This window comes from Thermomonas sp. S9 (assembly GCF_024704365.1).
Lineage (GTDB): Bacteria > Pseudomonadota > Gammaproteobacteria > Xanthomonadales > Xanthomonadaceae > Thermomonas.
Genome location: NZ_JAJDFY010000001.1, coordinates 948,376 through 1,061,721 on the forward strand (window position 1 = coordinate 948,376; position 113,346 = coordinate 1,061,721).

A 113,346-nucleotide genomic window follows, 5' to 3' on the forward strand; every position below is an offset into this window, starting at 1 on the left:
CCGGCAGCGGGCGCGGTGGCGTGGTGCCGCCTTCGCTCAGGCTGACCACCCGCAGCACCCGCATCCCGAGCGCATCGGCATAGGTGCGCGCCATCGCCTGCGCCTTGCGCACCGCGGCGATGCGCGCCTCCTGCAATGCCTCTTCCGGCCTGTCGATCCCGAAGCTGGGGCCGTTGATCTGGTTGGCACCCTGCGCCACCAGCGTGTCCAGCACCTTGCCCAGCCGGGCCAGGTCGCGCACCTTCACATTGACGGTGTTGCTGGCCTGGTAGCCGGTGATCGCCGGCGGCGCGCCGTCCACGTACTTGTACTGCGGGTTGAGGTTGATGCCGCTGGTCTGGATGTCGCGTTCGGCGATCCCGGCCGCGCGCAGCGCCGCCAGCACCCGGTCCATGCGCTGGGCGTTCTCGCGCATCGCGGCGTTGGCGTCGCTGGCCTGGGTCACCACCCCGGTGGAGAGGGTGGCGATATCCGGCTTGCGGCTGGCCTCGGCGCTGGCGGAGACCGACAGCAGGGTGGGCTGCGCGGCAGGCGCAGGCGCGGACGGGGCGGTGGCGGGCGACTGGGCGTGGCTGGTCATGGGCAGGGTGGCGGCAAGGGCAAGGGCGAGCAGCAGCGGACGCAGGGTCATGGAGGGCTCCCGGGATGGTTGATGCAAAGCTTTCGCATGCCGGGGGTGAACGGGCGGTGAGCCGCCGCCCGGCCGGCGGCCTGCGGATGCGGCCGGCCGGCGGGCGCGGGTTAGACTTCGACCATGCTGCATCTTGCCTCGCGTTCACCCCGCCGCGCCGAACTGCTGTCCCGCCTCGGGCTGGACTTCGGCCTCCTCGATCTCGACGTGCCCGAGCACCAGGCGCCGGGGGAGCCTGCGTTCGACTATGTGCGCCGGGTGGCGCGCGAGAAGGCCGGGGCCGGCCTGCTGAAGGTGCTGGGTGCGCCCGGCGCGGTGGTGCTGGGCGCGGATACCGAGGTCATCCTGGAAGATCGCGTGTTCGGCAAGCCGGCCGATGCCGGCGAGGCGGCGGCGATGCTGCGCGCGCTGTCCGGCCGCACCCACGAGGTGCTGACCGCGGTGGCGCTGGTCGGCGCCGGGCGCGAGGCGCAGGCGGCATCGCTGACCCGGGTCACGCTGGATGCGCTGTCCGAGGCCGACGTCGCCCGCTACCTCGCCAGCGGCGAATGGCAGGGCAAGGCCGGCGCGTATGCCATCCAGGGCCGCTTCGAGATGCACGTGGCGCGGCTGGACGGCAGCTATTCCGGGGTCATGGGCCTGCCGCTGCGGAAACGGCCGGACTGCTGCGCCAGTTCGGGCTGCTGGCGTCATGAGCGAGGAACTGCTGGTCAACGTCACCCCGCGCGAGACCCGCGTCGCGGTGGTCGAGAACGGCATGCTGCAGGAGCTGCACATCGAGCGCGGCAGCCAGCGTGGCGTGGTCGGCAACATCTACAAGGGCAAGGTGCAGCGGGTGATGCCCGGGATGCAGGCCGCGTTCGTGGACATCGGCCTGGATCGCGGCGCCTTCCTGCATGCCAACGACATCTTCCGCAGCGCGCCGCTGGGTGCCGGCGACGGCGACGAACCTCCACTGGCCTCGCCGCAGGTGCAGGTGCCGGTGACCGAACTGCTGCGCGATGGTGCCGAAATCGTGGTGCAGGTAGTGAAGGACCCGATCGGCAGCAAGGGCGCGCGGCTGACCACCCAGATCAGCATCCCCTCGCGCTACCTGGTGCTGCTGCCGCGCTCGAAGGTGGTGGGCATTTCCGCGCGGATCGAGGACGAGGCCGAGGCGCGCGCCTGAAGGGACTGATGCAGACGCTCACCGCGGGCGGCCCCGGCTACGGCTACATCGTGCGCACCAATGCCGAAGGACAGCCGGCGGAAGCGCTGGCCGAAGACATCGCCTATCTCAGGCGGGTATGGGAGCAGGTGGAGAGCAAGGCCGCCACCGCCGGCGTGGGGGCATGCCTGTATGAGGACCTGAGCCTGCCGCTGCGGGCGGTGCGCGACCTGATCCGGCGCGACGTGGAGCGGGTGCGGGTGGATTCGCGCGAGACCTGCGAGCGCCTGCGTGAGTTCGCCGCACGCTACATGCCCGCGCTGGCAGACAAGATCGAACATTACGCCGGCGTGCGGCCCATCTTCGACATGTACGGCGTCGAGGACGAGATCCAGCGCGCGCTGGAAAAGGAGGTGCCGCTGAAATCCGGCGGCTACCTGGTGATCGACCAGACCGAGGCGATGACCACGGTGGACGTGAATACCGGCAGCTTCCTCGGCCAGCGCAACCTCGAGGAGACCGTGTTCCGCACCAACCTGGAGGCGGCGCAGGCGGTGGCGCGCCAGCTGCGCCTGCGCAACCTGGGCGGGATCATCATCATCGACTTCATCGACATGCAGGATGCCGAGCATCGCCGGCAGGTGCTGCGCACGCTGGAGAAGTCGCTGGCCAAGGACCACGCCAAGACCACGGTGTACGACTTCTCGCCGCTGGGGCTGGTGGAGATGACCCGCAAGCGCACGGTGGATTCGCTGGAGCGCCAGCTGTGCGAGCCCTGCCACGAATGCGGCGGGCGCGGCATGGTCAAGACCGCCGAGACCGTCACCTACGAGATCTTCCGCGAGATCGTGCGCGCGGTGCGCCAGTTCGAGGCGGCGCGGCTGCTGGTGATCGCCCCGCCCAAGGTGGTGGCGCGGATCACCGACGAGGAATCCAACGCGGTGGCCGAGCTGGAAGAGTTCATCGGCAAGTCGATCCGGTTCCAGGCCGATGCCCAGTACCTGCAGGAGCAGTTCGATGTGGTGCTGCTCTGACGCCATGACGGGGTTGGCCTGGCATGCGCATGCGGGGAGCCCGCCGGCATGACCATGCCCTGGCGCCACCGCCTGCGCCTGCTGCGGCGTGGTCTCTGGTACACGCTTGCATCGCTGCTGCTGGCGGTGGCGCTGCTGGTGACCGTGGCCAGCCAGCTGCTGCCGCTGCTGCAGCAGCATCCACAGCAGATCGCGGCCTGGCTGAGCGCGCGCGCGCACCATCCGGTGGCGTTCGACCGCGTGCGCACCGAATGGACCCGGCGTGGCCCGCTGCTGCGGCTGGACAACCTGCGGGTGGGCGGGGGCGCGCACCCGCTGGTGATCGGCGATGCCGAACTGCTGGTCGCGCCCTACACCGGCTGGCTGCCGGGGCGCTCGCTGACCGAGCTGCGCCTGCGCGGTCTGGACCTGACCCTGCAGCGCGATGCGAACGGCCAGTGGCAGGTGCGCGGTCTGCCTGGCCAACAGACCGATGCCAATCCGCTGGATACCCTGTCGCAGCTGGGCGAGTTGCAGCTGGCGCAGGCGCGGCTGCGGGTGCTGGCGCCGGAGCTGGGGCTGGACGTGAACGTGCCGCGGATCGACCTGCGCCTGCGCGTCAGCAATGCGCGGGTGGACGCCGGCGCGCGCGCCTGGCTGCGCAGCGCCGGCCAGCCGCTGGACGTGGCCGGCACGCTGGACCGCGCCAGCGGCGATGGCCGCGTGTATGCCGGCAGTCGCCAGACCGACCTGGCCGACCTCGCCGGGGTGCTGGCCTGGGCCGGGGTCGCGCCGCAGGCCGGCCGCGGCCGCGCTCAGGCCTGGGCCACGCTGAAGGGCCTGCGGGTGGTGGCGATGCGCGCGGTGGCCGACCTCGACGGCGTGGTCCTGCGCGGCCGCGCGCCGGGGCCGGGCCAGCCGGCGCCGGTGCAGGCGCTGGGACCGGTGGCGCTGGATGCGGCCTGGGCCGGCACCATCGGTGCCTGGCGGGCGCGTGCGCCGCGCCTGCGCATCGGCCAGCAGCAGCTGGACGGGTTGGCGCTGGCCGGCGGGGGGCATGGCCTGGCGCTGCGCGCTACGAGGCTGGAGTTGCAACCGCTGCTGGAGTTGGCGGCGCTGTCCGATGCGCTGCCGCCAGCGCTGCGTCACTGGCTGCGTGCGGCGCGCCCGGCCGGTGCGCTGGACGGCGTGGAGTTCGCCGCCGACGGCCAGGGCCGCCTGCACGCCCGCCTGCGCGCCAGCGGCCTGCGCTTCGGGCCGGTCGGGCATGCGCCGGGCCTGCGCGGGGTCGGCGGCTGGCTGCAGGCCGACCAGGACGGGCTGCGCCTGCGCTTCGATCCCGGCGCGCAGGTGGTGTTCGACTGGCCGGCCGGCTTCGGCGTGCCGCATGCCTTCACCCTCGACGGCGAGGCGGTGGCCTGGCGCAACGGCGCTGGCTGGGACGTGCAGACCCCGGGGCTGGGCATCAGCGGCGGCCCGCTGCAGGTGCATGCGCGCGGCGGGATCGGCTTCCAGGGCGACGGCAGCCGCCCGCACCTGGACATCGCCGCCGATATCGGCCAGGTGCCGGTGACCTACGCGCGCGGCTTCTGGATCCACTACCTGATGCCGAAGGCGACGGTGGACTGGCTGAATACGGCGCTGCGCGGCGGCATGCTGCGCGAGGCGCATGCGGTGGTGGCCGGCGACCTCGACGACTGGCCGTTCCGCGACGCGCCCGGGCTGGCCGGCGCCGGGGTATTCCGGGTGCAGGCCAAGGTGCAGGACGCCACCGTCAAGTTCCACCCGGACTGGCCGGCGGCCGAGCACCTCGATGCCGATCTTGCGTTCGTGGCCGACGGCTTCCGTCTTGCCGGGCGTGCCCGCCTGGGCGGGGTGTCGGTGACCGCGCTGCGCGTCGGCATCGCCAGCTTCCACCAGCCGGAGCTGACGGTGGATGCCGAGGCCGCCGGCGATGCCGGGCAGTTCCTCGCGCTGCTGCGCGCCAGCCCGCTGCGTAAGGACAACGCCTCCACCCTGGATGCACTGGCCGCGTCCGGCCCGGCGCAGGCCAGCCTGCAGATGCGGCTGCCGCTGCACCACGATGCCCCGGCGCCGCAGCTCGACGGGCGCGTGGCGCTGGCCGGCGTGCGCCTGCTGGAGCGCCGGTACAAGCTGGCGTTCGAACAGGTGCGCGGCAGCCTGCGCTTCGACCACGACGGCTTCCAGGCGGAGGGCCTGCAGGTGCGCAGCGATGGTGTGCCGGGGCTGCTGTCGCTGCGCTCGGGCCCGCACGTGCGCGATCCGGCGCAGGCGTTCGAGGCGCAGTTGCAGGCAAGCATCGACATCGACGCCCTGCTGGACAGGGCCGGCACCCTGGACTGGCTCAAGCCCTACGTGCGCGGCAGTTCAGCGTGGAGTACCGAGCTGGACGTGCCGCGCGCCGCGCCGGGCACGGCGCGGTTGCGCCTGCAATCCTCGCTGGCCGGCACCCGCCTCGACCTGCCTGCGCCGCTGGACAAGCCGGCCGGGCAGGCCCTTGCGGCCAATATCCAGCTGCAGCTGCCGCTGGAGAACGGCGAGGTGTCTGCCCGCCTGGGCGAGGTGCTGGCCCTGCGCAGCCGCAGCGCGGGCGGGCAAACCGGGCTGCGGATCCTGCTGGGTGGCGGCGCGGTGGGCGCGCCGCCGGCCAATGGCCTGCTGGTCGAGGGGCCGCACCGCGCGGCTGGATGCGCTGGGCTGAGCTGGGACTGCTCGGCAGCGGCCAGGGCGAAGGCCCCCGCTGCGGCGGGTGGACGTGCAGGCCGTACAGCTGCGCCTGCTGGGCGCGGACTTCAGTGATGCCCGTCTGCAGGTGACAGCATCGGCGGCTGCGCTGGCGGTGCAGGTGCAGGCGCCCGGTCTGGCCGGCAGCCTGCAGGTGCCGCAGGCGCACGGCGCCGCCGTCAGCGGGCGTTTCGACCGCCTGTACTGGGCGGCGCTGCCGGCCATGCAAACCGAGGCTGCACCCGCTGCCGACGGGGTCGATCCGGCCAGGATTCCGCCGCTGCAGATCGAGGTGGCCGACCTGCGCCTGGGCGGGGTGCCGATGGGGCGCGCGCGCTTCCGCAGCACGCCGGTGACGGGCGGGATGCGGATGGACGAGTTCAGCACCAGCGGCGGCAAGCAGCGCCTGCGCGGCAGCGGCAGCTGGCTGGGCCAGGGCGCGGCCCAGCGCAGCCAGTTCCGGCTGGACGTGGACAGCGACGATGCCGGCGCCCTGCTGGGCGCGCTCGGCTTTGGCGGCCAGATCGGCGGCGGGCACGGCAAGCTCGGCATGGAGGCCGGCTGGCGCGGCGGTCCGCAGGACTTCGCCCCGCCCAATCTCGATGCAACATTGGCGCTGGATCTGAAGGATGGCCGCCTGCTGGAACTGGAGCCGGGGGCCGGGCGCGTGCTCGGCCTGCTCGGCGTGGCCCAGCTGCGGCGGCGGCTGATGCTGGATTTCAGCGACTTCTTCAGCAAGGGCTTCACGTTCGACCGTATCCAGGGCAACGCCCGCATCGCCGACGGCATCCTGCATACCGACAATCTGACGATTCGCGGCCCGGCCGCGGATATCCTGGTGCGCGGCGATACCGACCTGCGCAACCAGCGCTTCGACCAGTGGGTGGACGTGCAGCCGAAATCCGCCGGGTTGCTGACCGCGGTCGGCGCGCTGGCCGCCGGCCCGGTCGGCGCGGCGGTGGGCGCGGTCGCCAACGCCGTGCTGGACAGGCCGATGCGCGATATCGGCGCCAGGCATTACCGGGTCACCGGGCCATGGAGCGCGCCCAAGGTCGAGCTGGTGGCGCGCGGCGAAGGCAACGTCCCTGCGGCCACGGCCAACGCGGGCGATTGATCCGCGCGCGCGTCGCCATATCTCTAAGACAGACTTTCGAAGGTTTCCCGCATGAACGCACTGGCCATCGCCGAATCCCGACTGCTCGCACCCACCGGGCTCGACCACGCCGCGCTGGAGCGCGCCTTCGCCAGCCTGCTGGGGCCGGGTATCGACTTCGGCGACCTCTACTTCCAGCACAGCCGGCGCGAGGCCTTGAGCATGGAGGACGGCATCGTCAAGCACGGCAGCCACGGCATCGAGCAGGGCGTCGGCGTGCGCGCGATCAGCGGCGAGAAGACCGGCTTCGCCTATTCCGACGAACTGGACGCGCCGGCGCTGCTGGCCGCCGCGCAGTCGGCGCGCGCGATCGCCCGCGACGGTCGCGCGCATGGCGCGCACGCGCTGCAATCCAGCGCCGGGCGCACGCTGTATCCGGCGCTCGATCCGGTGGATGCGCTGGAGGCCGCCGCCAAGGTCGAGGCGCTGCGCCGGGTGGACGCGCTGCTGCGCGCGCTGGACCCGCGCGTCAAGCAGGTGATGGTGAGCCTGACCGGCGGCGTGGACACCGTGCTGGTGGCGCGCAGCGACGGCGTACTGGCCGGCGACGTGCGCCCGCTGGTGCGGATGAACGTGCAGGTGATCGTGGAGCAGCACGGCCGCCGCGAGTCGGGCTTCGCCGGCTTCGGCGGGCGCTATTCCTACGCGGAGCTGCTCTCCGACGGCAAACCGGAGACATTCGCGCGCGAGGCGCTGCGCCAGGCGCTGGTGAACCTCGAGGCCATCGCCGCGCCGGCCGGCACGATGCCGGTGGTGCTCGGCCACGGCTGGCCGGGCGTGCTGCTGCACGAGGCGGTGGGCCACGGGCTGGAGGGCGATTTCAACCGCAAGGGCACCAGCACCTATGCCGGCCGCCTCGGCCAACAGGTGGCGGCCAAAGGCGTGACCATCGTCGATGACGGCACCCTGGACGGCCGCCGCGGCTCGCTCAACATCGACGACGAAGGCCAGCCCACCCAGTGCACCCCCTGATCGAGGATGGCGTGCTGGTCGGCTACATGCAGGACAGCCTGAACGCGCGCCTGATGGGCATGGCGCCGACCGGCAATGGCCGCCGCGAATCGTTCGCGCACCTGGTGATGCCGCGCATGACCAATACCTACATGCGCGCCGGCACCCACGACCCGCAGGAGATGATCCGTTCGGTGAAGAAAGGCCTGTACGCGGTCAATTTCGGCGGCGGCCAGGTGGACATCACCAGCGGCAAGTATGTGTTCTCCGCGACCGAGGCCTATCTGATCGAGGACGGGAAGATCACCGCGCCGGTGAAGGGCGCCACCCTGATCGGCAACGGTCCGGAGACCATGCGCAAGGTGGCGATGATCGGCCACGACCTCGCCCTGGACGATGGCGTGGGCATCTGCGGCAAGGACGGCCAGAGCGTGCCGGTGGGCGTGGGCCAGCCGTCCCTGCTGATTTCGGAATTGACCGTGGGGGGGGACCCAGGCGGGTTGATCAGCCGTGGTCGTCTGCCTCGCCTTCCACCGCATCGCCTGGAGCGTCGTCGCCTGGAGCAACGGCGTCCTGCGTCAGCACATCGCGCAGTTCCCGGAACAGCTCGCGAAACGCGCGCGGCGGCTTGTTCTTCGCGCGCTCCTCGCGCGCGTTGCGCACCAGCTGGCGCAGCTTCTGGCGGTCGGCCTGCGGGTACGTGGCCAGCAGGTCGGTCAGGGCGGCATCGCCAGTCTCGCCCAGCAGCGCCTCGCGCAGGGCTTCGGCGCGGTGCAGCAGCGCGGTCTCGCGGCGCGCGGCCTCGCCGTCCTTGCGCATGGCGTCGCGGATCGCGTCCAGCACCGCGTCGTCCAGCTTGCGCATCTGCTTGGCCAGGAACGCCAGCTGGCGCTTGTGGGCGATGTGCGCGGTGATGCGCTGCGCCTCGCGGATGTGCGGCAGCAGGTCCTCCGGCAGTGGCAGCCGTGCCAGCTGGGCCGCGCTCAGCGCCACCAGCTGCTCTCCCAGTTCCAGCACGTCCAGCGCCGCGCGCCGCTGCGCGCTGCGGCTGGGGCTGAAGTATTCGCCGGTTTCCTCGTCACGTCCTCGCATCGCTACAGGATAAGCCATTGAACATGCCCACCACCGACCTGCCTTCCATCACCGACGACAGCCAGCCGCGCCTGCAACAGTTATCCGCACTCGCCCAGCAGCTGCTGGAGCGCGCCCGCGCCGCCGGCGCGGACCAGTGTGAAGTCACCTGCAATGAAGATACGGGCCTTGCGGTCAATGTGCGCATGGGCGAGGTGGAAACGGTGGAGTCCACCCGCGACCGCCGCCTCGGCGTCACCGTGTATTTCGGCAGGCGCAAGGGCAGCGCCAGCACCGCCGACCTGCGCGAGGACAGCCTGGCCGCCACCGTCGCGCAGGCCTGCGCGATCGCCCGTCACACCGAGGAAGACCCGCACGCCGGGCTGGCCGATGCGGCGCTGATGGCGACCGCGCTGCGCGAGTTCGATACCTGGCATCCGGCCGTGTTCGACGCTGACCGCGCGATCGCGCTGGCGCTGGAATGCGAGGCCGCCGGCCGCGCCGTGGATGCGCGCATCGGCAATTCCGACGGCGCCTCGGTGAACATGAACGCCTCGCTCGGCGTGTACGCCAATTCGCACGGGTTCCTCGGGAGCGAGCGCCGCACCTCCTACAGCGCCGGCTGCGCGCTGATCGCCGGTGAAGGCGAGCGCATGCAGCGCGACGGCTGGTACAGCGTGGCGCTGGCGCAGGGCGATCTGGAGACGCCAGATGCGATCGGCCGCAAGGCCGCGCAGCGCGCGCTGGCCAGGCTGGATCCGCGCCCGCTGGCCACCGGCCAGGTGCCGGTGCTGTTCAGCGCGGAGATGGCGCGCTCGCTGATCGCAAGCTTCGTCAACGCGATCTCCGGCAGCGCGCTGTACCGCCGCGCCAGCTTCCTGCCCGACAGCGCCGGCACGCGCGTCTTCCCCGACTGGTTCGCGATCGAGGAAAACCCGTTCCTGCCGCGCGGCTTCCGTTCCGCCGCGTTCGATGCCGAAGGCGTGGCCACCTGCCGCTCGCTGCTGGTCGAGCGCGGCATCGTCCAGCGCTACGTGCTGGGCAGCTACGCGGCGCGCAAGCTGGGGCTGCAGACCACCGCCAACGCCGGCGGCGTCCACAACCTCGACGTGCGCGCGAATGCCGGTGACCTCGATGCGATGCTGCGCGGCATGGGCCGCGGCCTGCTGGTGACCGGGCTCATGGGGCAGGGCGTGAACGCCGTCACCGGCGACTATTCGCGCGGTGCGGCTGGCTTCTGGGTGGAGAACGGCGAGATTGCCCATCCGGTCGATGGCATCACCATCGCCGGCAACCTGAAGGACATGTTCGCCGCGATCGAGGCCGTGGGCAGCGACGTGGACACGCGCTCGCACATTCGTACCGGCGCGATCCTGATCGGGCGGATGACGGTGGCGGGGCGCTGACCGCCTGAATGCGGGCCGCGGGCTGTCAACCGGCGCGGGGCTGGTGCGTTGCCGGTGGAGCCTGTCTCTGGAGCACGCGCCCATGACGCATCTGTCCGCGACCAGCGCCGCCAACCGCTTCGGCCTCGGTGCCCGCCCCGGCGAGTTGCAGCGGATCGACCCCGATCCGCACGGCTGGCTGCTGGCGCAGCTGGGCCCTGCGCCCGCGCCGGCGGCATTCGCCGGCCTGCCGTCCAGCGCCGACTGCCTGGGCCAGTACCGCCGCCTGCAGCAGATGCGCCGGCAGGCGCGCCAGGGCGGTGGCGGCGATGCCAAAGCCGCGCAGATGCAGGCCGGGCGGCTGCTGCGGCAGGGCCTGCAGCGCGAGCTGCTGCTGCGCCAGCAGGTCGCCGCCGGTGCCGACGGCGGTTTCCGCGAGCGGCTGGTGCGGTTCTGGTCGAACCATTTCGCGATCTCGGTGGACAAGCGGGTGGCGGCGCTGTTCGCTGCGCCGATGGAGCGCGAGGCGATCCGCCCGCACGTGAACGGGCGCTTCGCCGACCTGCTGCTGGCGGTGGAGCGCCACCCCGGCATGCTGCTGTATCTGGACAACGCGCAGTCGATCGGTGACGACTCGCGCGCGGCGCAGCAGGCCGAGCGCCGCCGCCAGCGCACCGGCCAGGGCGCGCGCCGCGGCCTGAACGAAAACCTCGCGCGCGAGATCCTGGAACTGCACACGCTGGGGGGTGGATGCCGGCTACACCCAGCAGGACGTCACCGAATTCGCGCGCGCGATCACCGGCTGGAGCGTGGACCCGAATGCCGGCGGCACGGATGCCTTCCTGTTCCGCCCGGCCGCGCACGAGCCGGGCGCGCGGCGGGTGTTCGGCAAGACCTACCGCCAGGACGGCGAGCGCCAGGGCATCGCCATCCTGCATGACCTGGCCGTGCATCCGGCCACCGCGCGCCATGTGTCCACCAAGCTGGTGCGCCATTTCGTGGTCGACGATCCGCCGCCGGCGCTGGTGCAGCGCATGGCGCGGGTCTGGATGGACAGCGCGGGCGACCTGCCCAGCGTGTACCGCGTGCTGCTGGATGATCCCGTCGCCTGGCAGCCGGGGGTACGCAAGTTCAAGACCCCGGACGACTTCTGCCTGTCGGCACTGCGCGCCTGTGGGCTGGGCGCGGAGTCCGACCTCGCGCTGGGGCTGCGGCTGCAGGCGCAGCTGGGGCAGCCCGTGTTCCAGCCGCGCTCGCCGGCAGGCTTCGGCGACGTGGCCGCCGACTGGGGCGGGCCGGACGCCCTGTTCAAGCGGGTACAGGCGGCACAGGCGCTGGCCGACCGCCTGCCGGACACCGGCGTGACCCCGCTGGCGCTCGGCCAGGCCGCGCTAGGCGAGGCGCTGGACGCGCAGACCGCCACCGCGCTGCGGCGCGCCGAATCCATCCAGCAGGGCGTGGCGCTGCTGCTGGCCAGCCCCGCCTTCCAGTGGAGAGCATGAACATGGCGATGCGCATCGATCGACGTGGATTCCTCGGCCTCGGCGCCTCCGCGCTGGCGCTGGCGGCGCTGCCGAAGTTCGCGCTGGCCGCAACCGGCGCGCACGACACCCGCTTCCTGCTGGTGCTGCTGCGCGGCGGCATGGACGGCCTGCACGCGCTGCAGCCGCTGGGCGACCCGGCGTTCGCGGCCCTGCGCGGGGAGTTCGCCGCCAGTGCCGGCCAGCCCGCGCCGCTGCGGCTGGATGCCGATTTCGCCCTGCACGGCAAGCTGTCCGGCATGGCCGCGCTGCATGCGCGCGGCGAACTGCTGCCGGTCGCGGCGGTGGCGCCGCCGTACCGCCAGCGCTCGCATTTCGAGGCGCAGGACTGCGTGGAGAACGGCACCACCGGCGCCGGCGGCAGCACCGGCTGGCTGAACCGCTGCGTGGCGGCGATGCCGGGTGGAGCGGGGCTGGCGATCTCGGCGGTGATGCCGTTGGCGATGCGCGGCGGCGGCAACGTCAGCACCTGGTCGCCGCCGCTGGGCAACCGCATCGACCCGATCCTGTGGCAGCAGCTGCAGCTGCTGTATGCGGCCGATCCGGCGCTGGCGCCGACGTTCGCCGGGATCGACGCCGGCCAGGCCGCGATGCAGGCCAGCGGTGGCTTGCGCCTGCCGCAGGCGATGGCGGCGGCGGCGCGCTTCATGGCCGCGCCGGACGGGCCGCGGATCGGCTTCGTGGAGGACACCGGCTGGGACACCCACGGCGGCGAGCTGGCCGTGCTCGACCGCAAGCTGGCGGAGCTGGATACGGCGCTGAAAGCGTTCCACGACGGCGCGCAGCCGGTGTGGAAGCAAACCGTGGTGGCGGTGGTCACCGAGTTCGGGCGCACCGCCGCCATCAATGGCACCGGCGGCACCGACCACGGCACTGGCGGGGTGGCCTTCCTCGCCGGCGGCGCGGTGGCCGGTGGGCGGGTGGCCGGCGACTGGCCGGGGCTGGCGCGCAGCCAGCTCAACGAGGGCCGCGACCTGCGCGCCACCACCGATCTGCGCGCGCTGTTCAAGGGCGTGCTGCGCGACCACCTCGGGCTGGGCGCGGAGGTGCTGGCGCGCCAGGTGTTCCCGGACAGCGCCGCGCTGGCCCCGATGTCCGGGCTGGTGCGCCCGGCGTGACCGCCCGCGGGCGCGCTTCGCGTTAACCCGGGCGACAGGCGTCTTCCGCGCCGCTACCCGGGGAATCCACCACCATGAACGACGTCGCCGTCTCCCAGGACGACCGCAACCTGGCCATGCTCACCCATCTGTCCGGCATCCTGCTGGGCTTCATCGTCCCCTTGATCATCTGGCTGACCCACAAGGACCGGCCCGAGAAGGGCTGGCTCAACGCGCAGGCGGTGGAGGCGCTGAACTTCCAGATCACCATCGCGATCGCCTACGTGGGGTGCATGGTGCTGTCGGTGATCCTGATCGGCGCCCTGCTGATGCCGCTGGTGTGGCTGTTCAGCCTGGTGTTCTGCATCATCGCGGGCATCGCGGCGAGCAAGGGCGAAAATTACCGCTATCCGGTCGCGCTGCGGCTGGTGAAGTAAACCGCCTGCTCCCGTCGCACCGGCACCCCGCGCTCGTGCCCGCGCCGGCGCGGTTCGTCGCCGCCGGCGGGCGTCGGTCGCTGGCCGGCTTGCATCGTCCGCGGCGACCGCCATCATGGAGCCATGCCGGCGCGGTGCCGGTGGAGGAGACCCTGATGGACAGCATTCACGAGACCGCGCAGGACCCGCTGGCGCCGGCCAGTGCAAACGCAGGTGTGCGCCAGGACGAGCGGCTGTGGGCCGCCAGCGCCCATGCCGGCGCGCTGCTGCTGGCCTTCCTCACCAGCTGGACCGCCGGGGTCGCCGGCATGCTCGCCGGACTCATCGTGTATGCCCTGAAGAAGGGCGATTCCGGCTTCATCGCGGCGCATGCGCGCGAGGCCTTCAACTTCAACCTCAGCCTGTTCCTCGCGATGTGCGCGCTGGCGCTGGCGGGGCTGCTGCTGGTCGGTGCCACCGTGCTCACCCTCGGGCTGGGCGCGGTGCTCACCCTGCCGGCCGGGATCGTGCTGGCGGTGCTGGCGGCAGTGGTGGCCGTGGGCTGGCTGGTGTGCGGGGTGGTCGCGACGGTGAAGGCGCTGAACGGCGAGCCGTGGCGCTACCCGTTCACCCTGCGCGTGCTGCGCTGATTGCGGCAACCGCCTGCGGCGTTCACGCCAGCAGGCGGACCACCCTGCGCAGCGCGGCGATGAAGGCCTCGACCTCGGCGTGGGTGTTGTAGAACGCCAGCGAGGCGCGGCAGGTGGTGCCCACGCCCAGCCACTGCAGCAGTGGATGCGCGCAGTGCTGCCCGGAGCGCACCGCCACGCCTTCCAGATCGAGCAGGGTGGCGAGGTCGTGCGAATGCACGCCGTCGATCGCAAAGCTGATGACGGCGGCCTTGTCCGGCGCGCTGCCGAAGATGCGCAGGCCGTCGATCTTCCGCAGCTCCTCGCTGGCGTGCGCCAGCAGGTCCGCCTCGCGCGCGCGGATGGCGGCCATGCCGATGGCGGACAGGTAGTCCACCGCCGCGCCCAACCCCACGAACCCGGCGATATTGGGCGTGCCGGCCTCGAATTTGTGCGGTGGGTCGTTGAACACGGTGCCGTCGAAGCGCACTTCCTTGATCATCTCGCCGCCGCCGAGGAAGGGCGGCATCGCCTGCAGGTGTTCGCGCCTCGCCCACAGGCCGCCGGTGCCGGTCGGCCCGCACAGCTTGTGCCCGGTGAAGGCGTAGAAATCACAGCCGATCGCGGCGATGTCCACCGGCATGTGCGGCACCGCCTGCGAGCCATCGACGACGCTGACGATGCCCCGCCGTGTCGCCTCGCGGCAGATCTCCGCCACCGGGTTCAGCGTGCCCAGCACATTGCTGACGTGGGCGACGGCCAGCAGCTTCACGTCCGGCGTCATCGCCGCCCATAGCGCCGGCAGGTCCAGGCGGCCGTCCGGCAGCAGTTCGGCCACTTTGATGGTCGCGCCGGTGCGCTGGGCGATGAGCTGCCAGGGCACGATATTGGCGTGGTGCTCCATGCGTGTGACGAGGATGGCGTCACCCGCTTGCAGCCGCGGCAGCGCCCACGAATAGGCGACCAGGTTGAGCGCGAAGGTAGTGCCGCTGCACAGCACCAGCTCGTCGGCGCGCACGTTGAGAAAAGCGGCCAGTTTGCGGCGCGTGCTCTCGAAGGCCTCGGTGGCCTCGCTGCCCAGCTGGTGCACCGCGCGGCTGACGTTGGCGTTGTGGCGGCGGTAGAAATCGTCGGTGGCGGCGATCACGCACTCCGGCTTCTGCCCGGTGTTGGCGGAATCCAGGTAAATGAGCGGCTTGCCGTGCACCTTGCGCCGCAGCAGCGGGAAATCCGCGCGGAGGCGGTCCCAGTCGATGGCGTCGTGGGCGGGTGTCGCGCTCATGCGCCGAGCCTCGCCAGCGCGCGCTCCAGTGCGGCCTCGCACAGCGCGCGGGTGGCGGCGTGTCCGATCCCGCCGACCACCTCGCGGCAGAACGCGCCGGTCAGCAGCGCCTGCGCCTGCGGTTCCGGCAGGCCGCGCGAACGCAGGTAGAACAGCGCAGTGGGGTCGGGCTGGCCGACGGTGGCGCCGTGCGCGGCCTTCACCTCGTCGGCGTGGATCACCAGCACCGGCTGGGTGTCGATCTCGGCGTCGGCGGACAGCAGCAGGTTCTTGCTGGACAGGTCGGCTTCGGTGCCGTCCGCGCCCGCGTGGATGGTGATGCCGCCGTGGAACACCGCGCGCGCGCGCTGGCCGGCGAGGCCGCGCCAGGTCAGGCTGCAGCGGGTATCGCGCGCGATATGGTCGATGCCCAGCCGGGTGTCCACGTGGCGGCGCCCGTCGGCCAGCAGCACGCCGTCGGCCCGCAGCGCCGCGCCGTCGCCTTCCAGGCGCACGTTCAGTTCGTTGCGTGCCAGGGCGGCGCCCAGCTCCAGGTCGGTGCGCAGGTACTCGGCAGAGCGCGCCAGCACCGCGTCGGTGCGCGCGAACAGGCTGGCGCGCGGCGCGGCGTCCTGCAGGCGCACATGCGTCAGGTGCGCCGTCTTCGCCAGATGCGCATGCAGCAGCACGTTGCCCAGGTGCGCGTGGTCGCCGGCTGCCAGTTCATGCTCGACCAGCTGCAGCCTCGCGCCGGCGCGCAGCTCCACGAAATGGCGCAGGTGCCAGGCGGCATCGCCGCCGTCCTGCGGCGCGCCTACGCAGACCAGGTGCAGCGGGGACGACACCGTGATGCCGGCGTCCACGCGCACCACCGCGCCTTCGCGCGCCAGCACGGCATTGAGGCGGGCGAACGGTTCGTCACTGCGGGTGTAGCGGCGGGCGAGGAAGTTCACCGCGCGCGCGTCGTCGCCCTGCAGCCGCTGCGACAGCGGCTGCACGTCCACCCCGGCCGGCAGCCCGGACAGATCGCTGAGCGCGGCGTCGAAGCGGCCGTTGACGAACACCAGGCGCGGCGCAGGAATGTCCGCCAGCAACGCAGGAGCGACCGCCACCGCCTGTGCCTGGCCGAAGCGGCGGCGCTCCAGTGCACGCAGCGAGGTGTACTTCCACGCTTCCGCACGCGCCGGCAGGCCGTCGCGCAGCAGCGCATCGAGCTGGGCGTGACGGTCGGCATCGCCGTCGAAACCGGCGGCCAGCGAGTCGAGCAGGGCGCTCATCACGCCGCCTCCGGCCCGGTGCGCTGGCGGATCCAGTCGTAGCCGTGGGCTTCCAGTTCCAGCGCCAGTTCGGGGCCGCCGGTCTGCACGATGCGGCCGTCGGCCAGCACGTGCACCACGTCCGGCCTGATGTAGTCGAGCAGGCGCTGGTAGTGGGTGATGACGATGAACGCACGCTCGGGCGCGCGCAGCGCGTTGACGCCGTCGGCCACCGACTTCAGGGCGTCGATGTCGAGCCCGGAATCGGTTTCATCGAGGATCGCCAGCTTCGGCTCCAGCAGCGCCAGCTGGAAGATCTCGTTGCGCTTCTTTTCGCCGCCGGAGAAGCCTTCGTTCACGCCGCGATGCAGCAGCTCGTCCTTCAGGTGCAGCACCGCGAGCTTCGCGCACGCGCTTGAGGAACTGCATCGAGTCGAGCTCGGGCTCGCCGCGCGCCTTGCGCTGCGCATTGAGCGCGGCGCGCAGGAAGTAGGTGTTGTTCACGCCCGGGATTTCCACCGGGTACTGGAAGGCCAGGAACACGCCGGCGGCGGCGCGCTCTTCCGGCGCCAGCGTCAGCAGGTCACGGCCGTCGAATGCAACGCTGCCGGCGGTGACCTCATAGCCCTCGCGTCCGGCCAGGATATTGCCCAGGGTGGACTTGCCGGCGCCGTTCGGGCCCATGACGGCGTGCACCTCGCCCGCCTTCACTTCGAGCGAGAGGCCCTTGAGGATGTCCTTGCCGGCGATGCGGGCGTGGAGGTTGTCGATCTTAAGCATGGAGTTCTCCGGAGCCGGTCGTGTCGGCTCCTTGCAGATGTTCGAGGTCGGCCAGATCCTGCAGGCGGCCCACCGCCTGTTTGTTCTTGCGCAGGTCGTCCAGCCCGATCACGGCGACCTGCAGGCCATCCAGCGGAACGACGATCCGACGCGGGTAGCAGGCGTCGAAGTCGATGCCATCGGCGAAGTTGAGCAGTTCGATGGCATTCGGCTCCTTGCCCAGCACCAGCATTGAGCGTGGCTTGCAGAAGGCCGCGGGTGGAGTCTGGATGTCGGTGAATCCAAACGTGCGCAGGGCCGCGAGCAGGCGTTTGGCGTTCGCCTCGGTGGCGCGGAACCAGACGTCCAGATCCTTGGTGTAGCGGACGTGCCCGTGGACGCCCAGCGCGATTCCGCCCACCAGCATGTATTCCACGCCATGCGCCTGCAGCGCGGCCAGGAAGTCTTTCCAGTCGCGGTCCAGCACGCCGTCATCCCGCGAGGCCATGGCGCAGCCTCCATTCGTAAGCGATCGGCGGATTGCCGCCCTTGAACAGGGCATTGCCCTCTCGGTGCAGCGCCAGCACGGCCTGCAGACGCTCGGAGGCGCTGCGCGTGCGCCAGTAGTCGGCCGTGCGTGCGCGCGGCTCGCCGGGTTCCACGAAGCGCAGGCTGCGTCCGGGCGCCATGCTCATCCCACCGCTCCTTCCAGCGACACGTCCAGCAGCTTCTTGGCTTCCACCGCGAATTCCATCGGCAGTTCGCGGAATACCGATTTGCAGAAGCCGTCCACGATCATCGACACCGCATCCTCCTCGCCGATGCCGCGGCTGCGGCAGTAGAACAGCTGGTCGTCGCTGATCTTGGAGGTGGTGGCCTCGTGCTCGACGGTGGCGGTGGGGTTCTTTACCTCGATGTAGGGGAAGGTGTGCGCGCCGCAGTGCTTGCCGATCAGCAGGCTGTCGCACTGGGTGTGGTTGCGCGCGCCCTCGGCAGAGGCGGCCACCTTCACCAGCCCGCGGTAGCTGTTCTGGCCATGGCCGGCGCTGATGCCCTTGCTCACGATCTTGCTCTTGGTGCGCCTGCCGAGGTGGACCATCTTGGTGCCGGTGTCGGCCTGCTGGCGGTGGTGGGTGAGCGCCACGGAATGGAATTCGCCCACGCTGTCGTCGCCCAGCAGCACGCAGGACGGGTACTTCCAGGTGATCGCGCTGCCGGTCTCGACCTGGGTCCAGGTGACCTTGCTGCGCGCGCCGCGGCACTCCGCGCGCTTGGTGACGAAGTTGTAGATGCCGCCGACCCCGTTCTCGTCGCCCGGATACCAGTTCTGCACCGTGCTGTACTTGATCTCGGCATCCTCCAGCGCCACCAGCTCCACCACCGCCGCGTGCAGCTGGTTCTCGTCGCGCATCGGCGCGGTGCAGCCCTCGAGGTAGGAGACGTGGCTGCCGGCCTCGGCGATGATCAGGGTGCGTTCGAACTGGCCGGTATGGCCGGCGTTGATGCGGAAGTAGGTGGACAGCTCCATCGGGCAGCGCACGCCCTTCGGGATGAACACGAAGCTGCCGTCGGAGAACACCGCCGAGTTGAGCGCGGCGAAGTAGTTGTCACCCACCGGCACCACCGTGCCCAGGTACTGGCGCACCAGTTCGGGATGCTCGCGGATGGCCTCGCTCATCGAGCAGAAGATGATCCCGCGCTCGGCCAGCTCCTTGCGGAAGGTGGTACCCACGCTGACCGAGTCGAACACCGCGTCCACCGCCACGCCGGCCAGCTTCGCCCGCTCGTGCAGCGGCACGCCCAGCTTGTCGTAGGTGTCCAGCAGCTCCTGCGGCACCTCGTCCAGCGACTTGTATTTCGGCCCCTTGGGCGCGCTGTAGTAGCTCAGCGCCTGCAGGTCGATCGGGCCGATCTGCAGCTGGGCCCAGTCCGGCTGGCGCATGGTCAGGAAATGGCGGTAGGCCGCGAGCCGCCACTGCGTCATCCACTCCGGCTCGTCCTTTTTCGCGGACAGGGCGCGGATGATGTCTTCGTTCAGGCCCGGCGGCAGCGAATCGGATTCGATCTCGGTGACGAAGCCGGCCTCGTACTTGCGGGCCAGCTGGCTGTGGATCTGCGTGTTCTGCATATCGTTCATGGCCATCCTTCAGGCCTGCGCCAGCTGCGCAGGGATGCGCCCGCGCGGCAGACGCGCGGGCGGTTGCAGCATCTGCGCCAGGGTGATGCCGGCCAGCGCTTCGGCCACCACGTCGTTGATCCGCCGCCAGTTGGCGCGCACGCCGCAGCTGTGCTCGATGCCGCACTGGCCTTCATGGATGCTGCACTCGGTCATCGCCAGCGGGCCTTCCATTGCCTCGACGATCTCGACCAGGGTGATCTCCGCGGCCGGACGCGCCAGCCGGTAGCCGCCGTTGGCGCCGCGGAAGCCTTCCACCAGCCTGGCCGCGGCCAGCGGCTTGAGTACCTTGGCCACCGTGGGCACCTCCAGCCCGGCCTGCTCGGCCAGTTCGGGCGCGCTCAGCACGGTGTCCGGCCGCGCGGCGAGCGCGGTCAGGACGACGGTGGCGTAGTCGGTGAGCTTGGTGACGCGGAGCATGGCGCGGGCCGGCTTGAATGCGTACCGGAATTGTACGATTTTGGGCTGCGCCGGCCAGAGTGCGCCATGCAGGCCATGTCGCCGTGCCAGACCGGCACGGATCAGCGCAGGCGCGCGTCGATCCAGCGCGTCACCGCCTCGGTATAGGCCGAGGGCAGGCCCAGCCGGTCGTTGATCTCGGCGTGCGAAAGCGCTTCCGGCTGCACCTGGATGGCGACCCCGAGCGCGCGAGCGCGCGCGGCGAGTTTGCGTGCTTCCTCGCAGGGCGAGGTCGGGAAGCGGCGCGTGCTGGAGCACACCAGCAGCATCGGCAGGGCGTCGCGCTGGAGCTGCTGCTGCGGTGAAACCGAGGCCCAGTAGGCCGCGTCCTCGCCGAAGGCATCGTGATACAGCGGCGGCACGCGCGTTTGCTGCATCAGCGCGGGCACGTCGAGCGCGCCGCTGTCCAGCGCCACCACGCCCAGCGGGCGCTGCGCCCCGGCCCGTCGCAGCAGCGCCGGCTCGCTGCCGAGCAGCGCCACCAGATGGGCGCCGGCGGAGTGGCCCATCAGCACCGTCTTGCCCGGATCGGCCTGCCACTGGTGCGCGCGCTGCTGCACCGAAGCCACCGCCGCGGCCACGTCGCGTGCTTGCACCTGCGGGTCGGCGTCCGGCACCAGCCGGTTGTTGACCGAGACGAACACGCCGCCGCGCGCGCTTCACCACGCCGCCTTGTTGTTGACCACGCGCGCCAGGGCCTTGTCGCCGGTGCGCCAGCCGCCGCCGTGCACCATCACCAGGATCGGCGCGCCGGGCGCCACCTGCGCCGGCAGGTACACGTCGTAGCGCTGCCTGGGATCGGGGCCGTAGGCGATATCGCGCTCGACCCGGGATCCGGGCGGCGGCGTGGCCGGAGTGGCGCGGCCTTCGCCCTCGCTGCCGGCGCGTTGTTCCATGCGTTGCAGCAGGCGTTCGCGCAGGCGCTGTTGGGCGGGGGCGGGATGGCTGGCGATCGCCAGCACCAGGCCGGCGATCAGCGCGGCAAGGGCGACGCGGGGAATGCGCATGGCGGCAAGGCTCCGGAGAGGGGGCACGCTTGCCAACGCACGGCCGGTCTTCGCGGTTGACGCGCGGCGGTCATCCGCTGGACAAGCCGCCGGCCTGCGCGACAATGCGGCCCCCTCCCGTCCATGCCTGTGCCCACGCCCACCCATGCCGAGCAAGATCCGCACCCGCAAGTCCGCCATCCACGGCAACGGCGTGTTCGCCGCGTGCCCGATCGCCAAGGGCGAGCGGGTGATCGAGTACAAAGGGCGCCGCCGCACGCATGCGGAGGTGGATGCCGGCGACAGCGGGGATATCGAAAGCGGGCACACCTTCCTGTTCACGCTGAACGAGGACTGGGTGATCGACGCCAACTTCGAAGGCAACGCCGCGCGCTGGATCAACCACAGCTGCGATCCGAACTGCGAGGCGGTGCTGGTCGAGCATGCGCACGACTCGAAGCGATCGAAGGTGTTCATCGAAGCGCTGCGCGACATCGCGGCGGGCGAGGAGCTGACCTACGACTACGGCATCACCCTGGCCGAGCGCCATACCCCGCGCCTGAAGAAAATCTGGGCCTGCCGCTGCGGCGCTCCGACCTGCACCGGGACGATGCTCAAGCCGAAGCGCTGTTGATCGCCCGCGTGGCCACGCTGACCGCAGGGCGGTTTCTCAGTCCTCCTCGATGCGCGGCTTCCACGCCTCGGCCAGGCGGCGCTGGATCGGCGCCGGGGCCGGTTCGTAGTGGCTGAAATCCAGCGCATAGCGGCCGCGCCCGCCGGTCGCGGATTTCAGCTCGGCCGCGTAGCCCTCCAGTTCCGACAGCGGCACCTGCGCGCGCACCACGATCTCGCCGCCGGGCAGGGAATCGGTGCCGGTGATGCGCGCGCGCTTGGCAGCCAGGCCACCGCTGATGTCGCCCATATGCGCCTCGGGTGCGCTCACCTCCAGGTCCACGATCGGCTCCAGCACCTGCGGCTGGGCCTTGCCGATCGCATCCAGAAGGCACGCTTGCCGGCGGCGACGAACGCGACTTCCTTGCTGTCCACCGGGTGGTGCTTGCCGTCGTACACCACCACCCGCACGTCCTGGATCGGGTAGCCGGCGAGCGCGCCGCTGGCCAGCACCTGGCGCACGCCTTTCTCTACCGCGGGAATGAACTGCCCGGGGATGGTGCCGCCCTTGACCTCGTCCACGAACTCGAACCCGGCGCCGCGCGGCGGCGGCGCGATGCGCAGGAACACTTCCCCGAACTGGCCGGCGCCGCCGGTCTGCTTCTTGTGTCGGTGGTGGCCCTCGGCCGGCTGGGCGATGGTCTCGCGGTAGGCGATCCGCGGCGGATGGGTGGCGACCTCGACGCCATAGCGATCGTGCAGGCGCTGCAGCATCACCCGCAGGTGCAGGTCGGACAGGCCGCGGATCACGGTTTCGTTGGTCTCGGCGTTGTGCTCGACCACGAACGCCGGATCCTCCTCGGCCAGCCGGTGCAGTGCCTGCGCCAGCTTCTGTTCCTGGCCCTTGCTGGCCGGCGCCACCGCCAGCCCGAACATCGGACGCGGCAGCGCCGGGGGTTGCAGATGGATATGGTCCTCGTCGTGCGAATCGTGCAGCACCGCATCGAAGTGCAGGTCTTCCACCTTGGCCACGGCCGCGATGTCGCCGGGTACCGCCTGTGCGATCTCCAGGTGCTCCTTGCCCTGCAGGCGGTACAGGTGGGCCACCTTGAACGGCTTCTTGCCGTCGTCCACGAACAGCTGCGCGTCCCTGCGCACGGTGCCCTGGTACACCCGGAAGATGCCGAGCTTGCCCACGAACGGGTCGTTGACGATCTTGAACACATCGGCGATCACGTGCGCGTCCGGGTCCGGCGTGGCCAGCACGGGAGCCGCCTCCTTGCCCTTGCGGAACGGCGGCGGATTGACTTCGCCGGGATGTGGCAGCAGGCGCTCGGCCACGTCCAGCCATTCGCGCACGCCCACCCCGGTGCGCGCAGAGACGAAGCACGCCGGCACCAGGTGGCCTTCGCGCAGGCACTGTTCGAAGGCATCGTGCAGCTCCTGCCCGGACAGCCCGCCCTCGCCGAGGTCGAGGTAGTGCTCCATCACCGTTTCGTTGATCTCCACCACCTGGTCGAGGATCTTCTGGTGCCAGTCGCCGACCGCGCCGAGGTCGGATGTGCCTTCACGCTGGGTGAAACAGTCCACCACGCGCGCGCCGCCGTCGGCGGGCAGGTTCAGGGGCAGCACCTCGGGGCCGAACGCCTCGCGCAGCGCGGCCAGCAGCGCGCCGTGGTCGTGCCCGGCCTGATCGATCTTGTTGACCACCAGCATCCGGCACAGGCCGCGCTGGCGCGCATACTCCAGCATCCGGCGGGTGCCGTGGGCGATGCCGGAGCCGGCATCGACGACCACCGCGACGGTATCCGCGGCTGCCAGCGCCGCCAGCGCCGGACCGCGGAAGTCGGGATAGCCGGGGGTGTCGATCAGGTTCAGGTGCAGCCCCGGGCGGTCGAGGCTGGCGAGGGCGGCATCGATGGAGTGCCCGCGCTCCTTCTCGATCGGGTCGAAGTCGGACACGGTGTTGCCGCGTTCGACCGTGCCTGCCGCCTGGAGTGCGCCACCGGCATGCAGCAGGGCTTCGAACAGGGTGGTCTTGCCGGTGCCAGGGTGGCCTGCCAGGGCCACGTTGCGGATCTGCGGGGTACTGTAGGACATGAGCCCGAACCTCCTGCGCGTGCGAATGGACGTGGCGTCATGGCGGTCCGCGTTGCGCGCCGGAGCGTGGCGCTCGGCGGGCGGTCATGGCGAGCCTCCACCTTAACGCAGCGCGGCGGCCACGGTGCGTGCGCCGCAACATGGCGCCCGGCAGCCCGGCCGCGGCCGGTGGGCTGACGCGGCGCTAAACGCGGGTGGCGGTATTCAGCCTCGCGTCAAGCGCGGCCCCGCAGTGTTGGCCGCGACGCCACTCCACATCCACGGGGAACCACCATGAAGCGTTTGATCGGCAGCCTGTTCGCATTGGGGATGGTCGCGGCCAGCGCCTCCGCCGCGGCGCAGGTGTACGGAGGCTACGGCGACCGTTACGGGGACCGCTATGGCAGCGACGCTGGCTATGGCAACCCCGGCTACGGCAGCGCGAATCCCGGCGGCAGCTACTACGACTATGCGCAGGTGGTGCGGGTAGATCCGGTGTTCGACGCCGGCTACCGCAGCCAGCCCGTGCAGGCGACGCGCTGTTACGAGACCACCACGACCGCCGCCGGCTATGGCGGCGGCTATGGCGGCAACGGTTACGGTGGCTACGGCGGCTACCCGCGCTATGACGGGTACGGCCGCGACGATGGCTATCGCCCCTACGGCGACAACGCGGGCCGTTCGATGGCCACCATCGCCGGGGGCGTGATCGGCGCGGTGCTTGGCAGCCGGATCGGTGGCGGCAGCGGGCAGATCGCCGCTACCGCGGTCGGCTCGATGGTCGGCGGCATCGCCGGGCGCCAGATCTACGACCAGTCGCAGCGGAACCGTGCCCCGCGCACCGCTATCGTGCGCGTGTGCGATCCCGAGCCGGTGCGCGACAGCTATGGAGGCTATCGCGGCGACAGCGGGGTGCGCGCCTACGACGTCACCTACGAATACAACGGCCGCCGCTACACCCGGCGCATGGACTACAACCCCGGCGACCGCATCCGGGTGCGGGTCGAGGTGATGCCGCAGTAAGCGCGGGCGTCCATCGCGCATGCACGAAGGGGCCGCGAGGCCTTCGTCGTTGCAGTGGCAGTGGGTTGGGCGGGATGCGCCGCCGGCCGCGGACCGGATGCGGGTCAGGCCGGAGTCGCCGGCTCCGGCTGCGCGGCGGCACCGGGGCGCTGGGCCGGGCGCGCGACGTGGCGCGGGGTCCCGGTTTCGTCCAGCAGGGCCTCGATCCGGCTGAACACTTCCGGGCGCGAGAACGGCTTCTTCATGAAATCGTCGGCGCCGATGCGCTGCACATAGAACTGCTCGGTGGCCTGGGCGTTGCCGCTGATCATGATGATCGGCACGTCCTTGGTCAGCGGGTCGCGGCGCAGGGTGCGCAGCGTGCTGAAGCCGTCGATGCCGGGCAGTACGATGTCGAGGAAGATCAGGTCGGGCACCTCGCGGCGCGCGATTTCCAGCCCGCTCTCGCCATCATAGGCCACCAGCACGGCGTAGTGGTTCTGCTGCAGCATGCGCTTGAGCAGGGCGACGATGGTGGGGGAGTCGTCGATCACCAGGATGCGGGTGCCCGGGCGCGCGTTGCGGCGGTCGCGCTCGCGCCGCTCCGGACCACCGTGCAGCGCGGCATCGTCGTCTGGCCCGGCGCCCGCGGGCGCAGCTGCCACCGGTGCGGTCGGCGTTGCCACCCGCGCGGCGGGCTGGATGGAGGCCGCACGCGGCGCCGGCTGCGGCCGCTTGCGTTTGAACAGGTCGAACAAGGACATGCGCACGCTTCCCCGGGGCGGACCGGGCGCAATTCTAGCCTGAACGGGAGCGCCCGCAGCGCGGGCGGGCGTCCGCTCAGCGCCGGGCGTGCGCGTCCTCGGCCAGCGCGCGCATCGCGAACAGCCGGGCCACCTTGCCCCAGGCCAGCGCGCCGGCGATGCCCAGCCCCAGCAGGAAGGCCAGCACGAAGCCGCCCGCGCCCGCCGGCGCGACGTGCCCCGCGCACGGCCAGCAGGAGCAGGGCCAGCAGCAGGCTGCACACGGTCGGCAGCAGGTAGGCGGCCAGCACCGCCAGCGGTCGCCGCCGCAGCAGCGTGAGGCCGCGCCACCAGGCCTTCAGCGCGGAGCGCAGGCGGGCGTCGGCCGCCAGCCAGCCGCGGCCGGCCTCGAGGCTGGCGTGCGCCAGCAGGACCAGCACGCCGCCGATCGCCAGCGCGATGTTGCGGCCATCGTTGATGGCCGATTCGAGGATGGCGTGCTCGTGGATCTGCTCGTTGAAGCCGAGGGCGGCGGCGCCGATCCCCAGCGCCAGTCCGAGCGGCACCACCGACCACAGCAGCAGGCGCAGCAGCGGGCCGTATTCGGCCAGCCCGCCGCGCAGCAGGTCGCCGAACCCGAGCGCGGCGCGGCTGCGCGAAGCGGTGAGGGTGGCGCCGGCCAGCAGCGGCGACAGCAGCAGCATCAGCAGGGCCGAGACCCGCAGCAGCGAGGTGAGCAGCGGCAGTGGTGCGTCGGGCGCGGCCAGCGCGCCGAGCAGCAGCACCGGATCGTGCCCGGCGGCGATCGCCGGCGCCTGCGGGGAGTAGTCCAGCAGGCGGCCCAGCCAGCCCCACACCGGCAACGCGGCGATCAGGGCGCAAGCCAGGCCGGCGGCCACCCACAGCAGCAGCAGCCGCCACTGCAGGGCGGCGGCGAGGGCGCGCGGAGCGGCGGAGCGGGCGCGGAGGGGACGGATGGAGGTCGTCATCGGAAGTGCCTCGTCAGACCGTGGCCAGCAGGGCCAGCAGGGAATGCAGCAGTGCGGTGAATTCGCCGAACCAGCGGCGCGCGGCCTGTGGCTTCGGCTCCAGCGTGCGGCCGTCGTTGAGACGGTTGGCGTCCATCCGCAGCCGGTCGTCCGGATCGAGCTGGGCCGAGATGGCCTTGGCCGGAGCCACCACCACGAAGCGCTGCCAGCTCCCCTGCGCGGTGACCGGGTAGTCGCGGTGGCTGCCGTCGGCGAAGTGGATGCGCAGGGTCTGCGGCGGCTTTACCGCGTCGCGGCGGACCACCACCGTGGTGCGATAGGGGAAGGCGCCCTGCCACGGTTTGGCATCCGGGTGTGCCTTCTTCCACGCCGCGCGGCGTTTGGCGATCGCGGCCTCGATGGCCTTGCTGCCGACCAGCACCTGACGGCCCTGGTAGGTGTGATAGCCGGGATGCGGCAGCACCTCGTGGCTGGACAGGCTGCTGATGCGGTCGTCGGTGCGGCCGGTGGAATACACATAGGCATCGAACGCGGCATTGACGATGTCCGGCCGGCCGGTGCCTTCGGCCAGCGCGTCGCGCAGGTCGGCGGCCGACGGGTGGCGGAACTTCCAGCGCGCGTAGTACAGCTTCATCGCGCGCTCCATCGCCGGGGTGCCCACCAGCGCCTCGATCTGGCGCATGGCGGTGGCGGTGCGCGAGTACACGGTGCCGTAGCTGGCGCTGGACAGGCGGTCCCACGAGTTGGCGCCCAGCGGGTCGGCCGGGTCCTGCAGCGCGGCGCCCAGGCGCTCCATGTCGAACGGGGTGATCCGGGTGCCGATCCCGAACCAGCGCATCCATGGCAGCTGCAGCACCAGGTCCTGCCTGCGCGTGCTCATCATGCGCTGGTCCCAGTACTCGTTCATGCCCTCGTCGAGCATGGGTTCCTCGAATTCGTTGGAGCCGAGGATGCCGTAGAAGTAGCCGTGGCCGAATTCGTGCACGGTGACGAAATCCAGCATCCAGCGCGGCAGGCTGCCGAAGGTCACGGTGCCGGTGTGGTCGGCGGTGAAGAAGGTGGGGTACTCCATGCCGCCGGCTTCCTCGGCGCCATAGGGCGGCACCACCGCGGTGGCGGTCTTGTAGGGGTAGGCGCCCAGCGTTTTCGAGAAATACTCCAGCGCATCGATGGTGGCCTGCAGCACCGGCTCGGCGTTGCTGGCGTACTCCGGCGGGTACAGCACCTTCACCTCCACCGGGCCGCGCGGGCCGGCCCAGGTCTTCACCAGCGGCTTGGCGTAGCGCTTGTCGGCGGTCCACGCGAAGTCGTGCACGTCGTCCTGCACGTAGCGGTGGGTGGTCTTGCCGCCCCTCTCCACCGGCGCACCCACCTGCTGGCCGGTGGCGCCGACGGTGTAGCCCTTCGGCACCGTGATGCGCACGTCGTAGCGGCCGTAGTCGGCGTAGAACTCGCTGTGCAGGTGGAACTCGTGGGCGTTCCAGCGCGGCGCGGTGGCGCCGCGTTCGCCCGGCAGCTCCAGTACGGCGATCTTCGGGAACCACTGGCCAACCAGATGGAAGCTGCCGTAGTAGCCGGTGCGTGCCACCACCCGCGGCAGCTGGTCGAAGAAGTCGAAGGTCAGGGTGGTGGTGGCGCCCGGCGCCACCGGCTGCGGCAGGTCCAGACGGATCACGCTGCGGTCGGTCTTGGGGCCGTTGTCCGGCTGCACGAAGGTCCACTTCGCCGCCTGCCCGGCCTGCGTCACCTTGTCGAGGCGGATGTAGCCGTATTCGCCGTCCTTGGTGGCGACGTTGCTGCGGAAGCCGCCGCTGCTGGCCCGCTGCTCGGTCATGAAGGTGCTGCCCGGCCCGGCGAAGGCGTTGAGGTACAGGTGCAGATACACGCTGCACACCGGCTGCGCGCTGCGGTTGCGCCAGGTCAGGGTCTGCCTGCCGGTGACGGTGTGCTTGACCGGGTCGAGCTCGGCGTCGATCGAGTACTCCACCACCCGGTCGGACAGGGGAGCATTCTGGCCGGTGCGCGGCCCGCCCCAGGCGTCGGCTGCGCTGGCCACCCGCACCGCAGCTGCATCCGGCGCGGCCAGCGGGATGGTCGCGCAGCCGGCGGCCGCGGCGGGCGTGGCGGGGCTGGCGGAAGGCGTCCTGGCGGCGGCCAGGGCCGGCATCAGGACGAACAGGGTGGACAGGGCGAGCGTGGCCCGGTGGCGGCTGAGCATGGAATCCCCGGCGTCGTGCGGACGGTAATTCCAGCACCATGTGCGAAGCGTGTCGGCGTGGCAACATGCCAGTAGTCACGGTGGCCGGGAACGGTGCGCATGGGGATGCGGCGAGAGGAGTACGGGCAATGAGGGTGGCGACGCCGCTGGCCGGAGTCGAGGCCGCGCTGGCGCACGCCTTGCGCCTGCTGGAGGCCCGGCCGGAGCTGGCCGCCGAGCAGGCGCGGGCGATCCTGGAGGCTGCGCCGGGACATCCCGGTGGCGAGCTGGTCCTCGGCATGGCGGAGACGGCCCTGGGAGAGCATGCCGCTGCGCTTCGGCGGCTGTCGGCGCTGGCGCAGGCGCAGCCGGGCTCGGCCATGACCTGGCTGGCGCTGGGCCGCGCGCATGCGGCGCAGGGCGAGGATGCGCAGGCGCAGGCCTGCATGGAGCGCGCGGTCGCGCTGCAGCCGGCGCTGCCTGGTGCATGGCTGGCGCTGGCCGATCTGCGCCTGGCCCGCGGCGATGCCAGCGGCGCCGATGCCGCCTACCTCCAGCACGTGCGCCACAGCGTGCGCGATCCGGCGCTGATGGCGGCCGCCGATGCGCTGGCGCGCGGCGACCTGCCGGATGCGGAAACCCGCCTGCGCGCGCGCCTGTCCGCGCACCCCACCGACGTCGCCGCGCTACGCATGCTGGCCGAGCTGGGCGCACGCCTGGGGCGCAACGAAGACGCCATCCTCCTGCTGGAGCAGGCGCTGGCGCGCGCGCCGGGGTTTGCCGCCGCGCGCCAGAACTATGCCGCCCTGCTCAACCGCGGCAACCGCCATGACGAGGCGCTGGTGGAGGTCGATCGCCTGCTGGAGCGCGATCCCGACAACCAGTCGCTGCACAACCTGCATGCGGTGATCCTGGGCAAGCTGGGCGATTTCGACGCCGCGATCGACGCTTATGAGCGCGTGCTGGCGCGCCTGCCCGGGCAGTGGCAGGTGTGGCTGGGCTATGGACATGCGCTGAAGACCGCCGGCCGCACCGGCAATGCGATCGCCGCCTATCGCCGCGCGATCGCGCTCAATCCCGGGTTCGGCAGCGCCTGGTGGAGCCTGGCCAATCTCAAGACCGTGCGCTTCGACGCCGCCGACATCGAAGCGATGCGCGCGCAGCTGGCACGCGCCGATCTCGACGACGATGCACGGCTGCATTTCGAGTTCGCGCTGGGCAAGGCGCTGGAGGATGCCGGCGAGGATGCCGAAGCGTTCGCCCACTACGCGCGTGGCAACGCCCTGCGGCGCATGCAGTTGCCTTACGATGCCGCGCTGGCGCGCGAGCGGACCCGCCGCGCGATCCGTACCTACACCCGCGAGTTCTTCGACGCGCGCGCCGACGCCGGCTACCCGGCACCGGATCCGATCTTCGTGGTCGGCATGCCGCGCGCCGGCTCGACCCTGATCGAACAGATCCTGGCCAGCCATCCGCGGGTGGAAGGCACGATGGAGCTGCCGGCGATCATCGCCATCACCCGCCAACTGCGCGAGCGCGCCGGCAATCCGGAGACCACCTCCTACCACGACGTGCTGGCCGCGCTGCCGCGCGCGGAGCTGGAGGCGCTGGGCCGCGACTACCTGCGCCGGGTACAGCCGCAGCGGCGCGAGGGGCGGCCGCTGTTCATCGACAAGATGCCGAACAACTTCGCCCACGTCGGCCTGATCCACGCGATCCTGCCGAACGCGAAGATCATCGATGCGCGCCGGCATCCACTGGCCTGCTGTTTCTCCAACTTCAAGCAGCATTTCGCGCGCGGCCAGGCCTTCAGCTACGACCTTTCCGACCTCGGCCACTACTACGCCGACTACGTCATGCTGATGGCGCATTTCGACGCGGTCCTGCCCGGGCGCATCCACCGCGTGTTCCACGAGGCGATGGTGGAGGACACCGAGGCGCAGGTGCGTGCGCTGCTGGCCTATTGCGGTCTCGAGTTCGACGAGCGCTGCCTACGCTTCTTCGAGAACCCGCGTGCGGTGCGCACCGCCAGCTCCGAGCAGGTACGGCGGCCGATCTACCGCGAGAGCCTTGAGCAGTGGCGGCGGTTCGAGCCGTGGCTGGGGCCGCTGAAGCAGGCGCTGGGGCCGGTGCTGGAGGCCTACCCGGAGGCACCGCCGGCCCAGGATGCGGTCTGGGGCGATTGTTGAAAACCGGTTAAAACAGGTTTAAACCTTGGCGACACTCCGGCTGTCAATGCGGCGACATCATCACTCTGGGGAGTTAAGGCATGTCTGCGCAACACGTTGTTCGAAAAGGGGAAAGCCGGCGCGGCCGGGCATTTCGCAAGATCCCGCTGGCGGTCGCGGTGGCCCTGGCCTTCGCGGCGCCGGCCTGGGCGCAGGACGCCAATCCGCCGTCGTCGGCCAGGGACGCGGCGGCGAAAGACAAGGATAAGGACAAGGACACGCGTACCCTGGCCACGGTGACGGTGACCGCGCAAAAGCGCGAGGAAAACCTGCAGAAGGTGCCGATCAGCCTGCAGGTGCTGGGCAGCACCCAGCTGGAGCAGCAGGACGTGGCATCGTTCAGCGACTACGCCAAGCTGATCCCCAGTCTGAGCTACGGCACCGCCGGCGGCGGCGTGTTTTCCGGGCCCGGCTTCGTGCAGGTGTACATGCGCGGCGTCGCCAGCGGCGGCGACGGCAACCACTCCGGTTCGCAGCCCAGCGTGGGCATGTACCTGGACGAGCAGCCCATCACCACCATCCAGGGCGCGCTCGACATCCACATGTACGACATCGACCGGGTGGAGGCGCTGGCCGGCCCGCAGGGCACCCTGTACGGCGCCAGCTCGCAGGCGGGCACGGTGCGCATCATCACCAAGAAGCCCGATCCGTCGGGCTATGCGGCGGGTTTCGCGGTGGAGGCCAATGCCATCGACGGCGGCGGCATCGGCCACGTGCTGGAAGGCTTCGTCAACCTGCCGATGAACAACAACACCGCGGCGGTGCGCCTGGTGGGCTGGCAGAAGCACGATGCCGGCTGGGTGGACAACCTGCACGGCACCCGCACCTACCCGACCTCGGGGATCGTCGCGGACAACGCCGCGTTTGTCAGGAACAACTACAACACCGCCGATACCGCCGGTGTGCGCGCGGCGATGCGCTTCGACATCGCGGATCGCTGGACCATCACTCCACAGCTGATCGCACAGAAGATGAAGGCGCACGGCAGCGCCGGCATCGACCCGCTGGTGGGCAGTGCCAGCGCCGGCTACGACAGCAGCTACGGCAAGACCGCGGTCAAGCACTTCAATCCGGAGTTCTCCGACGATCGCTGGTACCAGGCGGCGATGACGGTGGAAGGCAAGATCGGCAATTTCGACCTGACCTATGTGTTCTCGCACCTCAAGCGTGACGTCGATTCCGCCGCCGACTACAGCGACTACGGCTACTGGTACGACGCGCTGGCCGGCTACGGCGCGTACTTCTATGACGACAGCGGCAACCTGATCAATCCGGCACAGCACATCACCGCCCGCGATGGCTACAGGCGCACCAGCCACGAGCTGCGCCTCGCCTCGCCGCAGGACGACCGCCTGCGCCTGGTGGCCGGTCTGTTCTGGCAGAACCAGAGCCACGACATCCTGCAGAACTACCAGATCGACGGGCTGGCCAGCGTGCTGTCGGTCAGCGGCTGGCCGGACACCATCTGGCTGACCCGGCAGAATCGCAGCGACCAGGATCGCGCCGTGTTCGGCCAGCTCGGCTACGACCTCACCGATCGCCTGGAAGCAAATGTTGGCGGCCGCTGGTTCCATGCCCGGAACAGCCTCAAGGGCTTCTTCGGGTTCGCCGAGGGCTATTCCTCGCAGTCCAGCCAGCCGCCATCCGACCGCTACGGCGAGGCCGGCTGCTATGCGCAGTATGGCGCCCCATCCAACTGGCAGCCCTACAAGGGCGCGCCGTGCCTGGTGTTCGACAAGGGCGTGAAGGAGAACGGGTCGATCTACCGCGCCAACCTCACCTTCAAGATCAATGACACCAAGCTGGTGTACGCCACCTGGTCGGAGGGCTACCGCCCTGGCGGCATCAACCGCCGCGGCACGCTGCCGCCCTACAAGTCGGATTTCCTGACCAACTACGAGGCCGGCTGGAAGACCTCCTGGGGCAACGGCAGCTTCATTTTCAACGGCGCGGTGTTCCGCGAGGACTGGAAGGACTTTCAGTTCTCCTACCTCGGCCAGAACGGCCTGACCGAGATCCGTAACGCCAACCAGGCGCGCATCAACGGCCTGGAGACCGATCTGGTCTGGGCTGCCACCTACAACCTGCAGATCACCGGCAGTTTCGCCTGGTACGACGCCAAGCTCTCCGCCAACTACTGCGGCTGGCTGCGCCCGGACGGCAAGCCGGAAACGGTGTGCCCGGCCGGCACGGTGGATCCGAACGGCAACGTGGTCAGCGGCCCGCAGGCGGCCAAGGGCACGCAGCTGCCGATCACGCCGCGCTTCAAGGGCAACCTCAACGCGCGCTATACCTTCGACCTCGGTCCGGGCGAAGCCTACTGGCAGGCCTCGCTGTCGCATGCGGGCAAGCGCCGGGTGGACCTGCGCGCCGCGGAAACGGCGCTGCTGGGCTATCTGGATGCCTACACCCTGGTCGATCTCTCGGCCGGCTGGCGCAAGGACAGCTGGGCAATCGACGTGTTCCTGAAGAACGCGTTCAACACCCGCGCGCAGATGACCCGTTTCGCCGAGTGCGCGGCACTGACCTGCGGACACGAGCCGTACACCGTGATCGCGCAGCCGCGCACGCTCGGCATCCGCTTCAGCCGCGAGTTCTGAGCCGCGTTGCGGTACGGTGATGAGGGCGACCCCCGGGCCGCCCTCGTCGTCCGTGCGCTCGCCTTACTTGGCGGCAGGCGTCTCGCGCACCGGCAGCGGCACGTTGCACAGGTCGATATGGCCGGCCGGCTGGGTGTAGAAATCGTCCACCCGGTTGCGCCGCGCCTCGGTGGCGTCGCGGAAGGCCTGGCTGTCGGTGCGCAGCAGCTGCAGCGGGGTGCGCTCGGCCGCCGGCACCTCGCTGGCCAGCTTGATCGAGAGGATCGGCGTACGCTGCTTGGGGTCGGTGTAGAAGCCCATCGGCGCCGGGCCGCGCGGGATCACGCTGAGCAGCTCCATGCCCTTCACCACCCGGCCCACCACGGTCAGCTGGTGGTCCAGCGCGCGTGGGGCCTGCCCGATCACCACGTAGAGCTCGGCGCCAATGCTGCTGTCCGGCGGCGTGTTGCGGCCGGCACCGACCACGCCGTAGCAATGCGCCATCCACACCTTGCCGGTCTTGGGATCGCGCGCGGCGGGGACGCCGTCCACGAAGCCGACCTGCGGCGCCCAGCCGTCGATATCGGGCAGGCGGTCGAAGCGCACGCCCTGGTCGCTGCGGGTGAACTCGGCCGGCAGGTGGGTGCGGGTGCCGGGCGGATAGGGCTTGGCCTTGCCGGCGTCCTCGCCGTCGGGGTCGCCGAACTGCACCACGAAATTGTCCTGTGCGCGGTAGATGGAAAGCCCGTCCCAGAACCCGCCCCTGGCCAGCGTCTTGATGTTCGCCACGTGCTCCGGCGCGAAGCCGGGGGCCAGCTCGATCACCACACGCCCGGCGGGCAGCTCCATGTACAGGGTGTTGGCGGGATCGAGGCCGCGCCAGGCGCTGGCCGGGGCGGCATCGATGATTTCCTGCGCGGACTTGCGCTTGGGAGGCTGCGCGGCGCCTGCGGCGTGCAGGTCGGCGGTCAGCAGGGCGAGCAGGGCGGTGGCAAGCAGGGTGGCGCGCATCATCGGGCTCCGGTGGTCGCAAGGCCCAGCATAGCGTGCGGCCGGCTGCCGCTGTGCCGGTCTCACGCCTTGCGCGTGCGCCGGCCGCGGGGCGCGGGTGCGCCGGCGTGGGCGCGGATGAACTCGCGCACCTGCGGATACACCTGGGTGCGCCAGCGGTGGCCGCTGAAGATGCCGTAATGGCCGGCGCCCTCCACCGTGAGGTGGCGGTGGTCGGCCTGCGGAATGCCGGCGCACAGCGCATGCGCGGCGCGGGTCTGGCCCTGGCCGGAGATGTCGTCCAGCTCACCCTCGATGGTCAGCAGCGCGCAGGTGGTGATCCTCGCGGGATCGACCCGCTCGCCGGCCACGTCCCACAGCCCGCGCGGCAGCAGGTGCTGCTGGAACACCACGCGGATGGTGTCGAGGTAGTACTCGGCGGGCATGTCCAGCACCGCGTTGTATTCGTCGTAGAAGCGGCGGTGCGCCTCGGCCGATTCCAGGTCGCCCTTGACCAGGTTCTGGTAGAAGTCCCAGTGCGACATGCCGTGGCGCTCGGGATTCATCGCCACGAAGCCCAGGTGCTGCAGGAAGCCCGGATACACGCGGCGCCCGGCGCCGGGATAGTTGGCCGGTACGCGGTGGATGAGGGTGCTTTCGAACCACCACAGGGGCTGGCGGGTGGCCAGGTTGTTGACCGCGGTCGGCGACTGCCGGGTATCGATCGGGCCGCCCATCATCGTCAGCGTGCGCGGCAGCACCTCGCCGCGCGCCGCCATCAGCGACACCGCGGCCAGCACCGGCACGGTCGGCTGGCAGACGCTGATCACGTGCAGGTTGGCGGCACCGATGTGGCGGATGAAGTCCCGCACGTAGGCCACATAGTCGTCCAGCGTGAACGGCCCTTGCGCGTGCGGCACCATGCGCGCGTCGGTCCAGTCGGTGATGTACACCTTGTGGTCGGCCAGCAGGGTGCGCACGGTGTCGCGCAGCAGGGTGGCGTGGTGGCCGGACAGCGGCGCCACCACCAGCACGGTGGGGTCGTCCTTCATCCGCGCCAGGCCGTCGGCCTGGTCGTGGTAGCGCTTGAAGCGCAGCAGCCGGCAGAACGGCTTTTCGAGTTCCACCCGTTCCACCACCGGGATCGGCACCCCGTCCACCGCGATCTGATGGATGCCGAACTCCGGCTTCTCGTACTCCTTGCCCAGCCGGTACATCAGCTCGAACGCGGCCGCGGTGCGCTGCGCGCCCGGCAGGGCCGCCAGCCAGCTGTCGTGGGCGGAATACATCTTGGCGCCGGCATCGGCCCAGTAGGCATACGGGGCCAGTCCGGCGCGCCAGAGTTCGTGCAGTTCGTACAGCAGCATCGCGGTGGTGTCCGTGGCCTGGATTGCGGCGCTGCAGCATAACGCATCGCTTCTGCGGCGCCGTGACGGCCGTCGCGGGCTGCGCCTTCAGTCCGGCAGCTCGAGCGCGCTGGCGTGCGCCACCCGCAGCGGTGACAGCCAGCAGTGCGAGCCCAGCGGCTGCAGGCCCAGCGCGCACAGGCGTTTGCGGTAGAACGCCGCCGGCCGCTGCTTGAACTCGTGTTCGTCACCTTCCGCGCCGTCGCCGCGGGCGAACACCTCGATGAAGGCCACCCCACCGCACAGCTCGGCCAGCGCCGGCAGGCCGCGGTCCAGCTCGCGGGTGTCGAGGTAATGCAGCACGTCGCTGCACACCAGCAGGTCGGCCGGCGGGCAGGGGCGCAGATGCGCGAAGTCGCCGAAGCGGGCCTTGTGCAGATTGCGGGTCCGCCCGTAGCGGGCGATGGCGTAGTCGCTGGCATCGAATCCCAGGTAGTGCACGCGCGGGCGCAGCCTGCGCAGCGGCGCGCGCCAGGTGCCTTCGCCGCAGCCGATGTCCAGCACCGTGCGGATCGGGCGCTCCAGATGGTATTCGGCGGTCGCCACCGCCAGCTGCACCTTGCGCAGCAGGCGGGCGGGATGCCCGATCCCGCCGTGGCGGTACCAGCGGTCGAAATAGGCGCGGTCGTAGCGTTTGCTCATCGTGGCATGCTAACGGGCATCCTCTGTTCCCGGAGTGCCGGCATGGCGTACCTGCTGACCAAGACGTTCCACCTGGTGTTCGTGATCGCCTGGATGTCCACGGTGTTCTACCTGCCGCGGATCCTGGTCAATCTGGCCGAGGCCGGCGGCGCGCCCGCGGTGCGCGCGCGCCTGCTGCTGATGGGGCGCCGGCTGTACCGCTTCGGCCACGTGATGTTCGGCATCGCCTTCGTGCTGGGGCTGGTGCTATGGCTGCACTTCCAGATCGGCGGCGGCTGGCTGCATGCCAAGCTGGTGCTGGTGCTGCTGCTGCTGGCGCATTTCGTGGTCGCCGGGCGCCTGCTCAAGCGCAGCGCGGCGGGGCACCCGCTGCCCGCGGCCGGCACCTTGCGCTGGTTCAACGAAGTGCCGGTGGTGCTGCTGGTGATGGTGGTCTATCTGGTGCTGGCCAAGCCGTTCTAAGAGGGCTGTCGCTGGCATGCGCCACGCCGACGCGCCCGAGCGGCGTGGCAGCTTTGCTTTCAGTGCGGCGTGGTGGAAGCTTTCGGATCGGGCAGGATCACCGGAACTCCGTTGCCATCGCACAGCTGCTGCGCGCAGGCCGCCGCGCGCAGGCGCGGGCTGGCCTGCAGCAGGATGTGATAGAGCGCGTTCTGCTCCAGCGAGCCGCGCACCGCGGCGCTGCCGGGGCCGCGGGCCCAGACGCCGACGTCCTCGCCGCCGTGGGTCTCCGATTTCGCCGGCACCAGCGCTTCCTGCATGTAGTCCGGGTCCTCGGTGTCCACGTGGGTCAGGTCCGGACGCCCGTTGCGGGCGGGGCGCACGCCTTCCATCCAGTGCTCGAAGCGCTTGGGGCCTTCCGGCTGGCGCGAACTGGCGCCGACGTAGCCGGGGCCGTTGGCATAGCTGAGCGTGGTGTAGGGCAGGCCGGTGGCGTCGCGCGCCAGCTGGGTGGGGTCGCTTTCCTCGCCGCTGCCGCCCTTGACCTTGCTCAGGATCGGATTGCCGCGCGCGGGATAGCCGGCAAAGGTCATGGTGTGCGAGTGGTCGGCGGTGACCAGGATCAGGGTGTCCTGCGGCGAGGTCATCTCGCTGGCAGCGCGCACCGCGTCGGAGAAGGCGATGGTCTCGTCCAGCGCGCGGAAGGCGTTGCCGGAGTGGTGGGCATGGTCGATGCGGCCGCCTTCCACCAGCAGCACATAGCCGTCCGGGTTGCGCGCCAGGCGGGTGATCGCAGCGCGGGTCATCTCCGCCAGCGAGGGTTCGCCGGCGGGATCCTGCGGGCGATCGTGCTCGTAGTGCATGTGGTCGGGCTCGAACAGGCCCAGCAGCGGCTGGTCGGTCGGCGCGGCGCGCAGCTGCGCCGCGTTCCAGACGTAGACGCCGCCCGGATGGCGCTGCTGCCACTCGGCGATCAGGTCGCGCCCGTCCAGACGTGCGCCGACCTTGTCGTCGTACTCCGGATCGCGCTGGCTGGCCGGCATCAGATTGCTGCGGCCGCCGCCCATCAGCACGTCGGGGCCGGCGCCGTACGGCGATTCCACCATCTGCCGGGCGATGTCGAGGCAGCCTTCGGCCTGCGCCTCCGGCGGCAGGTCGGCATCGCTCTCCCAGTTGCGGTCGGCGCTGTGGCTGAAGGTGGCGGCCGGGGTGGCGTGCGTCACGCGGGTGGTGGTGGCCACGCCGGTGGCCATGCCGGCGGAGGCGGCGAGTTCCCACAGGGTCAGCAGCGGGGTGGCCAGTGCCGCCTTGCAGTCGCCGCGCGGCGCGCTCTGGCCGATGCTGAGCACGCCCAGCCGGGTCTTGGCACCGGTGGCGATCGCGCTCATGGTGCCGGCCGAGTCCGGGGTCTGCGAATTGGTGTTGTAGGTCTTGCTCAGCGCGGTGTCCGGGAAGGTTTCCCAGGCCAGGCGGTTCTCCTCGCCGGGCATGCCCTTGCGTTGCCCCTCCAGGATGCGCGCGGCGGCCACGGTGGTCAGGCTCATGCCGTCGCCGAGAAACACGATCACGTTCCTGGCGCGGCCGTTCATGGCGCCGCGCTCCGCGGCCTGGGCGGCGCCGGCGCGGTACCACCATTGCGGGGTCTCGCCGTCCGGATGCTGGATGGCGGGCACGTCCACGTGCAGCGTGGCGGCCTGGGCGCCGGCCGGGGCGGCGGCGTGCGGGAGCGGGCCGGTGCTGGCGCAGGCGGCCAGCAGCAGGCTGCAGGCGAACGGCAGCAGGCGGAGTCGGGCAGGGATATGCGGAGTGTTCATGTAGGCATTATCACCGGTCGCGGTGTCAGCGGGATTGCAGGGGTGGTTGCGCGCTGACGCGCAGCGGCCGGTCGGGTATCGTGCAGACCGGCCAAGCCCGGAGGGGCACATGTTCGACTGGTGGTTCCGCATCAAGTTCTGGAAGCGCGTGCTGCTCGGCTTCGTGCTGGGCGCGCTGGCGGGCTGGGCGTTCGGCAAGGACGCCGAAACCTGGTTCGGGCCGGTCGGCGATCTCTATGTCACCCTGATCTCGATGATCGCGGTGCCGCTGGTGTTCTTCGCGGTGATCAATGCGGTGGCCTCGCTCAGCGGCAAGGCGTCGATCGCCGCGCTGGCCGGGCGCACCTTCCTGTGGTTCGCGATCACCGCGGTGCTGGCGGTGGGCGTGGGGCTGGCGTTCGGCTGGATCATCCAGCCGGGCGCCGGGGTGGGGCCGCTGAAGATCGCGTCCGACTATTCGCCCAGGCAGGTGCCCGGTGCGCTGGACATGCTGCTGAACCTGGTGCCGTCCAATCCGTTCCAGGCCCTGGGCGGGGCCGCGAGCGCGAAGCTGGCCGACGGCACCAAGGTACTGGTGCCGCGCAGCTGGACCGTGCTGCAGGTGATCTTCTTCGCCGGGCTGGTGGGCTTTGCGATGGTGAAGCTGGGCGAGAAGGTGGCCGGGGTGCGCAGGCTGGTGGGCGAAGCCAGCGAGGTGATGATCCAGGTCACCCGCTACGTGCTGGAGTTCACTCCGTTTGGAACCTTCGGCCTGATCGCCGCCCTGGTGGGCGGCTACGGCTTCGAGCAGCTGCGCCCGCTGCTGAACTTCGTCCTGGCGCTGTATGCGGCCTGCGCCTTCCACATCGTGGTGGTGTACAGCGCCCTGCTGCTGGCGCACGGCCTGAACCCGCTGAAGTTCTTCCGCGGCGCGGCGCCCGCGATGGAGGTGGGCTTCGTGGCCTCCAGCAGCTTCGCGGCGCTGCCGGCCTCGCTGCGCAGCGCCACCCACAATCTCGGGGTGGACCGCGATTACGCGGCGTTCGCGGTGCCGCTGGGCGCCACCATCAAGATGGACGGCTGCGGCGCGATCTATCCGGCGCTGGCGGCGGTGTTCATCTCGCAGTACGCCGGGATCGAGCTGTCGCCGACCCAGTACCTGATCATCGCGCTGGCCTCGGTGCTGGGCAGCTTCGGCACCGCCGGGGTGCCGGGTACCGCGGTGATCATGGCCACCGTGGTGCTCTCTGCCGCGGGGTTGCCGCTGGAGGTGATCGGCTACCTGTACGCGATCGACCGCGTGCTGGACATGATGCGCACGATGACCAACGTCACCGGCCAGGTGCTGGTGCCGGTGCTGGTGGCGAAGGAGACCGGGCGTCTGGATCGCGCGCTGTACGAGGCGGCGCCGAGCAACGTGGGGCTGGCCGAGGGCGATCAGGCCGAGCCCGATGCCAGGCACGGTTGAGCCACCATCAAGCAGCCGCCGGCGACTGCCGTTAAGCTTGGTGAAATGAGCGACCTGCCCGACCTGCCCGACCTTCCCGCCCCGGACGTGGCCGATCTGGAAGGGTATTACGACAAGTTCTACCTCCACGACGCGGGCGAGATCCGCCACCACCTGCAGCGCTTGGCAGGCGAACGCAGCACGCTCAGCGTGCGCCCGGACAACACCGCCAGCGCGCTGCCCACCATTCTGCTGAAGGTGGATGCCGCCGGCCTGCTGATCGACGTGCCTGCCAGCCGTTCGGTGCAGGAGGCCTGGCTGGCGGTGCCCCTGCTGCGGTTCGAGGGCAGCATCGACCGCGCCGCGCTGCGCTTCTCGTGCGGGCCGGCGCAGCTGGATACGTTCGAGGACGCCGCCGCGTTCCGGCTGCCGATCCCCGAGCGCGTGCTGTACCTGCAGCGGCGCGAGTTCATGCGCCGCGAACCGCCGGCCGGCACCCTGTTCTGCCGCCTGCGGCTGGACGAAGGCGAGCGTGAGGTGGATGCCACCATTCGCGACATCGGCGGCGGGGGGCTGGCGGTGATCACCACCCGCTCGCAGGTGCGCCTGCAAGTGGGGGACGTGTTGCGCGATTGCCGGATCGATCTGCCCGAGCTGGGCGAAGTGGGGGTCGACCTGCAGGTGCGCCACGTCATCCGCCGCGGCCACCTCGGACCGGACGCCACCCAGGCCGGCTGCGAATTCGTGAATCTGACTCCGGTCGCGCAGCGCAAGCTGTTCCGCTATCTGCTGCAACTCGACCGCGACCTGCTGGCGCGGCGGCGGCGGCTGGAGTGAGGACGGCGGTCGCGGGGGGCGGCCGATGCGGGTAGAATGCGCGAAAGCCGGGGCCCGCCTCGGCTTTTTCCGTGTCTGGCGCCCGTCCGGCCCGGCCCGCCCCGATGGCGGTTCGACCTTGGCGGACGGCACTTCCAGGCGCACCCATCCCGCGGCCCCGATGGCCGCACGCAGCAGGAGTGAAGCCATGGGCCAGTCGGTCGTGGTATTGGGCGCCCAGTGGGGCGACGAGGGCAAGGGCAAGATCGTCGATCTGCTCACCGAGGACATCGGCGCCGTGGTGCGCTTCCAGGGCGGCCACAACGCCGGCCACACCCTGGTCATCAACGGCAAGAAGACGGTGCTGCACCTGATCCCGTCCGGGATCCTGCGCGCGGGCGCACTGTGCCTGATCGGCAACGGCGTGGTGATCTCGCCGGCCGCGCTGCGCAAGGAGATCGAGGAGCTGGAGGCGGCCGGGGTGGACGTGCGCTCGCGGTTGAAGATCAGCCCGGCCGCGCCGCTGATCATGCCCTACCACATCGCCTTGGACCAGGCGCGCGAGAAGGCTGCCGGCGGCAAGGCCATCGGCACCACCGGCCGCGGCATCGGCCCGGCCTACGAGGACAAGGTGGCGCGCCGCGGCATCCGTATCGCCGACCTGCATTACCCGGAGCAGCTGGCCGAGAAGCTGCGCAGCGCGCTGGACTACCACAACTTCGTCCTCACCAAATACCTGGGCGTGGACCCGGTGGACTTCGATGCGGTGTATGCCGAGGCGCTGGCATTCGGTGAATACGTCGAGCCGATGAAGTCCGACGTGGCCGGGATCCTTCACGAGCTCCGCAGGCAGGGCAAGCGGGTGCTGTTCGAGGGCGCGCAGGGCGCGCTGCTGGACATCGACCACGGCACCTATCCCTACGTCACCAGCTCCAACACCACGATCGGCGGCGCGCTGGCCGGCACCGGCGTGGGTGCGGACGCGATCGACTACGTGCTGGGCATCGCCAAGGCGTATGCGACGCGCGTTGGCGGCGGCCCGTTCCCGACCGAGCTGGACGATGCGATCGGCCAGGGCATCCGCGACCGCGGCGCGGAGTACGGCGCTTCCACCGGGCGCCCGCGTCGCTGCGGCTGGATGGATATCGTGGCGCTCAAGCGCGCGGTGGCGATCAACGGCATCAGCGGCCTGTGCATCACCAAGCTCGACGTGCTGGACGGCATGGAGAAGCTGAAGATGTGCATCGCCTACGAGTACCGCGGCAAGCGCACCGAGTACGCGCCGCTGGACGCGCAGGGCTGGGAGGAGATCACCCCGGTGTACCTGGAGTTCCCGGGCTGGAGCGAAACCACCCACGGCATCACCGAGTGGGACAGGCTGCCGCCGGCCGCGCGTGCCTACCTGCGTGCGCTGGAGGAACTGGCGGGCTGCCCGATCAGTATCGTTTCCACCGGCCCGGACCGCGACCACACCATGGTGCTGCGCGACCCGTTCGCCTGAGTTCCGGCATTCGCGGATGAGCATGCGAAGCCCCGCTTGCGCGGGGCTTCGCCGTTTCTGCGGCAGAGGCGTTGTGCGGGCTTAGCGGGGGTCATCCTCTCGCTTGTGGTCGCGCTTGGGCTTGGCCGCCGGCTGCGGTTCCGACGCCGGCGCCGATGCACTGCCCGCGCCCGCAGCGATGGACGCGCTGCCGCTTCCATCGGCCTTGCCGCGCCGTGCCTGCGCCGAACCACGTGCCGCGCCGCTGGTCGACGCACTGATGCCGGATTCGCGCGAAACCGAAGCGCTGCCACCGGCCGAGCCTTCGGCGGCCACGCTGGGCAGTAGCGGGTGATGCGCCGGGGCGTTGCCAGAGGTGCCGGAACCGCCACCGGCGTGACTCTGCGCACTACGCCCCAGCGCTGCGCTGACGCCGCCTTCAGCACTACCGGCGACGCCCGGCGCGGATGCAGGCGGCTGCGCGTTCACCGCCGGCGTGAGGGAAGTGGCGTTGCCAGACAGCGTGGCCTGGGCCGCACCCGCAAGCGTGCCGGTCAGCGCCGCGCCGCGTTCGCCTTGGCGGCCACGCGGCTGGCCTCGGCGTCTACGGCGCGCTTGCCGTGGGAGGCGGCGTCTGTGGTTGCGCCGGCGATGGCGTTGCCGCTGGCGCGTGCGCGGCGGGCGGCGCGTTCGCGGGCGACTTCGAGGCGGTCGATGGTGCCCACTGCAGGCAATCGGCCGTCGATGCGGCCGTTGCCGGAAAGATTGCCCCCCAGCATGCCACCCGTGCGGTCGATGGTGCCGCTGAGGCTGCCGCCGAGATCACCGCGGCCACCCAATACCTGCGCCTGGACAGGCGCTATGCAGGTGAAGGCGGCGAGTGCGATCAAGGTGAGAGAGGTCTTGCGCATTGGAGTTCTCCTTGTCATCCGCGGCGGGTCCGCGTGTAATGACGGAACGACCGGGCGTGCCGGATCCATCCGGCGCCTGGAAACGCGGATGGAATCCGTTCAGGTTGGAGCGATGATTCCCAGCCCGCAGCGGGGCGAGCGTGCCGGACGGGCCGCGCGTGCAAGCACATGCATCGCATCGGCGCTGTGCCCAGGCGCTGGCGCGGCCCAGGTGCCGGCGAGCAGGCGCGCTACTAGCGGCGCAGCGAAGGACGTGCCGCGCGTGTGGGAATCCACCACGCCGTCCGCGCAGACGCTGATGTGCTTGCCCACCGCCGATTCCGGCAACAGCACGCCGCGGGCGTTGACGGCGGCGACCGCGATCACGCCCGGATAGCCGGCGGGAAAGCGGGGAGGTGCGGCCGGCCCGTCGTTGCCTGCCGCCGCAACGATCACCTGCCCACGTGCGAGCAGCACTTCGACCGTCCGCCGCAGCGCGCTGTTGTCCGGTCCGACCAGACTGACGTTGATCACGGCCACCCCCTGCTGCGCCATCCAGCGCAGCGCCTCCACCAGTGCCAGCGTATCGCCGCCCACGCGCCGTCCGCACCACAGGTCGGCGGCCAGCAGGGTGGCAGGTGCGCCTGCGACGAGGCGCATCGCCACCTGGGTTCCGTGTGGCTGTGGAAGGCTGCGGCCATCACAGCCATGGGGCACGACGCGGGTGCGTGCGAGTGCGGGAGCGCTGGCGTCGACGCCGCCATCGATCAGCCCGACGCGAAGTCCGGTATCGCCGGTTGCCGCCTGGTTGGCCTGGCCGGCGTAGCCACCGGCAGGCAGAAACAAATGGTGGGGCTCGATGGCGCGGCCGGGCAGGGTCGCGCGCAGCACGCGCAGGGCGCGGCCAGGGCTGCGGTCGCGGCTGTCCCGCAACAGCGTGATCGACATCCCGAATGCGTCGTCGTGATCCTCGCGCAGCACCTGGAAGCCGGCAGCGCGGACCGCGTCCTGCTCGGCCGCATCGATGTCCAGCGCCAGATATTCAGCGCGTCGCATGACCGCGCCATCCGGCGCCCGTGCGACCTGCGCAGGCACTTCGCGCAGCAGCGCCGCGGCCTGCTGGCGATAGCTCCAGGTCGCGCTCAGCAGGGCGTTGGTGGTGGCGGAGGTCGCTGCGTCGAGCGTGTCGATGGGCGTGCCTGCGGGCAGCCGCGGCAGCGTCGGGAGGCCGCCAGGCAGCACCTGCGCGCGTACGGGCAAGAACGGCCCGAGCGCGAGCAGCAGGCATACAACCAGGGGTAGGTGACGACGCATGCGGCACTGGCTGAAGTGGATGCGACCGGATGCTAGCATCCGCCTCTGCACCGTCGCTGAGCGTCCGGTATGCACGACGGATGGAAACCGCGCACACGTTCGTAGGGTCCCCTGTACGCATGAGCGATCGCGACACTGTCTGCGAAGCACTGCCGGCGTTGTTGCCACGCCTGCGACGTATGGCGCGTGCATTGGCGGGCAATGCCGCGGATGCCGATGACCTGGTGCAGCTGGCGCTGGAACGCGCGCTTGCGCGTGCGGACCAGTGGCGACCGGACGGAAGAGTGGATGCATGGGTGTTTGGCATCCTGCGCAATGCCTGGCGGGACGAGCTGCGGGCGCGGGCGCGCAAGCAGGCGGTCTTCGTCGCCGAGGAGGCCGGGCTTTCGGTGGGCGAGGCGGGCGTCGAACGCCACGTCGAAGCGCTGTCGGTGGCAGAGGCAATGGCGAGGTTGCCGCCCGAGCAGCGCGAGGCAGTGGCGCTGGTGCTGGTGGAGGGCATGCGTTACGCCGAGGCCGCACACGTGCTTGGTGTACCCGAAGGCACGGTCACGAGCCGGCTGTCACGGGCGCGGGCGGCGCTGCGCGATTGGCTCGGACAGGAATGAGGAATCCAAGATGCAGCCGACGTCCATGAACGGGAACGATGCCGAGGCACTGCGGGCCTATCTGGATGGCGAGGCGGATGCGGACACGCGCGCCCGTATCGAGGCTGCGCGGCGGCTCGATCCTGCGCTGGACGAGGTGATCCGGCGCGACCAGCGCATGCGCGAGCGCCTGCGGGGTGCGTTCGATGACGTGCTGCGCGAGCCGGTGCCGGACGCTTTGCGCAGGCTGGTGGACGCGCCTGCGCCGCTGGCCCGACGCACTGCGCCGCGTGCGCTGCGTTGGCGCGCGCCGGTCTATGCGCTTGCCGCATCCCTCGCGCTGGTCGCCGCGGCCATCGCGTTTCGCCTCGACGGCAGCACGCCGTGGGTGCGCAAGGAGGGGGGCACTGGTCGCCCGCGGCGAATTCGCCGCGATGCTGGATCGATCGGTCTCTGCGGCCCCCGCCGGCGGCATGCGCGTGGGGCTGACCTTTCTCGATCGGGACAACCGCTGGTGTCGCAGCTTCGACGGCGTCGATGGCGGCTGGCAGGGGCTTGCGTGCCGCGAGGAGGGGCAATGGCGCGTCGAACTGCTGGTGCAGGCACCGGCCGACACCGGTGAGTTGCGGCAGGCCGGTGCCGGGATGGCGCCGGAGCTGCTGGCTGCGATCGATGCGCGCATCAAGGGCGAGGCGCTGGATGCCGAGCGCGAGCGGGCCGTCGTCGCTTCAGGGTGGCGCCAGCCGTGACGCGAGCCGCGCCTCTGGGCGCCCGGCAGCAGCGGCGGATGCCGCCATCCGCGTTTTTCGAGCTGGATGAAGAAGATGTATCTGCCGGTGTGCGTGGCGCGAGGCCCGCGCGTTCAGGCCAGCGCGTCGAACAGGGTGCCGATTGCGTCGTTGCGGGCGCGGAAAGCGGCGGCATTGGCGGCGAAGTCGAGGGCAGCCCGACGGGCCGCGATGGCATCGGATAGCTGTGCGCCGATGGCGTCGTTGCTTGCGCCGCTGGGCACGATGCGCGTCTGCACGCCGCCGTCCGGGGAAGCCGTCTGGACCGCGTCGCGGCGTTCGAACCCGTCGGTGTGACGGTTGGCGGTGTTGCTGGCCGCAACCTGCATCCGCTGCGCAGCGGCCTGCATGCCGGACCGCGCGATGGTGGAAGTGGAGACGGGGAGCGGGATCATGGCGGCGTACCCGTGTAAGCCGGCTCCGACTTTACGCCGGTTGCGTCTGCAGAAGCGTGCACGCGATCGCCTTTTCGTGGGCGCATGCAAGGCAAAGGCATGCGGTGGTGATCAACTGCGCTCGAAACGGCGCAGAAACTCCCAGATCACCTCGGGGCCGTCGATGTCGTGGTTCTGCGGGCCGAGCAGGCGATCCACCAGGCGGGCATGGCGGGCATCGTCCATGCGGTCGGGCAGGCGATGGCCGCCGCCTTCCACCCGGTACAGGCGTACGTCGGTGCCTTGCGGGCAATGCGAGGCCACCAGGACGATGCGCGAATGATCGTCGCGCGCGACGTCCGGCAGCGCGGTCGTGCCGGCATCCTCGGGCGCGCAGCCGTCCACCCGGCGCCAGAAGCGCAGGGTATCCTCGGCGGAGAGCAGGCCGGAGACGCCCATCAGCCGGCTGCGGCCGCGTCCGCCGTCGAAATTGACCAGCGGATCGGCAGTGCCGTTCATCAGCACGAGCGGGGTGCCCTGCCGGGGATGGCAGTTCGCCACCATGGTCTGGGTCATCGCCATGAGGGTGCTGCTGGCCGCCGCGATCAGGTCGGGGCGCACGCAGGCCAGGCTCATGGCCATCGCGCCGCCGTTGGAGACCCCGGCGACATAGATCCGGTGCGGATCGGCGATGCCGCGCGCGACCAGATCCTGGATCAGGGTGGTGAGGAATGCCACGTCGTCGGTGCCCGGCGGCGGCCGGCGTCCGGCTGCTTCGGTGTCGCTGCGCAGATCTGCCCAGCCGCGGTTCAGACCGTCCGGTGCCACCAGCACGAAGCCCGCGCGGCGGGCCACCTCTGGCCAGGACGTGTGCTCCAGGATGTCGCGGCCCTGCTGGGTGTTTCCGTGCAGCACCAGCACCAGCGGCGCCGGCAGGCGAGCCGGGATCTGGAGCGCGTAAGTGCGCACCGTGCCGTCGATGATGAGGGTGTCGGCATGTGCGGGCACGGCGCAGGCCAGCATGAACAGGGCAGGCAGCAGCAGGCGCAGCATGGGTATCTCCAACGGATCATCCCGGCGGGCCAGGGTGGCATGAGTGGCGGGCGAACTCGAAGTATCCTGGAATGGGAGTTCATGACGGTTTCGTAATGTTCGCGGCATGACTTCCGGGGCTGGGCCAGACCCCGGGGCGGCGGGAAGATCGCAGGTCTCCCACGTTCCCCCGAGGTTTGCATGCGTCGCCTTCTGACCACCGCCATCGCCCTGGCCCTGGCCGGTTCCGCCACCGCCGCGCTGGCGCGCCCGGCCGCGCCAGCGCCCGCCGCGGCGCAGGTGGATGCCACCACCCAGCTGCCGCGCGACGTGCGCCCGACCAATTACGATGTCGAGATCGTGCCGCATGCCGAGAAGCTCGCGTTCGACGGCAAGGTGCGGATCGACCTCGACGTGCTCAAGCCCACCCGCAGCATCACCCTGAACGCGGTGGACATGGCCTTCTCCCGCGTGCGCCTGGGCCGCGCGCAGGGCCAGGACCTGGTGCCCAGGGTGGCGATGGATACGGCGGCGCAGACCGCCACCTTCACCTTCGACCGCGCGCTCGCGCCCGGCCGCTACCTGCTGTCGATCGACTACAGCGGAAAGATCGGCACCCAGGCCAACGGCCTGTTCGCGCTCGACTACCCGACCGCCTCCGGCAACAAGCGCGCGCTCTACACCCAGTTCGAGAACTCCGACGCGCGCCGCTTCATCCCGTCCTGGGACGAGCCCAGCCTGAAGGCTACCTTCCACCTGGCGGTGACCGCGCCGGCGGGGCAGAGGGTGGTGAGCAACATGCCGGCGGAGCGCACCCACGACCTCGGCGACGGCCGCCGCCTGACCGTGTTCGCGCCGACCCCGAAGATGTCCACCTACCTGCTGTTCCTGGCGGTGGGCGATTTCGACCGCACCACCCTGTCCGACAACGGCGTGGAGATCGGTGTGATCGCGCAGAAGGGCAAGGTGGACCAGGCCCGCTTCGCGCTGGAGTCCAGCCGCGACGTGCTGCGCGAATACGACGACTACTTCGGCGTGAAGTACCCGCTGCCCAAGCTCGACAACATCGCCGCGCCCGGCCGCAGCCAGTTCTTCAGCGCGATGGAGAACTGGGGCGCGATCTTCACCTTCGAGTCCTCGCTGCTGTTCGATCCCGCCACCTCCAACCTGTCCGACAAGCAGCGCATCTTCACCACCGCCGCGCACGAGATCGCGCACCAGTGGTTCGGCGATCTGGTGACGATGGCGTGGTGGGACGACCTGTGGCTGAACGAGGGTTTCGCCACCTGGATGGAGGGCCGCACCACCCGCAAGCTGCACCCGGAATGGGACGTGGACAACGTGGACGCCGCGTTCACCAGCCGCGGCCCGATGGGGCTGGATGCCTACGCCACCACCCATCCGATCGTGCAGCACATCGCCACCGTGGAGCAGGCCAGCCAGGCGTTCGACGGCATTACCTACCGCAAGGGCGCGGCGGTCATTTCGATGCTGGAGGATTACATCGGCGAAGACGCCTGGCGCGCGGGCGTGCGCAGCTACATCGCCAAGCACGCCTACGGCAACGCGGTGACCGACGATTTGTGGAAGGAGATGGAGATCGCCGCGCCCGGCAGGCAGTTCACCCAGGTCGCGCACGATTTCACCCTGCAGCCGGGCGTGCCGCTGATCAAGGCCCGCAGCGCCTGTGTCAACGGCGAAACGGTGGTCGAGCTGGAACAGGGCGAGTACACCGTCGACCGCCCGGGCAAGATCCCGTTGCGCTGGCACGTTCCGGTCAGCGTGCGCGGCGGCGACGGCCAGGTGCAGCGCGTGCTGGTGGACGGCCAGGCCCGCCTGACCCTGCCCGGCTGTGCCGGCCCGGTACTGGTGAACGCCGGCCAAAGGGCTACTTCCGCACCCTGTACGCGCCGGCCCAGTTCAAGGCCATCAGCGCCGATTTTGCCAGGCTGCCGGTGGTGGACCAGATGGGCGTGATGCTGGATGCGCAGGCGCTGGCCGCGGTCGGCCTGCAGCCCGAGGCCGACAGCCTGGACCTGGCCATGCAGGTGCCGATGACGGCCGCGCCGGAGCTGTGGCAGAACGTGGCCGGCCAGCTGGCCGCGATCGACGACCTGCTCAAGGCCGATCCCGGGCGCCAGGCCGCGTTCCGCACGTTCGCCCAGGCCAGGCTGGCGCCCAAGCTGGCGCAACTGGGCTGGGGGGATCGTGCGGATGATTCCGCCGCCGTGCGCGAGTTGCGGCAGAGCCTGATCGGCGTGCTCGGCATGCTCGGCGATGCCCAGGTGCTGGCCGAGGCGCGCCGCCGCTTCGATGCCTTCCTTGCCAACCCGGCCTCGCTTGGCCCCGACCTGCGCCGGACGGTGCTGGGGATGGTGGCGCACAATGCCGATGCCGCCACCTGGGACAGGCTGCACGCGCTGGCGCAGGCGGAGAAGTCCTCGCTGCTGCGCGACCAGTACTACGGCCTGCTGGCGATGGCCAAGGACAAGGCGCTGGCGCAGCGCGCGCTGGACATGGCGCTGACCGCCGAGCCCGGCGCCACCAACAGCGCCGCGATGATCGCCACCGTCGCCCGCGAGCACCCGCACCTGGCCTTCGACTTCGCCACCGCCCACCGCACCCAGGTGGACGCGCTGGTCGATTCCACCTCGCGCGCGCGCTACTACCCCGGCCTCGGCAGTGGCGCGGATGACCTGAAGATGGTGGACAAGATCAACGCCTTCGCCGGGCAGTACATCGCGCCAACCTCGCGCGGCGAAGCGCAGCGCGTGGTGAACGCCATCCAGACCCGGGTGAAGCTGCGCCAGCAGCGGCTGCCGCAGATCGAGGCGTGGCTGAAGCAGCGCGGCGTCTGATCCCGCGTGTACGCCGGGCGCGATCGCCGCGCGTGATCGCCACCCACCAACAGGCCCCGCACTGCGGGGCCTGTCCGTTTCATCCGGGCGGGGATGCCCGCGGCGGCGCGCCCGTCAGGCCTCGTCCTTGTACGCATCCACCGGGATGCAGGCGCAGAACACGTTCTTGTCGCCGTGGACGTTGTCCACCCGTGCCACCGGCGGCCAGTACTTGACCTGCTTGAGGCTGGGCAGGGGGAACGCCGCCAGCTCGCGCGGGTAGGCGTGCGTCCACTCGCTGGCGGACACCCGCATGGCGGTGTGCGGGGCGTGCTTGAGCGGGTTGTCGGCGCGGTCCAGCTTGCCGTCGATCACGTCCTGGATCTCGGCGCGGATCTGGATCATGGCGTCGATGAAGCGGTCCAGCTCGTGCAGCGATTCCGATTCGGTCGGCTCCACCATCAGCGTGCCGGCCACCGGGAAGCTCAGCGTCGGCGCGTGGAAGCCGAAGTCGATCAGGCGCTTGGCCACGTCCTCGGCGCTGAGGCCGGAGAGCTTTTCCAGCGGGCGCAGGTCGAGGATGCACTCGTGCGCCACCAGCCCGTTGCGGCCGGTATACAGGGTGCGGTAATGCGGCGCCAGGCGGCGCGCGATGTAGTTGGCGTTGAGCATCGCCACCTGGGTGGCGCGGCGCAGGCCGTCGCGGCCCATCATCGCAATGTACATCCAGCTGATCGGCAGGATCGAGGCGCTGCCGAAGCTGGCCGCGGCGACCAGCGCGCCGCCGCCGGTGCCGGCGGTCTTCAGGCCGGAATCGTTGAAGGCCTTGGGCAGGAACGGTGCCAGATGTGCCTTGACCGCCACCGGGCCCACGCCGGGGCCGCCGCCGCCATGCGGGATGCAGAAGGTCTTGTGCAGGTTGAGGTGGGAGACGTCCGAGCCCCACTTGCCCGGCTTGGCCAGGCCCACCAGCGCGTTCATGTTGGCGCCGTCGGTGTACACCTGGCCGCCGTGCTGGTGGATGATCTCGCAGATGCGGACCACGTCCTCCTCGAACACGCCGTGGGTGGACGGGTAGGTCATCATGATCGCGGCCAGGTTGGCCGAATGCTGCTCGGCCTTGGCGCGGATGTCCTCGATGTCCACGTTGCCGTTGGCATCGCACCGGGTCACCACCACCTTCATGCCGGCCATCTGCGCCGAGGCCGGGTTGGTGCCGTGCGCGGATTCCGGGATCAGGCAGATGTTGCGGTGGCCCTCGCCGCGCGCGGCGTGGTAGGCGCGGATCGCCAGCAGGCCGGCGTACTCGCCCTGCGCGCCGGAGTTCGGCTGCAGACTCACCGCGTCGTAGCCGGTGGCTTCCACCAGCATCGCTTCCAGCCCGTCGATCAGCGCCTTGTAGCCCTGCGCCTGTTCGGCCGGCGCGAACGGATGCAGGTTGCCGAATTCCGGCCAGGTGACCGGGATCATCTCGGCGGTGGCGTTGAGCTTCATGGTGCAGCTGCCCAGCGGGATCATGGTGCGGTCCATCGCCAGGTCCTTGTCGGCCAGCGTGCGCAGGTAGCGCAGCAGTTCGTGCTCGCTGTGGTGGGTATTGAACACCGGGTGGGTGAGGAACGCCGAGGTGCGCCGCAGCGCTTCCGGAACCAGCGGCGGCGCGCTGGCATCCAGCGCGTCGATGTCGGGCAGGGTGGCGTCGTCGCCGCCGAAGATGCGCCACAGCAGTTCGAGGTCGGCGCGGGTGGTGGTCTCGTCCAGCGAGGCGCAGATCGAGCCGTTGCCGCGCACGCGCAGGTTGACCCGGCGTGCCGCGGCGCGCGCCAGAATCGCCTCGGCTGCCGCACCGGCATCGATGCACAGGGTGTCGAAGGCGGTGGTGTGTACGGGGGCATGGCCCAGCTGGCGCAGACCCGCCGCGAGGATCGCGGTGTAGCGCGCCACCCGCTGGGCGATGCGCTTCAGGCCATCGGGGCCGTGGTACACCGCGTACATCGAGGCCATCACCGCCAGCAGCACCTGCGCGGTGCAGATGTTGGAGGTCGCCTTCTCGCGGCGGATGTGCTGCTCGCGGGTCTGCAGGGTGAGGCGGTAGGCCGGGTTGCCGTCGGCGTCGATGGACACGCCGATCAGGCGGCCCGGCATGCTGCGCTTGTAGGCGTCGCGGCAGGCCATGAACGCGGCGTGCGGGCCGCCGAACCCCAGCGGCACGCCGAAGCGCTGGCTGTTGCCGATCACGATGTCCGCGCCCATTTCGCCCGGCGATTTCAGCAGGGTCAGGGCCAGCAGGTCGGTGGCGACCACGAACAGCGCGCCGTGCGCATGGATGGCCTCGGCGTCCTGCTCCCAGTCGGCGACCCAGCCGCTGGACGCCGGGTACTGCGCCAGCACGCCGAAGTAGTCGCCGGCGGCGATCGCGGCGTGCACCGCGTCGGTGCCGCGCACCACGTTCACCGTCAGGCCCAGCGGCTCGGCGCGGGTCTGCAGCACCTCGATCGTCTGCGGATGGGTGTCGCCGACCACCAGGAAGGTGTCGGACTTCGACTTCGCGGAACGCTTGGCCAGGGTCATCGCCTCGGCGGCGGCGGTGGCCTCGTCCAGCAGCGAGGCGTTGGCGATGTCCATGCCGGTGAGGTCGGCGATCATGGTCTGGAAGTTGATCAGCGCCTCCATGCGGCCCTGCGAGATTTCCGCCTGGTACGGGGTGTAGGCGGTGTACCAGGCCGGGTTCTCGAGCACATTGCGCAGAATGACGTTGGGCGTGTGGGTGCCGTAGTAGCCCTGGCCGATGAAGCTCTTGAACACCTGGTTCTTCTGCGCGATCGCGCGGATCTTCGCCAGCGCCTCGACTTCGGTCATCGCCTCCGGCAGCGCCAGCGGGGCCTCCGACTTGATGGCGGCCGGGACGATGGCATCGGTGAACGCCTCCAGCGAGTCGAAACCGAGCGCGCGCAGCATGTGCGCGATCTCGGCGTCGTTGGGGCCGATGTGGCGTTCGATGAAGGCGTCGTGGTGTTCGAGCGAGCGGAGCGAGGGCTGGGTCATGGCGGCATCCGGGGGCGCGATCGCGCGGGGAGGGGATGCCCGCTCTGTCCTTCTGCCTGAGAGTTTTAAAGCGCGCGGGCGGGGAGGGTGATCCGCGCGGCTTCGTGCCCCTTCGGCGCCGGCATCGCCCGGTGGATGGGCGTGCCGATCTCTCCAGAGTGTGGTCACACGGCGGTCTTGGGCCTGAGCGATTCCGGGCGGTTGCGCCTTCGGCAGCGCCGCGGGACGTGGTCCGCGCGCTTCTCCCTCCGTGCGGCCACGATTATACAGGCCGGGTGGGCCCGAAGGCCGCCGCCGGTCGCAGTCTCCGTACAATCGGTCGATGCCCGCGCCATCGCCGCCGCCGCCCCGCCGCCTGGTTCTGCTGCTGGGCGGGCTGGCCATGTTCGGGCCGTTCTCGATCGATACCATCTTCCCGGCCTTCCCGCAGATCGGCGCGCAGCTGGGGGCCGACAAGCTGGCGATGCAGCAGACCATCAGCGCCTACCTGCTGGCCTATGCGGCCATGAGCCTGGTGCACGGCCCGCTGTCGGACGCGCTGGGCCGCAAGCGGGTGATCCTGGGCGGGCTGGGGGTGTTCGTGCTGGCTTCGCTGGGCTGCGCGCTGGCCGCCACCCTGCCGCAGCTGCTGGCGTTCCGCGCCCTGCAGGGGGCTCAGTGCGGGGGTGGGGCTGATCGTCGGGCGGGCGGTGATCCGCGACGTGCTGCACGGCCACGCTGCGCAACGGATGATGAGCCATGTTTCGATGATCTTCGGCATCGCCCCCGCGGTGGCGCCGATCCTGGGCGGCTGGCTGCTGGGCTGGCAGCGCTGGCCGGCGATCTTCTGGTTCCTGGCGGCGTTCGCGACGCTGCTGGCGCTGGCGGTGTGGCGCGCGCTGCCCGAGACCCATCCGCCGCCGGCGCGCCTGCCACTGCATCCGGGGGCGCTGCTGCGCGGCTACCTCGGCATCGGCCGCCATCCGCGCTTCCTGCGGCTGTCGATGGCGGCCGGCTTCAACTTCGGCGCGCTGTTCCTGTACATCGCCTCGGCCCCGGCCTTCGTGCTCGACCTGCTGGGCCTGGGCGAGCGCCAGTTCGGCTGGTTCTTCATCCCCATGATCGCCGGGATGATGCTGGGCGCGTTCGTGTCCGGGCGTGCCGCCGGTCGCATCGACGGCCGCCGCCTGGCCAACCTCGGGTTCGCCTGTTCCGGCGCGGCGATGCTGCTGGACATCGGCTACAACCTCGGGGTGGCCACGCCGGCGGTGCCGTGGGCGGTGCTGCCGGTCAGCCTGCATGCGTTCGGGATCGCGCTGGCGTTCCCGGTCATCACCCTGGCCATCCTCGACCTGTTCCCGCACCAGCGCGGCAGCGCGTCCTCGCTGCAGGCGTTCTTCGGGCTGCTGGTGAATGCCGTCATCGCCGGCGTGTCTCGCCGCTGGTCAGCGCCAGCGGCCTGCATCTGGCGCTGGGCGCGGCGGCCTTCGTGCTGGCCGGCTGGCTGTTCTGGCGCTGGGAAGGCCACGCCTGGCGGCAAGCGCTGCGGGCGCCCGAGGAGCCGGCGGCGCTGGAACCGACCGCGCTATAACGTGGGTCGGCGGGCGCGGTGCACCCACGCATAGACCGGCACCCCGGCCAGCAGCAGCACCGCGCCCCAGGCCAGCGCCTCGGCACCGGCGCCGCTCAGCGCGTACAGGCTGTACAGCAGCGCCAGCGCCGCGACGATCCGCCCGCCGCCGGCGCCGCGCCGCAGCCAGGCCGCGCTGCTGGCCGCATACGGCAGCAGGATGGCCGAGGTGGAGATCAGCAGGATGAAGGTGAACAGCGCCACCAGCCCGCGGCTGTAGCTGGCGATCACCAGTACGCTGGCCAGGCCGCTGCCGACCAGCAGCCCGAACGTCGGGGTGCCGCGCGCATCGCATCGTGTGAACGCGCGCGGGAACAGGCCGTCGTCGGCCGCGGCCAGCGCGAGCTGCGCGCAGACCAGCACCCAGCCGTTGATGGCGCCCAAAGTGGCCACTGCCGCCAGGGCGGCGATCGCGCTTCCGGCCCAGGGGCCCCAGGTGCGTGCGGCGGCGTCCGCCATCGGTGCGCCCGAGGTCTTCAGCACCTCGGGCGGAACCAGCCCGATCACCACCGTGCAGGCCAGCAGCGTGGCCACGCCCGCCAGCAGGGTGCCGAGCACGGTGGCGCGCGGAATGGTGTGCGCCGGGTCGCGGATGGCGCCGGCCGGCACGGTCGCCACCTCCAGCCCGCACAGCGCCCACATGGTGAGGATCACGGTGGTGTTGGCCACCTGCGGTAGCGGCTGCCCGCTGGGGTTGAACGGCACGTAGCGGCCGGGGTCCAGCCACCACAGCGCCACCAGCCCGAACAGCAGCAGCGGCAGCAGCTTCAGCGCGGTCAGCAGCACCTGCGCGCGCCCGGCCTCGCGCAGCCCCGCCAGGTTCACCAGCGTGCATGCCCACAGCGCCGCCAGCGCGCACAGCGCGGCGCGCAGTGGGGTGGCGGTCAGCGCCGGGAACAGCGCGCCCAGGCTGCCGGCGAAGGCCACCGCGATCGCCGCCATGCCCGACCAGATCGAGACCCAGTAGCTCCATGCGATCGCGAACCCGGCACGGTCGCCGAAGCCGCGCCGGGCATAGGCGTAAGGCCCGCCGGTGTGCGGCCACTGCACCGCCAGGCGGGCGAAGGTGGCGGCCAGCAGCAGCGCGCCGGCCAGCGCGATTCCCCAGCCCAGCAGGCTGGCGGCGCCATACGGCGCCAGTGCCGCCGGCAGCAGGAACACGCCGCTGCCGATCATGCTGCCCACCACCAGCGCGGTGGCCGCCCAGACTCCCAGCGGGCGCGGCGGATTCACGCGCCCGCATCCGCGCGGTAGGCCGCGCGCAGCAGTTCGTGGAAGTGGTGCACGCCGGTCTCGCGCAGCGGGTTCAGGCGGCCCGGCAGGTAGCTGCCGGAGGCCATGCCGCGCTGCACGTCCTCGCAGATGGAAAGATCCTCATGCTGCACCTGGTCGCTGAAGGCGATGTCGGCCTCGCGCCGCGCCGGCGCCGCATCGGCGGCGTAGTAGCTGTCGAACAGCACCCGGCAGCGGTCCACGCCCAGCGGGATCACGGTATTGGTCTGCAGCCGCCCGGGCAGCACGTTGAGCATGGTGTTCGGCCACAGCCAGTAGTACAGCGCATCGCCGTTGCCGTACAGCGCCGGGTCGCTCTCCAGCGGGCTCCACTGCAGGCTGTGCCAGCGCATCAGCTCGGTGCGGTAGCTGCGGTAGTCCAGCAGCCGGTTCAGCCCTGGGTGCACGTGCGGGACGTGGTAGCCCTCGAGGTAGTTGTCCACGTACACCTTCCAGTTGCAGGCGATGTCGTAGGCCACCCGGTGGTGCCCGCCGTAGCCGGCCAGGTCGCGCTCCGCGCCCAGCCGCGCGTCGATCCCGGCGATGAAGGCGTCGAAGTCCGGCGCGCCGCTTGCGTCGATCGCGGCGAACACCAGCCCCTGCCAGACGCGCACCGCAAGCCGTGGCAGCCGCACGTCGGCCACCTCGAAGCCCGCCGCGCCCTGCATCTTGGGGGCCGCGCGCAGCCGCCCGTCCAGGGTGTAGGTCCAGCCGTGGTAGCGGCAGCGCAGCGCCTTCGCGCCGCGGCCGTCGCACTGCGCGAGCGGGCCGGCGCGGTGGCGGCAGACGTTGTGCAGCACGTGGATCGCGCCGTCGTGGTCGCGCACCGCCAGCACCGGCAGTCCGGCGAGGTCGGCCACCACGTGGTCGCCCGCCTGCGGCAGCTGGCTGACGTGCGCCACCAGCTGCCAGCTGCGGTCGAAGATGGCGCGGCGGTCGCGCTGCACCATTCCGGGATCGACGTAGAAGCGCGCCGGCAGCGCGGTGGCGGTGGCGGGGTCCTGCGGGGCGAGGTCGGCGTTCATGCGCGGAGTATCGCGCCGAACGTAGGCAAAAACGTAAGGTCGAAACGACCCGGGTCGGGGCGGCACCGGCGGCGCGGTTCGCAGTGCCTGCGCTCAGGTGGGCAGCAGCAGCGCCCCGCCGTCATCCGCCAGGCCACGGGCGCGCAGCCAGGCCCAGGCGGATTCGGCATCGCGCTCGACGTAGGCGCGCGCCGAGCCGAGGCGGAAGGTGTAGCCCCAGGCGTCCATGTCGGCCCACACGCGGTCGCGCCCCACGCCGGGCAGGGCGTCGCCGAGCAGGCCCTGCAGCACGCAGACCGCGTCCTCCTCCGGGATCGAGTCGGTGGCGTCGGTATGCACGGCCGCGCGCCGCTCCGGCGGCAGCACGATCAGATGCCCGGCCTCGTGCAGCAGCGAGTGCACCGGGGTGTCGGCGCGCGCATACACGGTGGCGCCGATGATGCCGGCCTCCGGCGCGCCCCAGTAGCTGCCGGGGATCGGCGCGCCGTCGGGCACCTGCACGAGCGCCAGACCGTAGCACTGCAGCAGCGCGCGGGGTGCGGCGAAGCCGATATCGGCCAGCCGCAGCACGTCGGCGGCGGGCAGGGTGCCGTGCGGGGGATGTGGCGAGGGCATCTGCGGCGTGGGTCCGGCCGTTGCGGGGCGGGTGGGGCGGATGCGCGGGCGAGCGGTCGGAATCAGGCGCCTGCGGGAGCGCCGCCGCGGTCGGGCAGCGAGACCGAGATGTCCAGCACGTCGTGCTCGCCGTCCTTGATCAGGTCCACCTTCACCGCGTCGGCTTCCACCGCCACGTACTTGCTGATCACTTCCAGAATCTCGCGCCGCAGCAGCGGCAGATAGTCGGGCGCGCCGGCCGAGCTGCGCTCCTGCGCGATGATGATCTGCAGGCGGTTCTTGGCGGTCTGCGCGGTGTTCTTCTTGGGCTTGAGGAAGTCGAAGATGGACATGCGTCAGCCCCCGAACAGCTTGCTGAAGAAGCCCTTCTTTTCGACCGTGGTGAAGCGCAGCGGGCGATCCTCGCCCAGCAGCCGCGCCACCGCGTCGTCATAGGCCTGGCCGGCGATCGACTCCATGTCCATGATCACCGGCTCGCCCTTGTTGGACGCGTTCAGCACGTCGCCGGACTCGGGGATCACGCCGATCGTCTTCAGGCCCAGCACCTCCTCCACATCCGCGATCGAGAGCATCTCGCCGCTCTCCACCCGCGCCGGGCTGTAGCGGGTCAGCAGCAGGTGCGCGGTGACCTCGCCGTCGTTGCGTTCGGCGCGGTGGGTCTTGGAGGCCAGCAGGCCCAGCACGCGGTCGGAGTCGCGCACCGAGGAGACTTCCGGGTTCACCACCACCACCGCGCGGTCGGCGAAGTACATCGCCAGGAACGCGCCCTTCTCGATTCCGGCCGGGCTGTCGCACAGGATGTAGTCGAAGCCGTCGGCAGCCAGGTCCTTCAGCACCTTCTCCACGCCGTCCTTGCTCAGCGCGTCCTTGTCGCGGGTCTGGCTGGCGGCCAGCACGTACAGGTTGTCGAAGCGCTTGTCCTTGATCAGCGCCTGCTTGAGCGTGGCCTCGCCGTGGATGACGTTGACGAAGTCGTACACCACCCGCCGCTCGCAGCCCATGATCAGGTCGAGGTTGCGCAGGCCGACGTCGAAGTCGATCACGGCGACCTTCTTGCCGTGGCGCGCGAGCCCGGTGGCGAGGCTGGCGCTGGTCGTGGTCTTGCCCACGCCGCCTTTGCCCGAGGTGATGACGATGATTTCGGCCAAGTTGGCTTCTCCGTAGGTGTGCCGGGGACTCAGTCGAGCGCCGCCAGCTTGAGGTGTCCGTGGTCAGCCAGACCTGCACGGCCTTGCCGCGCAGGTCCGCCGGGATGTCTTCCAGCACTTTGTAATGGCCCGCCACCGCCACCAGCTCCGCATGGAACTCGCGACAGAAGATGCGGGCCTCGGTATTCCCCTGCGCGCCGGCCAGGGCGCGGCCGCGCAGGGCCCCATAGATGTGGATGCTGCCATCGGCCAGCACCTCGGCGCCAGCGCCCACGGTGGACAGCACGGTCAGGTCGCGCTGTTCGGCGTATACCTGCTGGCCGGAGCGCACCGGGTTGGTGTGGATCAGGCCCGGCCTGCCGTCGCCGGCGCGCGCGGCGGGCGGCGGCGCCGGGGCGGGGGCCGGGGCCGGGGTGGGCGGCGGGGCGGACGCAGCTTCCGCCGCGGCAGGCTCGTACTGGGCGCGGAACTTGGCCAGCAGCGGCAGGCCGAGTTCGCGCGCCAGGGCATCGATCTCGCGGGTGCCGTAGGCCAGCGCCACCGGCAATACGCCAGCCTCGCGCAGGGCCGCGATCAGGGCGCGCACCTGGTCTGCGGTGGGAGTCTGCAGCAGGCTGCTGAAGTCCAGCACCACCGCGGCGCGCGCGAACAGGTTGGGCGCGCGCTGCACGCGCTCGCGCATTTCCTGCGCAAGACGGGCAGGATCGAGCTGGCGGATGCGCAGATTGGCGATGCCGACCTGACCGAACTTGAGCTCGCCGGCCTGAGCTGAAATCTGGCTGCGCGCTCATGCGCAGGCCTCGCGGGCGTCGGCGCTGGCGACCTGCGGGCGCGGGCGCTGCAGCTCAGGGTACGTCCGGCAGGGCATTACCGTAGGTCTGGCGTACCCATTCGTGGCTGCACAGCGACTTCATCAGCATCGCCGCGCGCAGGCCGTGTTCGGCCATCACGTTCTGGCCGACCTCGCGGAAGCCGAAGCTGCCGTGGAACAGCAGCGCGTGGTCGGCACTCTGTTCCAGGAACACCTCGCAGGCCAGCTGCGGGTAGCGCAGCTCGGCGTAGCTCTGCACGTCGGCATACAGCGCGCGGCCCACACCGCCGCCGCGGCGGCGGCTGGCCACCGCCACCCGGTCGATGTAGAAGAAGTCGGGATAATGCGCGCGGAACCAGGCGAAATTGCTGCTGTCGTGGCAGCCGTGGGCGCCGAAGCCGATCAGAAAGCCGGCCAGCGCACCGTCGCGTTCGGCCACCCGGAAGTACTCGGCGTGGTCGTACAGCCGGCGCAGGCGCGGGGCATCCAGCGGAAGGATCGCAGGACCGGCCGCATTGTTGAGGGCCAGGACGGAATCCAGCTCGTGCTCGCGCACGTCGCGGATGGCGATCGTCATTCCTTCAGACTCCGGGTAGCGGCTGCGGGCGGCCCACCATGGCGCGCCGGGCGGGGATTATCGCACGTGCCGCCGGCGGGGGGCATGACCTTGGAGGTGCGCGATCCGCCGCCGGAGGCGTTATAAGGCGGCATGCTCGTCCGCATCTCGCATACCCGCCTGCTGCGCGCCGCCGGCCTGTTCACCTGGGCGATGGTGGGGCTGCCGCTGCTGTACCTGTGGCTGGCCCCGCACCTGGCCGGGGGCGGCGACGACCTCGCGCTGCGGCCGATGCCCTGGCAGGGCTGGCTGGCCTACCTGGCGTTCGGGGCCTGCTATGCCTGGCTCACCCGCGGGCTGGGCGGACGCCGCCACCGGCTGCCGGACTACCTGCTGCTGGTGGTGCTCACCCTGGCCGCGTTGGGAGTCAGTTATTACAACGGTTCCGGCCTCGGCAGCGTGCTGCTGATGGTGGCGGCCTGCGTGCTGCCGTGAGCTGCTGCCGCTGCCGTGGGGCGTGGCCTGGCTGCTGGCCGGCCAGCTGGCGGTGGCGCCGGTGTTCATCCGCTGGCTGGGCTTTCCGCCGCTGGAGGCGCTGATGCAGTCGATGCTGTACGCGGGCTTCTCCGGCTTCGTATTCATCGTCAGTCTGGTCGCGCTGCAACAGGCGCAGGCACGCGAGGAGCAGCGCCGCCTGAACGCCGAGCTGCGCGCCACCCGCGCGCTGCTGGCCGACAGCGCCCGGGTGAACGAGCGCACCCGCATCGCGCGTGAGCTGCACGACCTGCTGGGCCATCACCTGACCGCGCTGAGCCTGAACCTGGAGGTGGCCGGCCACCTCTCCGAGGGGCGGGTGAAGGAGCACGTGCAGCAGGCGCATACGCTGGCGCGACTGTTGCTCACCGACGTGCGCGAGGCGGTCAGCCAGCTGCGCGAGGGCGGCGCGATCGATCTCGGCGCGGCGCTGCGGCCGCTGGCCGAGAATGTCCCCAGCCTGCAGATCCACATGGACATCCAGGCCCCGCTGATGGTGGATGACCCCGAGCGTGCGCACGTGCTGCTGCGCTGCGCGCAGGAGGCCATCACCAACGCGGTGCGCCATTCCGGGGCCAGCCAGCTGTGGCTGTCCGCCCACCGCGAGGGCAGCGACCTGATCCTGCAGGTGCGCGACGATGGCCGCGGCAGCGACCAGGTGCTGCCGGGCAACGGCCTGCGCGGACTGGGCGAGCGCCTGCGCATGCACGGCGGGCGGGCCGACATCGCCAGCCAGCGCGGCCACGGATTCCAGATCACCATCACCTTGCCGGTGGCGCCGAACGCCGCCCTTTCCCTTCCCGCAGGAGCCGTCGCATGAGCAGAGCCCGTCCCATCCGCGTGTTCCTGGTCGATGACCAGACCCTGGTGCGCCAGGGCATCCGTTCCCTGCTGGCGCTGGCCGAGGGCGTGGAAGTGGTGGCCGAGGCGGTGGACGGCCGCCAGGCGGTGGAGCTGATCCCGCAGGTCGCGCCCGACGTGGTGCTGATGGACATGCGGATGCCGGCGATGTCGGGCCTGGAGGCCCTGCAGGCGCTCGGCAAGGCCGGCACCCTGCCGCCGACCATCATCCTCACCACCTTCGACGATGACCAGCTGGTGCTGGCCGGGATCAAGGCCGGGGCCAAGGGCTACCTGCTCAAGGACGTGTCGCTGGAGCAGCTGGTGGGCGCCATCCAGGCCGTGGCCAACGGCGGCTCGCTGGTGCAGCCGGCGGTGACCCAGCGTCTGCTGTCGGGGCTGGAGCACATGCGCAATGAGTTCGTCAGCCTGGAGCGGCCGGACCCGCTGACCGACCGCGAGACCGAGATTCTGCGCCTGATGGCCTCGGGGTTCTCGAACAAGGAGATCGCCAACTCGCTGGGCGTGGCCGAGGGCACGATCAAGAACCACGTCTCCAACATCCTGTCCAAGCTCGGCGTGCGCGACCGCACCCGGGCGGTGCTCAAGGCGTTCGAGCTGCAATTGGTCTGATGCGGACAGGATGCCCGGCCCGCCGCGTTGCATCGCGGCGGGCGGCTCGATGCCGCGCGCGCCGGCGGCGCGCATGCGGCGGCCTCTTGCCCTGTCCAAGCTCGGCGTGCGCGACCGCACCCGGGCGGTGCTCAAGGCGTTCGAGCTGCAATTGGTCTGATGCGGACAGGATGCCCGGCCCGCCGCGCTGCATCGTGGCGGGCGCTCGAGGCCGCGCGCGCCGGCGGCGCGCATGCGGCGGCCTCTTGCCCTGTCCAAGCTCGGCGTGCGCGACCGCACCCGGGCGGTGCTCAAGGCGTTCGAGCTGCAATTGGTCTGATGCGGACAGGATGCCCGGCCGGCGCGGAAGGGTGCGCCGCGTCGCGTTTCGGGCCGGGTTGGCCTCGCCCGGGGCGCGGCCGGTTTGCTAAGATGGCCAGTCTGTGCGGCTGCTGGCCGCCGCGGCCTTCCCCGGAGATTCCTGAATGACTCGCTTGCTCGAGATCCTGATTTCCCTCGCCATCGTGTTCACCCTGTACCTGGTGGTGGGCCTGCTGCTGCCGTCTTCCCGCCACCTGGTGGAGAAGATCGAGACCAACCGCAAGCTGACCATCGTGTTCGACACGTTGAACAGCTTCCGCCGCTTCAAGGACTGGAACCCGCTGTTCCTGCGCGATCCGAACATGCAGATCACCCTGTCCGGCCCGGAGGAGGGCGTGGGCGCGCGTCTGGATTACGCGTCCAAGAACGAGCGCCTGGGCAGCGGTAGCTACGAGATCGTGGAGAGCGTGCCGCGCGAGAAGGTGGCGATTGCCATCACCAACATCGAGCGCGGCCACGACAAGCGCACCGCGTTCTACCTCAAGCCCACCGGCCGCAACAACCGCAACGTCGAGATCACCCAGACCTACGACGTGGACTACGGCTGGAACCTGCTCGGCCGCTACGCCGGCCTGTACGTGGCCCGCCACGTGGGCGATGACATGAAGCTGGGGCTGTCGCGCCTGACCACCATGCTGGCCTCGGTGCCGAACGTGGATTACGCCGTCAGCGGCAGCAGGATGACCACCCCGAAGGTGGTCGATCGCCCGGCCGAGGACGTGCTGTTCGTGAATGCGGGCGCGGTCGAGCGCGGCAACGCGCAGATTCAGGCCTCGATCAATGCCAACAGCGAGTGGATCAAGCGCGTGATCGAAGCCAACGGCCTGGAAGCGGTGGGCCCGGTGCGCATCGTCACCACCGACCTCGGCCGCGAGACCTACACCTTCGACGTCGCCCAGGTGGTGCGTCGCAAGGACGGCGGCGCGGTCGGCAAGGTCACCACCCAGGGCCCGGTGCAGTATGTGCAGATTCCGGCCGGCAGGGCGGTGATGGCCTCCTACACCGGCTACATGGCCGAACTCGACAACGTGCGCAACGCCCTGCGCGCGTGGGCGGCCACCCACGGCTACGACGTGAAGGACCGCGCCTACGAGGACTACAAGTCCGGCATCGCCGGCGCGTTCACCGCCGACGGCCAGTTCGACGTGTACTGGCCGATCAAGTAAGCCGGTCCGCCAGGACACCGCTGCTCCCGCAAACGCCGCGCACCGTCGCGGCGTTTGCATTTCAGGGGCGGTGACCGGGCACAATCCTGCCATGCCCACGCAAATTCCCATGACCGTTCCCCTGATCGTCGCCGCCCGCCGCTGGCTGGCGGCCGCCGGCAGCCTGCTGGCCGCGCTGGCGGTGGCGCTGTCGGCCTATGCCATGCACGCCGCGGCACCGGCCGCGCGCGAGCGCCTGCTGCTGGCCGCGGCGTTCGGCTTCGGCCACGGCCTGGCGCTGGCCGCGCTGGCGCCGCTGGCGCAACGCGCCGGTGCGCTGTGGGCGCAGGTGCTGCTGCTGGCAGGGGTGCTGCTGTTCGCCGGCAGCCTGGCCGCTGCGGCGCTGCTGGGCACGTCCACGGTGCTGGCACCGGCCGGTGGCCTGCTGCTGATCGGCGGCTGGCTGCTACAGGCCTGGGCCCGGCTGCGCGGATGAGCGGGGCGGGCATGGTCAGCTACGCGCGTGGCTTCGATGTCGAACAGGCGTTCGCGCACCTGGCGCGGCGCGACCGCCGGCTGGGTGCGTGGATGCGCCGGCTCGGCCCGATCCCCGCCGATCCGCGCTGGCGGAAGCCATTCGACCCGGTGGATGCGCTGGCGCGCGCCATCCTCTACCAGCAGCTCAGCGGCAAGGCGGCCGCGACCATCGTCGGGCGGGTGGAGGCGGCGATCGGCAGCCCGCGCTTCCATTGCGACACCCTGGCCCGGATCGACGACGCCACCCTGCGCGGCTGCGGGGTGTCCGGCAACAAATTGCTGGCCCTGCGCGACCTGGCGCGGCGCGAGGAGGCCGGCGAGATCCCGGGCCTGCGCCAGATGGCGCGCATGCATGACGAGGCGATCGTCGCCGCGCTGGTGCCGATCCGCGGCATCGGGCGCTGGACGGTGGAGATGATGCTGATGTTCCGCCTCGGCCGGCCCGACGTGCTGCCGGTGGACGACCTCGGCATCCGCAAGGGCGCGCAGGCGGTGGACGAGGCGGAGGCGATGCCGACCCCGAAGGAACTCGCGGCGCGCGGCGAGCGCTGGGGGCCGTATCGCAGCTATGCCAGCCTCTACCTGTGGCGGATCGCGGAGACGGTTGCCGGCGCGGGCAAGCCGGTGAAGCGCTCGCAGGAATAGGCGGCCTCAGTCGGCGAGCTTCGCCCCGGCGTCCTGCAGCAGCGCCCGCAGCTCGTGGCGATGGCAGTGCGCCTCGTCTTCGCAGTAGCAGCCCACGCTGAAATCGGTCTGGTGCGACAGCGCGGCCAGCAGCGCGATCGCGTGCGCGGCGTCCGGGCGCTTCATTTCGCTGCGGTAGCGGCGGAAGAACGCCCGCCACTGCGCCGGCGTGCTCGCCGCGTGGGCCATGTCCATCGCCTCCTGAGCTGGGCGCCACGGTCGGCAGCCAGACGTCATAGAAATCACGGCGCGCGTATTCGATTTCGGAACCCCGCGCGGCGGACGGCGCACGGTGCCGATGCGCAGTCCCTCGCCCGGCGTGCGCGGGCTGCCCAGACGGACGACGCGGACGCTCATGACCCACTCCCATGGTGCGGCGATGACGCGACAAGCATCCCACGATTCAGTCGCAGGTTGAACTCCGGGGTGCGGATGCCGTCACACTCGCGGCTCGAACAGCAGGGAGATGCGCGGATGCGAAAAGTGATGTGGCAGCTGGCGGCGGTGATGATCGGCGGGTGCATGGCGCTGCCCGTACCCGCGCAGGAGGTGCCGCCGGCGGACGGCATCCGCACCGAGGCGACGGTGGTGGTGCAGGGCGAACAGCCGGGGCCGGGCATGTGGATCGTGCGCAAGGGCGATCACGAGCTGTACCTGCTCGGCACCCTGGGCCCGCTGCCGGCGAAGATGCAGTGGCAGGCCGTGCCGCTGCAGCGGGTGCTGGCGAACGCGCAGGAGGTGATCCGCATGCGCGGGGTGCAGATCGATGCCGACGTCGGCTTCTTCCGCGGCCTGCTGCTGCTGCCAAAGTTGCTGGGTGCGCGTGACAACCCGGACGGCAAGGTCCTGCGCGAGGTGGTCTCGCCCGCGTCCTATGCGCGCTGGCAGGGACTGAAGGCGCGCTACATCGGCAACGACGGCGGGGTGGAGAAGCGCCGCCCGCTGTTCGCCGCGCAGGAGCTGTACACCGCGGCGATGAAGAAAAACGGGCTGGACACCCGCGACCCGGTGTGGCCGGTGGTGGAGAAGGCGATCAAGGACCACCACCCGACGGTGACGGTGGTGAAGGAGACCATCGTCATTAAGGACCCCAAGCCGCTGCTGCAGGAATGGTCGAAGACCACGCTCGATGACCTGGCCTGCTTCGACAACACCCTGGCCCGGATCGAGACCGACCTCGACGCCATGCGCGCGCGCGCCAATGCCTGGGCCACCGGCGACATGCCGGCGCTGCGCGCGCTGCCGCCGGCCTACCAGTGGGAGGCGTGCAGCGCCGCCGTCACCGAGGCCGGGATCGGCAAGCGGCTGGGCTTCGGGGATGCCCGCGCCAAATTGCGCGCCAAGTGGCTGGCAGCCGCCGATGCGGCGGCTCGAGAAGAACGCGGTCAGCTTCGCCGCGCTGCCGCTGAGCGACCTACTCGGCGCGAACGGCTACCTGGCGGCGCTGCAAGCCAGGGGCTATGCGGTGATCGCCCCGGACGAGAACGAGGATACCGCCGCCGAGTGAGCCGGCGTGGCCCTCAGGGCGCCGCCTGCGCGACCGCCGCCGTGCCCAGCTGCGGCCAGCGCGCCAGCACCGCGGCGCGGATGCCGGCCGCGTCCAGCCCGGCCTCGGCCAGCAGCTCTTCGCGGCTGGCATGCGGCTGGAAGGCATCCGGCAGGCCCAGGTGCAGGACCGGCAGGGCGATGCCTTCGGCGGCCAGCAGCTCGGCCACGCCGCTGCCGGCGCCGCCTGCGACCACGTTGTCCTCGAGGGTGACGAAGCCTTCATGGCAGGCGGCCAGCTCCAGCAGCAGCGCGCGGTCCAGCGGCTTGACGAAACGCATGTTGACCACGGTCAGGCCGAGCTCGGCGCCGACCTGTTCCGCCGCGGGCACGATGGCACCGAACGCCAAAAGCGCGATGCGCGCGCCGCGCCGGCGCAGCTGCGCCTGGCCGATCGGCAGCGCCTCCAGGGAGGGCTGCACGGCCACGCCTGGCCCCATCCCGCGCGGATAGCGCACCGCCGCCGGGCCGAGATGACGAAAGCCGGTGGTCAGCATCTGCCGGCACTCGTTCTCGTCGGCGGGGGCCATCACCAGCATGCCCGGCACGCAGCGCAGATAGGACAGGTCGAGGTTGCCGGCGTGGGTGGCGCCGTCCGGGCCGACCACGCCGGCGCGGTCGATCGCCAGCAGCACGTCCAGATGCTGGAGGGCGACGTCGTGCACCAGCTGGTCGTAGGCGCGCTGCAGGAAGGTCGAGTAGATCGCCACCACCGGCTTGGCGCCTTCGCAGGCCATGCCGGCGGCCAGCGTCACCGCGTGCTGCTCGGCGATCGCCACGTCGAAATAGCGCTGCGGGTATTCCTGGCTGAAGCGCACCAGGCCCGAGCCTTCGCGCATCGCCGGGGTGATGCCGAGCAGACGCGGTTCGGCTGCGGCCATGTCGCAGAGCCAGTCGCCGAACACGTCGGTGTAGGTGGGTTTCTTCGCGCCCGGCCTGGCCACCACGCCCTTGGCCGGGTCGAACGGGCCGACCGCGTGGTAGCCGATCTGGTCGCCCTCGGCCAGTTCGTAGCCCTTGCCCTTGGTGGTGATGACGTGCAGCAGCTGCGGCCCTTTCAGGCCCTTGAGGGTCTTCAGGGTGGCCAGCAGGGCCGGGATGTCATGGCCGTCGATCGGGCCGGTGTAGTGGAAGCCCATCTCCTCGAACAGGGTGGAGGGCACGAACATGCCCTTCCAGTGTTCTTCCCAGCGCCTGACGAAGCGCGCGGTCGGGGTGTGCTTGTCGCCCAGCAGCTTCTTGCCGCCCTCGCGCAGGGCGTTCAGGGTGCGGCTGCCGGACAGCCGGCCGAGCATCTTGGTCAGCCCGCCCACCGCCTCGCTGATCGACATCCGGTTGTCGTTGAGGATCACCAGCATGTCCGGCTCCGGCTCCATCCCGCCGGCGTGGCCGAGCGCCTCGTAGGCCATGCCCGCGGTCATCGCGCCGTCGCCGATCACCGCTACCACGCGGCGGTCGTGGCCGGCGCGGGCATTGGCGATGGCCATGCCCAGCGCAGCCGAGATCGAGGTGGAGGAGTGGCCGACGCCAAAGGTGTCGTATTCGGACTCCTCGCGCTTGGGGAACGGCGCCACCCCGCCTTTCTGCTTGACCGTGTGGATGCGGCCGCGGCGGCCGGTGAGGATCTTGTGCGGATAGCACTGGTGGCCGACGTCCCACACCAGGCGATCATTCGGGGTGTCGTACAGGTAATGCAGGACGGTGGTCAGCTCCACCACCCCCAGCCCGGCGCCGAAGTGCCCGCCCGACTTGCCCACCGACTCGATCAGGTAGGCGCGCAGCTCGTCGGCCACCGCGCGCAGCTCGGTCTCCGGCAGCTGGCGCAGGTCGGCGGGGCTGTCGATCCGCGACAGCAAAGGATAGCGGGAGGCATCGATCATCCGGCTATTGTCGCGCCGCGGCCGGGTGCGGGCAATGCAAGCCGGGGCGGAATTTCAGTCCAGCGGGAACGGATGCGGTGGCTGCGCCGGATCGTTGTCGGCGGCGGCCCGCCGGATCAGCGCCTGCGCGCGCGCTTCGCCCAGATAGCGGTGGATGCCGGCGCGGGCCAGGTACAGCAGCGGGATCAAGGCCACCGCCGCCAGCAGCTTGTAGGCGTAATTCAGCGAGGCCACCGCCAGGAACCGCGAGGCCGGCCAGTGCGCCGGGCCCAGCACGAAGGCGATGTACAGCACCACGAAGCTGTCCACCAGCTGCGACACCGCGGTGGAGCCGGTGGCGCGCAGCCAGGCGTGGCGCTCGCCGGTGCGGCGGCGGATGTGGTGGAAGGTGTGGATGTCCACCAGCTGGCCGATCAGGAACGCCACCAGCGAGCCGACCGTGATCCACATGCCCTGGCCGAAGATGGCGGCGTAGGCCGCCTGGTAGTCCGGCACCCCCTGGTTCTGGGCGCTGCCCACCCACCAGCCGGCCGGCGCCAGCTGGATGGCGATGAAGGCGAACAGGAAGGCGTAGGCCACCAGCCCGGCCGCGAGGTAGCTGATCAGGCGCACCCCGCGCCTGCCGAAGTACTCGTTGACCGTGTCGGTCATGATGAACACGATCGGCCAGATCACGGTGCCGGCGGTGAAGTCCAACGTGCCGCCTTCACCCAGCAGCTGCCAGTGCACCGGGGCGATGCCGAGGGTGCCTTCCAGCGAGAAGATCTTGACCCCGATGAACTCGGCCAGCACCGCGTTCACGCAGAAGAACGCGGCCAGCGCGATGAACAGCCGTACCGTGCGGTCGTCGAGCGCGCGCATCGGTCAGGAAGCCTGCCCGGGCGGCGTGAACGGGATGTGCTCGGGCGCCACCGCGCCACCACTGATGATGAAGCCCATCGCCTGATCGACCGTCCAGTCGGTCGGCGTGAGCTTTTCCACCGGCACGATTTCCAGATAGCCGGAGGTCGGGTTGGGCGTGGTCGGCACGTACACCGCCGCCAGTTCGCGGCCGCTGCCCTGTTCACGCATGACCCGGGTGACGAAGCCGATCGACTTCATCTGGTCGTGCGGGAAGTCGATCAGCACCACCCGCTGGGTGCCGTCCGGCTTGGTCTGCAGGATGTCCAGCAGTTTGCGCGCGCTGCCGTATACGGTATTGGCCAGCGGGATGCGCGCCACCAGCGCCTCCAGCCAGCGCAGCAGGCGCTGGCCCACCACCCGGCGCGCCAGCCAGCCGGCCAGCAGGATGAAGGCGATCGTGGCCACCAGGGCGATCCCGCTTTGCACCCAGGGCTCCACCAGCCAGCCGAAGGCGCGCGGGTTGCCCGCGGCGATCTCCTGCAGGCCAGGCTCCACCAGCGGCTTGCTGAGGCTGCCCAGCAGGCCGAATACGAACTTCAGGACGGCCCAGGTCAGCCACAGCGGCAGCAGGGTGAGCAGGCCGGTCAGGAACAGGCGCTGCAGGCGTTGGCCGAGCTGGCCGAGAGAGGGGGAAGGCATGCGCGCAGTGTACCGGCTTGCCGGGGGCAAGCGCGGGCTGGCCGGGCCGATTACCGGAAAAACCACGCCTCGCGCACGCTCTTCACCATGAGCTGCCCAGCCCCGTCGCGATAGTCGGCGAGAGCCGTGATGCGGTGGCGGCGTTCAGCGCCTGCGCCGGGAGATCGCCGCCGGCAACGCCGGTCTGGCGATGCGCACCACGCAGCGGGCCGATGCCTGATGCAGCAGATGGCGCGGTTCCGCCTGCGCTGAAGGCGTCAGCCGCCGCGCACGAGGCGGATGCCGACGTCGTCGTAGCCGCGGCTGGCGTCCAGCGGCTGCGGCTTGCCGCTGGCCATGCGCTGGGTGCAGGCGCGGTCGGCGCACAGCGACAGCCAGCTGGCCGGGGCCGCGGGCTGGCCCTGCAGTTCGCCGGCGCTGGGCAGCCGGTAGCGGTGGCCGTCCTGCGCGCCTTGCCAGGCCGCATACGCCAGCGCGTCGGCGGCGGACACGCAGGCCACCGGCCGGCGCTCGCCGCCCAGCAGGTTGTCCCAGCGCAGCCTGCGGCCGAGGAAACCGCGGCCGCAGGCGGCCGCCTCGCGGCCGGTGGCGCGCGCGAAGCGGGCGTAATCGGCGCGGCTGACAGTGACCAGCTCGGGCGTGACGGCGGCCTGTTGCGGGGGGTCGGCGCTCGTTTCACCGCGCTTCTCTTGGTTGTTTTGTTCGTTCGCGGCCAGCGCCCGCAGCCGGGTCTGCAGGCTGCGCGCCCGCGCCGGTTCCAGCTCCAGCCAGGGCGTGGTGGCGGCGTACAGGCGGCTGGCATCGGCGCGGGTGGCGGGCTTGGCCAGCAGCAGGGTGATGCGGTCGTCCAGGGTCGCGCCCAGGCGCTGGCGCAGCTGCGCGATCGCCGCGCCAGTGCCACCGCGGCGCTTGTCCAGGGTCTGCGCGCGCTGGAACGCCAGCCGCGCGCCGGCGGCGTCGTCGTTGCGCAGGGCGCGGTCGGCGGCATCGGCCAGCGCATCGAACAGCAGCGCGGTCAGGCGCAGCGTCTCAGGATGGGTGGGATTGGCCAGCCACGCGGCCTCCACACTGGCCCAGGCGTTGCCGTTCGGCGGAGCCAGTAGCTGGCCGACGCGCAGCTGCTGCTCGGCATTGGCGATGTAGGCGCGCAGGCCGAAATCCTGCGCTTCCTCGGCCGGGGAGTTGCGGTGATGGCGGCCGTGGCGGGCGCTTCGGCGGCAGCCGCGGCGGTCTGCGACGACGCCTGTGCGCTGCCGGCGGAGGCCCCGGCCGGCGGGCGCTGGAGATAGACATAGCCCAATGCCAACACCAGCGCGATGGCCGCGCCGCCCAGCAGCGCCGGCAGGCGCCAGCGCGCGGGCGGCGGGGCGTCCGCCGCGGGCAGCGCGTCGGGCGGGATTTCCACCGCCGCGAAGCCGCGCCCGGCGCGGCGTTCCACCTCGTCCAGCGCGGCCAGCATTTCGTTGGCACTGGCGAAGCGTTCGCCCGGCTGTTTGGCCATCGCGCGGTCGATGAAGCCCTGCCAGTGGCGCAGCGGCGAGGGCAGCCGTGGCACCGGCTCCTGCACGTGCTTGAGGGCCATGGTGAGAGCGTCGCCGGCGGCATAGGGCAGGCGCCCGACCAGCATTTCCCAGGTCAGCACGCCGATGCTGTAGAGATCGGCGCGACGGTCCACTTCCTGCCCGCGCGCCTGCTCCGGCGGCATGTAGGCGGTGCTGCCCACGGCCAGCCCGGCGGTGGTCAGGCGCGGGTTGCTGCCGCGCCGCAGGGCGATGCCGAAATCCGCCAGCAGCGGGCGGTCGCTGTCGTCGAACAGCACGTTCTCGGCCTTGACGTCGCGATGCACCACCCCGCGCACGTGCGCGTAATCCAGCGCCTGCAGGAGGCTGCGCAGGATCGAAGCCACCTTGGGCTGGTCGCCGGCCAGCTTGCGCTGCCCCAGATGCCCGTGCGAGAGATAGGGCATCGCGTAGAACGGCAGGCCGTCGCGGGTGCGCCCGACCTCGTAGATGCCGACGATGTTGGGGTGTTCCAGCCGCGCGATGATGCGCGCCTCGTTCTCGAAGCGCGCGCGGCTCACCTCGTCGGTGAGCACCTCGGCCAGCATCACCTTCAGCGCCACCTTGCGTTCCAGCGACAGCTGCTCGGCCAGATACACGGTGGACATGCCGCCGTGCCCGATCACCCGCAGGATGCGGTAGCCGTCGATTTCCGGGAACCCCTTCTCCGTCACGCCGTTCCTCATTGCATTCGACCCCTGGGGCGAGGATACGACGATCGCGGCGACGGTTGGAATCGGGCCGCCCTGGCTAGGGAAGGTCTGAACAACGCCATCCAGGCGTTGTCAGCCCACGCCGAGTCCGGTACAGGCCCGGACTCGGCTCACACGCATCCATCACTTGCGTGATGGATGCGTGGCCGGCCCTCCATGGCCGGCGGGAACCTCTGAGTTGATCAGACCTTCCCTAGCGCCCCGGCTTGCGGCGCACGTAGAGCTGCTTGCGCACCCGCGCGATGAGCTGGCCGTCGCGGTCGCGGATGTCGTTCTCGAACCAGCGCAGCACCTTGCCACCCCCGGCTGCCTCGGCGCGGAGGGCATCCAGCGTGGGATCGTCGAGGTGGAATTCGGTATGCACGGTGCCGCGCCCGGGGCGGACGAACTCGATCTCGCCGGCCTTGTCCCAGACCCGATGCTCGCGCCCGAGGTGGTGCAGCACCAGCAGCATCCAGAACGGGTCGGTCATCGCAAACAGGCTGCCGCCGAAGTGCGTGCCGACGTAGTTGCGGTTCCACGGGCGCATGCGCAGTTCCACCCGCGCGTGCCGGTAGTCGGGTGACAGGGCGGTGACGTGGATGCCGGCGAACAGGAACGGCGGCCACAGGTTCAGCCCGTGGCGCAGGACGCCTGCGCGCATGGCTCAGGCCAGCAGGATGGCCGACATCTGGCGGCGCACCCGGCCCACCAGGTCCTCGTCATCGAGGATGCGGAAGGCGTCGATCAGGCTCCTGCGCGCCAGGCCGTCACCATAGGCGCGGTCGCGGCGCAGCATCTCGATGAACTGCGACAGACCGGCTTCGGCATCGCCCGATATCAGCTTGCGGACGCCGAGCAGATGGCGGGCACGCAGGTCGCCTGGATCGGCGGCAATCGCAGCCTGCAGCACTTCAGCCGGTGGCGCGTCCTTGAGCAACGCGGCAAAACCCAGGCGCGCGCGCGCCTTGACCGCGCGGTCGTCGGTGGCGAGGTTGGCGGGCAGCGCGTCCAGCAGCTGCTCCGCCTCGGTGGCGGCGCCGGTCTGCAGCAGCGCCAGCGCCAGGTCCAGCTTGAGCCCGGCCTCGTCCGGCGCGGCCTCGATCGCCTTGCGCAGGCGCATCACCTCGGCATGCGGATCCAGCGGCGGCGCGGAGGTGGGCGCAGCCTCCTCGGCCGGGGCCGCGGCCGGCGCGATCCCGTGGTGCCTGAGGAACTCGCGCAGCTGGCCTTCCGGCAGCGCGCCGGGGAAGCCGTCCACCAGCTGCCCGTCCTTCACCAGCATGACCGTGGGCACCGAGCGGATCTGGAACGCGGCAGCCAGCTCCTGCTCCTTGTCCACGTCCACCTTCGCCAGCACGAACGCGCCGTGGTAGTCGGCGGCCAGCTTCTCCAGGATCGGCCCGAGGGTCTTGCACGGGCCGCACCAGCTCGCCCAGAAATCCACCAGCACCGGGGTTTCCAGCGACTTGCGGATCACCGTGTCCTCGAAGGTCGCGGCGGTGGCGTCGAACACATGGGGCTTGGCGGTGTCGGTCATGGCAGGGGAAATGGAAAAGAGACGCGCTTAAGATGGGGACATGGATGTTTCATTCAAGCGCGCCGGGGTCTGGCTGGCGCTGGTTTCGTTCCTGCTGGCAGTGCTGCTGGCGGGAATCGGTGTGCCGGAGTATTCGCACCGCACCCATCCGCTGGCGCTGCGCGGCGCCAGCGGACTGCCGGGGGCCTGGCTGTTCAACGCGGTGGTCTTCGTGCTGCCGGGATTGGCGCTGCTGCTGGCAGCGCAGGGGCTGCGGCCGGCGCTGGCACGGGTGGGGTGGCCGGCGCGGATCGGGCTGACGCTGGTGCAGGGCTCGGCGCTGGCGTTCGCGGCGCAGGGCCTGCTGCCGCTGGATCCGCGCGACGTGGACGCCGCCGCAAGCCGCTGGCATGTGCTTGCGTGGATGTTGTGGTGGATCGCGTTCGTGCCCGGCGCGCTGCTGCTGGCGCTAAGTGCCGGGCGGGGGCGGGGCTTCGCAGGGGCCTGCGTGGCGGCGGCGGTCGCGGTGCCGCTACTGGCGGTGCTGGCGCCGATCGGGGCCTGGGTCGGGTTGGCCCAGCGCCTCGCCTTCCTGGCCTGGTTCGGCTGGTGGCTGCTGGCGGCGCGTGCGTTCAGCCGTAGCGCAGCTTGAGGATCAGGATCGTCGCTGCCAGCGCGAACGTCACCAGGTTGGAGACGATCATCGGCCACGAGTGCAGGAACAGCCCGTAGCCGAACCAGCAGGCCACGCCGAAGGTGAATACCACGTACATCCACAGCGAGATGCCGTGGGTCTCGCGGGTGCGGATGGTCTTGATCGCCTGCGGCACGAACGACAGGGTGGTGCAGGTCGCCGCCAGGTACCCCATCCACTCCAGGTTCATCGCGCGGGTTCCCGCATGACCACACCGTCCTTCATCACGAAGTCGACCTTCATCGTGTTGCTGATGTCGGCGACCGGGTCGCCCGGCATCGCGATGATGTCGGCGCGCTTGCCGGGTTCGACCACGCCCTGGTCGTCCACGCCCAGCACCTCGGCCGCGTGGATCGTCGCCGCCTGCAGGGCGTACGCGGCGGGGATGCCCGCCTCGACCATATAGGCGAATTCGCGCGCGTTGTCGCCATGCGGGCCGACCCCCATATCGGTGCCGAAGGCGATCTTCACGCCGTTGCGGTAGGCCTTGGCCGCGGTCTCCTGGATCTGCGCGCCGATGCGCGCGGCCTTCGGCCTGACGATGTCCGGGTAGTAGCCGTCGATCTTCGCCTTGTCGGCCACGAAGCGCCCGGCGTACAGGGTGGGCACGTACCAGGTGCCCTTCTGCTTCATCAGCCTCATCACCCGGTCGCTCATGTAGCTGCCGTGCTCGATGCTGGTCACGCCCGCAACGACGGCGCGGTACATGCCTTCCTCGCCGTGCGCATGGGCGGCGACCTTGTAGCCGTAGTCGCGTGCGGTGTCGACGATCGCCCTGGCTTCCTCCACGGTGAATTGCGGCGCATCGCCGGACTTGGCGTAGCTCAGCACGCCGCCGGTCGCGGTGATCTTGATCACGTCGCTGCCGTCCTTGTAGCGCTGGCGCACGGCCTGGCGCGCATCGTCGACCGAATTGATGACGCCCTCGGTGGGCCCGGGCGGGCCCAGCAGGTGCGAGAGCTCGCTGTTGTAGCCGTTGGTGGGGTCGGCATGGCCGCCGGTGGTGGCGATCGACTTGCCCGCCGCCCAGATCCGCGGCCCCTTCACCAGTCCCTGGTTGATCGCGTCGCGCAGGTGCGGGGTGATGGTGCCGCCGAGGTCGCGCACGCTGGTGAAGCCGGCCATCAGGGTCTTCTCGGCATAACCGATGCTGCGGAACGCGAAGTCGACATCGTCCAGGCGGAAGCCCTCGGAATAGCTCTGCGGGCTGGACTGGCTGCCAAGATGCACGTGCAGGTCGGTCCAGCCCGCCATGCAGGTGCGGTCGGCCAGGTCGATGGCAGTCATGCCGGCGGTCGCCCCGGCGCGACCGGGCAACACCTCGGCCACCTTGCCGTCGCGCACGACCACGGTATGCGGGCCCAGCAGCCTGCCGCTGCGGCTGTCGAACAGCTTGCCGCAGTGCAGGGCGATGCCCGCGGCGGCCGTCCCCGCGGCGAAGGCGGGCAGGGCGAGCCAGGACAGGATGGCGGCGGCAAGCAGGCGATGGCGCATGGCGGTTCCCCCGGAGACGAGGCTGGATGGTGCCATACCGCGCCCGCGCATGGCGGCGGATGCGGCGCTGCGGTAGGCTTCCAGTCCCGTTTTCCGTGCCGTCCGCCGTGTCCGAACCCGTCGCCTACGATCCCCGTTCCGTCGAAACCGCTGCCCAGGCGTTCTGGGATCGCATCCGTGCCTTCCAGGTGCGCGAAGGCGGCGACAAGCCGAAGTACTACTGCCTGTCGATGCTGCCGTATCCGTCGGGCGCGCTGCACGTCGGACACGTGCGCAACTACACCATCGGCGACGTGATCAGCCGCCACAAGCGGATGACCGGCCATAACGTGCTGCAGCCTATGGGCTGGGATGCATTCGGCCTGCCGGCCGAGAACGCCGCGATCAAGAACAAGACCGCGCCGGCCAGGTGGACCTATGCCAACATCGAGCACATGCGCGCGCAGCTCAAGTCGCTGGGCTATGCGATCGACTGGAGCCGCGAGTTCGCCACCTGCAAGCCTGACTATTACGTGCACGAGCAGCGCATGTTCGTGCGCCTGCTGAAGAAGGGTATCGCCTACCGCAAGAATGCAGTGGTGAACTGGGACCCGGTCGATCAGACCGTGCTGGCCAACGAGCAGGTGATCGACGGTCGTGGCTGGCGTACCGGCGCGCTGGTGGAGAAGCGCGAGATCCCGCAGTGGTTTCTGCGCATCACCGATTACGCCCAGGAGCTGCTGGACGAGCTGGACAAGTTGGAAGGCTGGCCGGAGTCGGTCAAGACCATGCAGCGCAACTGGATCGGCCGCAGCGAGGGGCTGGAGATCCAGTTTCCGGTGGATGGCGAGGAGGAGCCGCTCACCGTCTTCACCACCCGCCCCGACACATTGATGGGCGTCACCTTCATCAGCATCGCCGGCGAACACCCGCTGGCGCTGAAGGCGGCCGCGTCGAACCCGGAACTGGCCGCGTTCCTGGCCGAGCTGAAGAAGGGCGGCGTCTCCGAGGCCGAGCTCGAAACCCAGGAAAAGCGCGGCATGGCGACCGGCCTGTGGGCCCGGCATCCGCTGACCGGCGAGGATCTGCCGATCTACGTCGCCAATTTCGTGCTGATGGGCTACGGCACCGGCGCGGTGATGGCGGTGCCGGCGCACGACCAGCGCGACTGGGAATTCGCCCAGGCCTATGGTCTGCCGGTGAAGCCGGTGGTGGTGGATGCCGCCACCCGCGACGCGCTGCGCGAGATCGGGCAGCACGTGCGCGGGCACGACGATCCGATGGCGGTGGCGCTGGGCCAGCACGGCGCGATCGACGTGGTCGAGGTGGATGCCGCGGTGGCGGTGGTGCGCGAGTACCTGCGCCGGATCGAGGAGGAGGGCGCGCACACCGAGCGCGGCTGGCTGATCAATTCCGGCGGGTTCGATGGCCTCGACTACCCGGCCGCGTTCGATGCGCTGGCCGCCAAGGTGGAAGCCGAGGGTATCGGCCGCCGTCGCGTGAACTTCCGCCTGCGCGACTGGGGTGTGAGCCGCCAGCGCTACTGGGGCTGCCCGATCCCGGTCATCCACTGCCCGACCTGTGCTGCAGTGCCGGTGCCCGAGGACCAGCTGCCGGTCGTGCTGCCGGAGGACGTGGCCGACGCCTTCGCATCCGGCGACGTGCACTCGCCGATCAAGTCCGATCCCGAATGGCGCAAGACCCGCTGCCCGCAGTGCGGTGGCGCGGCCGAGCGGGAGACCGACACCTTCGACACCTTCATGGAGTCGAGCTGGTACTACGCCCGCTACACCTCGCCGGGCGCGGCCGACATGGTGGACGCGCGCGCCAACTACTGGCTGCCGGTGGACCAGTACATCGGCGGCATCGAGCACGCGATCCTGCATCTGATGTACTTCCGTTTCTACCACAAGCTGCTGCGCGACGCGGGGCTGGTGCAGTGCGACGAGCCGGCCACCCGTCTGCTCACCCAGGGTATGGTGGTCGCCGAGACGTTCTACCGCGAGCGCGAGGACGGCGGCAGGGACTGGATCAATCCGGCGGACGTGGAATGGCGGATGTGGCAGCCAGAGCCGGGCCCGCTGGCGCTGCCCGACCCGGTGCCGCAGCCGGGCCCGGTGCTGACCCCGGTGCTGAAGGCCGATGGCCGCCCGGTGATCCGCGGCGGCACCGAGAAGATGTCGAAGTCGAAGAACAACGGCGTCGATCCGCAGGTGCTGGTGGACAGGTACGGCGCCGACACCGTACGCCTGTTCTCGATGTTCGCCGCGCCGCCCGAGCAGTCGCTGGAGTGGAGCGACGCCGGGGTCGAGGGCATGGCGCGTTTCCTGCGCCGCCTCTGGCGCGACGTGCATGCGCATGCCGCCCAGCCCGACCATCCGGTGGTCGATCCGGCGCAGCTCGATCCCGCGCAGAAAGCGATGCGCCGCCAGGTGCACGAGGCCATCGCCAAGGTCGGCGATGACTATGGCCGCCGCCACAGCTTCAACACCGCGATCGCCGCGCTGATGGAGCTGCTGAACGCGCTCGGCAAGTTCACCGACATGAGCGACCAGGGGCGCGCGGTGCGGCACGAGGCGTTCGAGGCGGTGGTGCTGCTGCTCAACCCGATCACCCCGCACATCTGCCATGCGCTGTGGCAGGTGCTGGGGCATCCGGAAACCCTGCTGGAGGACATTCCGTTCCCGCAGGCCGATCCGCAGGCGCTGGTGCGCGACGCCATCACCCTGGCGGTGCAGGTGAACGGCAAGCTGCGCGGCACCATCGAGATCGCCCCGGACGCCGCGCGCGAGGCGATCGAAACCACGGCGCTGGCTGCGCCCGGGGTCGCCGCGTTCGTGGCCGGGCAGGTGCCGAAGAAGGTGATCGTAGTGCCCGGCAAGATCGTGAACATCGTTGTCTGAGCGCGGGAGCCAATCGTGCGCGCCCGATCGTGCGCCGCCTTGCCGGGGACGAGGTGGCGCAACGCCCCGGCCGTTTTCGCCTAGACTGCCCGGCATGAACGCCCGTCTCGCCGTCCTCGTGCTGTCCGCCGCTGCGCTGCTGTCCGGCTGCGGCTTCCATCTGCGCAACGCGCTCAACCTGCCGGCCAATCTTGGCCCGGTGCGGGTGGTCACCGCCGACCGCTACAGCCCGCTGGGCGGTATGCTGGCCGACGGCCTGCGCCGCGCCGGCGCGCAGCCGGCCGCACCCGACGCCAGCGAGGGCGTGGCCACCCTGCAGGTGATTTCGGAGAACTGGGCGGATACCCCGATCAGCAACGATCAGTCCGGGCGCGCGCTGGAATACCTGCTGCGCTACGCGGTGGTGTTCAGCCTGCGCCGCGCCGATGGCAGCGTGGCGGTGCCGCAGCAGTCGGTGGAGCTCTCGCGCGACTATCTGGCGCCCGCGGTGGATTCGATCGGCAAGGCCAGCGAGCGCGAGCTGCTGGTGCGCGAACTGCAGCGCGACATGGCCGCCTCGATCCTGCGTCGGGTGGACGCCGCTTCGGCGCCCGCCGGCGCGCACTAAAGGCGCACCCGCCGCGATGGAACTGGGCGCCGACCGCCTGGCGGGGCAACTGGCCAACGAACCCCTGCGGCCGGCCTACCTGGTCGCCGGCAGCGAACCATTGCTGGTGCTGGAGGCGGCCGACGGCGTGCGCGCGGCCGCGCGCGCGCAGGGCATCGGCGAGCGCGAAGTGCACGACATGGAGGGCCGCGATGCCGATTGGCCGGCCCTGCAGTCCTCGCTGCACGCGCCCAGCCTGTTCGCCAGCCGACGCCTGGTCGAAGTGCGCCTGCCCTCGGGCAAGCCCGGCACCGAAGGCGCCAAGGTGATCACCGCCTACTGCGAGGCGCCGCCACCGGACGTGGTGCTGCTGGTCATCGCCGGCGAGTGGTCGAAGGCGCATGCCGGCAAGTGGAGCCAGGCCATCGCCCGGGCCGGGCACGTGGCCATCGCCTGGCCGGTCAAGCCGCATGAACTGGCCGGCTGGGCTGGGCGCGCGCCTGCGCCGGGCCGGGATCAAGGCCACTCCGGAAGCACTGGCGCTGCTCGCGCAGCGGGTGGAAGGCAATCTGCTGGCGGCGGCGCAGGAAGTGGACAAGCTTGCCCTGCTGCTGGAGCGCGACGAAGTGCTGGATGCCGGCCGGCTGCAGGCGCTGGTGGCCGATTCCGCACGCTTCGACGTGTTCCGCCTGATGGAGGCCGCGCTGAACGGGCGGCCGGCGCAGGTGGCGCGCGTGCTGGCCGGGCTGCGCGCGGAAGGCGAGGCGATCCCGGCGCTGATGGGCATGGTGGTGAAGGAACTGGGCGCGCTGGCGGCGCTGGCGCAGGCCGCGGATTTCGCCGGTCGCTGCAAGGCGCTGGGGATCTGGGAATCGCGCCAGGCCACCTACAAGCGCGCGCTCGCCCGGCATTCGCCGGAGCGCTGGCAGTGGCTGCTGGCCGAGGCCGGGCGGGTGGACCGCATCGCCAAGGGGCGGGCGCGGCCGGGGCGGGAGTCGCACGACGCCTGGCTGCAGCTGGAGCGCCTGCTGCTGGTGGTGGCCGAACCCAGGGCGCGCCGCTTGCTGGCCTCGTGAGCGCGATGCTGCGGATTTATTACGGCGGCAGCTTCGACCCGGTGCACAACGGCCACCTGGCGATCGCCTGCGCCGCCCGCGACCTGTTCGGCGCGCAGGTGTCCCTGCTGCCGGCCGGGGATCCGCCGCACAAGGCGGCCACCCACGCCGCCGCGGAGGAGCGCGCGCATCTGCTGGAACTGGCCGTGGCCGGGGTGCCCGGGTTGCGGGTGGACCGCCGCGAACTGCAGCGCGCCGGGCCGTCCTACACGGTGGACACGCTGCATCAGCTGCGCGCCGAGCTGGGCCCGCAGGCGCCGATCGCGTGGCTGGTGGGGGCCGATTCGCTGCGCCAGCTGCACACCTGGCATCGCTGGCGCGCGCTGCTGGCGCTGGCGCATCTGGTGGTGGTCGCGCGGCCGGACGCGCCCGTGGACGGCGCGGCGCTGGCCGCCGCGGCGCCGGCGGTGCAGGAGGCCATCGCGCCGCGCTGGCGCCCGCCCGCCGCGCTCGCGCAGGCCCCCGCCGGGGCGGTCTGCCTGCTGCCGCTGGCGCCGCTGCGGCCGGAGTCCTCGACTGAGTTGCGCCACCGGATCGCCGCTGGCATCCCCTGGCGCGACTGGGTGCCGGCGCCGGTGGCGGCGGAGATCGAGCGCCTGCAGCTGTACCGCGACCCGGCCGTTATACTGGCCGCACCTCCCCAGAGCGATCGCCCTTGACCACCAGCGCCCACGTCATCAAGACCAGCCTGCCCACGCCGCCGCCCTCGGTGGACGCCTTGCTCAAAGCGGTGCACGCCGGACTGGAGGAACTCAAAGCCAAGGACGTGGTGGAAATCGACGTGCGCGGCAAGAGCAGCGTCTGCGATTTCATGGTGGTCGCCTCCGGGACATCCACCCGCCACGTGAAGTCCGCCGCCGACGAGGTGGTGAAGTTCGCCAAGCAGCTGGACGTGATCCCGCTGGGCGTGGAAGGCGAGCGCGAGGCCGAATGGGTGCTGGTGGACCTCGGCGACGTGGTCGTGCACATCATGCTGCCGCGCGTGCGCGAGTTCTACGCGCTGGAGCGGCTGTGGTCCGTCGGTGACCAGCGTCCTGAAGACGCAGGGGCCGGCGGCGCCCCGGATGCCTGATCCCCGCCGGGTGGGCGACAGGGCGGTGGCATGAAGGCCCGTCTGGTCGCGGTCGGCGAGCGCGCCCCCGGCTGGGTGGCGCAGGGTTTCACCGAATACCAGAAGCGGCTGTCGCACTGGCTGCCACTGGAGCTGGTGGAGATCGAGCCAGGCATCCGCGGCAAGGGCCGCGACACCGCGCGCGCGATCTGCGACGAGGGCGCGCGGGTGCTGGCCGCGCTCCCGAAGAACGCGCAGGTGGTGGCGCTGGATGGGCGAGGCCGGATGCACAGTTCCGAGCAGCTCGCCCAGCGCCTGGAACACTGGCGCGGGCTGGGGCGCGACCTCGCCTTCCTGATCGGTGGCCCGGAAGGGCACGCGCCCGAGGTGCTCGCGCGCGCCGACGAAACCTGGTCGCTGGGACCGCTGACGCTGCCGCACATGCTGGTGCGCCTGGTGCTGGCCGAACAGCTCTACCGCGCCGCCGCGCTGCTGGCCAACCATCCCTACCACCGCGCGTAGCCGCGCGCGCTGCAGCAGGGGGCGCGGGTCAGTGCCCGCGCAGGCGGCCGAACAGACCGGTGGGTTTGGCGGCAGCCGGTTCCGGCGGCGGTTCCGGCCATACCGGCTCGGCGTAGCCGGTGGCCAGATTGGCATTGATGAAGTCCACGACTTCCGCGCGCGCGACGCCGGCCGCGGTGGCGATGGCGTCGGCGTCGGCCGGGCCCTTCATCATCACGGTGGCGATGCGGAAGTGGCGCGGATATTCACGCTCGGTCTGCGGCCACTTCGTCAGCAGGTAGGGCCCGTCGGCCGGTGCGCCGGACAGCAGGCCGCCCAGCCACAGCAGGCGGGCCAGCGGCTGCGGAGGGCCGAGGCGGGCGCTTTCCTCGGCCCAGGCGGCATCGTCCAGCGCGACGAAATCGGTCTCTTCCAGCGGCGTGGCAAAGTGCGGCGCAAGCGGTTTGAGCGCGGCCGGGCCGTGCCAGTGGCCGCGCGGGACATCCAGCAGCAGCGCCGGTGCCTCGGCGTGCTGCAGGCGCACCCGAAGGGTGGGACGTCCGCCGGTCAGCCAGCCCAGCAGCGGCTGCTTTGCCTGCGGTTGCACGCTGGCCGCGGGCGGCGCAGGGGTGACCGTGGCCTGCGGTTCCGCCACCGGCTCCGGCGCGGTCGCCGTGGCGGGTGCTTCGATGATGCCAGTGGCTTCGATGCCGGCGATGGCCGCAGGGGGCTCCGCCGGCGTCTCCACCGGCGCGATCCCGGCAGGTGTGGACGCGGTGGGCGGGTGCTTGGCGGCAGCCGCATCTGCCAGCAGCGGAGCGTCGGTTTCGATCTCGCTCAGCAGTACGGCCAGGTCGCTGGCGCTGATCGGGTGCGGCAGGCGGTAGTCGGTCTGCTGGCGGTCCGTCGAGGTCAGCCCGATCACCTTGCGCCCCAGCCCGTGCAGGCGCAGCCAGCTCATGGGCCCGTACAGGCTGTCCATGTCGATGATGACGTAGTCGGCGTGCTCGCTGTCCACCAGCGTCCAGCGCCCGCCGATCTCGACGTTGGCGGCCTTGAAGGCCGCCGTCACCTCGGCTTCGGTGTGGCGTTCCATGCCGGTCATGCCCAGGGTCAGCGCCATCGCAGTGTCCTTGTCGCGGTTCGGCCCCGAGTGTTGCCGCCGCCGGCGCGCGCGTCAATCGCCGGCTGCGGGCGGGGGCAGGGCAGGCCGCACGCGCCCGGGAAACCATGCACCGCGGCTGCGTCCTGCGGCGGGCACGGCGGCGATGCTCATGATTTTTCCTTGCGGGAATTTTTCTTGCGGGGCTCGTGCGGCTCGAGGAGCTCCCGCAGGGGGCGGAGCTCCTCCGGCGGTGCGACCGCACCGACGGTGTGGCGGCGGAGGTGGGTGCCCTCTTCGACCGGCAGCGCGACGCAGTGCCCTTTGCGGGCGTGTTCCTCCAGCTCCGCGCGGGAACACAGATAGACGAGGTGGTCGCAGTCGTCGCAGTAGCGGATGTTGGGGGTTAGCTCGATCTCGAACAGGTCGTCCCAGTCGCGGTTGCACTGGAACTTGAAGTGGCAGTTCTCGACCTTGGCGGATGTGGTCATTGCGTGCCTCGATGGGTGTTTGTGCGACGGTGGTCAGTTGCCGCGCGGGTGGCGGGGCATCTGCGCCTTCAGGAATGCCATCTGGTCGGCGAGGATGTTGCGGTTGGACAGGATCAGGTGCTCCACCCAGCTCGGGCGGTAGGGGATGGCCAGCAGCGGCATGCCGGCCTGTTGCGGGGTGCGGTTGCCCTTGCGCGAGTTGCACTGTACGCAGGCGGTGACGACGTTCTCCCACACGTCGCGCCCGCCGCGGGATACCGGCTGCACGTGGTCGCGGGTGAGCGCATGCCGCGAGAACTCGCGTCCGCAGTACAGGCAAAGATACTGGTCGCGGGCGAACAGGGCCTGGTTGGTCAGCGCGGGCGTGGGCGCGATCGCCGCCGGGCGCACGTGTCCGCGCGCGGCGATGATGGGGTGCAGCTGCAGCAGGCTGCGGCGGCCGGTGGCGCGCTGCAGGCCGCCGTGTAGTTCCAGACAGGGATCGCCCAAAGTCCAGGCGACCGCGCCGCGCGCATACAGGCAGGCGGCGTCCTGCCAGCTCATCCAGTCGAGGGCGCGGCCGTGCGCGTCGAGCGCCAGCAGGCGCAGGTGCGGGGCGAACCCGGGAGCGCGCGGGGGTAGGCTGCGCACCGCATGCAGCGAGGCAGCGGGGCGGGGGGCCATCATGGGCCGGGCCAGCGAGCGCTCTGTCGGTCTCCATATGGAACAGCAGCTTATACCCCTTCGATGACGGTTTGTGTACCGCATGGGGCCTGCGCTGCTGCCGCCCGAGGCGCTGGCCGTCCTACGGCCGGGCCGGCACGCCCGCCGTTCCCACGGAGGCGGGAATGACGGGAGAGCGGCCTTTCCAGGACGGGATGCGCCTGTTTACTGCGGGCCGAAGCCGGCGTCGGGCAGGGTCATCAGGGTGCCGGCACCGGCGTCGATCGCGGCCTTGTGCGCCAGCGTGCGCGGCAGGACGCGCGCGTAGTAGAAGCGGGCGGTGTCGCGCTTGGCGTCCTTGAACGCCGGTGGTCGCTGCGAGGCATTGGCCGCGGCCACGCTGCGCGCCCACCAGTAGGCCAGCACCACGTAGCCGGAATACAGCAGGTAGTCGGTGCTGGCCGCGCCCAGCTCCTCGGGATTGGCCGCCGCGCGCTGCAGCACGTCCTGGGTGAGCGTGCCCCACTCGCCGCACTTGGCGCGCAGCGGCGCGATGAACTCGGCCAGCGCGGCGTCGCCCTCGTGCTGCTTCGCGAAGGTTTCCACTTCGGCCAGGAACAGCTTCAGCCCGGCGCCCTGGGTGGCCGCGGTCTTGCGCCCGATCAGGTCCAGCGACTGGATGCCGGTGGTGCCTTCATACAGGGTGGTGATGCGGGCGTCACGTGCGTACTGCTCCATCCCGTGCTCGTGGATGTAGCCGTGGCCGCCGAAGCACTGCAGGGCGTTGTAGGTGTTCTCGATCGCCCATTCGGTCAGGCAGGCCTTGGAGATCGGGGTCAGCCAGCTCACCAGGGTTTCCGCGCGCTCGCGCTCGCCGGCATCCTGCGCCTTCTCGGCCACGTCCAGCAGCGAGTAGGCGTGCAGCGACAGCAGGCGGCCGCCTTCGATCAGCGCCTTCTGGGTGAGCAGCATGCGGCGCACGTCCGGCTGCACCAGCAGCGGGTCGGCCGGCTTGTCCGGGTATTTCGGGCCGGACAACGCGCGCGACTGCAGGCGCTCGCGCGCGTAGCGCAGCGCGTTCTGGTAGGCGCGTTCGGACAGCCCCAGACCCTGCACGCCCACGCCCAGGCGCGCCGAGTTCATCATCACGAACATCGCCTGCAGGCCCTTGTGCGGCTGCCCGACGAGGTACCCCTCGGCGCCATCGAAGTTCATCACGCAGGTGGCCGAGCCGTGGATGCCCATCTTGTGTTCGATCGCGCCGCAGCGTACCGCGTTGCGCTCGCCCACCGTGCCGTCGCGCGCGACCTTGAACTTGGGCACCACGAACAGCGAGATGCCCTTGGCGCCGGGCGGCGCGTCCGGCAGCTTGGCCAGCACCAGGTGCACGATGTTGGGGACGAGGTCGTGCTCGCCGGCGGTGATGAAGATCTTGGTGCCGGTGATGGCGTACTTGCCGTCGGCGACGGGCTCGGCGCGGGTCTTGATCAGCCCCAGATCGGTGCCGCAGTGCGGCTCGGTCAGGCACATCGTGCCGGTCCAGGTGCCGGCCACCAGCGGCTTCAGAAAGACCTCCTGCTGCCAGTCTTCACCGTAGGTCTCCAGCGCCTTGACCGCGCCGTGGCTGAGCATCGGGAAGTTGCCCCAGGCCAGGTTGCCGCCGTCCACCAGCTCGGTGAGCACGCCGCCCAGCAGCGCGGGCATGCCCTGGCCGCCGTGCTCGGGGGCGTTGGTCAGGCCGGTCCAGCCGCCTTCCACGAACTGGTCGAAGGCCTGCTTGAAGCCTGGCGGCGGGGTGACGTTGCCGGTGGCCTTGTCGTAGCGGCAGCCGAGCTCGTCGCCGACCCGGTTGAGCGGCGCCAGCACGGTCTCGGTGAAGCGCGCGGCTTCATCCAGCACGGCGTCCACCAGCTCGCGGTTGGCATCGGCATGGCCCAGGCGGGCGAACAGGGCCTCCGCGTTCAGCACGTCGTACAGGCCGAAGCGGAGGTCGTCGAGGGGGGCTTTGTAGGTGCTCATGAGGGACAGTCCATCACCGGCGTGGGCCGCCGATCGGCCCACCTCAGGTCTTGAGCATACTACAGCGTATGGTGTGGCGGTGTGGCCGTCGCCGCGCCGTGATCAGCGCAGCGCGCCGGGCAGGCCGGGCACCGGCGAGAGGACGCTCTCGCGCTGGATCGTCCACGACCTCTGCTTGCCGTCCTGCGGGGTGGCGTCGAGGCTGCCGGACAGGGTGTAGGACAGCGAGGCGCCGTCGGCGAGTGCGGCCGCCACGCGCGCGCGCCCGGCCGGCAGCGGGGCCAGGGTGGCGTTGACCACGTCGGCCGATTCCGGGCCGACGTCGAGCCCTGGCTGCAGGTCCAGCCGCGCCGCCGGGCCGTTGTCGAACGCCAGCGCCAGCGCGGTGCGGTCGAACCGCATCGGTACGCTGCTGTAGTTCTGCAGGCGCAGCTGCACGTCCCACGCTCCGTCGGCGCGCACGCGCAGCTGCTGGATGCTGGCGGTGGGTTCCGAGACCCGCCGCACCGGGCCGCTGCTGCAGGCGGACAGTGTGAGGAAAGACGCCGCGAGGGCGAATGCGGAGAGCCGGGCGGGCAGGCGCACCGTGCGAGCCTCAGAAGCCTTGTTCATTGGTGGGCACGGGCAGCGCGCGGATGTACTGGTCCTTGGCGGCGACGAAGGCCTCGGCGTAGCGGTAGGCCTCGCGCCCCAGCGCGATGCGCGCGTCCATGTCGAGGCTGGCGTCAGGGTGGCGGCCGACGAGCTGGGCATACAGGGTCAGGGCGATGGCGTGGATGTCCATGGGCGTGCTCCGCGGGCGGAAAGCGCGAACATACACCGCCGGCGCACGCGCCGGAACCGCCGCGGCCTCGCCACCAGTCGCAAAAATGACGAGGCCCGGCAGGGCCGGGCCTCGCGGCATCAGGCGTGGGCGCGCCGGATCACCAGATCACCACGCGCTGATCCTCCGGGCGCACCATCGGGCTGCCGGCCTTGCAGCCGAACGCCTGTGCGAACGCCGGCATGTTCGACGGCGCGCCGATCGCGCGGAAGTTGGCCGGGGCGTGCGGGTCGGTGTTCAGGCGCACCTTCAGCTCATCCGGGGTGAAGTTGCGGCGCCACACGGTGGCCCAGTTGAAGAAGAAGCGCTGGTCCTCCGGGTAGCCGTCCACCTTGTCGCCGCCCGACTTGCCGGCGTCTTTCAGGGCCTTCTGGTAGGCGTCCCAGGCCACGTTCAGGCCGCCGAGGTCGGCGATGTTCTCGCCCAGGGTGAGCTGGCCCTTCACGTGCAGGCCGTCGATCGCCACGTAGTCGTCGAACTGCCTGACCAGCTTGGCGGTGCGCGCGTCGAAGCCGGCGCGATCGGCCTGGGTCCACCAGTTGTTGAAGTTGCCCTGGGCGTCGAACTGGCTGCCCTGGTCGTCGTAGCCGTGCATCATCTCGTGCCCGATCACCGCGCCGATGCCGCCATAGTTCAGCGCCGGGTCGGCCTTGGGATCGAAGAACGGCGGCTGCAGGATCGCCGCCGGGAACACGATCTCGTTCATCAGCGGGTTGTAGTAGGCGTTCACCGTCTGCGGGGTCATGCCCCACTCGGTGCGGTCCACCGGCTTGCCGATCTTGGCCATCTCGTAGTCGTGGTTGAACTTGGCCGCGGCCAGCACGTTGCCGGCGTAGTCGTCGCGCTTGGTGGCCAGGCCGTCCCAACTGCGCCACTTGTCGGGGTAGCCGATCTTGGGGGTGAAGCTGGCCCATTTCTCCATCGCCTTGGCCTTGGTCTCCGGGCTCATCCAGTCCAGCTTCTCGATCCGCGCCTTCAGCGCCTGGCGCAGGTTGTCCACCAGGGTCTGCATCTGCGCCTTGGATTCGGCCGGGAAGTACTGCTTGACGTACAGCTGGCCCAGCGCCTCGCCGGCGCTGCCTTCCACGGTGTCGAGCACGCGCTTCCAGCGCGGCTTCTGCTCTTGCTGGCCGCGCAGGGTGCGGGCGTAGAAATCGAAGCGTTCGTCGTTGAACTTGTCGGCCAGGTACGGGGCCATGCCGTCGATCGCGTGCAGGCGCAGGTAGGCCTGCCACTGCGCGGCCGGCACGTCGGCGAGCATCTTGTCGAACTCGGCGAAGAACTTCGGCTGCGACAGCGAGAAGCCGTCGGCCTGCACGCCGTTGGCCTTGAAGAACGCGCTCCAGGAGAAGTGCGGGGTCACCTTGTCGGCTTCGGCCAGGGTGACGTAGTGGTACTGGTTGTTCGGGTCGCGCAGCTCGATCGGCGACAGCGAGGCCTTGGCCAGGCGGGTTTCGAACGCCAGCACGTCGGCGGCCTGCCTGTCGGCGTCGGCAGCGGCCACGCCGGCGTTCTGCAGCTGCCGGGAGACGTGCTTCACGAACGCTGCGCGGATCGCCTTGTACTTGCCGTCCGGGCCGTCCTCCAGGTAGTAGGCGCGCTCCGGCAGCGACAGCCCGCCCTGGAAGGCGTAGCCGATCTTCTGGCGGGAGTTCTTGAAGTCGGCCTCGGCGCCGAAGCTGAACACCTCGCCGCGCCCGACCGCGAACTCGTCGCGCAGATAGGCGGCGATGTCGGATGGGGTCTTGAGCGCGTCGATCCGCGCCAGCATCGGTTGCAGTGGAGCAAGCCCGGCGGCATCGATCTTCGCGGTGTCCATGCCGCTGGCATACAGGTCGCCCACCAGGCGGGTGATGCCGGTGGCCCCCTTGTCGGCCGCGGCGGCCTCGGCGATGCCGCGGCTGGCGGCCTGCGCGCGCTCGTCCAGCATCTTGAAGCTGCCCCAGGTGGTCTTGTCGGGTGGCACCGGGTTGGCGGCCAGTCCACTTCGCATTGACGTAATCGGCCAGGTTGTCGCACACGTTCTTGGACGGATCCAGATCGCTGGTCTTGAAGCCCGCCAGCGGCGGCAGCGTGGGCTGCGCGGCGGCGGTGGCGTCGGCGGAGGCCGCGGGCGCGGCTGGCTTCTGGCAGGCGCTCAGGGCGGCGGTGACGGCGAGGGACAACAGCAGCAGCTTGGGGGTATTCACTTAACGAAGGCTCCGGAATGGGCGGGAAGTGCCGGGCGACGATCGACCGGCGAGGTCAGGGAGAAAAGCGGGGGTCGGACAGTTTCATTTCGGTCAGCGGCCCGTAGCGGCGCATCACGTCGCGGATCCTGGCGGCATCGCCGATGGCCACGATCACCAGGTCCTGGCTGCTCGGAAATACCGCGCGCGCGGCGGCCACCTGCGCCGGGGTGGCGGCGGCCACGGCGTCCAGATAACCGTCGATGTAGTCGCGGCCGTCGCCGTACAGCGCCAGCCAGGCGATGGCATTGGCCAGCTGCGGCGCGGTCTCCAGGGTCGGCGGGAACTGCCCGGCGATGTAGTGCCTGGCCGACTGCAGGGTGGCCGCGTCCAGGCCCTCGCGGTGCAGGCGGTCGAGGGTGGCGATGGCCAGATCGATCGCGGCCTGGGTGGTCTCGGTCTTGGTGAAGCTGCTGATCTCCACCGCGCCCGGCTGGCGCGGGCGGTCGATCTGCGAGCGCGCGCCGTAGGTCAGGCCGGATTTCACCCGCAGCTCGGTATTGAGCATCGAGGTGAAGCGCCCGCCGAACGCGGTCTGCACCAGGTCCTGCGCGGCGCGTGCGGGGTCGTCGCGGTAGCTGCCGACGTTGGCCAGCGCGAAGTAGGTCTGGGTGGCGCCGGGCTTGTCCACCAGCAGCACCCGGCGGCCGGTTTCGCGGGCCTTGGCGGGCACCTGCGGCAGCGCGCCTTCCGCCTTGCCCCAGGTGCCGAAGGCCTGCTGCACCTGCGCGGTGACCCGCGCCGGGTCGAAATCGCCGGCGATGGCGATGAGCAGGCGGTCGCCGCCCATCTGCTGGCGGCGGAAGGCCTGCAGGTCCTCCAGCGTGATCGTCGCCAGGCTGGTCTCGTCGCCGCTGTCGGGGCGCCCGTAGGGATGTCCGCGGAACAGCCAGCTGTCCGTGTACTGCCCGATCAGGCGGCGCGGGTCGGCGTCCTTGGCGGCGGCCAGGCCGTCGATCGCGCGCTTGCGCAGCTTGTCGAACTCGGCCGGGTCCATGCGCGGACGCAGCAGGGCATCCGCCAGCAGCGACAGCATCAGGTCGCTGTCCTTGGCCAGGAACTGGGCGTTGGCCACGATCGCCTCGCCGGTGCTGGCGAAGGCCAGGCTGCCGCCGGCGCCGTCCACCGCCTGCGCGAAGGCCAGCGCGTCGCGGCCGCCGGCGCCCTTGGAGAGCAGGTCGGCCAGCAGGTCGGCGGTGCCTTCCTTGCCGGCCGGATCGGCCAGCGAACCGCCGCGCACCAGCACGGTGGCGGCCACCATCGGCACGTCCTTGCGCGGGGCCAGCAGCAGGGTGGCGCCGTTGTCCAGGCGCACGGTCTGGTAGTCGGGCAGGCGGATGCCGGCGGCGGAGGCGGCGGCCATCGCCAGTGCGGCCAGCGCCGCGAACAGGAAACGCAGGCGGCTCATCGTGCGCCCTCCGTCTGGGTGGCGGCTGGCGGGGTGGCCGATGTGTCGGTGGACGCCGCGGCGACCGGCTGCAGCAGCCCGGTGGTGCGGTTCTGCCTGCGCAGGATCTTCGCGGCCAGCGCCTGCACCTGGGCCGGGGTCACCGCCGCGTAGGCGGCCGGGGCGTCGAAGGCCTTGCGGTAGTCGCCCTGGAACACCTCGGCCTCGCCCAGCAGCTGGGATTTGCCGTTGATGGTCGCCATCTGCCGCCAGAACTGCGCCAGCTTGAGATTGCGGGCCTTCTCCAGCTCGGCGGCGGTCACGCCCTCGCGCGTGATCTTCGAAAGCTCGTCGTCCAGCAGCGCCTCGGCGCGGGCCGGATCGCCCCCGGGCGGCAGCAGCGCGTACACCCACAGCAGCCCGGGGTCGAAGCCAGCCTCGGCGAATGCGCCGGCGCTCACCGCGGCCTGCTCGCGCTCCACCAGGCGCTGGTGCAGGCGCGAGGACTGGCCCTGGGCGAGGAGGGTGGTCAGCAGCTCCAGCACGGGGAAGTCCTTGCTGCCGGCGCCGAGCCCGCTGTGGAAGGCGAACGCCACGATCGGCGACTGCGCGTCGGCGCGCTCGATCACGATCCGGCGTTCGCCCAGCTGCTCCGGCTCGACCGTGGTGACCGCCGGCGGCGCCGGCTGGCGCGGCAGCGTGGCCAGGTACTTGTCGGCAAGCTGGAACACCTGCGCCGGCTGCACGTCGCCGGCCACCACCAGCACCGCGTTGTTGGGCGCGTAGTAGGTCTTGAAGAAGCGCTGGAGGTCGCCGATCGTCCAGTGCTCGATGTCGCTGGGCCAGCCGATGGTCGGGATCTGGTAGGGATGGGCCAGGAACGCGCTGGCCTGCATCTGCTCCATCAGCGTGCCCATGCTGTCGTTGTCCACGCTGCTGCGGCGTTCGCTGTACACCACCTCGCGCTCGCTCTCCACCACCTTGGGGTCGAACGCGAGGTGAGCCATGCGGTCGCCCTCGAGGTCGAAGATGGTCGCAAGCGCGCTGGGCGGGAACCAGTCGGTGTAGATGGTCAAATCGCTGCTGGTGCTGGCGTTGTTGCTGCCGCCGGCGGCTTCCATGGTGCGGTCGAACTCGCCCGGCGCGCGGCGGGTGGTGCCGTTGAACATCATGTGCTCGAAGAAATGCGCCAGGCCGGTGATGCCGGCGTGCTCGTTGCGGCTGCCGACCTTGTAGAAGGTGTAGTAGTTGGCGCTGGGGATGTCGTGGTCGGGCCAGACGATGATCTTCAGGCCATTGGCCAGGGTCTTGCTGACGATGGCATCGCTGCCGGGGACGGCGTCGGCGGGCTGGGCCTGGACGCCGGCCGCCAGCAGCAGCGACAGGGTGCAGGCGAGGGGAAACAGGCGCATGGAAAGGAGGCTCATCGGGGGATTTCCGCAGCATCCGGCACAGTTTTCCCGTGCGCCACTGCCGAAAGTAGGGGCTGAAGGTTAAGCTCCCGTCATCACACGATCCGGCAGAGCGTTGCGCATGCGCGTGCATTTCCACGGAGCGGCCGGGCAGGTGACCGGCTCCATGCATCTGGTCGAGGCGGCGGGCCGCCGCATTCTGCTCGACTGCGGCATGGTACAGGGCAGCCCGGAGGCGGAAGCGGCGAACTTCGCGCCGTTCCCGTTCGACGCCGCCGCGCTGGACGCGGTGGTGCTCAGCCACGCCCATATCGACCACTGCGGGCGCCTGCCGCGGCTGGCCATGGCCGGCTTCGAGGGGCCGATCTACACCCAGGCCGCCACGGCCGACCTGCTGCCGATCATGCTGCTGGATTCGGCCAGCCTGCAGGAAAGCGACGCCGAGCGCGCCAACCGCCGGCGCCGGCCGGGGCAGCCGCCGGCGATGCCGCTGTACACCCGGGAGGATGTGCAGCGCACGCTGGAGCGGGTGCGGCCGCTGGCCTATGGCGCGCATCCGGCGCTGCTGGCGGGGGTCGACCTCACGCTGCGCGATGCCGGCCATATCCTCGGTTCGGCCAGCGTCGAGCTGCGCGCGGATGGCCGCACCCTGGTGTTCTCCGGCGATCTGGGCATGCGCGGCACTCCGATCCTGCGCGATCCCGAGCCGGTGCCCGCGGCCGACCTGCTGCTGCTGGAATCCACCTACGGCAACCGCAACCATCGCGACCGCGTTGCCACTGTGCAGGAGCTGGGCGAGATCCTGCGCGCGGCCTGGCGCGATGGTGGCAACGTGCTGATCCCGGCGTTCGCGGTGGGGCGCACGCAGGAGCTGCTGTACTGGTTCGCCCGCCACTGGGACGACTGGGACATGGCGCGCTGGCGCATCCATCTGGACAGCCCGATGGCGTCGAAGGTGGTGCGGGTGTACGACCGCCACCACGAACTGTTCGACGCCGAGGCGCGTGCGGCCTGGCGCGGCACGCCCAATCCGTTCCGGCTGCCGAACCTGCACATTTCCGAATCGGTGGAGGAGTCGATGGCGATCAACCGCATCCACGGCGGCGCGATCATCATCGCCGGCAATGGCATGGCCAGCGGGGGACGCATCCTGCACCACATGCGCCAGCACCTGCCGCACCGCCAGACCCGGATCGTGTTCGTCGGCTACCAGGCCGAAGGCACGCTCGGGCGGCGGCTGGTGGAGGGCGCGCGCTGGGTGCGCATCCACGGCCACGACGTGCAGGTACACGCGCACCGGCATACGGTCGGCGGGCTGTCCGCGCATGCCGACCAGCGCGGATTACTGGAGTGGTATGCCGGCTTCGGCGCGCCGCCGCCGGTCGCGCTGGTGCATGGCGAGGATCTGGCGCGCGAGGCGCTGGCCGGCGAACTCCTGACCCGCCACGGCGTGCAGGCGCTGCTGCCGCGCCCGGGCCTGGTGCTGGACGTCTGATACCGGAGCCCGGTCGCGGCGCGGGATTCCTGCTGCTGGCGCGGCTGGCCGCCGCATTCGCGCTGCTGCTGGTGCTGGCGATCGGCCTTGTGACTCTGGGGCAGGCCGCGGCCGGCTGAGCGTTCAGCGCCGGCGCGCACCGCCCGCGGTGGAGAGCAGCAGCAGCCCGGCGGCCAGGCTCACCTGCCGCAGGAAGGCCAGCAGCGAGGGGCGGCGCTGCCGCCGGAGAGTGTCCAGAACGGATGCGTCATCGCGGCATCGATCAGCAGCAGTACGGCGGCGCACAGCGCGACGATGCGCAGCTGCCAACCGGTGGCCAGCAATACCCCCAGCAGCACCTGGGCGGTGCTCAGCAGCAGCACCGCATCGCTGGTGGCGGCGCCATGCAGGGCCTGCCACAGGCGCAGGGCGCCGGTCAGGAAGAACAGGGCGGCCAGCAGCCATTGCGCGATACGGACTTCGATCTTCATGGGCGAATGCGGCGGAAGAAGCAGCAGTGCAAGGGGCGCAAGACTGGCATGCGGTCCGGTCCGAAGGAAGAGGGCGGGCCGGCACGCGGCGGCATTTCGCGTACAATGCCCGCGTTCTGCGCACGCCTGATCCGCCTTCCTTCGCGAAGGTCGCGTTTTTCCTGATCAAGCCGGCCGCCTTCCGCGGCTTTCTTCCCCGTACGCCTTTCGTCGCGCAGACACGGCCCGGATTCCCGGCGTCGTGCCATGCATGCCCGCGGCGCGGTTCGACAGGAACGCCCGGGTGGTTCGCGCCGCGTGCGCGTGCCGTTCCTTCAGGAGTTTTTCCCGATGTCGTTCGAATCCCTGGGCCTTGCGCCCGCGCTGCTGCGCGCGCTGGCCGAGCAAGGCTATGCCACCCCGACCCCGATCCAGGCACAGGCGATCCCGCTGGTGCTGGCCGGGCACGACGTGCTGGGCGGCGCCCAGACCGGCACCGGCAAGACCGCCGCGTTCGGCCTGCCGCTGCTGCAGACGCTGGCCGGGCTGCCCAAGCCCGAAGGCCTGCGCCGGCCGCGGGCACTGGTGCTCACTCCCACCCGCGAACTGGCGGTGCAGATCACCGATAACCTGCGCGCCTATGCCAAACACCTGCGCATCAACGTCACCGCGCTGTTCGGCGGCGTGGGCATGCAGCCGCAGGTGGAGGCGTTCCGGCGCGGCGTGGATGTGCTGGTGGCCTGCCCCGGACGCCTGATCGACCACCTCGAACGCGGCACCTGCAAGCTCGGCGACGTGCGCATGCTGGTGCTGGACGAGGCCGACCGCATGCTGGACATGGGCTTCCTGCCCTCGATCAAGCGGGTGATGAAGCATGTTCCGGCGCAGCGGCAGACGCTGCTGTTCTCGGCCACCTTCGAGCCGCGCATCAAGGCGTTGGCGCTGGAGTTCATGCAGGACCCGCGGCAGGTGCAGGTGGCCGCGCAGAACACCGTGGTCGAGACCATCCGCCACCATGCGCATCCGGTGGACGCGGCGAAGAAGCGCGACCTGCTGATCGACATCCTGGCCCGCCGCCATCTTGAGCAGGTACTGGTGTTCGGCAAGACCAAGCATGGCTGCAACCGCCTGGCCGAGCAGCTGGAGAAGGCCGGGCTGCCGGCGCTGGCGATCCACGGCAACAAGAGCCAGGCCGCGCGCCAGAAGGCGCTGTCCGAGTTCAAGAGCGGCCGTGTCCGGATCCTGGTCGCCACCGACGTGGCCGCGCGCGGGCTGGACATCCCGCAGCTGCCGCTGGTGATCAACCACGACCTGCCGATGGTGGCCGAGGACTACGTCCACCGCATCGGCCGCACCGGCCGCAACGGCGCCAGCGGCGAGGCGATCTCGCTGGTGTCGCCGGATGAAGCGAACCTGCTGCGCCAGATCCAGAAGCTGCTGGGTCGCGCGATCACGATGGAGACGGTGCCGGGCTTCGAGCCCAGCCGCGCCATCCGCACCGACGCCGCGCCGTTCGCCGATGCCCCGCGCGCGCCGCGTCCGGGCCGCAACCGCCGGCCGCACGGCAAGCCGCGCAGTGCGGAGGCGCATGCGCACGCGCACACCGGGCCGAAGCCCGCCCGCGAGGGCCAGGGCGAGGGGCGCCGCGGTGGCGGGGCCCAGGGCGGTCGTCGCCAGGCGCGCTGAGGTCCTGCGATTCCTGCCACGATTCCGCCAATGCCGCGGCGTCGGAGAGCGATGCGGCGGGGGCGTCAGTGCTGGCGCTCGACCACCTGCCGTGCCAGCCGGGCCAGGGCCTCGGTATCGATCGCCAGCGCCTCCAGCGCCGCCTGCATCTGCGTGGACAGCGCCTGCAGGCGGGCATGGCTGGCCGTGCGGCCGAGCAGGGCCGGGAAGGTCGCCTTGTCCTGCGCCTGGTCCTTGCCCGCGGTCTTGCCGAGGGTGGCGGCATCGCCTTCGATGTCCAGCAGGTCGTCGCGGATCTGGAACGCCAGCCCCAGCGCTTCGGCATAGGCGTCCAGCGCCGCGGCCTGCGCCGGCGTGGCCTGCCCGGCCAGTGCCCCCAGCCGCACCGCGCAGCGCAGCAGGGCGCCGGTCTTGAGCGCGTGCAGGCGCTCGACGTATTCGAGCGAGAGGCATGAAGCCCGCAAGCGGGTTTCCTCGGCGCGCGGCGGCGCGCCGGGCGGCATCGGGGCCGGTGGCGGTCGCGACGCGGTGGCGTCGATGTCCAGCGCCTGGCCGCCGCACATGCCGGCCACTCCGGCCGCACGCGCCAGCTCCGCCAGCATCGCGATGCGCACGTCCGCCGCCTGCGGGGCAGCGGTGAGCTGCTCGAACGCCAGCGCCTGCAGCGCATCGCCGGCAAGGATCGCGGTAGCCTCGTCGAACGCCACGTGCACGGTGGGCTGGCCGCGGCGCAGGGCGTCGTCGTCCATCGCCGGCAGGTCGTCGTGGATCAGCGAATAGCAGTGAATCAGTTCCACCGCCACTGCCGCCGCATCCAGCGCCGCATCGGAAGCGTCCAGCGCGCTGCCGGTGGCATACACCAGCAGCGGGCGCATGCGCTTGCCGCCGTTCAGCACGCCGTGGCGCATGGCCGCATGCAGGCGCTGCGGGGCTCGCGCCGGATCGGGCAGGGCGGCGTCCAGCGCGGCGTCCACCCGCGCGCGCCAGCGCGCCAGGGCCGCTTCAGTCATCGTCGATATCGGCGAAGGGGTTGGCCGGTTCCGGACGCGCCGGATCGCTGAGCTGGCGCACCCGCAGCTCGGCCTGCTCCAGCGCGGACTGGCAGCGCTGGTACAGGCTGACCCCCTTCGAGTAGGCATCCAGAGACTGCTCCAGGGTCATGTCGCCGGCTTCCATCTTCGCCACCAGCTGTTCCAGCGCCTGCATCGACTGCTCGAAGTCGGCCACCGCCGAGGCGTCTTGTGGCGTAGCTTGAATATCGGGTGTCTTGGCCATGCCCGGAAGTTTACGCTGGTTCACCCCGGCTCCGCCCACCGCAGGCGCGCGTCGTGCGTTCGCAGCCAGTCCGCCAGCGGCGCCGCGAGGATGCCGTCGCCGGCGGCCAGCAGGGTGCCATCGGCGGCAGACAGCAGCGGCAGGCGCTCGCGTCGCCACGGCGGCAGCCCGGCGGCCTGCAGCACGTGCTTGAGGGCATGCGAATGCGTGCGGCCCGGCAGGCGGATGCGCTCGCCGCCGCGCCGCGCGTGCACCCGCAGCGGCGCATCGAAGCCGGCGCTGCCGTGCAGATGGAGGACATCGCCGGTGGGCAGCGCCAGCGGCGCCCGGCCGTCCCAGTCAGCGTGCCAGTCTGCGGGCAGCGGCGCGCGCAGCGGGCCGGCATGCAGGCGGTCGCGCCAGCGCTGCAGGCGCGCGCCGTGCCAGTCGATGCGCGGGTTCGCGTCGCGCGGGGCGTCCAGCAGTTCGCGTTCGATCCGTGCCAGCGCCGGTCCCGGCAGCGGCGGCAGCCCGAGCGCGGCGATCCAGTGGCGCAGCACGCGCGCGCGCCGCGCCGGGGCCAGCGTGCGCAGGGCGTCCGCGCTCAAGGTGTCCGGCGCCAGGCGCAGGCCCGCCAGCAGCGCGGCATCGTCGGCGCCCAGCAGGTCGGCCGCGTGCGCGGCCAGGGCCGCGCTGCGGGCGAGGCTGGCGGCCGCCTGCGGCCAGCGCTGATGCAGCAGCGGCAGCACCTGCCGGCGCAGGAAATTGCGGTCGAAGCTGGGGTCGGCATTGGCCGGGTCGTCCAGCCAGCGCAGGCCCGCGGCCCGCGCATCGGCGGCCAGCGCCGCGCGTGGCAGTTCCAGCAGCGGACGCCACAGCCAGCCGTGCGCGTAGGGCCGCCAGGCGCGCATCGCCGCCAGGCCGTCCACGCCGGAACCGCGCAGGGCGCGCAGCAGAAAGGTTTCGGCCTGGTCATCGCGGTGGTGCGCCAGCACGAGGATTTCATCGTCCTGCAGCGCCTGCGCGAACGCCGCATGCCGGGCCGCGCGCGCTGCGCCTTCGCGGCCGAGGCCGCAGCCCGGGTCCACGGCCACACGTACGACCTGCAGTGGCACCCGGAGTTCGGTACAGACCGTTTGGCAATGCGCGGCCCAGGCATCGGCCTCGGGATGCAGGCCGTGGTGGACGTGCAGAGCGCGCAGTCCACGCGCGCGCAGTGACGGCAGCGAGGCCAGGTGGTGCAGCAGCACGCTCGAATCCAGGCCGCCGCTGAAACCCACCAGCAGCGGGCCATCCCGGGGCGGGGCCGGCAGCGCGAGGGACATGGCGGTCGGATGTTCCATCGAAGGCCCCGCGCCCGCGCCGGAGCGCGGGGCCGCGGGAATCACTCGGTCTCGATGCGGATGCCGCCGACGATCCCGGCGGCGATGTTGTAGACGAGGGCCTGGATCACGCCGCCGATGAAACCGAAGATGCCGTACAGGATCGGCAGCACGATGATGCCCAGGAACCCGCCGGCCATCATGCCGCCGCCCTCGTGCCCCAGCGCGCTCCCGAGCAGCGCGCCCAGCATGCTGCCGAACAGGAAAAACATCACGCCTGCCAGCAGGCCGAATGCGGCCGCGATGATGGCCGCGATCTTGCCGGCCGACAGCACGTCGATACGCTTGATGATCATAGATTCCTCCCCGAATGCCGGCGGACTGCCAGCCCGGGGAATCTAGCAAAAGCAGCCGGCGCGGCGCATCCGCGGCACCTGCCCCCTGTCAGGCGGCGTGGATCTCGTAGGCGCCGTAGCCGCGCAGGCGGCGGTAGCGGTGTTCCAGCAGGGTCTCCATCGGCACCGCCTCCAGCGCGTCCAGCTCGTTCAGCAGCACCGCCTTCAGGCGCCTGGCCATCTGCACCGGGTTGCGGTGCGCGCCGCCGATCGGCTCGCGCACGATCTTGTCGACCAGCCCCAGTTCCTTCAGGCGCTTGGCGGTCATGCCCAGCTGTTCGGCGGCCTCCTTGGCCTTGGTCGCGTCGCGCCACAGGATCGAGGCGCAGCCTTCCGGGCTGATCACCGAGTAGGTGCTGTATTCCAGCATCAGGGTGCGATCACCGACGCCGATCGCCAGCGCGCCGCCGGAGCCGCCTTCGCCGATCACGGTGCACACCACCGGCACGCGCAGCTCGGCCATTTCCAGCAGGTTGCGGGCGATCGCCTCGGACTGGCCGCGCTCCTCGGCATCGATGCCGGGCCAGGCGCCGGGGGTGTCGATAAAGGTGAGGATGGGCAGGCCGAAGCGCTCGGCCAGTTTCATCAGGCGCAGCGCCTTGCGGTAGCCCTCGGGCTTGGGCATGCCGAAGTTGCGCTTGACCTTGGACTTGGTGTCGCGGCCCTTCTCGTGCCCGACCACCACCACCGCGCGGCCGTCGATGCGGGCCAGGCCGCCGACGATGGCGTTGTCGTCCGCGAACGCGCGGTCGCCAGCCAGTTCCTGGAACTCCTCGCAGATCACCTTCAGGTAGTCCAGCGTGTACGGCCGCTGCGGGTGGCGCGCCAGCTGCGAGACCTGCCACGGGGTGAGGTCGCGGAAGATCGTCGCGGTGCGCTTGCGCAGCTTTTCCTGCAGCGCGCGCACTTCGGCGTCGATATTGAGCGCCGGGCCGGTGCTGGCCTGCCGCAGTTCCTGGATCTTGGCTTCCAGGTCGGCGATCGGCTGCTCGAAGTCGAGATAATTCGGATTCATCCGGCGAAGTTTAGCGCAGCCGGCGCACCGTACCGAGCCGGACGGTGGGGTGGGTCAGGCGCTCGCCCAGGGGCGCGCCAGCTGCACGCTGACTGCGCTCACCCCGGGCAGACTGCGCAGCAGGCCGGGCAGATCCGGCTCCAGCCGCAGGCCGCGCCCGCCGTTCAGCAGCAGGCGTCCGACGCCGGCCGCGGTGGTGGCCTCCAGCAACACCGGGATCGGCCCGGCATGCCGCTTCAGCACATCCTCCAGCCGCGGCAGCGCCTCTGCCACGCGCAGGTCCAGGCGGATGGCGATGCGCTGCGCCTGCTGCTGGCAGATCTGCGCGAAGTCCCAGCAGCGGGTGGCGCGCAGCGAGAAGCCGCCGTTGAATTCGTCCTCGCGCAGGCCGCCTTCCACTACCAGGATGCGGTCGCGGGTGAGCAGCGGCGCGAACTGGGTCCACTGCTCGCCGAAGAAGCCGCACTCGATCCGGCCGCGCCCGTCCTCCAGCTGCACGAAGGCCTGGGAATCGCCGCGCTTGCGCATGCCGATCACCTGGCCGGCCACCACGGTCTGCACCAGCGGCCGCCAGCTGCGCCCCTCCTGCGGGCGGTTGCCGCGGGAGCCGGCTTCCCACAGCCCTTCCAGCATCGACAGGTCGTGTCCGACCAGCTTCTGCACGTCCTCCCGGTACGGGTCCATCGGGTGCCCGCTGAGATAGAAGCCCAGCGTGTCGCGCTCGCCCTGCAGCCGCTGCGCCAGCGGCCATTCGCCGGTTTCCGGCAGCTCCACCCGGATCTCGCTGCCGCCGCCACCGCCGCCGAACATGTCGAACATCCCGGCCTCGCGGTTCTTCGCCATCTGCTCGGTGGCCTTCAGTGCCTCCGGCAGCTGCAGCATCAGTGAGGCGCGGTTGACCGCCAGCGCATCCATCGCGCCGGCCTGGATCAGCGCCTCCAGCGTGCGCTTGTTGAGGCCGGCGGCCGACACGCGCTGGCAGAAATCGAGCAGGTCGCGGAACGCGCCGCCGTCCTCTCGCGCCTTCACGATCGCCTCGCACACGCCCTGGCCGATGCCCTTCACCGCGCCGAGGCCGTAGCGGAGGGTGCGCGGATCGGTGGCGACGAACATGAAGCCGGAGTGGTTCACGTCCGGCGGCAGCACGGTCAGGCCCAGGCCGCGCGCCTCGTCGAGGAAGCCCACCACCTTCTCGGTCTTGTCCATGTCCGAGGACAGGGTGGCGGCCATGAACTCGGCCGGGTAATGCTTCTTCAGCCACGCGGTCTGGTAGGCGACCAGCGAATAGGCGGCGGCGTGCGACTTGTTGAAGCCGTAGCCGGCGAACTTCTCCATCAGGTCGAAGATTTCGTCGGCCTTGGCGGCATCGACTCCGTTCCTGGCCGCGCCCTCGCGGAACATCTCGCGGTGCCTGGCCATCTCGGCCGGGATCTTCTTGCCCATCGCGCGGCGCAGCAGGTCGGCGCCGCCCAGCGAGTAGCCGCCGACGATCTGCGCCATCTGCATGACCTGCTCCTGGTAGACCATGATGCCGTAGGTCTCCTGGAGCATGGCCCTGGTGCGCGGATCCGGGTAATCGAACTCCTCGAGGCCGTGTTTGCGCGCCACGAACGACGGGATCATCTCCATCGGGCCGGGGCGGTAGAGCGCGTTCAGCGCGATCAGGTCCTCGAAGCGGTCGGGTTTCGCGTCCTTCAGCGCGCGCCGCATGCCGGCGGATTCGAACTGGAACACCGAGCCGGTGTTGCCGTTGGCGAAGATGTCGCGGTACACGCTGGCGTCGTCCAGCGGGATCGCGGAAATGTCGATCGGTTCGGCGCCTTCGCGCGCGCGGCGCGCGTTGATCGCCTTCACCGCCCAGTCGATGATGGTGAGCGTGCGCAGGCCGAGGAAGTCGAACTTCACCAGGCCCACCGCCTCGACGTCGTCCTTGTCGAACTGCGTCACCGGGTTCTTGCCCAGGGTGCCGTGGTCGTGTTCGGCGAACAGCGGGCAGAAGTCAGACAGCGGCGAGGGCGCGATCACCACGCCGCCGGCGTGCTTGCCGGCATTGCGGGTGAGGTCCTCCAGCTGCAGCGCCAGATCCACCAGGTCGCGCACGTCGTCCTCGGTCTGGTAGCGCTGGATCAGCTCGGGCGAGGCCATCTCGCTCTCCAGGCCGCCCTTGCCGCGGCCCAGCGCGTCCTTGAGGGTGATGCCGAGGACGTTGGGGATCAGTTTGGCGATGCCATCGACCATGCCGTAGCCGAAGCCGAGCGCGCGCCCGGCGTCGCGCAGCACCGCCTTGGCGGCCATGGTGCCGTAGGTGATGATCTGGCTGACGCGGTCGCGCCCGTACTTGCGGGCGACGTACTCGATCACCTCGTCGCGCCGGTCCATGCAGAAGTCGATGTCGAAGTCCGGCATCGACACGCGTTCCGGGTTGAGGAAGCGTTCGAACAGCAGGTTGTAGGGCAGCGGGTCGAGGTCGGTGATCGAAAGCGCCCACGCCACCAGCGAGCCCGCGCCCGAGCCGCGGCCGGGGCCGATCGGGATGCCCTGCTGCTTCCCCCACTGGATGAAGTCGGCCACGATCAGGAAGTAGCCGGGGAAGCCCATCTTGCAGATGGTGTCCAGCTCGAACTCCAGCCGCGCCTCGTAGTCGGCGCGGGTCTTGCCCGGCGCCAGCGGATGTTTCGCCAGCCTGGCATCGAGACCTTCGCGGGCCTGGCTGCGGATCCAGCTGTCCAGGGTCTCGTCCGGCGGCACCGGATAGGCGGGCAGGAAGTAGGTGCCCAGGCGCAGTTCGAGATTGCAGCGCTGCGCCAGCGCCACCGTATTGTCCAGCGCGTCGGGCGCGTCCGCGAACAGCGCGGCCATCTCCCCGGACGATTTCAGATACTGCTCGCGGCTGTACTCGCGCGGGCGGCGCGGATCGTCCAGGGTGCGGCCGCTGGCGATGCACACGCGCGCCTCGTGCGCCTCGAAGCCGGCGGCATCGAGGAAGCGCACGTCATTGCTGGCCACCACCGGCAGGCCGAGCGTGCCGGCGGCGTGCAGGGCGAAACGGTTGAACGCTTCCTCGCCGTCGCGGCCGGTGCGGGTCAGCTCGAGGTGCAGGTTCTCCCCGAACACCTCGCGCAGCGCGGCCAGCTGTGCCTCGGCGATGTCATGCCGGCCGCCCACCGCCAGCCTGCCGGCCAGGCTCTGGCGGCCGGCGATGGCGAACAGCCCGGCGTGCTCCTCGCGCAGCCATTCCGGTTCGATCGCCACGCCGTCGCCACGATGACCTTCCGCTCAGGCGCGCGTGAGCAGACGCGACAGGCTCAGATAGCCGCTGCGGTCGCGGCAGAGCAGGGTCAGCAGCGAGGGCGCATCGCCGCCATCGGCCACCAGCACGTCGGCGCCGGCGATCGGCTTGATGCCCACGCTCTCGGCCGCCTTGTAGAACTTCACCAGCGCGAACAGGTTGTTGCGGTCGGTGACGGCCAATGCCGGAAGCCGCAGCTCCAGCGCCCGGCTGAGCAGGTTGGGGCGGTCGCCGGCCTTCTCCGGGCGCGCATGGTCCGGCTTCTCGGGCACGCGGATGGTGGAATCCACGAGCGAGAACTCGGTGTGCAGGTGCAGGTGGACGAAGCGTGCGGGCATCGCGGGGTCGCGTGGTGAACCCGCAGGGTAGGGCGCGCGTGCGGGCCCGGCAAGGCTTGACAGCTCACGACGGGCGCGTCGGTCAGCCCGGCGGGGCGAATCCGGGCAGCGCGCCCTGCACCGGCATCGCCGCCAGCGCGGCGCGCACGGGCGCGAAGCTGCGGCGGTGCGCGGGGCAGGGGCCGAAGCGGCGCAGGGCGTCGAGGTGCAGCGGGCTGGGGTAGCCCTTGTGGCGGTCGAAGCCGTACTGCGGGTACTGCGCGTGCAGGTCGCGCATGCGCGCATCGCGCGCGACCTTGGCCAGGATCGAGGCGGCCATGATGCTGCGGTCGCGGGCATCGCCGCCGACCCAGGCCTCGGCCGGGCAGGGCAGGTCCTGTGGCAGGCGGTTGCCGTCGATGCGCGCGCAGTCGGCCACGTGCGCCACGCCCCGCAGGGCCTCGCGCATGCCGTGCATGGTGGCCTGGAAGATGTTGCGGCGGTCGATCTCGTCGGCCTCGATGAACACGATCTTCCATGCCAGCGCGCGTTCGAGGATGCGCGGATAGAGCAGTTCGCGTTGTTTCTCGGTCAACGCCTTGGAGTCGTCCAGCCCGTTCACCGGCGTGCGCCCGGGGGCGAATACCACCGCCGCCACCACCACCGGCCCGGCCAGCGGCCCGCGCCCGGCCTCGTCGATGCCGGCCACGCGCAGGCTCATCGCAACAGCAGCTCCGCCACCGCGTCGGCGGCGCGCCGGGAGGCGTCGCGGCGCAGGGTTTTGTGGAGGGCGAGGAAGCGCGGCTGCAGCGCGGCCGCCGCGTCGGTATCGCGGAGCCAGCGCAGCAGCGCGGCGTGCAGCTTGTCCGGCGTGCAGTCGTCCTGCAGCAGTTCCGGGACCAGCGCTTCACCGGCCAGCACGTTCGGCAGGCTGACGAACCGCGACTTCAGCAGCCCCAGCAGCCTGACGATGCGGTAGGTCAGCGGCGCAATGCGGTGGCCCACCACCATCGGCCGCTTGCACAGCATCGCCTCCAGCGCGGCGGTGCCGGAGGCGAGCAGCACCGCGTCGCTGGCGATCATCGCCAGTTGTGCCTGGCCGTCGAGGACGCGGACCATCGGCGCATCACCAAGGATCGCGTCGATGGCGGCGCGGCAGTGCGCGTTCGCGGCCGGCACCAGCACCCGCAGGCCGGGCACGTCGGCCGCCAGCCGGCGGGCCGCCGCGGCGAAGGTGGGCAGCATGCGGCGGATCTCGCCCAGCCGGCTGCCGGGCAGCAGTGCGAGGAGCGGCGCATCAACCGGTTCGCCGAGCGCGGCGCGTGCTTGGGCGCGGTCGGGCTGCAGCGGGATCGCATCGGCCAGCGGATGTCCGATGAACACGGCATCCACGCCGTGCTTCGCATAGATCGGCGGTTCCATCGGGAACAGGCAGAGCACGCGCGCGGCGCTCTCGCCGATCTTCGCGGCGCGCGCCTCGCGCCAGGCCCAGACCGACGGGCTGACGTCGTGCACGGTGCGCACGCCGCGCGCTTTCAGCCCAGCGCTCGACGCCGAGGTTGAAGTCGGGGGCGTCGATGCCGATGAACACATCCGGCTGCCAGGCGAGCACGCGCTGGCGGAACGCTTTACGGAGTCTGAGCAGGCGCGGCAGGTGCGCCAGCACTTCGGCCAGCCCCATCACCGCCAGTTCGCTGGCGTCGAACCAGGTGTCCATGCCGGCCGCGCGCATCGCATCGCCGCCGATGCCCGCGAACTCGGCGTCGGGAAAGCGTTCGCGCAGCGCCTCCACCAGGCCGGCGCCGAGTTGGTCGCCGGACGTTTCGCCGGCGCAGAGGGCGATGCGTGGCGTCATGGGCTGTTCCGCTTCGGGGTCGCGCCGCTGCGGTGGCGGGGGTGTATCCCGAGTCGCTCCTCGTTATTCGCTTTGTCGGGACACACCCCTGCCCCCGCAGTGGCGCTTGTTTTGTTGCGCCTTGCAGCTATGTCCATTCTTGCGGCAGGGTCGTCCTGGCTCACCGCAGCAGCGGCCGCTCGCCGGCGTCGATGAACTCGAGGAACGCGCGCACGTCGTCGCTGGAGGCGGCGATTTCGGCGATCTCGGCCTTGGCCTCGTCCAGCTTCGCCTCGCCCATGTACAGCGCGCGGTAGGCGCGCCTGATCGCGGCGATGCGGGCGGCGTCGAAGCCGCGGCGCTTGAGGCCTTCGGCGTTGATGCCGCGCGGGCGCGCGTATTTTTCCTGCGCCACCATCAGGTAGGGCGGCACGTCGCCGTTGACGAAGGCCCCCATGCCGATGAAGGCGTGGTCGCCGATCCGGCAGAACTGGTGCACGCCGGCGAAGCCACTGAGGATGACGTGGTTGCCCACCGCCACATGGCCGGCCAGGGTCGCATTGTTGGAGAACACACAGTCGTCGCCGACGCTGCAGTCGTGGGCGATATGGCAGTAGGCGAGGATCCAGTTGCGGCTGCCCACCCGGGTGATGCCGCCGCCGTCGCCAGTGCCGCGGTTGATGGTGACGAACTCGCGGATCACGTTGCCGTCGCCGATCTCCAGTGCCACCCGCTCGCCGCGGTACTTCTTGTCCTGCGGTGCGCCGCCGATCGCGGCATGGCCGTGGATCACGTTGTCGCGTCCGATCCGGGTCGGGCCTTCGATCAGGCAGTGCGGGCCGATGCGGGTGCCGTCCCCGATCTCCACCTCGGCGCCGATCACCGCGTATGCGCCGACCTGCACACCCGTACCGAGGCGCGCGTCGGGATCGATCACGGCGGTCGGGTGGATCAGCGTTGCGGGATCGCAGGCCATCGGGTCAGCCCTGGTTGGCCGCCGCACACAGGATCTCGGCGCAGGCGGCCTGCTCGCCGTCAACGCGGGCGATGCCGCAATACTGCGCCATGTTGCGGATGCGGCGCTTGAGCTCGACGTCGAGCCGAGGCGGTCGCCCGGCACCACCATGCGGGTGAACCTGGCGTTGTCCACCTTCACCAAATAGAAAATCTGGCCCTCGCCTGCGCCGGGGTCGCGCGAGAGCTGGGTCAGCAGGCCGCCAGCCTGGGCCAGCGCTTCCACGATCAGCACGCCGGGCATGACCTGATGGCCGGGGAAGTGGCCGCTGAAGAACGGCTCGTTGTAGCTGACGTTCTTGTACGCCAGCACACGCTTGTCCTTCTCGAATTCGACCACCCGGTCTACCAGCAGGAACGGATAGCGATGCGGCAGCAGGCGTTCGATTTCGGCGCTGGCGACCGGCAGTTGCACGTCGGTGTTCGGGTCGTTCATTCGTCGTCCTTGCCGCCGCCGGGGCCGCGCCGGGCGATGCGGTCGAGTTGCTTGAAGCGGGCCGCGCTCTTGCGCCAGCTGCGATTGTCCATCAACGGGGTGCCGGAAGAATACTCGCCGGGAGTGCGGATGGAGTGGGTCACCAGCGACATCGCGGTCACCACCACGCGGTCGCAGACCTCGAGATGGCCGAGGATGCCGGCGCCACCGCCGATCAGGCAGTAGCGCCCGATGTGCGCGCTGCCGGCCACAGCGGAGCATCCGGCCATCGCGGTATGCGCGCCGATGCGCACGTTGTGGCCGATCTGGATCTGGTTGTCCAGGCGCACGTCCTCTTCCAGCACGGTGTCGTCCAGCGCGCCGCGGTCGATCGTGGTGTTGGCGCCGATCTCGCAGTCGTCGCCGACCACCACTCCGCCCAACTGCGGGACGTTGATCCAGCGCCCGGCGTCCATCGCCAGGCCGAAGCCGGCCGCGCCCAGCACCGCGCCGGGCAGGATGCGTACGCGTTTGCCCAGGCGCACGCGGGTGAGCAGGGTCACCCGCGCCTGCAGTTCGCAGTCCTCGCCGATTTCGCAGTCCTCGCCGATCACGCAGCCGGGCCCGATCACCGCCCCCGCCGCGATCCGGCTGCGCGCGCCGACGCTGGCGTGCGGGCCGACGTGGGCGGCAGGATCGACATGCGCGGTGGGATCGACCGCGGCGCTGGGATGGATGCCCGGCGCGCGCGCGGGCCGGCCTTCGAACAGGGCGGCGATGCGTGCGAACGCCACGTATGGATCGTGCGCCACCAGCGCGCTGCCGGCGAAGGCGTCGGCATCCTCCGCGCGCAGCACCACCACGCCGGCGCGGGTCTGCGTCAGCTGGCTGCGGTAGCGCGGGTTGGCCAGGAAGCTCAGTTGAGCCGGACCGGCGTCGGCGAGGGTGGCCACGCCCTGCACCTCGCGGTCCTCGCCGCGCAGGGCCAGCCCGAAGCGCTGGGCCAGCCCGGACGCAGTGAAGACCGGCACGCTCATGCCGCTGCTGCCGTCAGAGCTGGCCGCCGAAATTGAACTGCAGCCGCTCGATCTGGTCGCCGTTCTTCTTGCGGATCGGCAGTGCGTAGCTGATCGACAGCGGCCCCATCGGCGAGCGCCACAGCAGCGCCACGCCGGCCGAGGCGCGCAGCTCGCTGGCGCTGAAGTTCTTGTAGCCGTCGAAGACGTTGCCGAAGTCGAGGAAGGCCGACACACGCGCCGACGGGCTGTCGAACAGTTTCGGGAAGATGGTTTCCACCGAGCCGGCCAGCAGGAACGAACCGCCCAGCGGCTGCCGGTAGCCGAAGGTTGTGGTGTAGGCCGGCCCCAGGGTGTTGTCCATGAAGCCGCGCACGCGCCCGCTGGAGGCGATGCCGCCGGCGTAGAAGTTCTCGAAGAACGGCAGGCCGCTGGCGGTGACGGTCTTCACGTAGTCGCTGGAGGTCGGCAGGCACGGATCGCTGGGCGCCGGGCCGGGGACATAGGTGTCGCCGATGCCGTCGTTGTTCGTGTCCACCAGGGTCGGCGGCGTGAAGCAGATGTTGCGGACGTAGTTCTTGCCGTAGGAGTTGCCGTAGCCCAGGTTGAGCCCGGTCTTTACGACCAGTGACTGGCTCAGCGGCCAGTATTTGGCGATGTCGTAGCTGAGCTTGTAGTACTCCACGGTGGAGCCGGGCAAGGTGACTTCCAGCAGCAGGTTCTGAGTGGTGCCGATCACCGGCGTGAAATAGTTGTTGCGGGTGTCGCGGCCCCAGCCGACCTGCGCGCGCCAGGCGTGGAAGGTGCGCTGGCCGATCGCGTCCACATAGTCCACCAGCGGCTGCGGGGTGGTGCCCTGGTAGGCGAGGATCTGGTTCTTGTCGATCCCCAGCATCAGCGAAACCGAGTCGCTCTCGCTCAGCGGTACGCCCAGGAACACCTGGAAGGCGCCGCTGTTGGTCGAGTACTGGGCGACGTTGAAGTTCGAATAGTCGAACTCGCGCCAGTACATGTTGTAGCCGAGCGAGACCCCGTCGTCGGTGAAATACGGGTTCATGAACGAGAAGTCGTAGCGCTTCTGGTAGACGCTGCGCGTCACCGCCAGCGAGGTGCGGTTGCCGGTGCCCAGGAAGTTGTTCTCCGACAGCGCCAGCGACAGGTTCACGCCCGACAGCTGCGAATAGCCGATGCCGGCGGTGATGCTGCCGGAGGTGGTTTCCTTGACCGTGTACACCACGTCCACCTGGTCGTCGCTGCCCGCCACCGGCTGGGTATCCACGTCCACCGACTCGAAATAACCCAGCCGGTCCAGGCGCACCTTGCTGCGGTCGATCGCCGCCTGCGAGTACCAGCTGTCCTCGAACTGGCGCATCTCGCGGCGCAGCACCACGTCGGCGGTGCGGGTATTGCCCTTGAACACGATGCGGCGGACCATCACCCGCGGCCCCGGCTGTACCTGGAAATCGATCGCCACCGTGCGCTTGTCGCGGTCGATGGTCGGCACCGGGTTGACCCGCGCGAAGGCGTAGCCGATGTTGGCCAGGCGCAGGGTGATCGCGTTCGACACGAACTCCAGCGCGGCGCGCGAGAACGTGTTGCCCGGCTTGATGATGCCGGCGATCTTCTCGATGTCTTCCTTCGGCAGCACGGTATCGCCGGACACCGTGATGTCGGCGAAGTTGTACACCTGGCCCTCGGTCAGGCCGGCGGTGATGAACATGTCCTTGCGGTCGGCGCTGATCGCCACCTGGGTGGAGTCCAGGCTGAAGTCCACGTAGCCGCGGTCCAGATACCAGGAATTGAGCTTCTCGATGTCGCCCGAGAGCTTCTCGCGCGAGTACTGGTCGTCGCGCTTGTACCAGGACAGCCAGTTGCTGGTGTGCGATTCCCAGTTCTTGGTGATGTCCTTGTCGCTGAAGCTCTCGTTGCCGATCAGGTTGATGTGTCGGATCTTGGCCGCCTTGCCTTCCTTGATGGCGATGGTCAGGTTCACCCGGTTGCGGTCCAGCCGCTCCATGCTCGGGCTGATCTGCACGCCGTACTTGCCGCGGTTGTTGTACTGGCGGGTGAGCTCCTGGACCACCCGATCCAGGTCCAGCGGGTTGAAGGTCTCGCCCTCGGCCAGGCCGATGTCCTTCAGGCCCTTGGTCAGGTCCTCGGTCTTGAGGTCCTTGTTGCCGGTGATCGTCAATTTGTTGATTGCCGGGCGTTCGACCACGGTGATCACCAGGATGCCGCCTTCATGGGCCAGCCGCACGTCCTGAAAGAAGCCGGTCTTGTACAGCGCGCGCAGCGCTTCCGCGGCCTTGCCCTGGTCGAGGATGTCGCCGCGTTCCACCGGCAGGTAGGTGAAGACCGTACCTGGATTGATGCGCTGCAGGCCGTCGATGCGGATGTCGGTGACCTTGAAGGGCGTGATCGCCGTCTGCGCCCAGGCCGGCAGCGCGAGCGCCGAGGCCAGTGCGAGGGTCAGCAGGCGGCGGGACAAGGGTCGGGTCATGCGGGACATCCTGTAGGGCGGAGCGGCCCGCCGGTACGGCCTGCGCAGGCGCCCGACGGGGGGGGGCCGCGGCAGGCAGCGCCGGCCGGCGTAGGGGGTATTGCATCACGACACCAGGTGCAGGATGTCGTTGTAGAAGGCCAGTCCCATCAGCCCTGCGACCAGCGCAAGCCCGATGTACTGGCCCACGGCCATGGCCCGTTCGCCCAGCGGGCGGCGGGTGACCAGTTCGATAAGGTAATACAGCAGGTGACCCCCGTCCAAGACGGGGATCGGCAGCAGGTTGATCAACGCAAGGCTGACCGACAGCAGGGCCAGGAAGTTCAGGAACCAGGCCGGGCCGCGCGCCGCGAAGTCGTTGGCGGCGCGGGCGATGGTGATCGGCCCGGATACCGTGTTTTCGACCGCCACCTGCCCGCTGACCGCGCGCCCCAGCATGTCCACCAGTTGCCGCACCTGGAACCCGGTTTCGCGCACCGCCGCCGGGATCGCCGGTAATGGCGACAGGCGCAGCACCGCATCGCGCGGCGGGGTGCCGGCCGGGGCATTGGTGATGCCCAGGATCCACTGCGGCTTGCCATCGGTGCGGGTGATGCGTTGTGGGGTCATCTCGAGCCGCCAGGCGTTCCCCGTCGCGTTCTACCTCGACCATGCCTGGACCGCCGCGCTCGCCCAGTGCGCGCACCAGCGGAGCGATGTCCTCGAAGGTGGTCACCGGGTGCCCGTCGATGGCGGTGATGCGATCGCCCTCGGCGAGCACGCCCCAGGCCGGGCTGCCCTCGCGTACGCTGCCGACCACCGCCGGCACCAGCAGGTGGCGCGGCACCAGGCCGATCGCGCCCAGCGCGCGCAGCTCGTCCACCTGTGGCGGGATCCGCTGTAGCGGCAGGGTGCGATGCACGGTCTGGCCGTCCGCGCGGCGGATCTCCAGCGGCACCGGCTGGCGGTCCAGCGCGGCCACCACCAGCGCCATCTGCAGTTCGCTCCAGGTCGGAGTGGCGCGCTCACCCACCCGCAGCACGCGATCGCCCGGCTGCAGGCCGGCCTCGGCGGCGATGGCATGCGCCTGGCCCACCACCGGGGCGTAGTCGGGGCGGCCGATGACCAGCATCCCCCACAGCAGCAGGAACGCCAGCAGCAGGTTGGCCAGCGGGCCGGCGGCCACGATCGCCATCCGCTGCCAGACCGGTTTGCGGTTGAAGGCCAGATGCGCCTCGGCCGCGGGGACATCGCCCTCGCGCTCGTCCAGCATGCGCACGTAGCCGCCCAGCGGCAGCGCGGCGATCACGTATTCGGTGCCGTCCTTGCCGTGCCAGCGCCACAGCGGCTTGCCGAAGCCGATCGAAAAGCGCAGCACCTTGACGCCGCAGCGGCGCGCGACCCAGAAGTGGCCAAATTCGTGGAAGGTGACCAGCACCCCCAGCGCCACCAGCAGCTCACCAGATCGAGCCGAGCACCGAGCCCATGCCGCTCATGCCTGCCCCCGCGCGCGGCGATCCGGGCCCGCGCCAGCTGACGGGCGCGCGCATCCGCTGCCAGCAGCGTCTCCAGGGAATCGGCGGCGTGTGGCGGCATGGCGTCCAGAGTCGCGCTGACGGTGTCGGGAATGTCCAGAAAACCAATCCGGCCCTGAAGAAAGGCTGAAACCGCCTCTTCGTTGGCGGCGTTGAGCACGGCCGGCGCAACGCCGCCCGCCGCGAGCGCGGCGAACGCCAGCGCCAGGCAGGGGAAGGCGTCGAGATCGGGCTGCTCGAACTCCAGCCGCCCGCCCTGCGCCAGCAGGTCCAGCGCGCCGACCCCGGAAGCGATCCGGCGCGGCCAGCCGAGGCCCACCGCCAGCGCGGTGCGCATGTCGGGCAGGCCGAGCTGGGCCAGGGTGCTGCCGTCGGCGAAATCGACCAGCGAATGCACCAGCGACTGCGGGTGCACCAGCACGCGGATGGCATCGGCCGGCAGCGCGAACAGATGGTGGGCCTCGATCACCTCCAGCCCCTTGTTCATCAGGGTGGCGGAATCGACCGAGATCTTCGGCCCCATCGACCATTTCGGGTGCGCCACCGCCTGCGCCGGGGTCACCGCGGCCAGCGCCGCGCGCGGCCAGCTGCGGAACGGGCCGCCGGAGGCGGTCAGGGTGATCCGCGCCGGCGGGTTGCCGTCGGCCAGGCACTGGAAGATCGCGTTGTGCTCGCTGTCGATCGGGATGATGGTCGCAGTATTTGTGTGCGCCTCGCGCATCAGCAGCTCGCCCGCCAGCACCAGCGATTCCTTGTTGGCCAGCAGCAGGCGCTTGCCCGCGCGCGCGGCGGCCAGCGTCGAGGGCAGCCCGGCGGCGCCGACGATCGCGGCCACCGCGGTGTCGCAGGCATCGCTGCCCGCCAGCGCCTCCAGTGCTTCGTTGCCGGCGTGCGCCTGGGTGCCCAGCCCGGCCGCACGCAGGCCATCGCGCAGGACCACGTATCCGGCCGGATCGGCGATCACCGCGTGCTCTGGCCGATGGGCGCGGCATAGATCGAGCAGCGCCCCGACCTGGCGCCCGGCCGCCAGCACGCTGGCGCGCAGCGTCTGCGGATGGCGCGCGATCACGTCCAGCGCGGAGCTGCCGATCGAGCCGGTGGCGCCAAGAACCGCGACTTTCTGCATCTTTCAGAACCCCAGCCAGAGCTTGCCCAACGCGAACACCGGCAAGGCCGCCAGCACGCTGTCCACCCGGTCCAGCACGCCGCCGTGGCCGGGAATCAGGGTGCCGGAATCCTTCAGTCCGGCGTGCCGCTTGAGCAGGCTCTCGAACAGATCGCCCGCCACCGCGAACAGCACGGTGAGCGCGGCGACCAGCGCGATCCCCGGCAACTGCGCGGCGCGCGCGCCGAGCACCAGCGCGCCCAGCACCGCCGCCAACATGGCCAGTGCCACGCCGCCGACCACGCCTTCCCAGGTCTTGTTCGGGCTGATCCGCGGCGCCAGCCGGCGCCCGCCGAACCACTGCCCGCCGTAGCGGCGGCCGGTAAAGTAGGCGCCGGTATCGGCCGCCCACACCAGCAGGAGTGCCAGCAGCAGTCCAGCGATGGCCATTGGGCTGGCTGGCGTGGATCAGGGCCAGCGCGCACCAGGCCGGCACGATTGCCGCGGTGCCGGCAGCCAGCTTGAGCATCCGCGCATTGCCGTCGTGGCGGGCGGCGAAGTCGTAGTGGCGCGGCCACAGCAGGGCCAGCAGCTCACCAGGCCACGCCCAGCACCACCGCGACCTGGAACAGCGGCAGTGCGCCGGCGTGCTGCGAGCGCGAGCCCCACACCAGCGTGACCATCAGCGCCAGGTTGCAGGCCAGCAGGATGCTGCGCGCCAGGGTGTCCTCCACCTCGGCCAGCCGCAGCTCATTCCCACAGCGCAAGGAGAAAGACCACCGCGCTGGGCAGCATCAGCCAGCCGGTCG

89 protein-coding genes, 20 pseudogenes and 1 riboswitch (2 of these 110 cut by a window edge) are annotated in these 113,346 nt (G+C 70.8%); of the genes and pseudogenes, 40 read left to right on the top strand and 69 right to left on the bottom strand.

All coding sequences use genetic code 11. The annotated features are described in order from the left end of the window. Positions 1-631 carry the 5' portion of an SIMPL domain-containing protein gene (locus LJB71_RS04715; RefSeq protein ID WP_259303277.1) on the bottom strand. 113 nt of this gene lie to the left of the window's left edge, so 631 of the gene's 744 nt are visible here — the first part of the coding sequence; the start codon lies at positions 629-631; its stop codon lies off the left edge, out of view. A 123-nt stretch (positions 632-754) separates the two neighbouring features. On the opposite strand from LJB71_RS04715, the pseudogene LJB71_RS04720 reads away from it, so the two are divergent. From LJB71_RS04720 to tldD, 5 genes and pseudogenes are all read left to right on the top strand, one after another. Then, positions 755-1,225: pseudogene (locus LJB71_RS04720) on the top strand (Maf family nucleotide pyrophosphatase); the annotation flags it as partial. A gap of 97 nt (positions 1,226-1,322) precedes the next feature. Beyond that, positions 1,323-2,812, top strand: a pseudogene (rng, locus tag LJB71_RS04725) (ribonuclease G). Between the two features lie 48 nt (positions 2,813-2,860). Then, positions 2,861-5,611, top strand: a complete 2,751-nt coding sequence (locus tag LJB71_RS04730) for a YhdP family protein (RefSeq protein ID WP_259303278.1) — start codon at positions 2,861-2,863, stop codon at positions 5,609-5,611. After that, complete coding sequence (locus LJB71_RS04735; protein ID WP_259303279.1) at positions 5,568-6,650, top strand: AsmA-like C-terminal region-containing protein; 1,083 nt, start codon at positions 5,568-5,570, stop codon at positions 6,648-6,650. The genes LJB71_RS04730 and LJB71_RS04735 overlap by 44 nt, the downstream gene beginning before the upstream one ends. 51 nt (positions 6,651-6,701) lie before the next feature. Beyond that, positions 6,702-8,128 (top strand): annotated as a pseudogene (gene tldD / locus LJB71_RS04740) (metalloprotease TldD); the annotation flags it as partial. 16 nt (positions 8,129-8,144) lie between these two features. Here the strand turns inward: tldD and yjgA are convergent. Further along, the gene (yjgA, locus tag LJB71_RS04745; RefSeq protein WP_259303280.1) at positions 8,145-8,732 is read right to left on the bottom strand and encodes a ribosome biogenesis factor YjgA; all 588 of its coding nucleotides are present in this window, start codon (positions 8,730-8,732) and stop codon (positions 8,145-8,147) included. A gap of 17 nt (positions 8,733-8,749) precedes the next feature. On the opposite strand from yjgA, the gene pmbA reads away from it, so the two are divergent. The 6 genes and pseudogenes from pmbA to LJB71_RS04775 all read left to right on the top strand — a co-directional run bounded on the left by pmbA (position 8,750) and on the right by LJB71_RS04775 (position 13,800). After that, on the top strand, positions 8,750-10,117 hold the full coding sequence (pmbA, locus tag LJB71_RS04750; RefSeq protein WP_259303281.1) for a metalloprotease PmbA: 1,368 nt from the start codon (positions 8,750-8,752) through the stop codon (positions 10,115-10,117). Positions 10,118-10,199: 82 nt separating this feature from the next. Further along, positions 10,200-10,778 (top strand): annotated as a pseudogene (locus LJB71_RS04755) (DUF1800 family protein); the annotation flags it as partial. A gap of 64 nt (positions 10,779-10,842) precedes the next feature. Continuing rightward, positions 10,843-11,598 carry a DUF1800 domain-containing protein gene (locus tag LJB71_RS04760; RefSeq protein ID WP_259303282.1) on the top strand — a complete coding sequence of 252 codons (756 nt, stop codon included), beginning with the start codon at positions 10,843-10,845 and terminating at the stop codon, positions 11,596-11,598. Continuing rightward, entirely contained in the window at positions 11,595-12,755 is a 1,161-nt protein-coding gene (locus tag LJB71_RS04765; RefSeq protein WP_259303283.1) for a DUF1501 domain-containing protein, read from the top strand. Before LJB71_RS04760 ends, LJB71_RS04765 begins: the two co-directional genes overlap by 4 nt. Before the next feature lie 74 nt (positions 12,756-12,829). Then, positions 12,830-13,171, top strand: coding sequence for a DUF4870 domain-containing protein (locus tag LJB71_RS04770; RefSeq protein ID WP_259303284.1), 342 nt, complete (start codon positions 12,830-12,832; stop codon positions 13,169-13,171). 155 nt (positions 13,172-13,326) lie between these two features. Next, complete coding sequence (locus tag LJB71_RS04775) at positions 13,327-13,800, top strand: DUF4870 domain-containing protein (RefSeq protein ID WP_259303285.1); 474 nt, start codon at positions 13,327-13,329, stop codon at positions 13,798-13,800. Positions 13,801-13,822: 22 nt separating this feature from the next. Here the strand turns inward: LJB71_RS04775 and LJB71_RS04780 are convergent, their stop codons facing one another. The 9 genes and pseudogenes from LJB71_RS04780 to LJB71_RS04820 form a co-directional block, all read right to left on the bottom strand. Beyond that, the gene (locus LJB71_RS04780) at positions 13,823-15,061 is read right to left on the bottom strand and encodes a cysteine desulfurase (protein WP_259303286.1); all 1,239 of its coding nucleotides are present in this window, start codon (positions 15,059-15,061) and stop codon (positions 13,823-13,825) included. Beyond that, positions 15,058-16,317, bottom strand: coding sequence for a Fe-S cluster assembly protein SufD (gene sufD, locus LJB71_RS04785; RefSeq protein ID WP_259303287.1), 1,260 nt, complete (start codon positions 16,315-16,317; stop codon positions 15,058-15,060). The genes LJB71_RS04780 and sufD overlap by 4 nt, the downstream gene beginning before the upstream one ends. Further along, positions 16,317-17,076 (bottom strand): annotated as a pseudogene (gene sufC, locus LJB71_RS04790) (Fe-S cluster assembly ATPase SufC). Before sufC ends, sufD begins: the two are co-directional and overlap by 1 nt. Further along, positions 17,069-17,563: a hypothetical protein gene (locus tag LJB71_RS04795; RefSeq protein WP_259303288.1), complete on the bottom strand. Its 495-nt coding sequence runs from the start codon at positions 17,561-17,563 to the stop codon at positions 17,069-17,071. Before LJB71_RS04795 ends, sufC begins: the two are co-directional and overlap by 8 nt. Then, the gene (locus LJB71_RS04800) at positions 17,547-17,750 is read right to left on the bottom strand and encodes a hypothetical protein (RefSeq protein ID WP_259303289.1); all 204 of its coding nucleotides are present in this window, start codon (positions 17,748-17,750) and stop codon (positions 17,547-17,549) included. Before LJB71_RS04800 ends, LJB71_RS04795 begins: the two co-directional genes overlap by 17 nt. Next, the gene (sufB, locus tag LJB71_RS04805) at positions 17,747-19,192 is read right to left on the bottom strand and encodes a Fe-S cluster assembly protein SufB (RefSeq protein WP_259303290.1); all 1,446 of its coding nucleotides are present in this window, start codon (positions 19,190-19,192) and stop codon (positions 17,747-17,749) included. The genes LJB71_RS04800 and sufB overlap by 4 nt, the downstream gene beginning before the upstream one ends. 9 nt (positions 19,193-19,201) lie before the next feature. Beyond that, on the bottom strand, positions 19,202-19,651 hold the full coding sequence (locus LJB71_RS04810) for an SUF system Fe-S cluster assembly regulator (protein ID WP_259303291.1): 450 nt from the start codon (positions 19,649-19,651) through the stop codon (positions 19,202-19,204). Positions 19,652-19,752: 101 nt separating this feature from the next. Next, a complete protein-coding gene (locus LJB71_RS04815) occupies positions 19,753-20,334 on the bottom strand; it encodes an alpha/beta hydrolase (RefSeq protein WP_259303292.1) in 582 nt (193 codons plus the stop codon). A 15-nt stretch (positions 20,335-20,349) separates the two neighbouring features. Beyond that, positions 20,350-20,697: a hypothetical protein gene (locus tag LJB71_RS04820; RefSeq protein WP_259303293.1), complete on the bottom strand. Its 348-nt coding sequence runs from the start codon at positions 20,695-20,697 to the stop codon at positions 20,350-20,352. 145 nt (positions 20,698-20,842) lie between these two features. Here LJB71_RS04820 and LJB71_RS04825 point away from each other — a divergent pair, with 145 nt between their 5' ends. Next, positions 20,843-21,310 (top strand): SET domain-containing protein-lysine N-methyltransferase, encoded by a 468-nt coding sequence (locus LJB71_RS04825; protein WP_259303294.1) that lies wholly within the window; start codon positions 20,843-20,845, stop codon positions 21,308-21,310. 36 nt (positions 21,311-21,346) lie between these two features. Here LJB71_RS04825 and LJB71_RS14520 read toward each other — a convergent pair whose 3' ends face one another. Beyond that, positions 21,347-21,646 carry a hypothetical protein gene (locus LJB71_RS14520; RefSeq protein WP_310649388.1) on the bottom strand — a complete coding sequence of 100 codons (300 nt, stop codon included), beginning with the start codon at positions 21,644-21,646 and terminating at the stop codon, positions 21,347-21,349. Further along, positions 21,616-23,388, bottom strand: a complete 1,773-nt coding sequence (gene fusA / locus LJB71_RS04830) for an elongation factor G (protein WP_310649389.1) — start codon at positions 23,386-23,388, stop codon at positions 21,616-21,618. Before fusA ends, LJB71_RS14520 begins: the two co-directional genes overlap by 31 nt. A gap of 273 nt (positions 23,389-23,661) precedes the next feature. Here fusA and LJB71_RS04835 point away from each other — a divergent pair, with 273 nt between their 5' ends. Further along, positions 23,662-24,390, top strand: coding sequence for a glycine zipper 2TM domain-containing protein (locus LJB71_RS04835; protein WP_259303295.1), 729 nt, complete (start codon positions 23,662-23,664; stop codon positions 24,388-24,390). 194 nt (positions 24,391-24,584) lie between these two features. Here LJB71_RS04835 and LJB71_RS04840 read toward each other — a convergent pair. The 3 genes and pseudogenes from LJB71_RS04840 to LJB71_RS04850 form a co-directional block, all read right to left on the bottom strand. Continuing rightward, a pseudogene (locus tag LJB71_RS04840) lies at positions 24,585-24,938 on the bottom strand (response regulator); the annotation flags it as partial. Next, positions 24,920-26,101: a hypothetical protein gene (locus LJB71_RS04845; protein ID WP_259303296.1), complete on the bottom strand. Its 1,182-nt coding sequence runs from the start codon at positions 26,099-26,101 to the stop codon at positions 24,920-24,922. The pseudogene LJB71_RS04840 and the gene LJB71_RS04845, both read right to left, overlap by 19 nt. Before the next feature lie 13 nt (positions 26,102-26,114). Next, positions 26,115-28,319, bottom strand: a complete 2,205-nt coding sequence (locus LJB71_RS04850; RefSeq protein WP_259303297.1) for a M1 family metallopeptidase — start codon at positions 28,317-28,319, stop codon at positions 26,115-26,117. A 128-nt stretch (positions 28,320-28,447) separates the two neighbouring features. Here LJB71_RS04850 and LJB71_RS04855 point away from each other — a divergent pair, with 128 nt between their 5' ends. Both LJB71_RS04855 and LJB71_RS04860 read left to right on the top strand, forming a co-directional pair. After that, positions 28,448-30,487 (top strand): tetratricopeptide repeat-containing sulfotransferase family protein, encoded by a 2,040-nt coding sequence (locus tag LJB71_RS04855; protein ID WP_259303298.1) that lies wholly within the window; start codon positions 28,448-28,450, stop codon positions 30,485-30,487. An 80-nt stretch (positions 30,488-30,567) separates the two neighbouring features. Continuing rightward, entirely contained in the window at positions 30,568-33,126 is a 2,559-nt protein-coding gene (locus LJB71_RS04860) for a TonB-dependent receptor (RefSeq protein WP_259303299.1), read from the top strand. A 63-nt stretch (positions 33,127-33,189) separates the two neighbouring features. Here the strand turns inward: LJB71_RS04860 and LJB71_RS04865 are convergent, their stop codons facing one another. The 3 genes from LJB71_RS04865 to LJB71_RS04875 form a co-directional block, all read right to left on the bottom strand. Continuing rightward, positions 33,190-34,119: a peptidylprolyl isomerase gene (locus LJB71_RS04865; protein WP_259303300.1), complete on the bottom strand. Its 930-nt coding sequence runs from the start codon at positions 34,117-34,119 to the stop codon at positions 33,190-33,192. A gap of 59 nt (positions 34,120-34,178) precedes the next feature. Then, positions 34,179-35,459: a polyhydroxyalkanoate depolymerase gene (phaZ, locus tag LJB71_RS04870; RefSeq protein WP_259304739.1), complete on the bottom strand. Its 1,281-nt coding sequence runs from the start codon at positions 35,457-35,459 to the stop codon at positions 34,179-34,181. 90 nt (positions 35,460-35,549) lie between these two features. Next, positions 35,550-36,143, bottom strand: a complete 594-nt coding sequence (locus tag LJB71_RS04875; protein WP_259303301.1) for a class I SAM-dependent methyltransferase — start codon at positions 36,141-36,143, stop codon at positions 35,550-35,552. 42 nt (positions 36,144-36,185) lie between these two features. Here LJB71_RS04875 and LJB71_RS04880 point away from each other — a divergent pair, with 42 nt between their 5' ends. Beyond that, positions 36,186-36,605, top strand: a complete 420-nt coding sequence (locus LJB71_RS04880; RefSeq protein WP_259303302.1) for a CopD family protein — start codon at positions 36,186-36,188, stop codon at positions 36,603-36,605. Between the two features lie 59 nt (positions 36,606-36,664). Here LJB71_RS04880 and LJB71_RS04885 read toward each other — a convergent pair whose 3' ends face one another. Next, entirely contained in the window at positions 36,665-38,398 is a 1,734-nt protein-coding gene (locus LJB71_RS04885; RefSeq protein ID WP_259303303.1) for an alkaline phosphatase, read from the bottom strand. A 109-nt stretch (positions 38,399-38,507) separates the two neighbouring features. Here LJB71_RS04885 and LJB71_RS04890 point away from each other — a divergent pair, with 109 nt between their 5' ends. From LJB71_RS04890 to LJB71_RS04900, 3 genes are all read left to right on the top strand, one after another. Further along, positions 38,508-39,845, top strand: a complete 1,338-nt coding sequence (locus tag LJB71_RS04890) for a dicarboxylate/amino acid:cation symporter (protein WP_259303304.1) — start codon at positions 38,508-38,510, stop codon at positions 39,843-39,845. Between the two features lie 45 nt (positions 39,846-39,890). After that, entirely contained in the window at positions 39,891-40,661 is a 771-nt protein-coding gene (locus LJB71_RS04895; protein ID WP_259303305.1) for a flagellar brake protein, read from the top strand. Between the two features lie 187 nt (positions 40,662-40,848). Next, positions 40,849-42,141, top strand: a complete 1,293-nt coding sequence (locus LJB71_RS04900) for an adenylosuccinate synthase (protein WP_259303306.1) — start codon at positions 40,849-40,851, stop codon at positions 42,139-42,141. An 81-nt stretch (positions 42,142-42,222) separates the two neighbouring features. Here LJB71_RS04900 and LJB71_RS04905 read toward each other — a convergent pair whose 3' ends face one another. From LJB71_RS04905 to LJB71_RS04915, 3 genes are all read right to left on the bottom strand, one after another. Continuing rightward, on the bottom strand, positions 42,223-42,609 hold the full coding sequence (locus tag LJB71_RS04905; RefSeq protein ID WP_259303307.1) for a hypothetical protein: 387 nt from the start codon (positions 42,607-42,609) through the stop codon (positions 42,223-42,225). Between the two features lie 65 nt (positions 42,610-42,674). After that, positions 42,675-43,031, bottom strand: a complete 357-nt coding sequence (locus tag LJB71_RS04910; protein WP_259303308.1) for a hypothetical protein — start codon at positions 43,029-43,031, stop codon at positions 42,675-42,677. 99 nt (positions 43,032-43,130) lie between these two features. After that, a complete protein-coding gene (locus LJB71_RS04915; protein ID WP_259303309.1) occupies positions 43,131-44,324 on the bottom strand; it encodes a S8 family serine peptidase in 1,194 nt (397 codons plus the stop codon). Between the two features lie 119 nt (positions 44,325-44,443). Between LJB71_RS04915 and LJB71_RS04920 the strand changes: the two genes are divergently transcribed. Together LJB71_RS04920 and LJB71_RS04925 are read left to right on the top strand one after the other, a co-directional pair. Beyond that, positions 44,444-44,932: an RNA polymerase sigma factor gene (locus LJB71_RS04920; protein ID WP_259303310.1), complete on the top strand. Its 489-nt coding sequence runs from the start codon at positions 44,444-44,446 to the stop codon at positions 44,930-44,932. Between the two features lie 458 nt (positions 44,933-45,390). Further along, positions 45,391-45,660, top strand: coding sequence for a hypothetical protein (locus tag LJB71_RS04925; protein ID WP_259303311.1), 270 nt, complete (start codon positions 45,391-45,393; stop codon positions 45,658-45,660). Between the two features lie 113 nt (positions 45,661-45,773). Here LJB71_RS04925 and LJB71_RS04930 read toward each other — a convergent pair whose 3' ends face one another. Together LJB71_RS04930 and LJB71_RS04935 are read right to left on the bottom strand one after the other, a co-directional pair. Continuing rightward, a complete protein-coding gene (locus LJB71_RS04930) occupies positions 45,774-46,094 on the bottom strand; it encodes a flagellar basal body protein (RefSeq protein WP_259303312.1) in 321 nt (106 codons plus the stop codon). A gap of 111 nt (positions 46,095-46,205) precedes the next feature. Continuing rightward, positions 46,206-47,126: a PHB depolymerase family esterase gene (locus LJB71_RS04935; RefSeq protein WP_259303313.1), complete on the bottom strand. Its 921-nt coding sequence runs from the start codon at positions 47,124-47,126 to the stop codon at positions 46,206-46,208. A gap of 180 nt (positions 47,127-47,306) precedes the next feature. Here LJB71_RS04935 and LJB71_RS04940 point away from each other — a divergent pair. Then, positions 47,307-49,963 (top strand): annotated as a pseudogene (locus tag LJB71_RS04940) (M1 family metallopeptidase). 114 nt (positions 49,964-50,077) lie between these two features. On the opposite strand, the gene gcvP reads toward LJB71_RS04940, so the two are convergent. Next, the gene (gcvP, locus tag LJB71_RS04945) at positions 50,078-52,984 is read right to left on the bottom strand and encodes an aminomethyl-transferring glycine dehydrogenase (protein WP_259303314.1); all 2,907 of its coding nucleotides are present in this window, start codon (positions 52,982-52,984) and stop codon (positions 50,078-50,080) included. 34 nt (positions 52,985-53,018) lie between these two features. Beyond that, a riboswitch (glycine riboswitch) is annotated at positions 53,019-53,151 on the bottom strand. Between the two features lie 155 nt (positions 53,152-53,306). Between gcvP and LJB71_RS04950 the strand changes: the two are divergent. After that, a pseudogene (locus LJB71_RS04950) lies at positions 53,307-54,554 on the top strand (multidrug effflux MFS transporter). Here the strand turns inward: LJB71_RS04950 and LJB71_RS04955 are convergent. From LJB71_RS04955 to LJB71_RS04985, 7 genes and pseudogenes are all read right to left on the bottom strand, one after another. Beyond that, positions 54,549-55,826, bottom strand: coding sequence for an amino acid permease (locus LJB71_RS04955; RefSeq protein WP_259303315.1), 1,278 nt, complete (start codon positions 55,824-55,826; stop codon positions 54,549-54,551). The pseudogene LJB71_RS04950 and the gene LJB71_RS04955 sit on opposite strands and share 6 nt — an antisense overlap. Further along, positions 55,823-56,890 (bottom strand): aromatic ring-hydroxylating dioxygenase subunit alpha, encoded by a 1,068-nt coding sequence (locus LJB71_RS04960; protein WP_259303316.1) that lies wholly within the window; start codon positions 56,888-56,890, stop codon positions 55,823-55,825. Before LJB71_RS04960 ends, LJB71_RS04955 begins: the two co-directional genes overlap by 4 nt. 93 nt (positions 56,891-56,983) lie before the next feature. Continuing rightward, positions 56,984-57,505: a hypothetical protein gene (locus LJB71_RS04965; protein WP_259303317.1), complete on the bottom strand. Its 522-nt coding sequence runs from the start codon at positions 57,503-57,505 to the stop codon at positions 56,984-56,986. Between the two features lie 62 nt (positions 57,506-57,567). Continuing rightward, positions 57,568-57,837 carry a cell division topological specificity factor MinE gene (gene minE / locus LJB71_RS04970; RefSeq protein ID WP_259303318.1) on the bottom strand — a complete coding sequence of 90 codons (270 nt, stop codon included), beginning with the start codon at positions 57,835-57,837 and terminating at the stop codon, positions 57,568-57,570. Positions 57,838-57,840: 3 nt separating this feature from the next. Then, positions 57,841-58,653 (bottom strand): septum site-determining protein MinD, encoded by an 813-nt coding sequence (minD, locus tag LJB71_RS04975; RefSeq protein ID WP_259303319.1) that lies wholly within the window; start codon positions 58,651-58,653, stop codon positions 57,841-57,843. A gap of 29 nt (positions 58,654-58,682) precedes the next feature. After that, a pseudogene (gene minC, locus LJB71_RS04980) lies at positions 58,683-59,428 on the bottom strand (septum site-determining protein MinC). A gap of 70 nt (positions 59,429-59,498) precedes the next feature. Beyond that, entirely contained in the window at positions 59,499-60,041 is a 543-nt protein-coding gene (locus LJB71_RS04985) for a GNAT family N-acetyltransferase (protein ID WP_259303320.1), read from the bottom strand. 132 nt (positions 60,042-60,173) lie between these two features. Here LJB71_RS04985 and LJB71_RS04990 point away from each other — a divergent pair. The 7 genes and pseudogenes from LJB71_RS04990 to LJB71_RS05020 all read left to right on the top strand — a co-directional run bounded on the left by LJB71_RS04990 (position 60,174) and on the right by LJB71_RS05020 (position 64,714). After that, positions 60,174-61,374, top strand: a pseudogene (locus LJB71_RS04990) (sensor histidine kinase). Then, entirely contained in the window at positions 61,371-62,027 is a 657-nt protein-coding gene (locus tag LJB71_RS04995) for a response regulator transcription factor (protein ID WP_259303321.1), read from the top strand. The pseudogene LJB71_RS04990 and the gene LJB71_RS04995 overlap by 4 nt, the downstream one beginning before the upstream one ends. A gap of 91 nt (positions 62,028-62,118) precedes the next feature. Beyond that, positions 62,119-62,187: pseudogene (locus LJB71_RS05000) on the top strand (DNA-binding response regulator); the annotation flags it as partial. A gap of 72 nt (positions 62,188-62,259) precedes the next feature. Continuing rightward, positions 62,260-62,346, top strand: a pseudogene (locus tag LJB71_RS05005) (transcriptional regulator); the annotation flags it as partial. A gap of 145 nt (positions 62,347-62,491) precedes the next feature. After that, the gene (locus LJB71_RS05010) at positions 62,492-63,553 is read left to right on the top strand and encodes a GyrI-like domain-containing protein (protein ID WP_259303322.1); all 1,062 of its coding nucleotides are present in this window, start codon (positions 62,492-62,494) and stop codon (positions 63,551-63,553) included. Positions 63,554-63,662: 109 nt separating this feature from the next. Next, positions 63,663-64,028 (top strand): DUF423 domain-containing protein, encoded by a 366-nt coding sequence (locus LJB71_RS05015; protein WP_259303323.1) that lies wholly within the window; start codon positions 63,663-63,665, stop codon positions 64,026-64,028. A gap of 11 nt (positions 64,029-64,039) precedes the next feature. Next, positions 64,040-64,714: a DNA-3-methyladenine glycosylase gene (locus LJB71_RS05020; protein ID WP_259304740.1), complete on the top strand. Its 675-nt coding sequence runs from the start codon at positions 64,040-64,042 to the stop codon at positions 64,712-64,714. 6 nt (positions 64,715-64,720) lie between these two features. Here LJB71_RS05020 and LJB71_RS05025 read toward each other — a convergent pair whose 3' ends face one another. Together LJB71_RS05025 and LJB71_RS05030 are read right to left on the bottom strand one after the other, a co-directional pair. Continuing rightward, a complete protein-coding gene (locus LJB71_RS05025; protein ID WP_345779441.1) occupies positions 64,721-65,110 on the bottom strand; it encodes a DUF488 family protein in 390 nt (129 codons plus the stop codon). A gap of 81 nt (positions 65,111-65,191) precedes the next feature. Continuing rightward, a complete protein-coding gene (locus LJB71_RS05030; RefSeq protein WP_259303324.1) occupies positions 65,192-65,800 on the bottom strand; it encodes a hypothetical protein in 609 nt (202 codons plus the stop codon). A 313-nt stretch (positions 65,801-66,113) separates the two neighbouring features. On the opposite strand from LJB71_RS05030, the gene LJB71_RS05035 reads away from it, so the two are divergent. Further along, positions 66,114-66,260, top strand: a complete 147-nt coding sequence (locus LJB71_RS05035; protein ID WP_259303325.1) for a hypothetical protein — start codon at positions 66,114-66,116, stop codon at positions 66,258-66,260. Positions 66,261-66,273: 13 nt separating this feature from the next. Here the strand turns inward: LJB71_RS05035 and dxs are convergent, their stop codons facing one another. The 7 genes from dxs to trxA all read right to left on the bottom strand — a co-directional run bounded on the left by dxs (position 66,274) and on the right by trxA (position 73,511). Beyond that, positions 66,274-68,178, bottom strand: a complete 1,905-nt coding sequence (gene dxs / locus LJB71_RS05040; RefSeq protein WP_259303326.1) for a 1-deoxy-D-xylulose-5-phosphate synthase — start codon at positions 68,176-68,178, stop codon at positions 66,274-66,276. 54 nt (positions 68,179-68,232) lie between these two features. Then, positions 68,233-69,039, bottom strand: a complete 807-nt coding sequence (locus tag LJB71_RS05045; protein ID WP_259303327.1) for a queuosine precursor transporter — start codon at positions 69,037-69,039, stop codon at positions 68,233-68,235. Between the two features lie 3 nt (positions 69,040-69,042). Continuing rightward, entirely contained in the window at positions 69,043-69,720 is a 678-nt protein-coding gene (locus LJB71_RS05050) for a DUF502 domain-containing protein (protein ID WP_259303328.1), read from the bottom strand. A gap of 257 nt (positions 69,721-69,977) precedes the next feature. Next, positions 69,978-70,787 (bottom strand): SUMF1/EgtB/PvdO family nonheme iron enzyme, encoded by an 810-nt coding sequence (locus tag LJB71_RS05055; protein WP_259303329.1) that lies wholly within the window; start codon positions 70,785-70,787, stop codon positions 69,978-69,980. Next, positions 70,736-71,953: a serine/threonine-protein kinase gene (locus tag LJB71_RS05060; RefSeq protein WP_259303330.1), complete on the bottom strand. Its 1,218-nt coding sequence runs from the start codon at positions 71,951-71,953 to the stop codon at positions 70,736-70,738. The genes LJB71_RS05055 and LJB71_RS05060 overlap by 52 nt, the downstream gene beginning before the upstream one ends. Before the next feature lie 232 nt (positions 71,954-72,185). Beyond that, positions 72,186-72,635 carry a DUF4442 domain-containing protein gene (locus LJB71_RS05065; protein ID WP_259303331.1) on the bottom strand — a complete coding sequence of 150 codons (450 nt, stop codon included), beginning with the start codon at positions 72,633-72,635 and terminating at the stop codon, positions 72,186-72,188. Between the two features lie 3 nt (positions 72,636-72,638). Next, a complete protein-coding gene (gene trxA, locus LJB71_RS05070) occupies positions 72,639-73,511 on the bottom strand; it encodes a thioredoxin (RefSeq protein WP_259303332.1) in 873 nt (290 codons plus the stop codon). Positions 73,512-73,551: 40 nt separating this feature from the next. Here trxA and LJB71_RS05075 point away from each other — a divergent pair, with 40 nt between their 5' ends. Further along, positions 73,552-74,142 (top strand): DUF998 domain-containing protein, encoded by a 591-nt coding sequence (locus LJB71_RS05075; protein ID WP_259303333.1) that lies wholly within the window; start codon positions 73,552-73,554, stop codon positions 74,140-74,142. On the opposite strand, the gene LJB71_RS05080 is transcribed toward LJB71_RS05075, so the two are convergent. Both LJB71_RS05080 and LJB71_RS05085 read right to left on the bottom strand, forming a co-directional pair. Continuing rightward, positions 74,123-74,374, bottom strand: a complete 252-nt coding sequence (locus LJB71_RS05080) for a SemiSWEET transporter (protein WP_259303334.1) — start codon at positions 74,372-74,374, stop codon at positions 74,123-74,125. The two genes, LJB71_RS05075 and LJB71_RS05080, sit on opposite strands and share 20 nt — an antisense overlap. Continuing rightward, complete coding sequence (locus LJB71_RS05085; protein ID WP_259303335.1) at positions 74,371-75,678, bottom strand: amidohydrolase family protein; 1,308 nt, start codon at positions 75,676-75,678, stop codon at positions 74,371-74,373. The genes LJB71_RS05080 and LJB71_RS05085 overlap by 4 nt, the downstream gene beginning before the upstream one ends. A 59-nt stretch (positions 75,679-75,737) precedes the next feature. On the opposite strand from LJB71_RS05085, the gene leuS reads away from it, so the two are divergent. The 6 genes and pseudogenes from leuS to rlmH all read left to right on the top strand — a co-directional run bounded on the left by leuS (position 75,738) and on the right by rlmH (position 81,834). Further along, positions 75,738-78,560 (top strand): leucine--tRNA ligase, encoded by a 2,823-nt coding sequence (gene leuS, locus LJB71_RS05090; RefSeq protein WP_259303336.1) that lies wholly within the window; start codon positions 75,738-75,740, stop codon positions 78,558-78,560. Between the two features lie 94 nt (positions 78,561-78,654). Continuing rightward, positions 78,655-79,167 (top strand): LPS assembly lipoprotein LptE, encoded by a 513-nt coding sequence (gene lptE, locus LJB71_RS05095; protein ID WP_259303337.1) that lies wholly within the window; start codon positions 78,655-78,657, stop codon positions 79,165-79,167. Positions 79,168-79,183: 16 nt separating this feature from the next. Next, positions 79,184-80,222: pseudogene (gene holA / locus LJB71_RS05100) on the top strand (DNA polymerase III subunit delta). 5 nt (positions 80,223-80,227) lie between these two features. Beyond that, positions 80,228-80,920 carry a nicotinate-nucleotide adenylyltransferase gene (gene nadD, locus LJB71_RS05105; RefSeq protein ID WP_259304741.1) on the top strand — a complete coding sequence of 231 codons (693 nt, stop codon included), beginning with the start codon at positions 80,228-80,230 and terminating at the stop codon, positions 80,918-80,920. After that, positions 80,917-81,333 (top strand): ribosome silencing factor, encoded by a 417-nt coding sequence (gene rsfS, locus LJB71_RS05110; protein WP_259303338.1) that lies wholly within the window; start codon positions 80,917-80,919, stop codon positions 81,331-81,333. The genes nadD and rsfS overlap by 4 nt, the downstream gene beginning before the upstream one ends. A 30-nt stretch (positions 81,334-81,363) precedes the next feature. Then, positions 81,364-81,834, top strand: coding sequence for a 23S rRNA (pseudouridine(1915)-N(3))-methyltransferase RlmH (gene rlmH / locus LJB71_RS05115; RefSeq protein WP_259303339.1), 471 nt, complete (start codon positions 81,364-81,366; stop codon positions 81,832-81,834). Between the two features lie 28 nt (positions 81,835-81,862). Here rlmH and LJB71_RS05120 read toward each other — a convergent pair whose 3' ends face one another. The 9 genes and pseudogenes from LJB71_RS05120 to LJB71_RS05160 all read right to left on the bottom strand — a co-directional run bounded on the left by LJB71_RS05120 (position 81,863) and on the right by LJB71_RS05160 (position 91,932). After that, on the bottom strand, positions 81,863-82,936 hold the full coding sequence (locus LJB71_RS05120; protein ID WP_259303340.1) for a hypothetical protein: 1,074 nt from the start codon (positions 82,934-82,936) through the stop codon (positions 81,863-81,865). A gap of 149 nt (positions 82,937-83,085) precedes the next feature. Continuing rightward, entirely contained in the window at positions 83,086-83,406 is a 321-nt protein-coding gene (locus tag LJB71_RS05125; protein WP_259303341.1) for a hypothetical protein, read from the bottom strand. Between the two features lie 33 nt (positions 83,407-83,439). Then, positions 83,440-84,072, bottom strand: coding sequence for an HNH endonuclease (locus LJB71_RS05130; RefSeq protein ID WP_259303342.1), 633 nt, complete (start codon positions 84,070-84,072; stop codon positions 83,440-83,442). Between the two features lie 201 nt (positions 84,073-84,273). After that, a complete protein-coding gene (locus LJB71_RS05135) occupies positions 84,274-86,067 on the bottom strand; it encodes an acyl-CoA dehydrogenase C-terminal domain-containing protein (RefSeq protein WP_259303343.1) in 1,794 nt (597 codons plus the stop codon). A gap of 102 nt (positions 86,068-86,169) precedes the next feature. Continuing rightward, a complete protein-coding gene (locus tag LJB71_RS05140) occupies positions 86,170-86,646 on the bottom strand; it encodes a hypothetical protein (protein WP_259304742.1) in 477 nt (158 codons plus the stop codon). Positions 86,647-86,662: 16 nt separating this feature from the next. Further along, complete coding sequence (locus tag LJB71_RS05145) at positions 86,663-86,851, bottom strand: hypothetical protein (protein ID WP_259303344.1); 189 nt, start codon at positions 86,849-86,851, stop codon at positions 86,663-86,665. 139 nt (positions 86,852-86,990) lie between these two features. After that, positions 86,991-89,061: pseudogene (locus tag LJB71_RS05150) on the bottom strand (M13-type metalloendopeptidase). A gap of 73 nt (positions 89,062-89,134) precedes the next feature. After that, positions 89,135-90,526, bottom strand: a complete 1,392-nt coding sequence (locus LJB71_RS05155) for a pitrilysin family protein (RefSeq protein ID WP_259303345.1) — start codon at positions 90,524-90,526, stop codon at positions 89,135-89,137. Further along, complete coding sequence (locus tag LJB71_RS05160; RefSeq protein ID WP_259303346.1) at positions 90,523-91,932, bottom strand: pitrilysin family protein; 1,410 nt, start codon at positions 91,930-91,932, stop codon at positions 90,523-90,525. Before LJB71_RS05160 ends, LJB71_RS05155 begins: the two co-directional genes overlap by 4 nt. A 139-nt stretch (positions 91,933-92,071) precedes the next feature. On the opposite strand from LJB71_RS05160, the gene LJB71_RS05165 reads away from it, so the two are divergent. Beyond that, entirely contained in the window at positions 92,072-93,412 is a 1,341-nt protein-coding gene (locus LJB71_RS05165) for an MBL fold metallo-hydrolase (RefSeq protein ID WP_259303347.1), read from the top strand. A gap of 179 nt (positions 93,413-93,591) precedes the next feature. Here the strand turns inward: LJB71_RS05165 and LJB71_RS05170 are convergent, their stop codons facing one another. After that, a complete protein-coding gene (locus tag LJB71_RS05170) occupies positions 93,592-93,882 on the bottom strand; it encodes a hypothetical protein (RefSeq protein WP_259303348.1) in 291 nt (96 codons plus the stop codon). 330 nt (positions 93,883-94,212) lie between these two features. Between LJB71_RS05170 and LJB71_RS05175 the strand changes: the two genes are divergently transcribed. Continuing rightward, positions 94,213-95,547 carry a DEAD/DEAH box helicase gene (locus tag LJB71_RS05175; RefSeq protein WP_259303349.1) on the top strand — a complete coding sequence of 445 codons (1,335 nt, stop codon included), beginning with the start codon at positions 94,213-94,215 and terminating at the stop codon, positions 95,545-95,547. A 65-nt stretch (positions 95,548-95,612) separates the two neighbouring features. Here the strand turns inward: LJB71_RS05175 and LJB71_RS05180 are convergent, their stop codons facing one another. From LJB71_RS05180 to LJB71_RS05250, 15 genes and pseudogenes are all read right to left on the bottom strand, one after another. Then, on the bottom strand, positions 95,613-96,557 hold the full coding sequence (locus tag LJB71_RS05180; protein WP_259303350.1) for a polyprenyl synthetase family protein: 945 nt from the start codon (positions 96,555-96,557) through the stop codon (positions 95,613-95,615). Then, positions 96,550-96,822 carry an exodeoxyribonuclease VII small subunit gene (locus LJB71_RS05185; RefSeq protein ID WP_259303351.1) on the bottom strand — a complete coding sequence of 91 codons (273 nt, stop codon included), beginning with the start codon at positions 96,820-96,822 and terminating at the stop codon, positions 96,550-96,552. The genes LJB71_RS05180 and LJB71_RS05185 overlap by 8 nt, the downstream gene beginning before the upstream one ends. A gap of 20 nt (positions 96,823-96,842) precedes the next feature. Beyond that, a complete protein-coding gene (gene tilS, locus LJB71_RS05190) occupies positions 96,843-98,126 on the bottom strand; it encodes a tRNA lysidine(34) synthetase TilS (protein ID WP_259303352.1) in 1,284 nt (427 codons plus the stop codon). 59 nt (positions 98,127-98,185) lie between these two features. Next, a complete protein-coding gene (locus tag LJB71_RS05195; RefSeq protein WP_259303353.1) occupies positions 98,186-98,479 on the bottom strand; it encodes a hypothetical protein in 294 nt (97 codons plus the stop codon). An 88-nt stretch (positions 98,480-98,567) separates the two neighbouring features. Beyond that, positions 98,568-99,533: an acetyl-CoA carboxylase carboxyltransferase subunit alpha gene (locus LJB71_RS05200; protein ID WP_259303354.1), complete on the bottom strand. Its 966-nt coding sequence runs from the start codon at positions 99,531-99,533 to the stop codon at positions 98,568-98,570. Between the two features lie 54 nt (positions 99,534-99,587). Beyond that, positions 99,588-103,160: pseudogene (gene dnaE, locus LJB71_RS05205) on the bottom strand (DNA polymerase III subunit alpha). Between the two features lie 82 nt (positions 103,161-103,242). After that, entirely contained in the window at positions 103,243-103,860 is a 618-nt protein-coding gene (locus LJB71_RS05210; RefSeq protein WP_259303355.1) for a ribonuclease HII, read from the bottom strand. Then, positions 103,857-104,994: pseudogene (lpxB, locus tag LJB71_RS05215) on the bottom strand (lipid-A-disaccharide synthase). The gene LJB71_RS05210 and the pseudogene lpxB overlap by 4 nt, the downstream one beginning before the upstream one ends. A gap of 160 nt (positions 104,995-105,154) precedes the next feature. Further along, on the bottom strand, positions 105,155-105,949 hold the full coding sequence (gene lpxA / locus LJB71_RS05220; protein ID WP_259303356.1) for an acyl-ACP--UDP-N-acetylglucosamine O-acyltransferase: 795 nt from the start codon (positions 105,947-105,949) through the stop codon (positions 105,155-105,157). A 4-nt stretch (positions 105,950-105,953) separates the two neighbouring features. After that, positions 105,954-106,423 (bottom strand): annotated as a pseudogene (fabZ, locus tag LJB71_RS05225) (3-hydroxyacyl-ACP dehydratase FabZ). Beyond that, positions 106,420-107,439, bottom strand: a complete 1,020-nt coding sequence (gene lpxD, locus LJB71_RS05230; protein WP_259303357.1) for a UDP-3-O-(3-hydroxymyristoyl)glucosamine N-acyltransferase — start codon at positions 107,437-107,439, stop codon at positions 106,420-106,422. The pseudogene fabZ and the gene lpxD overlap by 4 nt, the downstream one beginning before the upstream one ends. Before the next feature lie 13 nt (positions 107,440-107,452). Beyond that, complete coding sequence (bamA, locus tag LJB71_RS05235) at positions 107,453-109,918, bottom strand: outer membrane protein assembly factor BamA (RefSeq protein WP_259303358.1); 2,466 nt, start codon at positions 109,916-109,918, stop codon at positions 107,453-107,455. A gap of 105 nt (positions 109,919-110,023) precedes the next feature. Beyond that, a pseudogene (gene rseP, locus LJB71_RS05240) lies at positions 110,024-111,384 on the bottom strand (RIP metalloprotease RseP). A gap of 43 nt (positions 111,385-111,427) precedes the next feature. Further along, positions 111,428-112,558 (bottom strand): annotated as a pseudogene (gene dxr, locus LJB71_RS05245) (1-deoxy-D-xylulose-5-phosphate reductoisomerase); the annotation flags it as partial. A gap of 3 nt (positions 112,559-112,561) precedes the next feature. Continuing rightward, positions 112,562-113,346 (bottom strand): annotated as a pseudogene (locus tag LJB71_RS05250) (phosphatidate cytidylyltransferase); it runs 70 nt beyond the window's last position.

Coding starts and splice junctions, on each gene's coding strand:
- LJB71_RS04730 (WP_259303278.1), top strand. CDS start 2,861: ATGACCATGCCCTGGCGCCACCGCCTGCGCCTGCTGCGGCGTGGTCTC.
- yjgA (WP_259303280.1), bottom strand. CDS start 8,732: ATGCGAGGACGTGACGAGGAAACCGGCGAATACTTCAGCCCCAGCCGC.
- LJB71_RS04765 (WP_259303283.1), top strand. CDS start 11,595: ATGAACATGGCGATGCGCATCGATCGACGTGGATTCCTCGGCCTCGGC.
- LJB71_RS04770 (WP_259303284.1), top strand. CDS start 12,830: ATGAACGACGTCGCCGTCTCCCAGGACGACCGCAACCTGGCCATGCTC.
- LJB71_RS04775 (WP_259303285.1), top strand. CDS start 13,327: ATGGACAGCATTCACGAGACCGCGCAGGACCCGCTGGCGCCGGCCAGT.
- LJB71_RS04780 (WP_259303286.1), bottom strand. CDS start 15,061: ATGAGCGCGACACCCGCCCACGACGCCATCGACTGGGACCGCCTCCGC.
- sufD (WP_259303287.1), bottom strand. CDS start 16,317: ATGAGCGCCCTGCTCGACTCGCTGGCCGCCGGTTTCGACGGCGATGCC.
- LJB71_RS04795 (WP_259303288.1), bottom strand. CDS start 17,563: ATGGCCTCGCGGGATGACGGCGTGCTGGACCGCGACTGGAAAGACTTC.
- LJB71_RS04800 (WP_259303289.1), bottom strand. CDS start 17,750: ATGAGCATGGCGCCCGGACGCAGCCTGCGCTTCGTGGAACCCGGCGAG.
- sufB (WP_259303290.1), bottom strand. CDS start 19,192: ATGAACGATATGCAGAACACGCAGATCCACAGCCAGCTGGCCCGCAAG.
- LJB71_RS04810 (WP_259303291.1), bottom strand. CDS start 19,651: ATGCTCCGCGTCACCAAGCTCACCGACTACGCCACCGTCGTCCTGACC.
- LJB71_RS04820 (WP_259303293.1), bottom strand. CDS start 20,697: ATGCGCATTCCCCGCGTCGCCCTTGCCGCGCTGATCGCCGGCCTGGTG.
- LJB71_RS04825 (WP_259303294.1), top strand. CDS start 20,843: ATGCCGAGCAAGATCCGCACCCGCAAGTCCGCCATCCACGGCAACGGC.
- fusA (WP_310649389.1), bottom strand. CDS start 23,388: ATGTCCTACAGTACCCCGCAGATCCGCAACGTGGCCCTGGCAGGCCAC.
- LJB71_RS04835 (WP_259303295.1), top strand. CDS start 23,662: ATGAAGCGTTTGATCGGCAGCCTGTTCGCATTGGGGATGGTCGCGGCC.
- LJB71_RS04845 (WP_259303296.1), bottom strand. CDS start 26,101: ATGACGACCTCCATCCGTCCCCTCCGCGCCCGCTCCGCCGCTCCGCGC.
- LJB71_RS04850 (WP_259303297.1), bottom strand. CDS start 28,319: ATGCTCAGCCGCCACCGGGCCACGCTCGCCCTGTCCACCCTGTTCGTC.
- LJB71_RS04855 (WP_259303298.1), top strand. CDS start 28,448: ATGAGGGTGGCGACGCCGCTGGCCGGAGTCGAGGCCGCGCTGGCGCAC.
- LJB71_RS04860 (WP_259303299.1), top strand. CDS start 30,568: ATGTCTGCGCAACACGTTGTTCGAAAAGGGGAAAGCCGGCGCGGCCGG.
- LJB71_RS04865 (WP_259303300.1), bottom strand. CDS start 34,119: ATGATGCGCGCCACCCTGCTTGCCACCGCCCTGCTCGCCCTGCTGACC.
- LJB71_RS04875 (WP_259303301.1), bottom strand. CDS start 36,143: ATGAGCAAACGCTACGACCGCGCCTATTTCGACCGCTGGTACCGCCAC.
- LJB71_RS04880 (WP_259303302.1), top strand. CDS start 36,186: ATGGCGTACCTGCTGACCAAGACGTTCCACCTGGTGTTCGTGATCGCC.
- LJB71_RS04885 (WP_259303303.1), bottom strand. CDS start 38,398: ATGAACACTCCGCATATCCCTGCCCGACTCCGCCTGCTGCCGTTCGCC.
- LJB71_RS04890 (WP_259303304.1), top strand. CDS start 38,508: ATGTTCGACTGGTGGTTCCGCATCAAGTTCTGGAAGCGCGTGCTGCTC.
- LJB71_RS04895 (WP_259303305.1), top strand. CDS start 39,891: ATGAGCGACCTGCCCGACCTGCCCGACCTTCCCGCCCCGGACGTGGCC.
- LJB71_RS04900 (WP_259303306.1), top strand. CDS start 40,849: ATGGGCCAGTCGGTCGTGGTATTGGGCGCCCAGTGGGGCGACGAGGGC.
- LJB71_RS04910 (WP_259303308.1), bottom strand. CDS start 43,031: ATGCGCAAGACCTCTCTCACCTTGATCGCACTCGCCGCCTTCACCTGC.
- LJB71_RS04915 (WP_259303309.1), bottom strand. CDS start 44,324: ATGCGTCGTCACCTACCCCTGGTTGTATGCCTGCTGCTCGCGCTCGGG.
- LJB71_RS04920 (WP_259303310.1), top strand. CDS start 44,444: ATGAGCGATCGCGACACTGTCTGCGAAGCACTGCCGGCGTTGTTGCCA.
- LJB71_RS04930 (WP_259303312.1), bottom strand. CDS start 46,094: ATGATCCCGCTCCCCGTCTCCACTTCCACCATCGCGCGGTCCGGCATG.
- LJB71_RS04935 (WP_259303313.1), bottom strand. CDS start 47,126: ATGCTGCGCCTGCTGCTGCCTGCCCTGTTCATGCTGGCCTGCGCCGTG.
- gcvP (WP_259303314.1), bottom strand. CDS start 52,984: ATGACCCAGCCCTCGCTCCGCTCGCTCGAACACCACGACGCCTTCATC.
- LJB71_RS04960 (WP_259303316.1), bottom strand. CDS start 56,890: ATGAACGCCGACCTCGCCCCGCAGGACCCCGCCACCGCCACCGCGCTG.
- LJB71_RS04965 (WP_259303317.1), bottom strand. CDS start 57,505: ATGCCCTCGCCACATCCCCCGCACGGCACCCTGCCCGCCGCCGACGTG.
- minE (WP_259303318.1), bottom strand. CDS start 57,837: ATGTCCATCTTCGACTTCCTCAAGCCCAAGAAGAACACCGCGCAGACC.
- LJB71_RS04985 (WP_259303320.1), bottom strand. CDS start 60,041: ATGACGATCGCCATCCGCGACGTGCGCGAGCACGAGCTGGATTCCGTC.
- LJB71_RS04995 (WP_259303321.1), top strand. CDS start 61,371: ATGAGCAGAGCCCGTCCCATCCGCGTGTTCCTGGTCGATGACCAGACC.
- LJB71_RS05010 (WP_259303322.1), top strand. CDS start 62,492: ATGACTCGCTTGCTCGAGATCCTGATTTCCCTCGCCATCGTGTTCACC.
- LJB71_RS05015 (WP_259303323.1), top strand. CDS start 63,663: ATGACCGTTCCCCTGATCGTCGCCGCCCGCCGCTGGCTGGCGGCCGCC.
- LJB71_RS05020 (WP_259304740.1), top strand. CDS start 64,040: ATGGTCAGCTACGCGCGTGGCTTCGATGTCGAACAGGCGTTCGCGCAC.
- LJB71_RS05025 (WP_345779441.1), bottom strand. CDS start 65,110: ATGAGCGTCCGCGTCGTCCGTCTGGGCAGCCCGCGCACGCCGGGCGAG.
- LJB71_RS05035 (WP_259303325.1), top strand. CDS start 66,114: ATGCGGCGGCTCGAGAAGAACGCGGTCAGCTTCGCCGCGCTGCCGCTG.
- dxs (WP_259303326.1), bottom strand. CDS start 68,178: ATGATCGATGCCTCCCGCTATCCTTTGCTGTCGCGGATCGACAGCCCC.
- LJB71_RS05045 (WP_259303327.1), bottom strand. CDS start 69,039: ATGCGCGCGCTCGACGACCGCACGGTACGGCTGTTCATCGCGCTGGCC.
- LJB71_RS05050 (WP_259303328.1), bottom strand. CDS start 69,720: ATGCCTTCCCCCTCTCTCGGCCAGCTCGGCCAACGCCTGCAGCGCCTG.
- LJB71_RS05065 (WP_259303331.1), bottom strand. CDS start 72,635: ATGCGCGCAGGCGTCCTGCGCCACGGGCTGAACCTGTGGCCGCCGTTC.
- trxA (WP_259303332.1), bottom strand. CDS start 73,511: ATGACCGACACCGCCAAGCCCCATGTGTTCGACGCCACCGCCGCGACC.
- LJB71_RS05075 (WP_259303333.1), top strand. CDS start 73,552: ATGGATGTTTCATTCAAGCGCGCCGGGGTCTGGCTGGCGCTGGTTTCG.
- LJB71_RS05080 (WP_259303334.1), bottom strand. CDS start 74,374: ATGAACCTGGAGTGGATGGGGTACCTGGCGGCGACCTGCACCACCCTG.
- LJB71_RS05085 (WP_259303335.1), bottom strand. CDS start 75,678: ATGCGCCATCGCCTGCTTGCCGCCGCCATCCTGTCCTGGCTCGCCCTG.
- leuS (WP_259303336.1), top strand. CDS start 75,738: ATGCGGCGCTGCGGTAGGCTTCCAGTCCCGTTTTCCGTGCCGTCCGCC.
- lptE (WP_259303337.1), top strand. CDS start 78,655: ATGAACGCCCGTCTCGCCGTCCTCGTGCTGTCCGCCGCTGCGCTGCTG.
- nadD (WP_259304741.1), top strand. CDS start 80,228: ATGCTGCGGATTTATTACGGCGGCAGCTTCGACCCGGTGCACAACGGC.
- rlmH (WP_259303339.1), top strand. CDS start 81,364: ATGAAGGCCCGTCTGGTCGCGGTCGGCGAGCGCGCCCCCGGCTGGGTG.
- LJB71_RS05120 (WP_259303340.1), bottom strand. CDS start 82,936: ATGGCGCTGACCCTGGGCATGACCGGCATGGAACGCCACACCGAAGCC.
- LJB71_RS05125 (WP_259303341.1), bottom strand. CDS start 83,406: ATGACCACATCCGCCAAGGTCGAGAACTGCCACTTCAAGTTCCAGTGC.
- LJB71_RS05130 (WP_259303342.1), bottom strand. CDS start 84,072: ATGATGGCCCCCCGCCCCGCTGCCTCGCTGCATGCGGTGCGCAGCCTA.
- LJB71_RS05135 (WP_259303343.1), bottom strand. CDS start 86,067: ATGAGCACCTACAAAGCCCCCCTCGACGACCTCCGCTTCGGCCTGTAC.
- LJB71_RS05145 (WP_259303344.1), bottom strand. CDS start 86,851: ATGGACATCCACGCCATCGCCCTGACCCTGTATGCCCAGCTCGTCGGC.
- LJB71_RS05155 (WP_259303345.1), bottom strand. CDS start 90,526: ATGAGCCGCCTGCGTTTCCTGTTCGCGGCGCTGGCCGCACTGGCGATG.
- LJB71_RS05160 (WP_259303346.1), bottom strand. CDS start 91,932: ATGAGCCTCCTTTCCATGCGCCTGTTTCCCCTCGCCTGCACCCTGTCG.
- LJB71_RS05170 (WP_259303348.1), bottom strand. CDS start 93,882: ATGAAGATCGAAGTCCGTATCGCGCAATGGCTGCTGGCCGCCCTGTTC.
- LJB71_RS05175 (WP_259303349.1), top strand. CDS start 94,213: ATGTCGTTCGAATCCCTGGGCCTTGCGCCCGCGCTGCTGCGCGCGCTG.
- LJB71_RS05180 (WP_259303350.1), bottom strand. CDS start 96,557: ATGACTGAAGCGGCCCTGGCGCGCTGGCGCGCGCGGGTGGACGCCGCG.
- LJB71_RS05185 (WP_259303351.1), bottom strand. CDS start 96,822: ATGGCCAAGACACCCGATATTCAAGCTACGCCACAAGACGCCTCGGCG.
- tilS (WP_259303352.1), bottom strand. CDS start 98,126: ATGTCCCTCGCGCTGCCGGCCCCGCCCCGGGATGGCCCGCTGCTGGTG.
- LJB71_RS05195 (WP_259303353.1), bottom strand. CDS start 98,479: ATGATCATCAAGCGTATCGACGTGCTGTCGGCCGGCAAGATCGCGGCC.
- LJB71_RS05200 (WP_259303354.1), bottom strand. CDS start 99,533: ATGAATCCGAATTATCTCGACTTCGAGCAGCCGATCGCCGACCTGGAA.
- LJB71_RS05210 (WP_259303355.1), bottom strand. CDS start 103,860: ATGAGCCTGCGCGTGGCCGGCATCGACGAGGCCGGGCGCGGGCCGCTG.
- lpxA (WP_259303356.1), bottom strand. CDS start 105,949: ATGGCCTGCGATCCCGCAACGCTGATCCACCCGACCGCCGTGATCGAT.
- lpxD (WP_259303357.1), bottom strand. CDS start 107,439: ATGAGCGTGCCGGTCTTCACTGCGTCCGGGCTGGCCCAGCGCTTCGGG.
- bamA (WP_259303358.1), bottom strand. CDS start 109,918: ATGACCCGACCCTTGTCCCGCCGCCTGCTGACCCTCGCACTGGCCTCG.